At 66.4% G+C, this 115,343-nt stretch carries 89 protein-coding genes and 1 other annotated feature (2 of these 90 only partly in view); of the genes, 51 read left to right on the top strand and 38 right to left on the bottom strand.

Translation table 11 applies throughout. From position 1 onward, the window contains the following. The 13 genes from AC4D6D_RS17395 to AC4D6D_RS17335 all read left to right on the top strand — a co-directional run. A protein-coding gene (locus tag AC4D6D_RS17395; protein ID WP_491328318.1) for a LysR substrate-binding domain-containing protein crosses the window boundary here: on the top strand, positions 1–1,086 show its 3' portion. 69 nt of this gene lie to the left of the window's left edge; 1,086 of the gene's 1,155 nt are visible here — the last part of the coding sequence; its start codon lies beyond the left edge, outside the window; its stop codon occupies positions 1,084–1,086. A gap of 171 nt (positions 1,087–1,257) precedes the next feature. Continuing rightward, positions 1,258–2,121 (top strand): NAD(P)-dependent oxidoreductase, encoded by an 864-nt coding sequence (locus AC4D6D_RS17390; RefSeq protein WP_491328317.1) that lies wholly within the window; start codon positions 1,258–1,260, stop codon positions 2,119–2,121. A gap of 2 nt (positions 2,122–2,123) precedes the next feature. Next, positions 2,124–3,149 (top strand): amidohydrolase family protein, encoded by a 1,026-nt coding sequence (locus AC4D6D_RS17385; protein WP_491328316.1) that lies wholly within the window; start codon positions 2,124–2,126, stop codon positions 3,147–3,149. After that, positions 3,146–3,583, top strand: coding sequence for a protocatechuate 4,5-dioxygenase subunit alpha (gene ligA, locus AC4D6D_RS17380; RefSeq protein ID WP_491328315.1), 438 nt, complete (start codon positions 3,146–3,148; stop codon positions 3,581–3,583). The genes AC4D6D_RS17385 and ligA overlap by 4 nt, the downstream gene beginning before the upstream one ends. 1 nt (position 3,584) lies before the next feature. After that, the gene (locus AC4D6D_RS17375; protein WP_491328314.1) at positions 3,585–4,484 is read left to right on the top strand and encodes a class III extradiol dioxygenase subunit beta; all 900 of its coding nucleotides are present in this window, start codon (positions 3,585–3,587) and stop codon (positions 4,482–4,484) included. A gap of 69 nt (positions 4,485–4,553) precedes the next feature. Further along, positions 4,554–5,510: a Gfo/Idh/MocA family oxidoreductase gene (locus AC4D6D_RS17370; RefSeq protein WP_395327689.1), complete on the top strand. Its 957-nt coding sequence runs from the start codon at positions 4,554–4,556 to the stop codon at positions 5,508–5,510. Further along, positions 5,510–6,499 (top strand): aldo/keto reductase, encoded by a 990-nt coding sequence (locus tag AC4D6D_RS17365; RefSeq protein WP_491328313.1) that lies wholly within the window; start codon positions 5,510–5,512, stop codon positions 6,497–6,499. The genes AC4D6D_RS17370 and AC4D6D_RS17365 overlap by 1 nt, the downstream gene beginning before the upstream one ends. A gap of 50 nt (positions 6,500–6,549) precedes the next feature. Further along, a complete protein-coding gene (locus AC4D6D_RS17360; RefSeq protein WP_491328312.1) occupies positions 6,550–7,455 on the top strand; it encodes a formate/nitrite transporter family protein in 906 nt (301 codons plus the stop codon). A gap of 46 nt (positions 7,456–7,501) precedes the next feature. Beyond that, positions 7,502–8,338 carry a formate dehydrogenase accessory sulfurtransferase FdhD gene (gene fdhD / locus AC4D6D_RS17355; RefSeq protein ID WP_491328311.1) on the top strand — a complete coding sequence of 279 codons (837 nt, stop codon included), beginning with the start codon at positions 7,502–7,504 and terminating at the stop codon, positions 8,336–8,338. A gap of 93 nt (positions 8,339–8,431) precedes the next feature. Next, positions 8,432–9,649 (top strand): toxic anion resistance protein, encoded by a 1,218-nt coding sequence (locus AC4D6D_RS17350; protein WP_491328310.1) that lies wholly within the window; start codon positions 8,432–8,434, stop codon positions 9,647–9,649. An 18-nt stretch (positions 9,650–9,667) separates the two neighbouring features. After that, positions 9,668–10,411: a hypothetical protein gene (locus AC4D6D_RS17345; RefSeq protein ID WP_491328309.1), complete on the top strand. Its 744-nt coding sequence runs from the start codon at positions 9,668–9,670 to the stop codon at positions 10,409–10,411. After that, positions 10,404–11,030: a YqiJ family protein gene (locus AC4D6D_RS17340; protein WP_491328308.1), complete on the top strand. Its 627-nt coding sequence runs from the start codon at positions 10,404–10,406 to the stop codon at positions 11,028–11,030. Before AC4D6D_RS17345 ends, AC4D6D_RS17340 begins: the two co-directional genes overlap by 8 nt. A 166-nt stretch (positions 11,031–11,196) precedes the next feature. Beyond that, positions 11,197–12,879: a flotillin family protein gene (locus AC4D6D_RS17335; protein WP_491328307.1), complete on the top strand. Its 1,683-nt coding sequence runs from the start codon at positions 11,197–11,199 to the stop codon at positions 12,877–12,879. 97 nt (positions 12,880–12,976) lie between these two features. Here the strand turns inward: AC4D6D_RS17335 and AC4D6D_RS17330 are convergent, their stop codons facing one another. Both AC4D6D_RS17330 and AC4D6D_RS17325 read right to left on the bottom strand, forming a co-directional pair. Continuing rightward, positions 12,977–13,768 carry an SDR family NAD(P)-dependent oxidoreductase gene (locus AC4D6D_RS17330; protein WP_491328306.1) on the bottom strand — a complete coding sequence of 264 codons (792 nt, stop codon included), beginning with the start codon at positions 13,766–13,768 and terminating at the stop codon, positions 12,977–12,979. A 126-nt stretch (positions 13,769–13,894) separates the two neighbouring features. Beyond that, a complete protein-coding gene (locus AC4D6D_RS17325; RefSeq protein ID WP_147217918.1) occupies positions 13,895–14,365 on the bottom strand; it encodes an Lrp/AsnC family transcriptional regulator in 471 nt (156 codons plus the stop codon). Between the two features lie 98 nt (positions 14,366–14,463). Between AC4D6D_RS17325 and putA the strand changes: the two genes are divergently transcribed. Further along, positions 14,464–18,057, top strand: coding sequence for a trifunctional transcriptional regulator/proline dehydrogenase/L-glutamate gamma-semialdehyde dehydrogenase (gene putA, locus AC4D6D_RS17320; RefSeq protein ID WP_491328305.1), 3,594 nt, complete (start codon positions 14,464–14,466; stop codon positions 18,055–18,057). A gap of 157 nt (positions 18,058–18,214) precedes the next feature. Here the strand turns inward: putA and AC4D6D_RS17315 are convergent, their stop codons facing one another. The 7 genes from AC4D6D_RS17315 to AC4D6D_RS17285 form a co-directional block, all read right to left on the bottom strand. Next, complete coding sequence (locus tag AC4D6D_RS17315) at positions 18,215–19,426, bottom strand: MFS transporter (RefSeq protein ID WP_491328304.1); 1,212 nt, start codon at positions 19,424–19,426, stop codon at positions 18,215–18,217. A gap of 233 nt (positions 19,427–19,659) precedes the next feature. Beyond that, positions 19,660–20,460 carry a phosphoadenylyl-sulfate reductase gene (locus AC4D6D_RS17310; protein WP_491328303.1) on the bottom strand — a complete coding sequence of 267 codons (801 nt, stop codon included), beginning with the start codon at positions 20,458–20,460 and terminating at the stop codon, positions 19,660–19,662. A 23-nt stretch (positions 20,461–20,483) separates the two neighbouring features. Beyond that, positions 20,484–20,918, bottom strand: a complete 435-nt coding sequence (locus tag AC4D6D_RS17305) for a DUF934 domain-containing protein (RefSeq protein WP_491328302.1) — start codon at positions 20,916–20,918, stop codon at positions 20,484–20,486. After that, positions 20,911–22,545, bottom strand: a complete 1,635-nt coding sequence (locus AC4D6D_RS17300) for a nitrite/sulfite reductase (RefSeq protein ID WP_491328301.1) — start codon at positions 22,543–22,545, stop codon at positions 20,911–20,913. Before AC4D6D_RS17300 ends, AC4D6D_RS17305 begins: the two co-directional genes overlap by 8 nt. Continuing rightward, on the bottom strand, positions 22,545–22,841 hold the full coding sequence (locus AC4D6D_RS17295) for a DUF2849 domain-containing protein (RefSeq protein WP_147217905.1): 297 nt from the start codon (positions 22,839–22,841) through the stop codon (positions 22,545–22,547). The genes AC4D6D_RS17300 and AC4D6D_RS17295 overlap by 1 nt, the downstream gene beginning before the upstream one ends. Next, positions 22,838–23,608, bottom strand: a complete 771-nt coding sequence (cobA, locus tag AC4D6D_RS17290; RefSeq protein ID WP_491328300.1) for a uroporphyrinogen-III C-methyltransferase — start codon at positions 23,606–23,608, stop codon at positions 22,838–22,840. Before cobA ends, AC4D6D_RS17295 begins: the two co-directional genes overlap by 4 nt. 116 nt (positions 23,609–23,724) lie before the next feature. After that, positions 23,725–26,484 (bottom strand): bifunctional diguanylate cyclase/phosphodiesterase, encoded by a 2,760-nt coding sequence (locus tag AC4D6D_RS17285; RefSeq protein ID WP_491328299.1) that lies wholly within the window; start codon positions 26,482–26,484, stop codon positions 23,725–23,727. Positions 26,485–26,740: 256 nt separating this feature from the next. On the opposite strand from AC4D6D_RS17285, the gene AC4D6D_RS17280 reads away from it, so the two are divergent. Further along, entirely contained in the window at positions 26,741–27,442 is a 702-nt protein-coding gene (locus tag AC4D6D_RS17280; RefSeq protein WP_491328298.1) for a helix-turn-helix domain-containing protein, read from the top strand. Between the two features lie 291 nt (positions 27,443–27,733). Then, positions 27,734–28,624, top strand: a complete 891-nt coding sequence (locus AC4D6D_RS17275; protein WP_491328297.1) for a sensor domain-containing diguanylate cyclase — start codon at positions 27,734–27,736, stop codon at positions 28,622–28,624. 62 nt (positions 28,625–28,686) lie between these two features. Here AC4D6D_RS17275 and AC4D6D_RS17270 read toward each other — a convergent pair whose 3' ends face one another. From AC4D6D_RS17270 to AC4D6D_RS17250, 5 genes are read right to left on the bottom strand one after another with little or no spacing between them, the layout of a single operon-like run. Next, positions 28,687–28,836: a hypothetical protein gene (locus AC4D6D_RS17270; protein WP_491328296.1), complete on the bottom strand. Its 150-nt coding sequence runs from the start codon at positions 28,834–28,836 to the stop codon at positions 28,687–28,689. Continuing rightward, positions 28,833–29,051 carry a hypothetical protein gene (locus AC4D6D_RS17265; RefSeq protein ID WP_491328295.1) on the bottom strand — a complete coding sequence of 73 codons (219 nt, stop codon included), beginning with the start codon at positions 29,049–29,051 and terminating at the stop codon, positions 28,833–28,835. The genes AC4D6D_RS17270 and AC4D6D_RS17265 overlap by 4 nt, the downstream gene beginning before the upstream one ends. 5 nt (positions 29,052–29,056) lie before the next feature. Then, positions 29,057–29,581 carry a cytochrome P460 family protein gene (locus AC4D6D_RS17260; RefSeq protein WP_491328294.1) on the bottom strand — a complete coding sequence of 175 codons (525 nt, stop codon included), beginning with the start codon at positions 29,579–29,581 and terminating at the stop codon, positions 29,057–29,059. Further along, positions 29,578–30,624, bottom strand: a complete 1,047-nt coding sequence (locus AC4D6D_RS17255) for an alpha/beta fold hydrolase (RefSeq protein ID WP_491328293.1) — start codon at positions 30,622–30,624, stop codon at positions 29,578–29,580. Before AC4D6D_RS17255 ends, AC4D6D_RS17260 begins: the two co-directional genes overlap by 4 nt. Positions 30,625–30,679: 55 nt before the next feature. Further along, positions 30,680–31,615, bottom strand: a complete 936-nt coding sequence (locus AC4D6D_RS17250) for a LysR family transcriptional regulator (protein ID WP_491328292.1) — start codon at positions 31,613–31,615, stop codon at positions 30,680–30,682. Between the two features lie 92 nt (positions 31,616–31,707). On the opposite strand from AC4D6D_RS17250, the gene AC4D6D_RS17245 reads away from it, so the two are divergent. Further along, positions 31,708–33,132: an aldehyde dehydrogenase family protein gene (locus AC4D6D_RS17245; protein ID WP_491328291.1), complete on the top strand. Its 1,425-nt coding sequence runs from the start codon at positions 31,708–31,710 to the stop codon at positions 33,130–33,132. Between the two features lie 28 nt (positions 33,133–33,160). Beyond that, positions 33,161–34,030, top strand: coding sequence for an SDR family NAD(P)-dependent oxidoreductase (locus AC4D6D_RS17240; protein WP_491328290.1), 870 nt, complete (start codon positions 33,161–33,163; stop codon positions 34,028–34,030). A gap of 45 nt (positions 34,031–34,075) precedes the next feature. Here AC4D6D_RS17240 and AC4D6D_RS17235 read toward each other — a convergent pair whose 3' ends face one another. Further along, complete coding sequence (locus tag AC4D6D_RS17235; protein ID WP_491328756.1) at positions 34,076–36,322, bottom strand: TonB-dependent receptor; 2,247 nt, start codon at positions 36,320–36,322, stop codon at positions 34,076–34,078. Positions 36,323–36,457: 135 nt separating this feature from the next. Beyond that, positions 36,458–38,605, bottom strand: coding sequence for a prolyl oligopeptidase family serine peptidase (locus AC4D6D_RS17230; protein WP_491328289.1), 2,148 nt, complete (start codon positions 38,603–38,605; stop codon positions 36,458–36,460). A gap of 249 nt (positions 38,606–38,854) precedes the next feature. Here AC4D6D_RS17230 and AC4D6D_RS17225 point away from each other — a divergent pair, with 249 nt between their 5' ends. The 3 genes from AC4D6D_RS17225 (at position 38,855) to AC4D6D_RS17215 (ending at position 44,442) form a co-directional block, all read left to right on the top strand. Further along, positions 38,855–42,673 (top strand): LamG-like jellyroll fold domain-containing protein, encoded by a 3,819-nt coding sequence (locus tag AC4D6D_RS17225; RefSeq protein ID WP_491328288.1) that lies wholly within the window; start codon positions 38,855–38,857, stop codon positions 42,671–42,673. After that, complete coding sequence (locus tag AC4D6D_RS17220) at positions 42,673–43,314, top strand: LamG domain-containing protein (RefSeq protein ID WP_491328755.1); 642 nt, start codon at positions 42,673–42,675, stop codon at positions 43,312–43,314. The genes AC4D6D_RS17225 and AC4D6D_RS17220 overlap by 1 nt, the downstream gene beginning before the upstream one ends. Before the next feature lie 108 nt (positions 43,315–43,422). Then, positions 43,423–44,442: a hypothetical protein gene (locus AC4D6D_RS17215; protein ID WP_491328287.1), complete on the top strand. Its 1,020-nt coding sequence runs from the start codon at positions 43,423–43,425 to the stop codon at positions 44,440–44,442. 6 nt (positions 44,443–44,448) lie between these two features. Here the strand turns inward: AC4D6D_RS17215 and AC4D6D_RS17210 are convergent, their stop codons facing one another. Next, on the bottom strand, positions 44,449–45,858 hold the full coding sequence (locus AC4D6D_RS17210; RefSeq protein ID WP_491328286.1) for an aminotransferase-like domain-containing protein: 1,410 nt from the start codon (positions 45,856–45,858) through the stop codon (positions 44,449–44,451). Positions 45,859–45,989: 131 nt separating this feature from the next. Here AC4D6D_RS17210 and AC4D6D_RS17205 point away from each other — a divergent pair, with 131 nt between their 5' ends. Then, positions 45,990–46,880 (top strand): DMT family transporter, encoded by an 891-nt coding sequence (locus tag AC4D6D_RS17205; RefSeq protein WP_491328285.1) that lies wholly within the window; start codon positions 45,990–45,992, stop codon positions 46,878–46,880. 127 nt (positions 46,881–47,007) lie between these two features. Next, on the top strand, positions 47,008–48,213 hold the full coding sequence (locus AC4D6D_RS17200; protein ID WP_491328284.1) for a tetratricopeptide repeat protein: 1,206 nt from the start codon (positions 47,008–47,010) through the stop codon (positions 48,211–48,213). 8 nt (positions 48,214–48,221) lie between these two features. Here AC4D6D_RS17200 and AC4D6D_RS17195 read toward each other — a convergent pair whose 3' ends face one another. Then, a complete protein-coding gene (locus AC4D6D_RS17195) occupies positions 48,222–49,538 on the bottom strand; it encodes a hemolysin family protein (RefSeq protein ID WP_491328283.1) in 1,317 nt (438 codons plus the stop codon). Between the two features lie 55 nt (positions 49,539–49,593). Further along, positions 49,594–50,646 (bottom strand): LacI family DNA-binding transcriptional regulator, encoded by a 1,053-nt coding sequence (locus AC4D6D_RS17190; protein WP_491328282.1) that lies wholly within the window; start codon positions 50,644–50,646, stop codon positions 49,594–49,596. A gap of 202 nt (positions 50,647–50,848) precedes the next feature. On the opposite strand from AC4D6D_RS17190, the gene AC4D6D_RS17185 reads away from it, so the two are divergent. Beyond that, positions 50,849–52,198: an NAD(P)/FAD-dependent oxidoreductase gene (locus AC4D6D_RS17185; protein WP_491328281.1), complete on the top strand. Its 1,350-nt coding sequence runs from the start codon at positions 50,849–50,851 to the stop codon at positions 52,196–52,198. A 9-nt stretch (positions 52,199–52,207) separates the two neighbouring features. On the opposite strand, the gene AC4D6D_RS17180 is transcribed toward AC4D6D_RS17185, so the two are convergent. Next, positions 52,208–52,591 (bottom strand): ribonuclease HI, encoded by a 384-nt coding sequence (locus AC4D6D_RS17180; protein ID WP_491328280.1) that lies wholly within the window; start codon positions 52,589–52,591, stop codon positions 52,208–52,210. Positions 52,592–52,869: 278 nt separating this feature from the next. On the opposite strand from AC4D6D_RS17180, the gene bla reads away from it, so the two are divergent. Next, positions 52,870–53,811 (top strand): class A beta-lactamase, encoded by a 942-nt coding sequence (bla, locus tag AC4D6D_RS17175; RefSeq protein WP_491328279.1) that lies wholly within the window; start codon positions 52,870–52,872, stop codon positions 53,809–53,811. Positions 53,812–53,879: 68 nt separating this feature from the next. Continuing rightward, positions 53,880–53,935: a sequence feature (sul1 is cis-regulatory element that is thought to sense ions involved in sulfur or methionine metabolism; They are found in Alphaproteobacteria), on the top strand. 84 nt (positions 53,936–54,019) lie between these two features. Further along, entirely contained in the window at positions 54,020–55,504 is a 1,485-nt protein-coding gene (locus AC4D6D_RS17170; RefSeq protein ID WP_491328278.1) for a SulP family inorganic anion transporter, read from the top strand. Position 55,505: 1 nt separating this feature from the next. On the opposite strand, the gene AC4D6D_RS17165 is transcribed toward AC4D6D_RS17170, so the two are convergent. Beyond that, positions 55,506–56,867, bottom strand: coding sequence for an Nramp family divalent metal transporter (locus AC4D6D_RS17165; protein ID WP_491328277.1), 1,362 nt, complete (start codon positions 56,865–56,867; stop codon positions 55,506–55,508). Between the two features lie 188 nt (positions 56,868–57,055). Between AC4D6D_RS17165 and AC4D6D_RS17160 the strand changes: the two genes are divergently transcribed. The 6 genes from AC4D6D_RS17160 (at position 57,056) to poxB (ending at position 64,776) form a co-directional block, all read left to right on the top strand. Continuing rightward, positions 57,056–58,039 (top strand): cation diffusion facilitator family transporter, encoded by a 984-nt coding sequence (locus AC4D6D_RS17160; RefSeq protein ID WP_491328276.1) that lies wholly within the window; start codon positions 57,056–57,058, stop codon positions 58,037–58,039. Positions 58,040–58,166: 127 nt separating this feature from the next. Further along, the gene (locus tag AC4D6D_RS17155) at positions 58,167–59,804 is read left to right on the top strand and encodes an MFS transporter (RefSeq protein WP_491328275.1); all 1,638 of its coding nucleotides are present in this window, start codon (positions 58,167–58,169) and stop codon (positions 59,802–59,804) included. Further along, on the top strand, positions 59,801–60,901 hold the full coding sequence (locus AC4D6D_RS17150) for an HlyD family secretion protein (protein ID WP_491328274.1): 1,101 nt from the start codon (positions 59,801–59,803) through the stop codon (positions 60,899–60,901). Before AC4D6D_RS17155 ends, AC4D6D_RS17150 begins: the two co-directional genes overlap by 4 nt. Further along, positions 60,898–62,295: an efflux transporter outer membrane subunit gene (locus AC4D6D_RS17145; RefSeq protein ID WP_491328273.1), complete on the top strand. Its 1,398-nt coding sequence runs from the start codon at positions 60,898–60,900 to the stop codon at positions 62,293–62,295. Before AC4D6D_RS17150 ends, AC4D6D_RS17145 begins: the two co-directional genes overlap by 4 nt. 84 nt (positions 62,296–62,379) lie before the next feature. Further along, a complete protein-coding gene (locus AC4D6D_RS17140) occupies positions 62,380–62,931 on the top strand; it encodes a porin family protein (RefSeq protein WP_491328272.1) in 552 nt (183 codons plus the stop codon). A gap of 108 nt (positions 62,932–63,039) precedes the next feature. Beyond that, positions 63,040–64,776 (top strand): ubiquinone-dependent pyruvate dehydrogenase, encoded by a 1,737-nt coding sequence (poxB, locus tag AC4D6D_RS17135; protein WP_491328271.1) that lies wholly within the window; start codon positions 63,040–63,042, stop codon positions 64,774–64,776. A 123-nt stretch (positions 64,777–64,899) separates the two neighbouring features. On the opposite strand, the gene AC4D6D_RS17130 is transcribed toward poxB, so the two are convergent. Further along, positions 64,900–65,340 carry a hypothetical protein gene (locus AC4D6D_RS17130; protein ID WP_491328270.1) on the bottom strand — a complete coding sequence of 147 codons (441 nt, stop codon included), beginning with the start codon at positions 65,338–65,340 and terminating at the stop codon, positions 64,900–64,902. Positions 65,341–65,665: 325 nt separating this feature from the next. Between AC4D6D_RS17130 and rpoH the strand changes: the two genes are divergently transcribed. After that, positions 65,666–66,586 (top strand): RNA polymerase sigma factor RpoH, encoded by a 921-nt coding sequence (rpoH, locus tag AC4D6D_RS17125; protein ID WP_491328269.1) that lies wholly within the window; start codon positions 65,666–65,668, stop codon positions 66,584–66,586. A gap of 156 nt (positions 66,587–66,742) precedes the next feature. Here rpoH and AC4D6D_RS17120 read toward each other — a convergent pair whose 3' ends face one another. The 4 genes from AC4D6D_RS17120 to AC4D6D_RS17105 all read right to left on the bottom strand — a co-directional run bounded on the left by AC4D6D_RS17120 (position 66,743) and on the right by AC4D6D_RS17105 (position 74,949). After that, positions 66,743–71,809: a trifunctional serine/threonine-protein kinase/ATP-binding protein/sensor histidine kinase gene (locus AC4D6D_RS17120; protein ID WP_491328268.1), complete on the bottom strand. Its 5,067-nt coding sequence runs from the start codon at positions 71,807–71,809 to the stop codon at positions 66,743–66,745. 139 nt (positions 71,810–71,948) lie between these two features. After that, entirely contained in the window at positions 71,949–72,590 is a 642-nt protein-coding gene (locus AC4D6D_RS17115; protein WP_491328267.1) for a response regulator transcription factor, read from the bottom strand. Between the two features lie 70 nt (positions 72,591–72,660). Continuing rightward, positions 72,661–73,029: a response regulator transcription factor gene (locus tag AC4D6D_RS17110; protein ID WP_491328266.1), complete on the bottom strand. Its 369-nt coding sequence runs from the start codon at positions 73,027–73,029 to the stop codon at positions 72,661–72,663. A gap of 90 nt (positions 73,030–73,119) precedes the next feature. Continuing rightward, on the bottom strand, positions 73,120–74,949 hold the full coding sequence (locus AC4D6D_RS17105; RefSeq protein ID WP_491328265.1) for a PAS domain-containing sensor histidine kinase: 1,830 nt from the start codon (positions 74,947–74,949) through the stop codon (positions 73,120–73,122). A 623-nt stretch (positions 74,950–75,572) separates the two neighbouring features. On the opposite strand from AC4D6D_RS17105, the gene AC4D6D_RS17100 reads away from it, so the two are divergent. From AC4D6D_RS17100 to AC4D6D_RS17080, 5 genes are all read left to right on the top strand, one after another. Then, positions 75,573–76,184, top strand: a complete 612-nt coding sequence (locus tag AC4D6D_RS17100; protein WP_491328264.1) for a hypothetical protein — start codon at positions 75,573–75,575, stop codon at positions 76,182–76,184. 156 nt (positions 76,185–76,340) lie between these two features. After that, positions 76,341–76,955 (top strand): hypothetical protein, encoded by a 615-nt coding sequence (locus tag AC4D6D_RS17095; RefSeq protein WP_147217825.1) that lies wholly within the window; start codon positions 76,341–76,343, stop codon positions 76,953–76,955. Between the two features lie 57 nt (positions 76,956–77,012). After that, a complete protein-coding gene (locus AC4D6D_RS17090; protein WP_147217823.1) occupies positions 77,013–77,783 on the top strand; it encodes a molecular chaperone in 771 nt (256 codons plus the stop codon). Between the two features lie 4 nt (positions 77,784–77,787). Further along, a complete protein-coding gene (locus AC4D6D_RS17085) occupies positions 77,788–80,361 on the top strand; it encodes a fimbria/pilus outer membrane usher protein (protein WP_491328263.1) in 2,574 nt (857 codons plus the stop codon). Next, positions 80,358–81,317, top strand: a complete 960-nt coding sequence (locus AC4D6D_RS17080; RefSeq protein ID WP_491328262.1) for a hypothetical protein — start codon at positions 80,358–80,360, stop codon at positions 81,315–81,317. The genes AC4D6D_RS17085 and AC4D6D_RS17080 overlap by 4 nt, the downstream gene beginning before the upstream one ends. Before the next feature lie 45 nt (positions 81,318–81,362). Here AC4D6D_RS17080 and AC4D6D_RS17075 read toward each other — a convergent pair whose 3' ends face one another. Then, positions 81,363–81,809: a hypothetical protein gene (locus AC4D6D_RS17075; protein WP_491328261.1), complete on the bottom strand. Its 447-nt coding sequence runs from the start codon at positions 81,807–81,809 to the stop codon at positions 81,363–81,365. Between the two features lie 451 nt (positions 81,810–82,260). Here AC4D6D_RS17075 and AC4D6D_RS17070 point away from each other — a divergent pair, with 451 nt between their 5' ends. From AC4D6D_RS17070 to pyrC, 6 genes are all read left to right on the top strand, one after another. Then, positions 82,261–85,170, top strand: coding sequence for an ATP-binding protein (locus tag AC4D6D_RS17070; RefSeq protein WP_491328260.1), 2,910 nt, complete (start codon positions 82,261–82,263; stop codon positions 85,168–85,170). Positions 85,171–85,268: 98 nt separating this feature from the next. Then, complete coding sequence (locus AC4D6D_RS17065) at positions 85,269–87,011, top strand: ABC transporter transmembrane domain-containing protein (RefSeq protein ID WP_491328259.1); 1,743 nt, start codon at positions 85,269–85,271, stop codon at positions 87,009–87,011. Then, positions 86,995–88,080 carry an HlyD family secretion protein gene (locus AC4D6D_RS17060; protein WP_491328258.1) on the top strand — a complete coding sequence of 362 codons (1,086 nt, stop codon included), beginning with the start codon at positions 86,995–86,997 and terminating at the stop codon, positions 88,078–88,080. Before AC4D6D_RS17065 ends, AC4D6D_RS17060 begins: the two co-directional genes overlap by 17 nt. Further along, positions 88,070–89,506, top strand: a complete 1,437-nt coding sequence (locus AC4D6D_RS17055; RefSeq protein ID WP_491328257.1) for a TolC family protein — start codon at positions 88,070–88,072, stop codon at positions 89,504–89,506. The genes AC4D6D_RS17060 and AC4D6D_RS17055 overlap by 11 nt, the downstream gene beginning before the upstream one ends. Positions 89,507–89,550: 44 nt before the next feature. After that, on the top strand, positions 89,551–90,003 hold the full coding sequence (locus tag AC4D6D_RS17050) for a tRNA (cytidine(34)-2'-O)-methyltransferase (RefSeq protein WP_491328256.1): 453 nt from the start codon (positions 89,551–89,553) through the stop codon (positions 90,001–90,003). Positions 90,004–90,049: 46 nt separating this feature from the next. Then, positions 90,050–91,087, top strand: coding sequence for a dihydroorotase (gene pyrC / locus AC4D6D_RS17045; RefSeq protein WP_491328255.1), 1,038 nt, complete (start codon positions 90,050–90,052; stop codon positions 91,085–91,087). Between the two features lie 54 nt (positions 91,088–91,141). Here pyrC and AC4D6D_RS17040 read toward each other — a convergent pair whose 3' ends face one another. After that, positions 91,142–91,744: a M17 family peptidase N-terminal domain-containing protein gene (locus AC4D6D_RS17040; protein WP_491328254.1), complete on the bottom strand. Its 603-nt coding sequence runs from the start codon at positions 91,742–91,744 to the stop codon at positions 91,142–91,144. 217 nt (positions 91,745–91,961) lie between these two features. On the opposite strand from AC4D6D_RS17040, the gene AC4D6D_RS17035 reads away from it, so the two are divergent. Further along, entirely contained in the window at positions 91,962–94,121 is a 2,160-nt protein-coding gene (locus AC4D6D_RS17035; RefSeq protein ID WP_491328253.1) for a putative bifunctional diguanylate cyclase/phosphodiesterase, read from the top strand. A gap of 36 nt (positions 94,122–94,157) precedes the next feature. On the opposite strand, the gene AC4D6D_RS17030 is transcribed toward AC4D6D_RS17035, so the two are convergent. Genes AC4D6D_RS17030 through AC4D6D_RS17020 form a run of 3 tightly spaced genes read right to left on the bottom strand, consistent with a single transcriptional unit; the run spans position 94,158 to position 100,463 of the window. Continuing rightward, positions 94,158–96,425: a beta-glucosidase family protein gene (locus AC4D6D_RS17030; protein WP_491328252.1), complete on the bottom strand. Its 2,268-nt coding sequence runs from the start codon at positions 96,423–96,425 to the stop codon at positions 94,158–94,160. Then, positions 96,422–97,975 (bottom strand): tryptophan halogenase family protein, encoded by a 1,554-nt coding sequence (locus AC4D6D_RS17025; protein ID WP_491328251.1) that lies wholly within the window; start codon positions 97,973–97,975, stop codon positions 96,422–96,424. The genes AC4D6D_RS17030 and AC4D6D_RS17025 overlap by 4 nt, the downstream gene beginning before the upstream one ends. Positions 97,976–97,997: 22 nt before the next feature. Further along, entirely contained in the window at positions 97,998–100,463 is a 2,466-nt protein-coding gene (locus tag AC4D6D_RS17020) for a TonB-dependent receptor (protein WP_491328250.1), read from the bottom strand. Between the two features lie 225 nt (positions 100,464–100,688). Here AC4D6D_RS17020 and AC4D6D_RS17015 point away from each other — a divergent pair, with 225 nt between their 5' ends. From AC4D6D_RS17015 to AC4D6D_RS17000, 4 genes are all read left to right on the top strand, one after another. Beyond that, a complete protein-coding gene (locus tag AC4D6D_RS17015) occupies positions 100,689–101,948 on the top strand; it encodes an MFS transporter (RefSeq protein ID WP_491328249.1) in 1,260 nt (419 codons plus the stop codon). Beyond that, positions 101,945–102,961: a LacI family DNA-binding transcriptional regulator gene (locus AC4D6D_RS17010; RefSeq protein ID WP_491328248.1), complete on the top strand. Its 1,017-nt coding sequence runs from the start codon at positions 101,945–101,947 to the stop codon at positions 102,959–102,961. The genes AC4D6D_RS17015 and AC4D6D_RS17010 overlap by 4 nt, the downstream gene beginning before the upstream one ends. A 56-nt stretch (positions 102,962–103,017) precedes the next feature. Next, positions 103,018–104,355: a M1 family aminopeptidase gene (locus AC4D6D_RS17005; protein WP_491328247.1), complete on the top strand. Its 1,338-nt coding sequence runs from the start codon at positions 103,018–103,020 to the stop codon at positions 104,353–104,355. Positions 104,356–104,473: 118 nt separating this feature from the next. Beyond that, positions 104,474–105,082 carry a DsbA family protein gene (locus AC4D6D_RS17000; RefSeq protein ID WP_491328246.1) on the top strand — a complete coding sequence of 203 codons (609 nt, stop codon included), beginning with the start codon at positions 104,474–104,476 and terminating at the stop codon, positions 105,080–105,082. A gap of 56 nt (positions 105,083–105,138) precedes the next feature. Here the strand turns inward: AC4D6D_RS17000 and AC4D6D_RS16995 are convergent, their stop codons facing one another. The 3 genes from AC4D6D_RS16995 to AC4D6D_RS16985 all read right to left on the bottom strand — a co-directional run bounded on the left by AC4D6D_RS16995 (position 105,139) and on the right by AC4D6D_RS16985 (position 107,927). Beyond that, complete coding sequence (locus AC4D6D_RS16995) at positions 105,139–105,414, bottom strand: HU family DNA-binding protein (RefSeq protein WP_147217766.1); 276 nt, start codon at positions 105,412–105,414, stop codon at positions 105,139–105,141. Between the two features lie 234 nt (positions 105,415–105,648). Next, positions 105,649–107,355 (bottom strand): M61 family metallopeptidase, encoded by a 1,707-nt coding sequence (locus tag AC4D6D_RS16990; protein ID WP_491328245.1) that lies wholly within the window; start codon positions 107,353–107,355, stop codon positions 105,649–105,651. Positions 107,356–107,447: 92 nt separating this feature from the next. After that, a complete protein-coding gene (locus tag AC4D6D_RS16985) occupies positions 107,448–107,927 on the bottom strand; it encodes an Lrp/AsnC family transcriptional regulator (protein WP_491328244.1) in 480 nt (159 codons plus the stop codon). A 134-nt stretch (positions 107,928–108,061) separates the two neighbouring features. On the opposite strand from AC4D6D_RS16985, the gene AC4D6D_RS16980 reads away from it, so the two are divergent. Further along, a complete protein-coding gene (locus tag AC4D6D_RS16980) occupies positions 108,062–109,027 on the top strand; it encodes an ornithine cyclodeaminase family protein (RefSeq protein ID WP_491328243.1) in 966 nt (321 codons plus the stop codon). Positions 109,028–109,029: 2 nt separating this feature from the next. Beyond that, positions 109,030–111,114, top strand: coding sequence for an amidohydrolase family protein (locus AC4D6D_RS16975; protein ID WP_491328242.1), 2,085 nt, complete (start codon positions 109,030–109,032; stop codon positions 111,112–111,114). Positions 111,115–111,159: 45 nt separating this feature from the next. On the opposite strand, the gene AC4D6D_RS16970 is transcribed toward AC4D6D_RS16975, so the two are convergent. From AC4D6D_RS16970 to AC4D6D_RS16955, 4 genes are all read right to left on the bottom strand, one after another. Beyond that, entirely contained in the window at positions 111,160–112,455 is a 1,296-nt protein-coding gene (locus tag AC4D6D_RS16970; protein WP_491328241.1) for an APC family permease, read from the bottom strand. Then, positions 112,452–113,984: a S10 family serine carboxypeptidase-like protein gene (locus AC4D6D_RS16965; protein WP_491328240.1), complete on the bottom strand. Its 1,533-nt coding sequence runs from the start codon at positions 113,982–113,984 to the stop codon at positions 112,452–112,454. The genes AC4D6D_RS16970 and AC4D6D_RS16965 overlap by 4 nt, the downstream gene beginning before the upstream one ends. Next, entirely contained in the window at positions 113,981–115,150 is a 1,170-nt protein-coding gene (locus AC4D6D_RS16960; protein ID WP_491328239.1) for a pyridoxal phosphate-dependent aminotransferase, read from the bottom strand. The genes AC4D6D_RS16965 and AC4D6D_RS16960 overlap by 4 nt, the downstream gene beginning before the upstream one ends. A gap of 86 nt (positions 115,151–115,236) precedes the next feature. Then, on the bottom strand, positions 115,237–115,343 hold the 3' portion of the coding sequence (locus tag AC4D6D_RS16955; protein WP_491328238.1) for a TonB-dependent receptor domain-containing protein. Its footprint extends 2,896 nt past the window's final position; the window shows 107 of its 3,003 coding nt (coding positions 2,897–3,003); its start codon lies beyond the right edge, outside the window; the stop codon is at positions 115,237–115,239.

Raw genomic sequence — 115,343 nt, 5'->3', positions numbered from 1 at the left:
AACGCGGCGGCTCTGGCCGTAAACCTCAGTCAGCCTGCGATAACACAGGCGTTGGGTCGCCTTGAGGCGATGATCGGCCTTCCGCTGTTCGAGCGGCGCCATGATGGCATGATCCCCACGCGTGCCGGAGAGATCCTGGCACCCCGCATCCGCGCGGCGCTCGCTCATATCCAGAGCCCGCACGTCACCATGTCGCGCCTGCGCGCACTGCTCGCGCTGGCCGAGACGGGCAGCTATGCCGGAGCGGGGCAGGAGACCGGGTTGTCGCTCCCCTCGATCCACCGCGCGGTCAACGATCTGGCGCTGGCGCTGCGCCGTCCGCTGGTGGCGCGGCAGGGCAAGTTCGTCATCACCACCGAGGCGGGGGGACAGCTCGCCCGCGAGTTCCGCCTTGCGAAAGTCGAACTGGAGGCGGGGCTTTCCGAGGTCGAAGCGCTGCGCGGGCTGGAGACCCGGCGCATCGCCATCGGCGCCATGCCGCTCTCCCGCGCGCGCATCCTCCCTGCTGCCGTGGCACGGTTCCTGTCGCGGCGGCCCAAAGTGAAGCTTACGATCGTCGAGGGATCGCGTGCGGAGCTGGTCGAGCCGCTGCGCAACGGCACGCTCGACCTCATGGTCGGCGCCTTGCGCGAGCCGCTGGTGGAAGGCGACCTGATCCAGCACCCCCTCTTCGAGGATCGTCCGGCGGTCTATGGCCGCAAGGGGCATCCGCTGGAAGGTACGGGTCCCGGCGCTGCCGACGTGGCGCGCTACCCGTTCACTTTGCCGCCGCGCGGTACGCCGCTGCGCGACAGTTTCGAGCGCTATTTTCTTTCCCACGATGTGCCGCTTCCGGAAGTGCCGGTCGAATCGGGTTCGGTCATGATGATCCGGCAGGTGATGATGGGCGGCGATTTTCTCACTGTGCTGTCGCCCGATCAGGTTACGGTCGAAGTCGAGGCGGGATGGCTATCCGAACTGTCGCGGCTGCCAGCGGAATTTACCCGCCATATCGGCATGACGACCCGCGCTTCGCTGCGCCCGACCGAAGTGCAGAGCGAATTCTTCGCCGACCTCGAATGGGCTGCGGGGGAGGTTTCTCGATAATTGCGCCTTGACGGGCGTCTAAACGGCTTTCTCGTGTGTTTCTCCATCCTGAAACACGTTCGGGACGGCGGATGTCTGGCGGGAAGTGATCGATCCGCTCATTACGCGAAGCTTATAGCTTCCGGGCGGTTCCAATTGGCCGATTTCGGGCAATCGGGGCAGACTGGCAATATGAACAGGTCTATTGCCCTTATCGGGTTCGGAGAGGCCGGATCGACGTTTGCGGGAGCTGGGGACTGGGCCGGACAGGCTCGTGCCTTCGACATCCTTCCCGAACGCCGTGACGTCATGACCGAACTCGGCATCACCGTTTGCGACAGCGCGGAGCAGGCCCTTTCCGGTGCCTCGCTGGTGCTCTCGCTCGTTACCGCAGATGCCGCGCCGCTGGTGGCGGAGGCCGTCGCGCCGCTCTTGGGCGAGGGCGCGCTGTTCTGCGACATGAATTCGGTGGCGCCCGGCACCAAGCGGGCGGCGGCCAAGGCCATTGCCACCGGCAGGGGGCGTTACGTCGATGTCGCCGTGCTCGCCCCGGTGAACCCGGCGCGGATGAAGGTTCCGCTGCTGGTCTCCGGCCCCGATGCCACGGAGGCCGAAGCGGCGCTGACGGCGGTGGGCTTCACCAATGTCCGCACGGTGGGTGCCGATGTCGGCCGGGCCTCGGCGATCAAGCTGGTGCGTTCGGTCATGGTCAAGGGGCTTGAGGCGCTGACCGCCGAGATGATGATGGCGGCCCATGCCGAAGGCGTGGCGGACGAAGTGTTGTCCTCGCTCGACGCCAGCGAGAAGACCATTCCCTGGGCAAGCCGCGCGGACTACAATCTCGACCGTATGCTGGTCCACGGCCGCCGCCGCGCCGCCGAGATGGACGAGGCTGCGGAAATGCTGCGTTCGCTGGGCATTCCGCCGCTCATGACCGAAAATACCGTCGCCTGGCAGCAGGCGCTGGGTGCGCTGGGCATTGCGCCGCCGCCCGAAGGATTCGAAGCCAAGCTTGCGGCAGCCGTCGCGGCGGGCGTACTCAAGGGAGAGAATTGAGCATGTCGCTCATCATCGACTGTCACGGACATTATACCGTCCTGCCCAAGGCGCATGACGCCTGGCGCGAGGCGCAGATCGCCGCGTTCAAGGCCGGCGAAGCCGCGCCGCCCTATCCGGAAATCTCGGACGCCGAGATCCGCCAGACCATCGAGGACAACCAGCTTCGCCTCATCAAGGAGCGCGGCGCCGACCTTACCGTGTTCAGCCCGCGCGCCAGCGCCATGGCGCACCACGTCGGCGATCAGGCCATGTCCGAGGCATGGGCAGTCCACTGCAACAATCTTATCGCCCGCGTGGTGAACATGTTCCCCGAGACGTTCGTGGGCGTGTGCATGCTGCCGCAGAGCCCCAAGGCGGATCTTACCGCCTCGGTGAAGGAACTGCGCCGCTGCGTCGAGGAACTGGGCTTCATCGGCTGCAACCTCAACCCCGATCCGGGCGGCGGCCACTTCGAGCATCCGCCGCTGACCGACGAATACTGGTTCCCGATCTACGAGGCGATGAGCGAGCTGGACGTTCCGGCGATGATCCACGTTTCGGGTTCGTGCAACCCGGCGATGCATGCCACCGGCGGCTTCTACATCGCGGCGGACACCGTGGCCTTCATGCAGCTGATGCAGGGCGACCTCTTCGCGAAGTTCCCCAAGCTGCGCTTCATCATCCCGCACGGCGGCGGCGCGGTGCCGTACCACTGGGGCCGTTATCGCGGTCTGGCGGACATGCTGAAGAAGCCTTCGCTCGACGAATACATCATGAACAACGTGTTCTTCGACACTTGCGTCTACCACCAGCCGGGCGTGAACCTGCTGGCCGACGTGATCGACAACAAGAACATCCTGTTCGGCTCCGAAATGGTCGGCGCGGTGCGCGGGATCGACCCGCAGACCGGCTTCTACTTCGACGACACCAAGCGCTATGTCGATGCGCTCGACATCTCCGATGAGGAGCGCCACGCGATCTTCGAAGGCAACGTGCGCAAGGTCTTCCCGCGCCTTGACGCCAAGCTCAAGGAACGTGGCCTGTGACGAACAAGAATCCTTGCGAGAACGCGGGCGGTCCGATCGACATCCACGCCTATCTCGGTGAGTTCGACGATATTCCGGGTACGCGCGTCTACACCGCGCAGCGTGCGCGTCAGGGGTATCACCTGAACCAGTTCGCGATGAGCCTGATGAAGGCGGAAAACCGCGAGCGCTGGAAGGCGGACGAGCGCGCCTATCTCGACGAATGGCCGATGACCGAGGACCAGAAGCAGGGCGTGCTCGCCCGCGACTACAACCGCCTGCTCGATCTGGGCGGCAACATCTATTTCCTCGCCAAGGTCTTCTCGACCGACGGTCTGAGCTTCCTTCAGGCCGTCTCGACGATGACCGGCATGAAACTGGAAGACTATCAGGCGATGATGATCGCCGGGGGCCGCTCGCCCGAGGGCCAGCGCTCCATCAAGGAGCACCGCTAAGATGGCCCGCATTACGCACGGCATCGCCTGTAGCCATATCCCGGCGCTCGGCGTCGCGTCGGACTTCGACAAATGGGAAGATCCCTACTGGAAGCCGATCCAGGAAGGCTTCGCGCCCACCCAGAAGTGGGAAGCGGAGAACCTGCCGGACGTCGTGATCCTGGTCTACAACGACCACGCCTCGGCCTTCGACATGAAGATCATCCCGACTTTCGCGATCGGCTGCGGCGAAAGCTACAAGCCGGCGGACGAGGGCTGGGGTCCGCGTGAAGTGCCCGACGTGGAAGGCCATCCGGACCTTGCCTGGCACATCGCGCAGAGCCTGATCCTCGACGAGTTCGACATGACCATCATCAACGAGATGGATGTCGATCACGGCCTTACCGTTCCGCTGTCGATGGTGTTCGGCAAGCCGGCAAAGTGGCCGGTCAAGGTGATCCCGCTGGCGGTCAACGTCGTCACGTATCCGCCGCCGTCGGGCAACCGCTGCTGGGCGCTGGGCGAGGCGATCGCGCGCGCCGTGGAAAGCTTCCCGGAAGACCTCAACGTCCAGGTCTGGGGCACCGGCGGCATGAGCCACCAGCTTCAGGGCCCGCGCGCGGGCCTGATCAATGCCGAGTGGGACAACATGTTCCTCGACAAGCTTTCGGGCGATACGCAGGAACTGCGGTGCATTCCGCATATCGAATACCTGCGCGAAACCGGCAGCGAGGGCATCGAGATGGTCATGTGGCTGATCATGCGCGGTGCGCTGGGCAAGGAAACCCGCGAGCTGCTGCGCTTCTACCACGTGCCCGCCAGCAACACGGCGGTCGGCCATATCGTGCTGGAGCCGGTGAACGGCGACGTGCCGCCCTCGGCCACCGTCGAAGGCGCGGCCACTCAAGAACAGATCATCTGATCGATTCCGCGTGCCGGTGGTTGACGCCGGCACGCCCTTTGTCTTTGACAGACACCCAAGGAGATTCCCATGCGTATTGCCCTCGTAGGCGCCGGCGCTTTCGGTGAAAAGCACCTCGACGGCCTCAAGAACATCGACGGCGTAGAGATCGCCTCGGTCATCAGCCGCTCGGCCGAGCAGGCTGCCGAAGTCGCCGCCAAGTACGGCGCGCCGCACTCCGGCACCGATCTGGCAGAAGTTCTGGCCATGCCCGACGTCGATGCCGTGATCCTCTGCACCCCCACGCAGATGCATGCCGAACAGGCCATCGCCTGCATGAACGCGGGCAAGCACGTTCAGGTCGAGATTCCGCTGTCGGACACCTGGGCCGATGCCGAAGCCGTGGTGGCGAAGCAGCAGGAAACGGGCCTGGTCTGCATGGTCGGCCACACCCGCCGCTTCAATCCTTCGCACCAGTACGTGCACAACAAGATCACGGCGGGTGAGTTCAACGTCCAGCAGATGGACGTGCAGACCTACTTCTTCCGCCGCAAGAACATGAACGCCAAGGGCCAGCCGCGCTCGTGGACGGATCACCTGCTGTGGCACCACGCCGCGCACACGATCGACCTCTTCGCCTATCAGTCGGGCAAGATCGTCGCCGCCAACGTGCTGCAGGGTCCGAAGCACCCGGAACTGGGCATCGCCATGGACATGTCGATCCAGCTCAAGGCTGAGACCGGCGCGATCTGCACGCTCTCGCTCTCGTTCAACAACAACGGCCCGCTCGGCACCTTCTTCCGCTACATCGGCGATAGCGAGACCTACATCGCGCGGTACGACGATCTGGTGAACGGCCGTGAAGAGCCGATCGACCTCACCGGCGTCACCGTGTCGAACAACGGTATCGAGCTGCAGGACCGCGAATTCGTCGCCGCCATCCGCGAAGGGCGTGAGCCCAACTCGTCGGTCGGCAAGGTGCTCGATTGCTACCGCGTGATCGGCGAGCTGGCGCAGAGCCTCGAAGCGCAGGACGGCTGGTCCTGATGACGAAACGCCTCCTCGCGGGCCGTCCGGTCCACTCCGTCGGTCTCGGCTGCATGAATGTGGCCTGGGCCTACGGCAATCCGCCGTCTCGCGAGGAGGCGGTCGCGCTCTTCCGCCACGCCCTGGATGCGGGCTGCGATCACTTCGACACCGCCAACATCTATGGCATGGGTCTCAGCGAAGAGATCCTGAACGAAGCGATCATGGACCGGCGGGACGAATTCCTGCTGGCCTCCAAGACCGGCATCCTGATCGACGGCGCCCGCCGCGGGATCGACTGTGCGCCGGACAGCATCACCGCTTCGCTCGATGCCAGCCTGAAGCGGCTCGGCACCGATCACATCGATCTGTTCTACATGCACCGCTTCGATCCGAAAGTGCCGATTGCCGACTCGGTGGGCGCCATGGTGCGCGCGATCGAGGCAGGCAAGATCGGCGCCTATGGCGTGTCCGAATGGTCTGCCGCGCATATCCGCGAGGCCCATGCGGTCCATCCGGTGGCGGCGGTGCAGACCGAATATTCGCTCTGGACGCGCAATGTCGAACTCGGCGTGCTGGACGCCACGCGAGACCTCGGGATCGCGCTCGTCGCCTTCTCACCGGTCGCGCGCGGGGCGCTGGGCGGTGAGCTGACCGATGTGGGCACTCTCACCGAGAAGGACCTGCGCCGCAATTTCCCGCGCTTCGTGGGCGATAACTGGACGCACAACCTCGCGCTGATCGAGGCATTCAACGCGCTGGCCGCATCCGTGCAGGCGACCCCGGCGCAGCTGGCGCTGGCTTGGGTCCTTGCGCAGGACGAGCATGTCCATGCCATTCCGGGGACCCGCTCGATCCCGCACTTCGACCAGAATCATGCGGCCGCCGCGCTGGAAATCGATGCGGCCGTTCTGGAGAAGGCAGGCGAACTGATGAACCAGCAGACCATCGCCGGCCATCGCTACCCGGACACCATCAAGCCCACCATCGATACCGAGGACTACGCCTGACCGGCCACCTTCCTGACGGAACATAGCTGCTCCGGGACGGTTCTGACGGCATGGACGATGCCGCCACGACCGCCCCGGAAACCGACGACGACCGCGACCTCTCGCACGAGGATCCGGAGCGCCGGAAATCCGACCGCGAGATCGAGCGGGACGAATCCGGTCTGACCGGCCACGAACGGGGCCAGATCAAGGACAATCTGCGGCTTTCGGCAATCACCGTCTTTTCGGTGATCCGGCGCGAGGGCGAGGAGGAACTTCACCGCCCCGCCATGTCGCTCTGGTGGTCCGGCATCGCCGCCGGCATCGGCATTTCCACCTCGGTCTTCGCGCAGGGCCTGCTCCACCAGTCATTCGCGGACCATCCCCAGCGCGAACTCATTTCCGCGTTCGGCTATGCCATGGGTTTCGTGCTGGTGGTGCTATCACGGCTGCAACTCTTCACCGAGAACACGCTGACGGCGGTGTTGCCGCTGCTCGCCGGCCCCAATGCGGAGCGGCTCTGGCGTACGGCAAGGCTCTGGTCGATCGTGCTGGCGGCCAACCTCCTTGGCACATTCCTGACCGCGCTGCTGATCGACATCTTCGCCGAGCCCGCTCATCCCACGCTGGCCGGAATGCTCGATGTGTCGCGCAAGGCCGCGCAGACCAGCGGCGGCGTCGCGCTGCTGGACGGCATTCCGGCGGGGTTCTTCATCGCCGCATTCGTGTGGATGCTGCCCAGTTCCAAGGGTTTCGAGATATTCGTCGTCGGCCTGTTCGCGTGGCTGATCGCAGCGGGCGGCTTCGCCCATGTCGTCGCCGGATCGACCGAAATGTTCCTCCTCGTGCTTCACGGCGAGATGCCGGTCCTCGATGCCTTTGCGCTGCATCTGGCGCCGACGCTGGTGGGCAACGTGATCGGCGGCACCGGCCTTTTCGCGCTCCTCGCCTTCGCTCAGATCAAGGCCGAGATTTGACGGCCGGATGGGTGACCTTGCCCGAGATGAAGGCTAGAGCGGCAGGATGAACGGTTCAGAGACGATCACGGTCCGGCGCAATGCCTATGGCTCCGATACCGGCGGGGAGGAGGCTTTCGTCATTCCGGTGGAGGCGCCCATCGCCATCGAGACCAACGGCATCGCCTATGCCGTGATGATGGCGACTCCCATCGATATCGAGGACTTCGTGAGCGGCTTCCTCATGGCCGAGGGCCTCGCTGCGGCGCATGAAGTCGGTGAAGTGGCGGTGCACCGGGTCGAGAACGGCGATTGGGGCACCGGCTACGTCGCCCGCGTGAACCTGCCGCCCGAACGCCTCGGCGCGATCGTCGAGCGGGCGCGCCGCCGCGTTGGGGACAGTTCCTGCGGCATCTGCGGTATCGAGGGCGTGGAAGCGGCATTGCGGCCCTTGCCCGCGCTGGTCCGCGACAGCGCGGCCACCCCGCAGGCGATCCGTCGCGGCCTCGATGCCTTGCGGGCGGCGCAGAAGCTCGGCCGCGAGACCCGCGCCACCCATGCAGCGGCTTTTTGCAACGAAGCGGGGCAATTGCTGACGGTGCGCGAGGACGTGGGGCGACACAACGCGCTCGACAAGCTGGTCGGCGCGCTCGCCCGTGCGGAAATCGATCCGGGGCAGGGCTTCATCATCGTCACCTCCCGCTGTTCCTACGAATTGGTCGAGAAGACGGCGCGCGCCGGTTGCCCCTTGCTGGTGGCGATCTCGGCTCCGACCGACCTTGCCGTCTGCCGGGCGCGGGCGGTGGGTCTCAGGCTCTGCTTCGTGGCGCGGGACGATACGATGCTCATGGCGGCAGGCCGCCAGGAGAACGACGAAAGTGCCACTGCGCTCGTCGAACCGTAAAGCGATGCGATCCTGTTTCGCTTGCAGTATTCTCCGGCAAACCTAGATTTGCAGGCTAAGACACCACTTCTTGAAGGACGGGGATTTTCTTCGATGGCCACCATGACCGATCAGGCAACAGCAGGCGAGTTGAAGCTGACGCCCCCCGATCCCGTGCCGGTGGTCCAGCCCGAGAAGGCGGCCGGCCTCGTGCCGGTGGGTGACGAGCAGAAGTCCAAGCTGCAAGTGCGCGTCGACGAATTCGTCGAGGATCTCGTCTCTCAGGACGTGAACTCGCCCGAATTCGGCCGCCGCGTCGACCAGATCACCAGCATGGGCCGCAAGGAAATCTCGGAGGCTTCGGGCCAGTCCAACCGCTTCCTCGACCGCCCGGTGCGGGCGATGGACAAGGACGCCGGCGTCGGCGCCGACCTTGCCGAACTGCGCCGCACCGTGGAAGACCTTGACCCCTCCACCAAGGGCGATCTGCTGTCGCGCCGCAAGATCTTCGGGATCATCCCGATGGGCAACAAGCTGCGCAATTATTTCGACGGCTACCAGAGCGCGCAGGGCCATATCAGCGCGATCCTCGCCCGCCTGCAGGGCGGCAAGGACGAACTGCTGATGGACAATGCCTCGATCGACGTGGAGCGCCAGAACCTCTGGGCGGCCATGGGCAAGCTCGAACAGATGATCTTCATGTCGAAGGCGCTGGACGAGACGCTGGAGCAGAAGGCCAACGACCTCGATCATACCGACCCCGCCAAGGCCAAGGCCGTGCGCGAATCTGCGCTGTTCTACGTGCGCCAGCGCACGCAGGACCTGCTGACGCAGATGGCGGTTTCGGTGCAGGGCTACCTCGCGCTCGATCTGGTCAAGAAGAACAACGTCGAACTGATCAAGGGCGTCGATCGCGCCTCCACCACCACGGTCGGCGCGCTGCGCACGGCGGTCACGGTGGCGCAGGCGATGGCCAACCAGAAGCTGGTGCTGGACCAGATCACCGCGCTCAACACCACCACAGCGCGGATCATCGACGGCACCGGCCAGATGCTCAAGGACAATACCGCCCGCATTCACGAGCAGGCGGCGAACTCCACGATTCCGCTGGAAACCCTCAGCCGCGCCTTCCAGAACATCTACGACACGATGGATTCGATCGACACCTTCAAGATGCAGGCGCTCGATTCGATGAAGCAGACGCTGCAGTCGCTGGAGGGCGAGGTTACCAAGTCCAAGGCCTATATCGCCCGCGCGCAGGGGCAGGCCGAAGGCGCTGCCGCACTGGGCGATACCAAGGCCGGAAAGGCTCTGCTGGAGGCGCTGGACTGAGCCTGATAGATTAGCACGATGTCCGAACCAACTTCGAAAGGTCTTGGCTCGCGCGCCGTCTCGACGCGCAATGCCATGAACCAGGAAATCATCCGTGCTGCTCGCCGCCAGCGGGCCGCACGGCTCTACAACGCGCGCAAGGAACGCTGGGCGTTCCGCTGGCGTCGCATCCGGCGGGCGTTTCTGGCCGTGGCCGGCATTTTCATCGTCGCGCTGACGGCGGGGTTGATCCTCGGCGGGCTGTCCTTCGTGACTACGGTGCTGACGACGCTGCTGGCTTTCGTGGTGTTCTGCGTGCTCTCCATCTACCCCTCGAGCCCGCGCCTGGGCGTCGGGGACCTTGGCAGTTCGACCCTGCCGGAACTGGCGGGAACGACCGAAATCTGGCTTGAAAGCCGTCGCCGCGCACTGCCCAGCGCTGCTGTGGACGCGGTGGACATGATCGGCGTCCGTCTCGAACAGATCGCCCCGCAATTGGCCTCGCTTCAGGAAAACGGTCCCGCCGCTTATGAAGTGCGCAAGCTGCTGTCGGAGCATCTGCCCTCGCTGGTGGACAGCTACACCCGCATTCCGGCGGAACTGCGCAACAAGCCCCACGCGGGCGGCGCCACCCCGTCCGAGCAACTGGTCGAAGGGCTGGGGGTGATCGCAGGGCAAATCGAGGCGATGAGCCTCGACCTTTCGCGGGGAGACCTTGACGCGCTGGCCACGCGCGGGCGCTTCCTCGAAGCCAAGTACATCGATTCCCGCGACGATGCTTGAACTGCTGACCCGCGCGGGAAGCCTGCCGTTCTCGGTCGCGCTGGCGCTGATGCTGATGTTTGCGCTGCTGCAGATCGTCGGCGCGGGGGACTTCCTTGGCGGTGATGCGGATGTCGATGTCGACGGACATGGCGGTATCGACGCGGGCCTGCTGTCGGTGTTGGGCATCGGCCGGGTGCCGTTCCTGATGTGGCTGATGGTGCTGCTGACCGTGTTCGGGCTGGTGGGCATCTCCGCGCAGGAACTGCTGCTGGCGCTGACGGGGCATACCTGGAGCGCATGGCTGGTCGCGCCTACCGTCGGCCTTGCCGCGTTGCCGATCACCGGAGCCTTGTCGCGCGGGCTGGGGTGGATCATCCCGCAGGACGAGACGACGGCCATCGACGTGTCGATGCTGGTGGGGCGCGAGGCGGAAATCCTCGTCGGCACCGCCACGACGGGCAATCCGGCGCGGGGGCGGGTGTTCGACCATTACGGACAGGCGCACAATGTCATGGTCGAGCCGGATATGACCGATCAGCGCTTCGTGCAGGGTGAAAAGGTCCTGCTGGTCAGGCGCGAGGGCGATATGTTCAAGGCCATCGCGCGCGGCGATCACTATCTGCCGCGTCTCGATTGAGATGCGGGCCACGTGACTCGTGACAAAGGCGGTTAACGCTTTGAAATCGCCAGTGCCCGGTTCGGTTTTCATGGGAGTGCGCGGCCCCGTCTGCTAATTACTCCGACAGGTTTCAATGCGCTGTGCTTGGCGGGAACGTACACGGCGCCTGGGGGAGTATTGTCCAATGAACGACCTTGTCGGCATCGCCATTCTGGCCGGCATTGCCCTTGTCCTGTTCCTGGCGCTGGGGCTCATGCTGGCGCGGCTCTACAAGCGTGCCTCCAAGGAAATCGGTTTCGTGCGAACCGGCTTCGGCGGGGAACGGGTGGTGATGAACGGCGGCGCGCTGGTGCTGCCGGTGTTCCACGAGACGATGCCGGTCAACATGAACACCGTGCGCCTTGCGGTGGAGCGCAAGAACCAGGACGCACTGATCACGCTCGATCGTCTGCGCATCGACGTGAAGGCGGAATTCTACGTCCGCGTCCGTCCCGACGCCGGGGCCATCGCCATGGCCGCGCAGACGCTGGGCGCGCGGACCATGCACCCCGAAGCATTGAAGGAACTGGTCGAAGGCAAGTTCGTCGACGCGCTGCGCTCGGTCGCGGCGGGCATGACGATGAACCAGCTTCACGAGCAGCGCGCCGATTTCGTGCAGAAAGTGCAGCAGGTTTCCTCGTCAGACCTCGCGATGAACGGTCTGGAACTCGAATCGGTCTCGCTGACCGGGCTAGACCAGACCTCGATCGAGCACTTCAATGCCAACAATGCCTTCGATGCCGAGGGTCTGACCAAGCTGACCGAGCAGATCGAACTGCGCAAGAAGGCGCGCAACGACATCGAGCAGGACACCCGCGTCCAGATCGAGACGAAGAACCTCGAAGCCGAGCGCCAGTCGCTGTCGATCCAGCGCGACAATGAATTCGCCCGACTCGAACAGGAACGCGAGATCGAGATGCGCCGCGCCGAGCAGGCCGCCGAAGTCGCCCGCGAACAGGCGCTGCGCAGCCGCGAGGCGGAGGAAGCGCGGATCATCGCCAAACAGCAGGTCGACTCGCAGCAGATCGAGGCCGACCGCACCATCCAGCAGGCCAAGATCGCGCAGGCGCAGGCCGTCGAGCTGGCGCGTCAGGGCCAGCAGATCGCCATCCAGAACAAGAGCCGCGAGGAAAGCCAGGCCAAGGCCGAGGCAGACGAGGCCCGCGCCAAGGCCGTCGCCGCCGAGGAACAGGTTGCCACCAGCCGCGAGACCGAGATCGCCGAGCGTGCCAAGCGCATCGAACTGATCGAGGCGGCCAAGGAGGCCGAGCGTCAGGCCATCGCCATCAAGGTGCAGGCAGAGGCCGACAAGGAAGCCGCCGCCAACCGCGCCGAGGCCGTCCGGCTGGAAGCCGAGGGTGAGGCCGAGGCCGAGAAGCTGCGTGCCGAAGCCGCGCGCGTCCGCTTCGAGGTGGAAGCCGCCGGCCAGCGCGCCATCAACGAGGCGGCGAACCTGCTCTCCTCCGATCAGATTTCGCTGCAGATGAAGATGGCGCTGCTGAAAGTCCTGCCCGAAGTCGTGCGCGAGAGCGTGCGGCCGCTGGAGGCGATCGATTCGATCAAGATCGTGCAGGTGGACGGACTTACCCAGAAGGGCGGTTCGGCAAGTTCTGGCGGTGCGGTCGGCGGTTCGGGCAATCTTGCCAACGATGCTGTCAGCGCAGCGCTCGCCTACCGCGCGCAGGCGCCGGTGATCGACGGGCTGATGAAGGAACTCGGGCTGGATGGTGCCTCGCTCGCCAATCTGGTGCAGGGCGCGGTTCCGGTTCCGGCTGCTCCGGCGGCGACTGCCGCGGCCAATGACGAGGAGGCTCTGGCTGCCGAGTAACGTTGTCGATGGAGGGCGTAGACCGAAACGCCCTCCATCACGTGTTTTGACAAATTCGGGAGCGGGGTGGCCTTCTTTTCCATGTCGGGAGGGACGGTCAGAGGCCCAGTCTGCCCAAGATCCCGCCATCGACCTTGATATCGCATCCGCTGACATAGGAGGCGCCCGGTGAGCACAGGAATTCCGCGACCGAGGCGATTTCGTCGCCAAGGCCCAGGCGACCGAGCGGGGTCATGCCCATCATCTGGACCATCTGCTCGCTTGCCTTGGCTTCGGCCCGGCTCATTTCGGTGTCGATGAAGCCCGGTGCGATGGAGACGATGCGCAGACCGCGCGCGCCGAAGGCGGCGGCCTCGCGCCCGACCAGACCGATCACCCCGCGCTTCGACAGCGTATAGCCCATGCCCGGATTCGTGGCGAAGCGGTCCACGCCTTCGCGGCCCCTGCCGGAAACGAGGTCCTCGACGGCGGCGATCATGGCGGGGTCGGCAATGAGATAGGCCGACATCGACGAGACCAGCACGGCACAGCCGCCCGCCTCGAAACGGGGAAGCAGCGCCGCAACCAGCCTTTCGGTGGCGAAGTAGTTCACGTCGAGGATACGCGGCGCTTCGGCCATCGTCGGGGAGAGACCCGCAGTGTGGATCAGTGCGAAGAGCGCGGCATTGCCCAGGCAGTCCAGCAATTGCTGGGGAAACTCCGGTGCGGCGATGTCGCCAGCGAGCGTGGAGACCTGGGCGCCGCCTTCACGCAGTGCACCGGCCACCGCCTCGAGCCTTTCGGCATGCACGTCGCAGAGCAGCAGCGGGCGACCCTGCGCGGCGAAGCGGGCGGCGGCGGGGCGGCCCATGCCGCCGGCCGCTCCCGTGACAATGACGGTTGCGCTCATGACCTCTCCTAAAAGGCGCCGTGATCGGCTTTCCGGTGCAGTCGTAGCCGGGGCGCCGAGCCGCCGCTACCCGCGCGCGGATTCATCGCAGGGGGGGAACAGGACCGTACGCTTCAGGTCCCGACCCTAGCTGCTCGCGTCCTTCACCGTCTCCATTGCCACATATGTCGACGTGCTGGAGACATGCGGCAGGCTGGAGAGTTTCTCTCCCAGCACGGCCCGATAGCGGTGAATGTCGCGGGTGCGGACCTTGAGGAGATAGTCGAAATGGCTGGCGAGCATGTGGCACTCCTCCACTTCCGGAATGCGCTGGATCGCCGCGTTGAATTCGCGCAGCGCCTGTTCGCGGGTGTCCGAAAGTTTGACTTCGGTGAAGGCCACGTGGTCCAGCCCCAGCGCGACCGGATCGATGACGGCGCGAAAGCCCCGGATTACGCCGGATTGGGTCAGGCGGCGCAGGCGCACCTGACAGGGGGTTTTCGAAAGCCCGACGACTCGCGCAAGGTCCGTCACGCTCATCCGGCCGTCTTCGCGCAGCGCGGCGACGATCTTGCGGTCATAGTCGTCCAGAATGACCGGATCGGTGCGTTTTGCCATGCGATTGAACTGCCGATGAGACGAAGATAAGTCCGAATGGACCGTCTTGTGCCTTTGAAAAGTCGGATTGCCAAGCAGGCTTGCGATATTGGCGATCCATGACCCAGACCTCGCCCTTCACCGCCTTCGCCCCCGCCGTCAGCGAACCGACCCCGCTGCGCCGCGCGATCACCGATGCCTTCCGCCGCGACGAGGCCGCCTGCATGGCGCCGCTTCTGGAAGCGGCGACGCTGAGCGAGGCGCAGCGCCGCGACGTGCGCGAGACCGCGAGTGCGCTCGTCACCACCTTGCGCGCCAATCACAAGGGCACCGGCGTCGAGGGCCTCGTGCAGGAATATTCGCTCTCCACGCAGGAAGGCGTCGCGCTCATGTGCCTGGCCGAGGCGCTGCTGCGCATCCCCGACAATGCCACCCGCGATGCCCTGATCCGCGACAAGATTTCGGACGGCGACTGGAGCGCGCATCTCGGCGGCGGCAAGTCGCTGTTCGTCAATGCCGCGACCTGGGGGCTGGTGGTGACCGGCAAGCTGGTCAGTTCGGTTGACGACAAGGGGCTGGGTTCGGCGCTGACCCGCCTCGTCGCCCGCGCGGGCGAGCCGGTGATCCGGCGCGGCGTCGATCTCGCCATGCGCCTGATGGGCGAGCAGTTCGTCACCGGCGAGACCATCGACGAAGCGGTGAAGCGCGCCAGGGAACTGGAAGAGAAGGGCTTCCGCTACAGCTATGACATGCTGGGCGAAGCGGCGACTACTGCCGCCGATGCCGATCGCTACAACGACGACTACGTGAACGCCATCCACGCCATCGGCAAGGCCAGCGCGGGTCGCGGTATCTACGAAGGTCCGGGCATCTCGATCAAGCTCTCCGCTCTCCACCCGCGCTACAGCCGAGCGCAGGCGGGCCGGGTGATGGGCGAACTGCTGCCCCGCGTGAAGGCGCTGGCGGTGCTCGCCAAGGGCTACGACATCGGTCTCAACATCGATGCCGAGGAAGCGGACCGTCTCGAACTCTCGCTCGACCTGCTGGAAGCGCTCGCGCTCGATCCGGATCTCAAGGGCTGGGATGGTCTGGGCTTCGTGGTGCAGGCCTATGGCAAGCGCTGCCCCTACGTGCTCGACTGGATCATCGATCTCGGCCGCCGCGCCGGTCGGCGGATGATGGTGCGTCTGGTCAAGGGCGCCTATTGGGACGCCGAGATCAAGCGCGCCCAGGTGGATGGCCTTGCCGACTTCCCGGTCTATACCCGCAAGGTCCACACCGACGTGTCCTATGTCGCCTGCGCCAGGAAGCTGCTGGCGGCGCCGGACGCGGTGTTCCCGCAGTTCGCCACCCACAACGCGCAGACGCTGGCGACGATCTACCACCTCGCCGGGCCGGACTTCGTGGTTGGTCGCTACGAGTTCCAGTGCCTCCACGGCATGGGCGAGCCGCTCTATTCGCAGGTCGTGGGGAAAGACAACCTCGACCGCCCCTGCCGCATCTACGCGCCGGTCGGCACCCATGAGACGCTGCTGGCCTACCTCGTGCGCCGCCTGCTGGAAAACGGCGCGAACTCCTCGTTCGTGAACCGTATCGCCGATCCGGCGGTGCCGGTGGAAGACATGGTGGCCGATCCGGTCGAGGTCGTGCGCGCGATGCCCCATCCCGGCGCCCGTCACGACCTGATCCCGCTGGCCGCCGATCTCTATCCGAGCCGCCGCAATTCGGACGGCATCGACATGGCCGACGAGACCGCGCTCGCCGTGCTTTCGGAAGACCTGCGCCGCTCCGCCGCGCGCGAATGGTTTGCCATGCCCGCCAATGCGCAGGGCGAGGCGCGCGCCGTGCTCAATCCGGCGGACCATGAGGACGTGGTCGGCCGGGTGATCGAGGTCGCGCCCGAAGCGGCAGCGGTCGCCGTCGCCCGCGTCGCGATCAGCCGCTGGGGCCAGGTGCCGGTGGCCGAGCGCGCCGCCATGCTCGACGCCGCTGCCGATGCCATGCAGGCGCGGATCGGCGTGCTCATGGGCCTCGTCATCCGCGAGGCGGGCAAGTCCGCCGCCAATGCCATTGCCGAAGTGCGCGAGGCGATCGACTTCCTGCGTTACTACGCCAAGCAGGCGCGCGAGACTTTCGGTGCCGATCAGGCGCCGCTCGGGCCTGTGGTCTGCATCAGCCCGTGGAACTTCCCGCTGGCGATCTTCGCCGGACAGGTCGCCGCCGCGCTCGTCGCGGGCAATCCGGTGCTGGCCAAGCCCGCCGAGGAAACCCCGCTGATTGCCGCCGAGGCGGTGCGCCTGCTGCACGAGGCGGGCGTTCCCAAGGACGCGCTCCAGCTGCTGCCGGGCGAGGGCATGCTCGGCGCCGCGCTGGTCGCCGCGCCGCAAGTGGCCGCCGTCATGTTCACCGGCTCGACCGAAGTGGCGCGCCTGATCCAGAAGCAGCTTGCGGGCCGCGTCTCGGCTGAGGGCCGTGCGATCCCGTTCATCGCCGAGACCGGCGGCCAGAACGCGATGATCGTCGATTCCTCGGCACTGGCCGAGCAGGTGGTGGCGGACGTGATCGCCTCGGCCTTCGATTCGGCGGGACAGCGCTGCTCGGCGCTGCGCGTCCTCTGCCTGCAGGAAGACGTGGCCGATCGCACCCTGACGATGCTCAAGGGCGCGCTGGCGCAGCTGCGCGTGGGCAATACGCAGGAACTCGCGGTCGATATCGGCCCGGTCATCACTGCCGAGGCCAAGGGCATGATCGACGGCCATGTCGCCCGCATGAAGTCGCGCGGCTGCAAGGTCGAGCAAGTGGCAATCCCGGCGGAATGCGAGGCGGGGACTTTCGTTGCGCCCACCATCGTCGAGATCGCAAGCATCGCCCAGCTCGAACGCGAGGTGTTCGGTCCGGTGCTCCACGTCGTGCGCTTCAAGCGCGACGACCTGCCCGCGCTGATCGAGGCGATCAACGATACCGGCTACGGCCTGACCTTCGGCCTCCACACCCGCCTCGACGCGACGGTGGAGCAGGTGACTTCGGCGATCCGTGCAGGCAACCTCTATGTCAATCGCAACACCATCGGCGCGATCGTCGGTGTGCAGCCGTTCGGCGGGCGCGGGCTTTCGGGCACCGGTCCGAAGGCGGGCGGGCCGCTCTATCTGGGCCGCCTTGCGTCGCTGGCGCCGCAAGTGCTGGATGCCCCGGCGCAGACGGCCCCGCTGGTCGAGGCTTTCGCGACCTGGCTGAGCGGGCAGGGCGACGCGGCCTTGGCGGCTGCGGCGCGGGCGATGGCGGCCTCTTCGGCGCTAGGCCTCGAACTGGCGCTCCCGGGGCCGGTGGGCGAGACCAACCTCTATGCCCTCCACCCGCGCGGCCGCGTGCTGCTGCGTCCGGCGACCGTCAAGGGGCTTTACGGGCAGATGGCGGCAGTGCTCGCCAGCGGCAATACCGCGACGGTCGAGGGCATGGCGATTCCCGCCGGTCTGCCGGAAGCGGTGGCGGCGCGCTTTGCGCCGGATGCGGGCGAGCACTTCGCGGCCTGTCTGGTGGAAGGCGATGCCGAAGCGGTCCGCGCGGCCTGCAAGGCGGTGGCGGAACTGCCGGGGCCGATCGTTCCGGTTCACACTTCGGCGGGTCCGAACCTCGTCTGGCTGCTGGAGGAAGTCTCGACCTCGATCAACACCACCGCGGCGGGCGGCAATGCAAGCCTGATGATGATCGGCTGATTCTTCGTCATTGCGAGGCCCGTAGGGCCGCGGCAATCCAGAGCGGAGCGCCTCTTCGCTCTGGATTGCTTCGCTTTGCTCGCAATGACGAAAAAACAACGAAAAAGGCCCGCGAGTGAGGAACTCGCGGGCCTTTTTTCATGGGCTGGAGGACGTGTCAGCAGGCCGGAAGCGGTTGGCGGCTCACCTCGTCCTCGCGCTTGTGGAGCGAGAGGGTCACGAGGAAGATCGCGAGGCCGCCGAGCGAGAGGCCCATGCCGATCCAGCCGGTCGAAGTCAGGCCATAGCCTGCCGAGATCGCCAGTCCGCCGAGCCAGGGGCCGAGCGCATTCGCCATGTTGAAGGCGCTGTGATGCGCGGCGGCGGCGAGGGCCTGGGCGTCTCCGGCCACGTCCATCAGGCGGGTCTGGAGGATCGTGCCGAGGCCGCCCGCGAAGCCGATCAGCAGGACGACGACGCTGAGGGTCCAGACATTGCTCGCCGCCATCGGGAACAGGGCGAGCGCGAAGGCGCTGAACAGCAGGGCGCCGATCGCGGCCTTGTTCAGCGAGCGGTCGGCGGCCCAGGCCCAGAACAGGTTGCCCACCGTCATGCCGACGCCGAACACCGCGAGGACCACGGGCACGAGGTGCTCGGAGACCTTGGTGACTTCGATCATGGTCGAGGCGATGTAGGTGTAGACGGCGAAGAGGCCGCCGAAGCCGATGGCGCCGGTCAGCAGGGTCAGCAGCACTTGCGGGCGGCGCAGCGCGCCGAGTTCGCGCATCGGGCTGGCGCCCTCGGCGGCCTGCTGGTGCGGGGCATAGAGCGCGACGAGCGCCATGGTGATGATTGCCAGCACCGAGACGATCGCAAAGCCGGTGCGCCAGCCGAAGGCCTGCCCCAGCCAGTTCGCCAGCGGAACGCCGATGATCGTGGCGACGGTCAGCCCCGACATGACCAGCGCCACCGACTGCGCGCGCTTGTTGGCGGGCACCATCGAGGCGGCGACCAGCGCGGCGATGCCGAAGTAGGCGCCGTGCGGCAGGCCGCTGATGAAGCGGAACAGCAGGAGCAGCGGATACGTCGGCGCCATTGCCGAAAGCGCGTTGCCTACCGCGAAGAGCGCCATCAGCCCGATCAGCAGCGCGCGCCGGGGCAGCTTGGCGGCCAGCACGGCAATGATCGGCGCCCCGACCACCACGCCAAGCGCATACGTGCTGATGGCATGGCCCGCTTCAGGCTCGGTCAGGCCGAGGTCGCGCGCGAAATAGGGCACGAGGCTCATCGCGGCGAATTCGGTTGTGCCGATGGCGAAGGCGCCCATCGCCAGCGCCAGGATGACGAGCGCGGGATGGGTATGGGGCTGGGCGTTCTGCTGTCTGGTCATGTTGCACTGCAATATTGGGGGCATTTGCGATCTAGTGGACCACCCCGCCATGCCAACCCGCCTGGAGGTGCAATAATTGCACCCATGGTCTCGCTTGTTGCAATGTGTTGCGCGAGGCCGCTCTGGATTGCTTCGCTACGCTCGCAATGACGAAAGCAGGTTTCATCCCGCGCGCATCGTCATCCTGAAACAAGTTCAGGATGACGGGTGGAGTGAGGGAGTGCGAGTGCCGTTTAAAGCCCCGGATCGAACTCCGGCGCATTCTTGGTCGTGTAGTCCGAATGCGTCGCGACATGGATGCCGCACTCGGTCTTGTTCCAACCGCGCCAGCGGCCCGAGCGGGGGTCTTCGCCTTCCGCGACCTTGCTGGTGCAAGGCATGCAGCCGATCGAGGGATAACCCTGCGACACCAGCGGATGCGGCGGCAGATCGTGCTCGGCGATATAGGCGGCGATGCGCTCCGGCGACCAGTCGATCAGCGGATTGACCTTGAGGCGGCCTTGCGCATCCGTGGTGTCCACCTCGAAGCGGGGCAGGGTGGCGCGGGTCGAGGCCTGGAACGCCTTGCGGCCGGTCAGCGAGGCATCGTAGCCGAGCAGCGCCTGTTCCAGAGGCTTGACCTTGCGGATTTCGCAGCAGCCGTCGGGGTCGTAGGACCAGCGCAGCCCGTTCTCGTCCTTCTTCGCCAGTTCCTCGGCATCGGGCAGGAGATTGATGAGATTGGTCAGGCCCAAACGCGCGACCAGCAGATCGCGATAGGCGAGCGTTTCGGGGAAATGCTTGCCGGTTTCCAGGAACAGCACCGGCACGCCCGGATCGACGCGGCTGACGAGGTGCAGCAGCACCGCCGATTCCGCACCGAAGCTGGACACGATCGCGATGTCGCCCGCCATGCCTTCCTTGAGCACCGTTTCGAGCATCTCGCTCGTGTCGGTGCCGCGGAAGAGACGGTTGAGGCGGACGGCATCGGCCTCGTCGAAACGAGGGCCGGTGTCGATCCGGTCGCGGATACGTGCAGCTTCGGTATGGGGCATGTGTATTCCCTTCCGGTGGACGCTTACGCCGGGTGGCGCTTCGCCCAGATCGCCGGGCGACCGTCGACGACGGTCGCCTGGTAGACGTTGTCCCAGCGATCGAACGCGTTGCGCGCGTCCTCTTCGTTGAGGGCCTTTTCGGGCGCGAAGGCATCGAAACCGCAGCGCCGCAGGTGATGGAGCATGTCGATCACGAGATCGCCCACGGCGCGCATTTCGCCCTCATAGCCCGCTTCGCGCAGGATACGGGCGGAAGAATAGCCGCGTCCGTCGGTCCAGGCCGGGAAGCTCACTTCCACGAGCGAAAGCCGGTCGAGATAGGGCAGCAGGTCGCGCGCGTCGTCGCCCGGTTCGATGCGGACGGCGGTGGCGTTGGACTGTTCGGAGAACGAATCCACGGTGACGGCGGGGTCGTTGACGGTTTCGTCGTCACGGAAACGGAACTGGACGTCAACCATAGATGGCCTCCTTGAACGGGTCCATGCCGATACGGCGATAGGTGTCGAGGAAGCGCTCCTCGCCCTGCTTGTTGGCGAGATAGACTTCGGTGGCCTTTTCGATGGCATCGACCACGCCGTCCTCGGTGAAGCCGGGGCCGATGATCTTTGCGAGCGAGGTATCCGCGCCCTCGCTGCCGCCGAACAGGAGCTGGTAGTTTTCCAGGCCCTTCTTGTCGACGCCGAGGATGCCGATATGGCCCGCGTGGTGGTGGCCGCAGGCGTTGATGCAGCCCGAGATCTTCAGCTTCAGCTCGCCGATCTCGGCCTGGCGCTTGGCGCTGCCGAAACGCTCGGAGATCTTCTGCGCGACCGGGATCGAGCGGGCATTGGCCAGCGAGCAGTAGTCGAGGCCGGGGCAGGCAATGATGTCGCCCACGGTATCGAGGTTGGCGGTGGCGAGACCGGCATCGTCCAGCGCCTGCCAGACCGTGTAGAGGTCGGCCTTGCGGACGTGCGGGAAGACGATGTTCTGGGCGTGGGTGACGCGCAGTTCGTCGAAGCTGTAGTCCTTGGCCAGCTTCGCCATCAGGCGGATCTGGTCGGCGGTGGCGTCACCGGGGATGCCGCCCACGGGCTTGAGGCTGACCGTGGCGATCACATAGCCCGCCTGCTTGTGGGCGTGGGTGTTGCGCTCTACCCAGAGGCGGAAGTCGGGATCGGTCAGGTCCAGATCGTCGGAAGCGGCGCTATCGTAGGCCGGGCCGGTGAAGTGGGCCTTGATGCGCTCCAGTTCGGCGAGCGGGGGCTCGATCGGCTGGGTGAGCAGGTGCGCGAATTCTTCCTCGACCTGGCGGACATATTCGTCGCGGCCCAGTTCGTGGACGAGGATCTTGATGCGCGCCTTGTACTTGTTGTCGCGGCGGCCATAGCGGTTGTAGACGCGCAGGCAGGCTTCCGAATAGGTGATCAGCTGGTCCAGCGGCACGAATTCGCGGATCAGCGGCGCGATCATCGGCGTACGGCCCATGCCGCCACCGGCATAGAATTGGGCGCCGATCTCGCCGGCGTCGTTACGCACCATCTTGATGCCGATATCGTGCAGACGCATCGCCGCGCGGTCCTTTTCGGACGCGATGACGGCGATCTTGAACTTGCGCGGCAGCACCAGGAATTCCGGGTGGAAGCTGGACCACTGGCGCAGCAGTTCGGCGTAAGGGCGCGGATCGACGATCTCGTCGGCGGCGGCACCGGCGAACTGGTCGGACGAGATGTTGCGGATGCAATTGCCGCTGGTCTGGATGGCATGCATCTCCACCTTGGCCAGTTCGGCCAGGATGTCGGGCGTGTCTTCCAGCTTGATCCAGTTGTACTGGATGTTCTGGCGCGTGGTGAAGTGGCCGTAGCCGCGGTCGTACTTGTCCGCGATGTCGCCCAGCAGCGTCATCTGCGCGGAATTCAGCGTGCCATAGGGCACCGCGACGCGCAGCATGTAGGCATGGAGCTGGAGGTAGAGACCGTTCTGCAGGCGCAGCGGCTTGAACTGGTCCTCGGTCAGGTCACCGGCAAGGCGGCGGCGCACCTGGTCGCGGAATTCCGCGACGCGGGTATCGACCATCTGCTGGTCGTATTCGTCGTACTTGTACATCAGATCACCCAGTCTGCGGCTGCGGGGTTGGAGGCCTCCCGCGTCAGGTCGAGGCGCACGGTCGGCCCGAGGGCGCGGATGCGCTCCTTGATATGGGCCGGGCGAATGCCCTCAGCGGTCTTCTCGCCGTCGATCACATAGGCGGCGACGGCGTTCTGGGCGCCTTCCTCGCGCGCCACCAGAGCGGCGCCATGGTCGCCCACGTCGGCCGATTCGTTGACGTCGAGCGACCAGCCCACGCCGGTCCACCAGATGACCGCTCCGGTCTTCAGGTCGTTGCCCGTCAGGATCTTCACTTTGTTGCCTCCAGCGCCACGGCGCGAATGGTGTTGTCGGGTTCTGCGGTGACGTGCCCGATAACGATAAGCGCGGGACTTTGCACCTTCGCATCCGCGATCAGGTCGGCAAGTCCGGCGAGCGGCCCGCGCAGCACGCGCATGGCCGAGCGCGTGGCGTTCTCGATCACCGCTACCGGCACGTCGGGCGCGAGGCCGTCGGCCATGAGCTTCTCGGCGATCTGGGCGGCGGTGGCGATGCCCATGAAGATCACCAGGGTACGCCCCTTGCCCGCGAGACCCGACCAGTCCTGATCGGTCAGGCCCTTGCACTGGCCCGCCACGAACGTGACGATCGAGGCATGATCGCGGTGGGTCAGCGGGATTTGGGCAGCGGCCGAGGCGCCCAGCGCGGAGGAAATGCCGGGCACCACTTGCACCGGAACTCCGGCGGCATGGCAGGCTTCCGCTTCCTCGCCGCCGCGGCCGAACACGAAGGGGTCGCCGCCCTTGAGGCGCACGACATCGTGCCCTGCCAGCGCCTCGCGCACGAGCAGGGCGTTGATCTCTTCCTGCTTCATCGTGTGGCGGGCGCGGCTCTTGGCCACCGAGACCAGACGCGCCGAAGGCTTGGCCATGGCCAGGATCGCCGGATCGACGAGTCCGTCGTGCACGATGAGCGCGGCGTTCATCAGCAGCCGCGCGGCGCGCAAGGTCAGGAGATCGGGATCGCCGGGACCGGCGCCGACCAGAAAGACTCGACCAGAGGGGGCGGGATTCGCTTGCATGATGGCGCAGATGATCCTCCGCGCCCCGGATTGCCAGCGATAATGGCTTTGTCCGGGGCAAGGGAGGCTTTAGCGGCGCATCCAAGGCCTTCGGGAAGGCCTTTTCCGGGGAATTTTCAGGCGACCTGGTCTTCCAGCAGTTCGCGCAGGTTTTCCGGCGATTGCGGATTGCTGCTCGGCGCGCGGTCGGGGCGGCCGAGGAAGTAGCCCTGGGCCTCCTCGCAGCCTTCGCTGATGAGCAGGTTGAACTGGCTCTGCGTTTCCACGCCCTCGGCCAGGACCGGGATGCGCAGCGACTGGCCGAGCGCCAGAACGGCGCGGATGATGGCGCGGGCCTGCTCGTTCTCGTCCGATTCGAGCAGGAACGACTTGTCGATCTTGATCTTGTCGAACGGGAAGGAGTGCAGCGTGTCGAGCGAGGAATAGCCGGTGCCGAAATCGTCCATGGCAATGGCCACGCCGAGGCTCTTGAGCTGGCGCAAGTTGTTGAGCGCACGGGTCTTGTCGGTAATGATCGCGCTTTCGGTGATTTCCAGTTCGAGCCGGGAGGCGGGAAGTCCCGCTTCCTCCAGTACCCGCGCGACCATCGGCGCTAGGTCCTGCTGGACGAGCTGTACCGGCGAGACGTTGACGGCGATGCGGTGGTCCGAATGCCAGGTGGCAGCCTCGCGGCAGGCCTGCGCCAGCACCCATTCGCCGATCTGGAGGATCGCGCCGGATTCCTCGGCGATCGGAATGAACTCGGCAGGGGAGACGAGCCCGTGCACGGGATGATGCCAGCGCACGAGCGCCTCGTAGCCGGAAAGCTGCCCGCTGCGCAGCTGGCACTGCGGCTGGTAGAGCAGCACCAGTTCCTGCCGTTCGATCGCGAGGCGCAAGTCGTTCGCGAGTTGACGCCGGGCGCGGGCGGTCTCGTCCATGCTGGGTTCGTAATAGCAGATGCGCTCGCCGATCTGCACTTTGGCGCGGTACATGGCGAGGTCGGCATTGTTGAGCAGGGCTTCGCGGTCGGTGCCGTCATGCGGATAGGCCGCCACGCCCAGGCTGGCGCCGAAGCTGAGGTCCTGCTTCTCGTGCCGGACCGGCTCGTCGAAGCAGGGGCTTACGCGGGCGAGGAATTCGGCAAGCTGCTCGTCGGTGTCGAAGAGCTTGGCCAGGCCGAACTCGTCGCCGCCGAGGCGCGCGGCGATCTCGTCCTCGCCGATCACCGACTGGAGGCGGCGGGCCAGTTCGGCCAGAACCACGTCGCCCCAGGCATGGCCGTAGGTGTCGTTGATTTCCTTGAACCGGTCGAGGTCGATCGCGGTCACCCCCAGGCGCTTGCCGTGGCGCGAGGCCTGGTCGAGCATCTCGTCGATCCACAGGTTGAAGCGCGTGCGGTTCGGCAGGCCGGTCAGCCCGTCGTGCATCGCCATGTGGGCGATCTGCGCCTCGGATTCGTGCTGGCGGGTGATGTCGTCGAAAGTCGAGACCCAGCCGCCGCCCGGCATCGGCCGGCTGGCGATGGAGATGACCGTGCCGTCGGGATATTCCGACAGGATCGGGGGATGGGACTCGGTCGCCAGGTTCTCGCGGATCGCCCGCTGCGAGACCTCGACCCGTTCCGCGATCAGCTCGGGGGCGAAGCGAAAGGCGCTGCTGAGGCGGATCACTTCGGAAAGATGCATGCCCGGCAGCAGCGCTTCCGGTTCGAGGCCGTACATCTCCATGTAGCGCGGATTGGAGAGAACGAGCTTCTCGTCCGCATCGAACAGGCAGAGGCCCTGGTGCATATGGCCAAGCGCCGCGTCGCGCTGGCGGCTTGCCTCGGCGATGCGATCCTGCGCTTCCTTGAACCGGGACATGTCGCGGGTGATCTTGGCGAAGCCGATCGGCTGGCCCAGGTCGTCCAGCATGGTTTCCATCGTCACATGGGCCCAGAACCGGGTGCCGTCGCGGCGGACACGCCAGCCCTCGCCGTAGTAGCGGCCCTCGCTGCGTGCCTTGCCGAGGGCGATCCGGTCGCGTTCGGCCTCGCGGTCTTCCGGAGTGTAGAAGCTGGAGAGGTGGAGACCGAGCACTTCCGCTTCGGCATAGCCCTTGAGGCGCTGGGCACCGGCGTTCCAGTTGACGACCCGGCCTTCGAGATCGAGCATGTAGATCGCACAATCGGAAATGCCGCGCACGAGGAACGAGAAATTCCGCTCGCTCATGGCCAGGGCGGCGGCGGTGCGGCGGCTCACGAAGAGTGAAATTGCCGAAATCGCGATGAGCAGGAGGGTGACGGCGGTGACCGCACCGGCCATTTCGCGCGGGGAGATGAGCAGCTCGGGCGGGGCTGATCGCGTCGGGATCAGCGTCAGCCCGGTCATGCCGGTAAAGTGCAGGGCGACCACCGAGGCGGAAACCAGGCCGGTGGCCGCGAGCAGCCCGCGCAGGCGGCGGTCTTCGAGCGCAAGCGCGAGCGCTGGATAAAGCGGCAGCCAAGCGAGGATGATCGATGCCAGAATGAACCCCGGTTTCCACGTCATGACTGCCGGAAGTTCCAGTGCCTGGGTGCCGGTGTAGTGCATGGCGGCGATGCCCAATGCGGCCACCAGGGAAGCGGCGAGCAAGGCCGGACGGTTCAGGCCCTTCAGGGCAATACCGAAGGCAAGGGCCAGCGTCGTGATCGGAATCGCGAGCGAAGTCAGGGTCAGGACCGGTTCGAAGCCGGTGATCATCTCCGGAGCATAGCCCTGCATGGCGACGAAATGGGTTGCCCAAATGCCGAATCCGGCGCTTGCGCCCGCCATGCAGCACCAGCGCCGCCGTGCCTTGCCAGCACAGGACTGTGCCTGGCGCAGCAAGGCCAGGGCAGTCAGTGAAGAAAGCAGGCAGATCAACGCAGCGAGCACGACAAATTTAAGGTCATGCCCGTCGCGGATGCAAAGATAGATATCGAACACCGCAACCCCGATTCTGTGCTCGAAAAAATACGGATATCCGGGTTAGCAATCGATTAACGCCGATTTCATCCCAATTTGACTTTTGGCACGCGATAAAGTCAAACTGAGGGTTTCTGCGGATGGAACTCGGTAGAAAATTAGCCAAGATGCTAACCGATTCTTAATCCCTGTGCGGACAGGTTGCGATTCTCCTGGAGAATGCGCCATGCCGATAGCGGCACACTTTGAAGACAAGCTCACCGACAACGGTTTTGAGGCCGGCCACGAGAGCGGCAGGCCGCGCGCTGCGCGCAAACGGCTGATGATCGAGACGCAAGGTGCCCTGCCGTCCGGCGTCGAGGCTCCGGTGACGATCCACAACTTCTCGGAAACCGGTCTCTTGCTGGAAACGCAGGTGGACATGGAGATCGACGAGGCCCTCGATATCCAGCTTCCCGAGGCCGGGTTGACCCGTGCGCGTGTGGTCTGGGCCAGCGGGCGGCTCTATGGTTGCGCTTTCGACGTGCCGCTCCATCCTGCCGTGCTGAGCGCCGCACAACTGCGCAGCGCTGTGCAGGAGGTCGATCTTGCACCCGCTCCGGCAGTCCCCACACCGGCTGCCATCGGCGGCGAGAGCTTCGGAGAGCGTCTCCATCGCCTGCGCAAGCTGCGTGGGTTCACCCAGGGCGAACTGGCTTCACGCCTCGGCGTCAGCAAGCCGACCGTCTGGGCCTGGGAGCAGGGCCGCGCGCGCCCGATCGAGGAACGCCTCGATGCCATTGCCGAGGAACTTGGCGTCACCGCCGCGGAATTGCGGCCCGGCCGCACCGTGGTCGGACTGCCCGAACTGATCGCCCGCTGCCGCGACCAGATCGCCGCAGCCGTGGAAACGAGCCCGGACAAAGTCCGTATCATGATCGAACTTTAAAATATAAATTTGCCTCCATTTCCGTTCAGTAACAGGGTTAACGCGCTTTCCGACTCAATGCAGTGATGGTAAATGTATTGATAACAATAACTTGAAATCATGATCGGTTAGATAACGGGGCTAACCTTTTTTGGTGAAAGTTATTGTCAGGGTCGCCGGAAACCGGAAGCCGAATGTTCGTGTGTCGTCTTTTGGGCGCTCGAATGTCTGCTAACGATATTCCGAATCGTGGCCCGATTTGCGTTGGATCGTTCAGCGGTCCTCTGAATCCGGGGCATTACGAAGATGGGCATGAATTTTACCGTTCAGGAAAGCTCCGCGCTGTACGGACTGCTGGCGGAAACATCGTCCGATATCATTCTCAAGACCGATCGCGACGGCACGATCGTGCACGCCTCGCCCGGCATCCGCAAGCTGGGCGTGCAGCCGCACGCGGAAGTCGGTCCGCATCTCCTAGATCTGGTGGCGGAGCCGGGGCGTGCTGCGGTCGCGGGCGCGCTGGAGGCGGCGGTAGCCGGTGGTCAAAGCGTGCAGTGGGTGGAATTTCCTGCCCTCACTGCCGACGCCCGCGAAAGCTGGTTCGAGATTCGCATTCGTCCGCTGACGGATGACGCCGGGGCGGTTTACGGCATGCTTGCGGTGATGCGATCGATCGACGATCGCCGCGCCCTGCGCGATCAGCTTTTCGCGGCGACTTACACCGATCCCCTGACCCAGCTCACCAACCGCGCGGCGTTCATTTCCATGCTGGAACACATGATCGCCCAAGGCATGGACGGCTGTCTGGCGATGTTCAGCATCGACTTCTTCCGCACCATCAACATGAAGCACGGCCAGATCGTGGGTGACGAAGTGCTGCGCGTCTTTGCAGACCTGCTGCGCGAAATGCTCCGGTCGGACGATATCATCTCGCGCATCGGCTCCGAGCGGTTTGCAGTGCTGTTGCCGCGCACGACTCCGGAGCAGGCACAGGCCATCTGCGCGCGGGTGGTCGCGACTCTGGCCGACCTTCGCCAGAAAGTCGGTGACAGTCGTCTCGCGATCACCACCAGCGGCAGCGTCGCGCGCATTGCCGACAGTATGGACAGCACCATCGAACGTGCCGAGCTGGCACTGTTCTGCGCCAAGGCCAAGGGCCGCAATCGCCTGGAAATGGAAAAGCCCCGCCGCATTATCGCCTGAGATCTGCGGAAAACGGGTCCAGGCGCCGAGGCACTTCTCACCAGCCGCTTCATCTGCTGTTTTCAGCTTCGAGCAGCGCGTTCCGCCATTGCCTTGGTGCGCGAATAGACGCCTGAAAGCCGCCCGGGGAAGGGGCGATGTTCGTCCGGGTTTATCAGCGGGTGACCGTTCAGCAGGACGTATTCGGTGCTGACGTGAACGACGCGCTTCACGCCGGACTTGCGGACGGCGTCAAGGGCGGAGGGCGTCCCTCGACATTGACGGCGACATGATCCGGCGTTTCCCGGCTGGGGTCGATATGCGCCGCCGCGTGCACCAGGGTTTCGCAGCCTGCCATGGCTTGCGGAAGCAGCAGGTCAGCCAGCGTGTCCGCGACCGGCACGGCCCCCAGGCCGCGAACCGCCTTGGCTGCTGCCGACGACCGCACGGCCGTCAATGGGAATAGGCGGTGAAGACCTGATCTGAACCGGCATCGAGCTTCGCGTGGCAGGCGAAGCAGGAACGGGTCAGGGCTTCGCTCGGGTTTGCCTTGCCGTTGTCGAACTGGCCGTAGCCCCAGCCGCCACTGGCCGCGTAGAGCCGGGAATCCTTCACGCTGACCTGCACATTGGTCGGCGCCCCCGCCACGAAGGATTGCGGCGCGGGAAATACCGCGTCGTTGCGGGGGGAGGATTCGTATTGCCAGGCGAGCCGGACGATCACCGCGCCGTCGGGGAAAGGACGCTTGCCCTCGCGATAGGCCCTGACGGCGATGTCGTTGCCGAGAATGGCGCGGATGTCGTTGTTCTTGCCTGCCTCATGCGCGACGCTGATGAGTTTCCAGTCGCGGTATCCCTTGGGCAGCTTCACGCCGTAGACCGGCGAGACGTTTGCGTCCTTGCCGCGCGCGGCGACCACGGTGGAAAGGCCGAGCAGGGCTGCGGCAGCTGCGAGGCAGCAGGTGGAGATGCGGATCATCCGGCCATCTTTCCGGCATCGAGCACGGCCTTGGCAAAGGCCTCCGGCGCTTCCTGCGGCAGGTTATGGCCGATGCCGCCGGAGACCAGGCGGTACTCGTAAGGGCCGCTGAACTTCGCGCGATAGGCGGCGGCGGCGGGATGGGGGGCGCCGTTCGCGTCGCCTTCCATGGTGATCGTCGGCACGGTGACGACCGGCCCGGCGGCCAGTCGTGCCTCGGCGGCGTCATATTGCGCTTCGCCCTGTGCGAGGCCGAGCCGCCAGCGGTAATTGTGGATCACGATAGCGACATGGTCCGGATTGGCGAAGGAGCTGGCCGACCGGTCGTACGTGGCGTCGTCGAAGTTCCATCGGGGCGAGGCCTGCTGCCAGATCAGCCGGTTGAAGGCCTTGGTGTTCTCGGCATAGCCCTGCTGGCCGCGGTCGGTGGCGAAGTAGAACTGATACCACCATTGCAGCTCGGCCTGGGGCGGCAGCGGCTTGGCGTTCCCGGCCTGGCTGCCGATCAGGTAGCCGCTTACCGAGACCAGCGCCTTGCAGCGCTCGGGCCAGAGCGCCGCCATGATGTCGGCGGTGCGGGCGCCCCAATCGAAGCCCGCGACGATCGCCTGGCGGATGCCCAGCGCGTCCATCAGCGCGAGACCGTCCGCCGCCAGCGCGGCTTGCTGGCCGTTGCGCATGGTCGCGGCCGAGCGGAAGACGGTGGTGCCGTATCCGCGCAAGTAAGGCACGATCACGCGGTGGCCCTGCGCCGCCAGGATCGGCGCGACTTCGGCGAAGGCGTAGATGTCGTAGGGCCAGCCGTGGAACAGCAGGACCGGCTGTCCTGACGATGGCCCCATCTCGACATAGCCGATGTCGAGCACGCCCGCGGCGATCTGGCGGATCGGGCCGAAAGAGCCCGGCGTAGCGCTGCGTGCCGCTTTGGTGGCAGCGGAGGCCATGGTGGGCGCTAGACCGCTCAGGAAAGCGGCGGCCAGCGCGGCGGTGCCGGACACGAATTCGCGGCGGCGCGGGTGGGTAAGGGCGGGTTCTTCCTTCATGGCGGGCTCCTTGCTACGCGAAATCGACATAGGCGCCTGCCGCGTGGATCGCCCGTTAGTTGGCGTGAGGTCCTGTGAGGCCCTGGCGGCTTTCCCGCCCGCGTGCATGATCGCGGACCAGATCGATGAACAGCCGCAGCTTGGCCGGAACGTGGCGGCGCCCGGAATAGTAGAGGCACAGCGGCGGTTCTTCCGGCATCCAGTCCCTCAGCAGCGGCGTCAACCGGCCCCCGCGAACGTGCGGGGCGGCGGTTTCTTCGGCAATATAGGCCAGCCCCATCCCCGCCAGCGCGGCATCGAGCATCAGCCCGCTGTCGTCGAGGATCAGGCGGCCCGGAACGTCCAGCGCAAGCCGCTCGTCGCCGCGCGCGAATTCCCAGTGGTAGAGGCGCCCGCTGCCCATGCGATAGCCGATGCATTCGTGCGCGAGCAGGTCTCGCGGGACGATCGGCAGGGGACGGTCGCACAGATAGTCCGGCGAACCGACGATGACGAGGCGCACTTCGGGGATAATCGGAACGGCGATCATGTCGGGCGGCACGCTATCCCGCAGGCGGATTCCGGCATCGAAGCCCTTGCCGATCACGTCGACCAGCGCCGCTTCGCCGACGATCTCCACCTTCATGCGGGGGTAGCGGCTCAGATAGTCGCGGATCAGCGGCGCCATGACGAAGCGCGCCGCGCCCGGCGCCATGTTCAACCGCAGCAGGCCTGAAGGTTCGCCCAGATGTTCTCCCGCGTTTTCGATCGCGCTGTCGATCGCGGCGAGGGCGGGGAGGATCTCCTCCAGAAACTGCGTGCCTGCCGCGGTGAGCACGACGCTGCGCGTGGTGCGGTTGAACAGCCGCAGGTTCAAGCGCTCCTCCAGCGCGGCGACCGCGTGGCTCAGGCCGGATGAGGAAACTTCGAGTTCCCGCGCCGCCGCGCGAAACCCGCCGCGCCGGGCGACCGTGGCGAAAGCTTCGAGTTCAGCGAGACTGGCTTTGGTCATTGCGCAATTTTCCTCATCAACCTGTCACCGATTGCACTTCTAATCGGATCGGGGGCGGCGATCCATATCGTCGATGACGAATGGAGACGACTATGCGCAACATCGACAGGATCTACATCGACGGGGCTTTCGTGACGCCGCACGGCAGCGAGCGCTTCGATCTCTTCAACCCTGCCACCGAAGAACGGATCGGCTCCGTGCGTCTCGGTGACAGGGAGGATCTGCGCCTTGCCGTCGCGGCGGCCAAGCGGGCTTTCCCGGCCATGGCCCGCACCACGAAGGTGGAGCGGATCGCCATGCTTCACCGGCTGCGGGATGCGGTGACGGCCCGGCGCGACGACCTGATCGCCGCGATGACCGAGGAATATGGCGCACCGGCCTATTTCAGCGGGTTCTCGGTGCAGAACGCCGCCTCTATCTTCGAGGTCATGGCCGCCTCGGTCGAGGACTATGCTTTCGAGCGGACCGCCGGTTCCAGCGCAGTAACGATGCTGCCGCTCGGCGTGGTCGGGGCGATAACCCCCTGGAACAGCAACTTCGGCTTTACTGCGACGAAGCTGGCCCATGCGATCGGCTCGGGATCGACGATCGTCATCAAGCCTGCCGAACAGAGCGCGATCCAGACGCAGGTCCTGCTCGAATGCCTGCATGAGGCGGGGCTGCCGAAAGGCGTGCTCAATGTCGTGAACGGCACCGGCCCGGAAGTCGGCGCGGCCTTGTCGGCGCATCCCGACGTGGCGCTGATCACTTTCACCGGCTCGACCCCGGCAGCGAAGATCATCCAGCGTTCGGCGCTGGAGACGATGAAGCGGCTAGTGCTGGAACTGGGCGGCAAGAGCCCGACGATCATCCTCGACGATGCCGATCTCGATACCGCAATCCCCATGGCGCTGATGAGCGGCTTTGCCAACAGCGGCCAGGCCTGTGTTGCCGGATCGCGCATTCTGGTGCCCCGCTCGCGCCGGGAGGAAATCCTCGCGCGCCTGAAGCGGGAGGCGGAAAGGCTCAAGGTCGGCGTCCCCACCGATCCGGAAGTCCGCATCGGCCCGCTGGCCAATGCCGCGCACTGGGAGCGCGTGCAGTCGTATATCCGGCTCGGGCAGGAAGACGGTGCGACCCTGCTGACCGGCGGCGAAGGGCGGCCCGAAGGGCTGGACCGGGGCTGGTTTGCAAGGCCGACGATCTTCACCGATGTCACCAATGCCATGCGCGTCGCCCGCGAGGAGATCTTCGGCCCGGTGCTGAGCGTCATCGCTTACGACGACGAGGCCGATGCCGTGGCCATCGCCAACGATTCCGACTTCGGGCTTCAGGCCTATGTCCTTTCCTCCGACGAAGGCCGCGCCCTGCGCGTGGCGCGGCAACTGATCGCCGGGCGCGTGGTCGTCAACGGCGCGCCGCACGATCCCCGCGCGCCGTTTGGCGGCTTTCGCCAGTCCGGCATCGGGCGCGAGATCGGCGCCTATGGCCTCGACGCTTTCCTAGAACCGCGCGCGATCCTCAAGCCCGCCGCCTGATTTCTCTTCTCAATCGAAAGCAAACGACATGCAGAAAACCTGGATCATCACCGGAAGTGCGCGCGGACTTGGCCGCGCCGTCCTGACCGCCGTGCTGGAAAGCGGCGACAACGTGCTCGCCACCGCGCGCGATGTGGCGCAGCTGGCCGACCTCAAGGCGCTTTACGGCGACCGTCTCGAACCTTTCGAGCTCGACGTGACCGACGAGGCCCGCACCGCCGAGGCCGCGACCGCCGCGATCGCCGCCTTCGGGCGCATCGACGTGCTGGTGAACAACGCGGGCTACGGCCATTTCGAAGCCTTCGAGCAGAAATCGCCTACCGATTTTCGCGCCGAAGTGGAGACCAACCTGTTCGGCGTGGTCAACATGACCCGCGCGGTGCTGCCCTTCATGCGGGAGAACCGGGCGGGGCACATTCTCAATGTCTCGTCGGTCGGCGGCCGGGTCGGCACGCCGGGTCTTGCCGCCTATCAGGCCGCGAAATGGGCGGTGGGCGGCTTTACCGAAGTGCTGCGCGGCGAGGTTGCCCCTCTCGGCATCCGCATCGTGTCGCTGGAGCCGGGCGGCATGCGCACGGACTGGGCCGAAACCGCAGGCCATGCCGCTGCCGGTGCGGTGCTGCCGGACTACGCCGAAACGGTCGGCGCGACACTGGCGCGGATCAGGGCCTATGCGGGCAACGAAGTCGGCGACCCGGCGCGCATCGCGCAAGTGATCCTCGCCCTTTCACGCCGCGAAGAAGTCCCGGCCCATCTGGTGCTTGGCACCGATGCGCTGGCCTCGTTCGATGCGGCCGAGAGCTTGCGCCGCGAGGATCATGAACGGTGGTTGCCGGTCAGCCGCGCAACCGTATTCGATGGTCCCGAGGGCGAGGCACTCGCCGCCCTATTGCCCTGAACGGAGAAATTGTCCCCCGCCGCCGATGGCGCGGGGGACAGGCAATTAGAACCGGTAGTCCCAGCTCAGCGTGAAGGTCCGACCGCGACCGGCGAAGAAGGCCAGGTTGTCGGTCGGCAGGCGGGTGTCGCTGCTGTAGTCGATGTAGAACTTGTCGAAGAGGTTCTGCACGCTGAGGCTCAGGCCGCCGAGGTCGGTCTGGTAGCGCAGGCTGGCATCGGTCACGGCATAGCCGCCGAAGTTGTTGCGCTGGTCCGGCTGGGTCTTGTCGCTGTCGGCATGGAAGGTCCGCGACAGGTAGAACTGCGTCTGAACGAGCGCCGAAATCCGCCCCTTGGCATAAGTCGCGTTGAGGTTGACGCGGTCCGGCGAGATGTTCGAACCGTCGAGATCGGTATCGACCACGCCGTCCGGATTGGCGGAATCGCTGTCGTAGCGGCCCTGGATATGGGCATAGCCTATCCCGGCGCGCAGGCCGTCGATCGGCAACTGGGCCTTGAGGTTGATCTCCAGCCCCTGAATCTCGACCCGCTGGCGCTGGACGTCGAAGGTCCGGTCGGGCCGGGCGATCAGCAGCTGGCCCTTGTCGCTCGACGACCAGAAATAGGCCACCGAGGCGTCCAGCGGGCCGCGCTTTACCTCAAGCCCGATCTCGCGGTTGTTGGTAACGATCGGCGAGATGTCGAGATAGTCGTCGAGGTCGATGCCGCTGCGGTTCAGCGAGCGGGTGATGCGCCCGATATCCGGCGCGGTGAAGCCTTCGGCATAGCTCGCATAGGCGCGGATGCCCTGCCAGGGTTCGAGGATCACACCGCCGTTCAGCAGCAGGTCGCTGAACTTGGGCTTGCCGCCTTCCACCGCGACGCCGCCGTACGTGGAAAGCCCGCAGGGCGTCCCCGCCGGAAGCGAGGCCGAGCAGGCGACGAAGGTGGTCGAGGGCAGCGTGTGGAAATCGGCGATCTTGATCTGGACGTTCTCCCAGCGCGCACCGCCCGCAAGGCGCAGCTTGCCGCCCAGTAGCTTGAGATTGAGCTGGCCGAACGGCGCGAGGCTGCGGAAGTCGCTCGGCGGCACCCAGACGCGTCCCGTGGCGATCAGCGCCTGCTCGGTCTTGTCGAACAGGGCATCGAAGCCGACGATCGCGGTCAGGTCCTCGAAACCGGGCACCGTCCGTTCGTAGCTGAACTTGCCCCCGAGCTTGCGCGAGCGGTTCTGCGACTGGTCGAACAGGGTGCCGACCGGGGCGAGGACGGGGTCCTGGAAGGTCGCCTGCGGGTTGATTTCGCCGCCGAAGGTGTCGTGGGTGCGGTTGAAGAACAGCTGGGTGACGAGGTTGCCGCCGCCGAGGTCCTTGTCGGTCAGCGACAGCGCCAGGCTTTCGGTGCGGCTTGCCGCCGACTTGCCGGGAGGATCGCCGCGCACGGCGCTGGTCGGTACGAACGTGGGATCGGCGGCGATCGGGCGGCGGCCCTCAAGCGCTACGAAATCGCCGTCACCCTTCATCTCGAAACGGCTGGCGATCAGGTCGATGCGGGCGCTGGCAGAGAATTCGTATCCGAAGCGTGCGAAGAAGTTCGTGGTCTTGGAGTCCTGGGTCTCGCCCTGGGTGAGGTTGAGGCCGACCCGGCGGCCGTGGCCGTCGTAGTAGACGCCGCGGTTCTCGTAAGTCGCGCCGATCGTGGCGTCGAAGGAGCCGGTCTTGTACTGGAGAAGGCCGCCGCCCTTCCAGCCGAGCCCGTCGCCGTGGAAATCGTTGTCGGCAGTGCCTTGCAGCAGGACACGGCCCGACAGCCCTTCCTTCTGCGGCGCGCCTACCGTCACCTGATTGACGATGCCGCCGGTGCCGCCGATGCCCTGGAGGGCGTTCGAGCCGAAAATCAGCTCGACGCGGTCGATGAAGAAGCCGTCGATGGTGAAGCCGTCGCGGCTGCCGTCGCGCAGCGGCGTGGACTGTGGAATGCCGTTGATCGCATAGAGCGGCGATCGGCCGCGCAGCGTTTCGCCGGCGCCGGAGAGCTTCTGGCGGGTCGGCGAGAAGCTGGGCGTCAGCGTGGCGACGGCATCGGTGACGGAGCCGCCGATCGTCAGCTGCTGGTCGAGCGTGTCCTTGCCGATGATGTCGATGGTCAGCGGCAGTGCCGAAGGCGGCAGCGCCGAGCGCGCGGCGGTGACGACGATAGCCTCGCCGGGCTTTTCGCCGTCCTGCGGTTGCGCCGACTGGGCAAGCACCGGCACCTGTGCCGAGACGATGGAAACGAGAGCGATACCCGCAGCAAGCCGGGCAGCGACGATTGGACGCACCGAAAGATCCCCCTGATTGGTCTCTATTGGCACGCGCCCCTAATGATGTTGCGAATGAAAATCAATCGCACCTTATCGCGGTTGCGCAAAACAAATGGGGCCGCGCTTGCGGCCCCATCCGTGTCGTCATTCGCCGTCCGGTCCCATGAGCTTCCGGCTGAGATAGGTCACCCAGAGCGCGGCGGTCTTGGCCGACTGGCGGATATCCGCGCCCGAGCCGTGGCCGCCTTCGGTATTTTCGTAGAAGTAGAACGGCAGGCCCAGTTCCTCCATCCGCGCGGCGAACTTGCGGGCGTGCTGCGGGCCGACGCGGTCGTCGCGGGTCGTGGTGAAGATGTAGGGCTCGGGGTATTTCACGTCCTTGCGCAGGGCGTGGTAGGGCGAGGTCTTCAGCCAGAACTTGCGCGCCTCGGGATCAGCATAGACGTCGCCATACTCGCCCTGCCAGCTCGCTCCGGCGGCGATCTTGCTGATGCGGATCATGTCGAGCAGCGGCACCTGGATCACAACGGCGTTGTAGAGTTCGGGGAACTCGGTCATTTCCACGCCCATCAGCAGGCCGCCGTTGGAGCCGCCGATGATGCCGAGGCGGCGGGGCGAGGTGATCTTGCGCCCGATCATGTCGCGGGCGACGCTGGCGAAGTCGTCATAGGCGACCTGGCGCCTGGTCTTGAGCGCGGCCTCGTGCCATTCGGGGCCGAACTCGCCGCCACCACGAATGTTCGCGACCGCGAAGGCGCCGCCGCGTTCCAGCCAGAGCTTGCCCTGGATCGTTGCATAGTAGGGCGTCGAGTTGGACTGGAAACCGCCATAGGCATTAAGCAGGACCGGCGTGGAACCGTCGAGCAGGATGTCCTTGCGGTGGACCAGGAAGTAGGGGATCGCGGTACCGTCGGTGGATTTGGCCTCGCGCTGCTCGACGACGAGACCCTTGGCGTCGAAGCGGGCGGGCAGGCTCTTGACCGGCTGGGCCGTGCCGGAGGCCGCGTCCACCAGATAGAGCGTGTCGGGCGTGGTGAAGCCCTCGGCCGAGGCGAACGTGAGGTTGCTGCGGCTATCGGCGGAACCGAAGTTCAGCGCCAGCTTGTCGGGCAGGGGCAGGCTTGCCGTGGTCCAGCCGCCGTCCGCTTTCGGCGCCAGCGAGAGCAGGCGTCCGTTGACGTTGTCCAGCACCGAAAGTAGCAGGCGGTCCTTCGTCGCGGAAATCCCGTCGAGCGCTTCCTTCGGTCCCGGAGCCCAGGCGAGCGTGGCCTTGATCGCTTCGGGATGGGCGCGCACGGCATCCAGCGGCGCGCTCGCCACGGCGCCGCTCGGCAGGTCGCCCCAGGCTTCGTCGAGCCGGAACACGACGCGGCCGGACACCAGCCCGGCGACCGAGACCTTCTGCGGAATGGCCAGTTCATGGACCTTCCCGTCGCTGCCGACGATCAGGCTCTGCTGGTGGAAGAAGTCGATGCCGCGCGAGATCAGCGTGAGGCTATTGCCCTGCCCGTCGTGCATCACCGCCGGGAACGAACCAACGTCGCTCTTCTGCCCGCGATAGATCTCGACCGCCTCGGACAGCGGCCGTCCGCGGGTGACACGCTTGATGACATAGGGATAGAGCGATTCCGTCACCTCGCCCGGCGTCCATTCAGTGGCTACCAGCAGGTGGTCGGCGTCTTCCCAGGCCACGCCCTGCTTGGCGCGGGGGATGTGGAAACCGCCTTTGACGAACGTGCCGGTGGCGAGGTCGAACTCGCGGACTTCCACGGCATCCTCGCCGCCGTCCGACAGCGAGACGAGGCAGAGCCGCTGTTCCGGCTCCAGACAGTCGGCGCCCTTGTAGACCCAGCTCTTGCCCTCGGCCTTGCCGAGCGCGTCGATGTCGAGCACGGTTTCCCACTGGGGCTGGGCGCCGCGATAGTCGTCCAGAGAGGTGCGTCGCAGGATGCCGCGCAAGTGCTGCTCGTCCTGCCAGAAGTTGTAGATACGCCCGTTCAGGAACATCGGCGCGGGGATGCGGTCCTTGGCGCCGTAGATCGCGAGGGCTTCGTCGTAGAAGGTCTTGTAGCGGGGATCGGCTTCGAGCCGCTTCTCGGTCGTGGCATTGTGCGCGGCAACCCAGTCCATCGCGCGTTTGCCGTCGAGGTCTTCCAGCCAGATCCAGGAATCCTTGGGGTCGCGTGGATCGGCCGGGGCGACCGGCGCGGCGAAGGCGGGCGCGGCAAAGACGGGCAGGGCGCCGAGAAGGGCGAGCGAAGTGGCAAGCGCGAAGCGCGTGATCGATTTCAAGTGAAAGTCCCCGGAAAGTGTCTGCGCGAAATTCTAGCCGCTGCCGATTTTCATGCAACCGGCTGAAACGGCGGGATGAGGCGGGGTAACAGCCATTGACACAAATTGATCCCGCACCGCGCACAGGAAACAGGTTGATCGAAATGATACCGGTGTCATAAGGTTGTCTACGAACGGAGATCGGGGAGAGTGTGCTCCCCGGCCCGGCAAGGGAGAGATATCGGCGTGTCGCATTCCGGAAGGCCTATCGTGACCCGGCGGGTCTGTTCGCGGATCGCTCTGGCCGCGGCCTGTCTGGCGGCGAGCGTCGGTGGGCCTGCCCTGGCGCAGGACACGGATGGCCTGCTGTTCCGGGCGCCGCTCGACAGCGGTTTCGATGCGACGGTTTCGGGCGGCGCGTCGGCGCCCAATTTCCGAAGCGATGTTGTGATCGTGCCGGACGGGGCGATCGGCGGGGCGGGGCGGTGGTCGGACGGCGGCTATATCGCCTGGGAAGCCCCTGGAAATATCTATGCCCAGCGCGGTACCCTGTCGTTCTTCTGGCGCAGCCATACCCCGGTGGGCGAGGCGCCTTTCGTGATCTTCCGGGCCAGCGCGGGTGACCATTCGAGCTGGGACATGGCCTTCCTGCGCATCGACTGGAACGGCCACGGCTTCGACGCTTTCGTGACCGACGCCAATCTCTCGCGGGTGCGGGTAAGCTGGGCGCTGCCGGAGACGCTATCCGCCGATGCCTGGCACCACATCGCCTTCGCCTGGGACGAGAACGAGGGCGTCAGGCTGTTCTGGGACGGCAAGGAAGTCGCGGCGAAACGGCAGGCGGCGGACCTCGACATGGCGCTCGACCAGTTCGGCCTCGCGGGCCGGGTCATCGCGCCGCATCAGGTGCAGAGCCGCTACAACTTCATGCGCGGCTCCGATCTCGACGATATCCGCGTCTACGACCACATGCTGGAGGGCGCGCAAGTGGCGCGGCTGGCGGCGCGGCAGGAGGTCGCTCCGACCGCCTCGGTGCCGGACTTGCGCAAGGCCTGGCTCCACCGCTTCGGCTGGGACACGCAGAGTCCGCCGGCGCTGAAGGACAAGGTCACGGCCATCCGCAAGGTCGAGTTCGCCGATGCCAAGGACCTCAAGGAATGGATGTGGAAGGGCATCGACGGCATTGCCGAGACGACCTGGCCCGGCGTCTACAACCGCTCGCGCCTGCCGGGGCGCGACGACTATTTCCAGCTGCCGGACTGGAACGTCTATGTCGAGGGCGGCAAGACTTATGAACTAACGGTGCCCGCGAACGCCGCCTTCAACCGCGTCGAGATTCGCGGCGCGGCCTATGGCGCGCTGGAGTGGTCGCCGGAAGGCAGGGCCTCGTGGGGTAAGCTGGCAACTCGGCCCAAGGGCGTGGTGCGCTCGATCACCGATACGGCGACGAGGACCGGCGGGACCCTGCGTTTCACCAACGTGATGCAGGAACAGCCGATCCAGGAAATCTGGGCTTACGACATTCACGCCGGGGAGGTGCCCAAGGGGACTTTCCAGCTCAGCTACACGGTGCGCGCCGATGCGGCGTCGGACCTCGGCGCACTGGCGCGGCTCAATGCGCATATCGCCGGTCGCTATCCGGCGAACGAGCGCTCGACCGTGGTGGCGCTGCCGACGAGCGGGGTGAAGGCAGCGGTCGGCGCGGGCAGTGCCGGCGCTTCGGGCACGGCGCGGCGCAGCGGGCAGGACTTGCCGCTGGTCCATGTGCTGATCCCGTCGAACTTCGGCGACGCGCCAGCGGATCGCCCGCTGGCGCGGGCCTGGAACTACGGCTGGGAGAATGTCCACGACGGACTGGACGGCGTGGCCATCGACCTCCCCGCGATCGACGCCAAGCCCAATGCGCAGGGCGTGATCCCGCTCGACATCCGCGTGAAGGACCCGATCTGGCCCGACCGCGACATGATCGACGTGCAGGTTTCGGTCCGGCCCGGCGAACCAGGCACGCTCTGGCTGGACTTGCGCGACCGCATCCTGACGGCAGACAGCCTCTACCTGACGGTCGCCTCCGCCGCGCCGAACTTCGGCGCGAAGTCGCTCGACGGCATGACCGTGCGCATGGTGTTCAAGGATCGTGAGGCGGCGAAAGCGGAGCATGTCGCCGACCGCTTCAACCAGGTGAAGGACAACTGGGCTTTCCTGGTCGAGGAACACACCGCCTCCAAGCGGGCCGGACTTTATCGTCGGTTGTATGGCGACATCACCGATCTGCTGCGTGTCGATCCCGAAAATCTGGAGGCGCGGCGCTACTGGGCGGATATCGGCTATTCCGAGGATCAGCTGCCGCCTTTCGTCCAGCCCGAGGCGCCGTTGGGCGTGCCGCTCTGGGCCTTCCGCCAGCTTGAGGACCTGAAGCTCACGCGGCAGTTCGTGAACTGGTGGATCGATAACCGGCAGGTGCCCTACGGCGATTTCGGCGGCGGCATTTCCGACGATACCGACCTGACGCAGCAATGGCCCGGCCTCGCGCTGATGGGCGTCGATCCGGACAAGATCAATGCCTCGCTGCGGGCGCTTTCGGATGCGGTCTACAAGAACGGCATGATCGTGGATGGCCTCAGCGCCATCACCACCGACGAACTCCACGTCTACGAGGAAGGCATCAATTCCGACGCCGAGCGGCTCTACCTCAACTGGGGCGAACCCAAGGCGGTCGAGCGGATGATGGCCACCGTCAAGGCGTTGGGCAAGGTGATCCGCCGGAACCCTGCGGGGCACATGCACATTTCCTCAAGCTGGTACGGCGGGCGCGAGATCTACACAGACGAGCCATGGGCCTGGCAAAAGCCCTATGGCTTCGTCATCATGCACACCCCGGTCCTGCTGGGCACCTTCAACGCCGACCCCACCGCGAGGGGACTGGTGACGGGGCTGATCGACGGACTGCTGGCACACGGCAAGCAGGGTGCGGACGGGTTCTGGACCTTCCCCAACGACATCAGTTTCCCCCACGACAGCGAGCGTGCGGGCGACGGCGGCGGGGCTTCGCTGCCGATGCAGTCGGCCTGGGCGGCCTGGCGCTTCACCGGCGACGACAAGTACTTGCGCCCGGTGCTCGGCCGGGTCGGCAAGGGCAACTTCGGCGCGCTCGGCGAGATCAACGAGAACGCCCTGACCGTGCTCGGCAAGCGGGCGGACCTCAAGGATTCCGTGCTGCGCAAGGCAGAGGGCGGCGACGATTTCGCGCGGTTCGAGGCCTGGAACACCACCGGCGACAAGGCCTGGCTGGAAGCGCTCAACGCCCACGGCATCGCGGACAAGAGCCAGCACATGTACATGTATACCGAGGGCCACTGGTGGACCGACCGCGTCAATGCGCCGAACGAGCATCTCCAGCGCGAGCGGCTCGGCGGCATCGCCCTTAAGCGCAATCAGACCTATCCGGGCAACGCGGTGAGCTGGCGTTTCGCCGATCCCGAGGCGGCGGTGAAAGTGGCGATCCTGGTGCGCGACGCGACGCCGGATCAGTTCACGGTCATCGCCTACAACACGACCGCGACGGAGCAGCGCGCGGACATGGGGACATGGAACGTGGTGGCGGGGACCTGGGAGATGACTCAGGGACTGGCAGCGAGCGGCGGGGACAAGGTGCAGGGCGCTATCGCCACCCGCGACGTCGAACTGGAACGCAGCGGTTCGCTGCCGGTTTCCTTTGCGCCGGGGGCCACGACGGTCATGACCTTCCGGCTCAAGCAGAAAGCCGAAGTCCAGCCCGAGCATCGCCCCGACCTTGGCATCGGCGTGGATGACGTGGTCCGCAAGGGGAGCAAGCTGTCGGTCACGGTCCATAGCCTCGGCTCGGTCGCTGCGCCAAGCGGGACGCTGACGCTGGAGACGCCGGAGGGCAAGGTCCTCGCTTCCGCCCCGGTGCCCGCGCTGGCGCCGCCCAGCGACCTTGCGGCCAAGACGGCGACGGTCTCGCTCACCATCCCGGCGGGGGCGCCCAAAGTGCTGCACGTCAGGGTCTCGACCGGCGGACCGGAAGTGACCCGGCGCAACGATGTCGTGATCCTTGGAGAGGCGCGTTGATGCGCCAGTGGGGGCTAGCCCTGCTGGTGCTGGCGGCGCTGCCCGCTTCGGTGCAGGCGAGGCAGCAGGTCTGGACGTTCGACCGCCTCGACCGCATCGGCGGGCTGGCCACGCAAGTCATAGGCGAACCGAGAGTAGAGCAAGGTGCCACGGTCTTCGACGGGCAGGACGACGCGATCTACCTGCCGCGCCATCCGCTGGCCGGTGCGCGCGCCTTCACCGTGGAGGCGGTGTTCCGCCCCGATGGCGGCGCGTTCGAGCAGCGCTGGCTCCACCTCGCCTCCGACGATCCGGTGAACCAGACGCGCACGCTGTTCGAGATCCGCGTGGTCGGGGATTCGTGGTATCTCGATAGCTTCATCAAGGGGAAGGGCTATGCGCAAGTCCTGATCGATCCGGCGAAGCGCCACCCGATCGGCCGCTGGTATCATGTCGCCCAGACTTTCGACGGGACGACCTATCGCAGCTATGTCGACGGGGTTCTCGAAGGTGAGACGCGGGTGGCGGGCTTTATTCCGCAAGGGCCGGGCAATACGTCGATCGGCGTGCGCTACAATCGGGTGAACTTCTTCCACGGCGCCGTGCGGCTGGCGCGGTTCACCGATCGCGCCCTGCCGCCGGAGCGATTCTTGCGGAAGTAATTTATCGATGATCAATTTTTTAATTGAACATAGGATATTTTTCATTACCCTTTCGGCACAAGGTTTTCCCTGCACGCGCAGGCGGAATGCAGGAAGAAAGGGAACGCGATGCGAAGCAGGTGTGCGGCGATAGGGACGGTGCTGGCCGGGCTGTTCGGTCTGGGCGCGGCGAGCGGTGCGAGTGCGACGGCAAGCTGGGTCATCGCTGGCGGCGGGGATAAGCCCAACCGCGATCTCTGGGTCGTGGACGAAGCTTCGATCAGCGACAGTTCCGATCTCGTCGGCTTTCTCCAGACTTCGACGCAGGAGCAGCAGTCCGCCTACCTCAAGCAGATGCGGCGCAAGGGTAAGCTGAAAGAGGGCGAAGTCCGCGCGGGTCCCGATCCGCAGTTCGACATCCGCGTCGACGAAGTGTTCGAAAGCGCCGCGAAGCCGAACCGGATCATGTCCAAGTACCGCGTCAACTGCGCGCGGGGCACCGTGGGGACCGAGCACGGGCAGGTCCAGTGGCGCGATCGCAGGCCGGAGGACATGCCGGCCAAGGCCGCGCATGCCCCGGCCAGCTTCGGCGAGTCGCAATTGGTCAAGTTCGTCTGCAATCGCGGCAAGGACGCGCGTGACCGCAATCCGGCGAAGACCTCGCCGCAGCTCGGCTTCCTGTTCATCGGCGAAACCGGGATGTCGCCCACCGACTTCATCTGGCAGCACTTGTGGGACGACGGCAAGCGCCCGGCCTTTACCTACAAGCCCAGCGCGGCCGAGCTGGATGCCATCGAGAAGCGTCTGGAAAATAATCTCGCCCGCGGCACGGCCCTGGCGGGGCAAGTGATCGATTCCCACCAGCGCAGTGCCAATCGCGTCGGCCGCAACACCCTGATGGAAACCTGGATCGGCAAGGCGGAGCGGGACTTCACCGGCGCCTGGGGCGCGCCGGACCGTTTCGTGGACGCCTATGGCGGCGCGCGGACGCTCTATTACCGCAAGGGCTACGTCAATCGCGGCAGCAACGTCTATGGGCAGGTGCTCAGCGAGGACTACCACTGGTGCGACGTGACCGTGGAAGTGCAGAACGGCGTGATCCGCGACTATTCCACCAGCGGCAACGAATGCGCCAGGCTGATCCGGTGATCGGCCTTAGCCAGGTGCCGAGGCGGCCCGGTCCATGGCGATGCGCAGGGTTTCCTCCACGCGCGGACTGTCCGACTGGGCCACGTTGAAGCGCATGAAGGGCGCGGCCGACTGCGAAGGACTGAAGACGTTCCCCGGCGCCAGAACGAGGCCGAGGTCCATCGCGTGGCGCGCCACTTCAGCGGAGTCCAGCCCGTCCGGCAGGCGGCACCAGAGGTAGAAACCGCCGCGCGGAAGGGTCCAGGGCACGGTCCCGAGGCGCGCCAGCCGCTCCGCCGTCCGGTCCTGCGCGCGGGCGAGTTTCTGGCGCAGTTCCGCCATGTGCTTGCGATAGCTGCCGCCGGTCAGGACATCGGCGACGGCTTCCGCCGCGACCGGGCTGGGGCCGCCGAAACTCGTCGCCACCTGAAGGTCCACCAGTCCCTCGATCCAGTCGGCGCGCCCGGCGATATAGCCGCAGCGGAGCGAGGCGGAGAGGGTCTTGGAAAAGCTGCCGACCCGGATCACGCGGTCCAGCCCGTCGAGCACGGCGAGGCGCGGGGAGGGTGAGGGTTCGAAGTCGGCGAAGATGTCGTCCTCGACGATCATCATGTCGTGGGCGGCGGCGGCGCGCAGGATGCGGTGGGCGACCGGGGCGGAGATCGTGGTGCCCGTGGGATTGTGCAGCGCGGAATTGGTCAGGTAGAGCCGGGGCTTGTGGGTTTGGAGCGCTGCCTCGAACGCGGCCATGTCCGGACCGCTCCGCGTGTAGGGCACGCCGACCAGCTCGACGCGGTGGGCGCGCAGCAGGGCCTGGAAGTTGAAATAGCCCGGATCGTCGACCAGCACCGTGTCGCCGGGGCTGAGCAGGAAGCGGCAGATGAGGTCGATCGACTGGGTGCCCGAGCCGGTGAGCAGCAACTGGTCCGCGCCCGCCTCGATCCCCTCGTCGGCAAAGCGCGCCAGCAGCAGGCGGCGCAGCGCCTGGGATCCGCGCGTCGTGCCGTAGTTGGACAGCAGTACGTCGTCGGCCCGCGCCAGCGAGCGCAGGCTCTTGCGGATAGCGGCATGGGGCATCCACGCGGCCGGGAGCCAGCCGCAGCCGGGCATCTCGACCGAGAGATCGGCGTCCAGCGATTGCCGCGAGACCCAGAACGGATCGACCGCGCGGTCGCGGCGCGGCCCCATTTCGGCGAGCGGGATCGGCGGCAGGCGGCTATCGGCGACGTAGAAGCCCGAGCCGGGGCGTGCCCGGATCGCGCCCTCCGCCGCCAGCCGGTCGTAGGCTTCGATGATGGTGGAGGGGGAAACCTTCATCGCTGCGGCAAAGCCCCGCACGGAGGGCAGGCGGTCTCCGGTGCCGAGCGTACGGGCCGCGATCTTGGCGCGGATCGCATCGGCGACTTCTTCAGTGCGGGTCTTCGGGCGAGGCGGCATAAGTCTCCGAGAAATCGTACTGAGAAACGTACCCATACGGTTTGACAATATCGTATGGATTTGTGCCTGTCGTATCCAGCGCTTTTTCCGCAAGGGCCGCCTCGTCGTTACAGTGTCGAAAGCGGGATCATATGGAAAAGGCATCGTCGGGATGGGGTTCAGGGGGCTGGGGTTCAGGGGGCTGGGGCTCGGGGCTTCTGGGCGTCATCATCTTCAGCGGATCGCTCCCCGCAACGCGGCTGGCGGTGGCGGATTTCACGCCGCTCTTCGTCACGTCCGCGCGGGCGGTGATCGCCGCACTGCTGGGCGCGGTCTTTCTGGCGGCCCTGCGACAAAAGCGCCCGGACCGGGCCGATCTCGGCTCTTTGGCGATCGTCGCGGCGGGCGTCGTCGTCGGGTTCCCGCTGCTGACAGGATTTGCCCTGCAACATATCACGTCCGCCCATTCGGTGGTCTTCATCGGCCTGCTGCCGCTGGCGACCGCGATCTTCGGCGTGCTGCGTGCTGGGGAGCGGCCGAAACCGGCGTTCTGGCTGTTCTCGACGGTCGGTGCGGCCACCGTTGCCGGGTTCGCGTTAATTCAGGGCAGCGGCGCCTCGCTGACGGGAGACCTGCTCATGGTGGCGTCGATCCTGCTTTGCGGACTTGGCTATGCCGAAGGAGCCAGCCTGTCGCGCCGCCTTGGCGGCTGGCAGGTCATCACCTGGGCGCTGGTGCTGGCGCTGCCGGTCATGGCGGTAATCGCTGTCCTGACGGTGCCGCAGGTTACGGCGGGGATCGGCTGGCGGGCCTGCGCGGGGCTAGCCTATGTCTCGGTATTCTCGATGCTGATCGGCTTCGTGTTCTGGTATCGCGGGCTGGCAATGGGGAGCGTGGCCGGGGTCGGCCAGTTGCAGCTGCTCCAGCCGTTCATGGGCCTGCTGCTGGCGGGCGCGGTGCTGGGAGAGCCGGTGGCCTGGACGATGGTGCTCTCCACCGTGGTCGTCATCCTCTGCGTTGCGGGAGCACGGCGCTTTTCCTGAGGCGGGTCTTTCGGAATGACACTTGCTGTCATGGGTCGGTTGCAATTGCGGAATTTATTTGAGCATTGTCTAATTTGCCGTTAGCCTGCCTTTCCAGAAACCGGCATTCGCAAAAGCAGGAACCCCGATGAAGCCCTCCCTTCTTTCCGGCACGACGATTCTGGCACTGGCGCTCGTGGTCTCTGTGCCGACGGCTTCGGCCCGCGACGCATATCCGGCCAACGAATCCGAGATGAATGCCGCGGTGGCGGCGCTGGGCGAGACGATGGGCCGGGCGGACAAGCTCGAAACGCAGGGCAAGGTCGTGGAGGCAGAGCCGCTCTGGCGCAATGCCCTGGCGCAGCGGCAGCGCCTGCTGGGAGACCGCGATCCGCTGGTGGCCACCGGTATGGACCGGCTCGCCCGCAATATCGAGATACAGGGCGATTACCGGAGGGCCGAGCCGCTGCGCCGCTCCGCGCTGGCCTTGCGCGAGGCGAACCCCGATAAGGTCGACGATCTGGTCGATGCCTGTGCCGCGCTGGGCAACAACCTGTCGCGGCAGGGCCAGCTGTCCGAGGGGGCGGCGCTGAACTACCGGGCGCTGGATCTGCTGCGCAAGGCTGGCAAGGCGGAAGGTCCCGAGGCGGCCAAGGCGCTCTCCGGGGTCGGCCTGACGCTGAACCGGCAGGGGAAGTTCGCGGAAGCCGAGCCGTTCTATCGCCGCGCGCTGGACATCCGCCGCAAGGCTTTCGGGGAAGACGATCTCGACACCGCGACCAGCTACAACAACCTCGCCACCGCACTGAGCGGACAGGGCCGCTATGAAGATGCCGAGGACCTGCTGCTCAACGCCATGACGATCCGCGAAAGGAACGGCACCGTCCCGGCACTGGAGGCGGAGAGCATCTCGAACGTGGCGATCAATCTCGACCGACGCAAGCAGCACGCCAAGGCGGCGATCCTGCACCGCATGGCCATCAACAAGTGGACGCAGGTGTTCGGCGCCGATCACGTATTGACGGCGGCCGGTTACAACGGCCTTGGCATGAGCTATTTCCTGCAAGGGCAATATTCCCTTGCCGCCGTCGAGTTCGACCGGGCGCTTGGGCTGAGGGAGGCCGCGCTGGGCCGCGACAATCCCGAAGTGGCGGAAAGCTACGGCAATCTCGGCATGGCCGAGCGCGCCATGGGCCACGAGGCGAGCGGCATGCGCCTGCTGCGCACCGCGCTGGAGATCGACTTGCGCACGGTCGGCCCGGACCATCCCGATACCAGGGCGGTCCGGGCCGCGATCGACAGCCCGGCACCCGAGCCGTCCGAGCAGCCGGTGATCGTCACGCAGTCCTATTGAACGCCCGCCTACTGAATTCCTGACGGATCGGCGGGCCGACTGACCAGGAACTTGTCGATGCGGCGTCCGTCGAGGTCGACGACCTCGAAGCGCCAGCCGTCATGGACGAAGCTCTCGCCGACCTGGGGCCAGTGCCCGAACTGTTCGAGCGCGAAGCCCGCTACCGTGTGATAGTCGATATCGCCGGCAGGCGGGCGCCAGCCGAGGTTGCGGAAGGCCTCGTGGATCGGCATGAGTCCGTCGATCAGCAGCGAGCCGTCCTCTCGCACCGTGATCGACGGGTCTTCCCCTTCGGTCTCGGCGAGTTCGCCGGCAAGGGCTTCCAGCAGGTCGGTCTGGGTGACGATCCCTTCGATCCCGCCATATTCGTTGACGACGATCGAGAGGCGCACTGGCGACGTCTTGAAGTGGTCCAGCAGTTTCAGGATCGGCGTCGCCTCGTGGACGACATGCGGCTTGGTGACGGCCGCCTCGGGATCGAGCGGTTTGCCGTCGAGCACCTGATCGAGCAGGTCCTTCTTCAGTACCATGCCCACGAGCTGGTCGATATCGCCGCGCGCGACCAGAAGCTGTTCGTGGGAAGAGTCGCGCAGGACCGTCAGGGTTTCCTCGGCGCTGTCCTCCAGGTCGATCCAGTCGAGATCGACGCGCGGCGTCATGATGTCGCCCACCCGCCGCTCGCCGAGCGTGAAGAGGCGCTGCGCCACTTCCTGCTGGGCATCGTGGAGCAGTCCGGCCTCGTGGCTGGCGGCGACCAGCAGCTTGAGTTCCTCGGGCGAGTGCAGCGATTCTTCCGTCGCTCCCGGCTGGAGACCGGCGAGCCGCAGCACGAGGTTGCCTAGGCCGTTCAGCCCGGCGATCGCCGGGCGCAGCACGAACAGAAACAGTCCCAGCGGCCGGACCACCCAGAGCGCCGTCCGTTCGCTGCGCTGGAGCGCGAGGCTCTTGGGCGCGAGTTCGCCCAGCACGATGTGCAGCGCCGTGATCACCACGAAGGACACCGCGACGGCGATGCCGTGCGAACTGACGGTCGCCACGCTTTCCGGCCAGGAACCCAGCAGCGGCTCGATCAGATGGGCCAGTGCCGGTTCGCCGATCCAGCCCAGCGCCAGCGAGGAAATGGTGATGCCGAGCTGGGTCGCCGCCAGGTTCGCGTCGAGATTGTCGACGGCGCGCTGGAGCGTCTTCGCATTCATCCGCCCCGCATTGACGAGTTCCGCCACGCGGCTGCGGCGCACCGCCACCAGGGAGAACTCGGCCGCGACGAAGAAGCCGTTCGCGGCGACGAGGATGAGGACGGCAAGAATGCCAAGAAGCGGGGACATGGGGTTCCTTGTGACAGTATGGAGGACGTACAGGCGCTGACGGCTGTTACGGGCGTCAGTGCATCACGGCGATGGCGTCCGATTGCCTGCGGACGAGTTCGAAGGGCAGGCGCAGCCGTTCCGGGCTATGCGGCGTCTCGGGATCGTCGGGCCAGAGCCGCTGGCAGAGCAGGGCCATGGCATTGCGGCTCATGTCCCGGATCGGCTGGCGAATCGTTGTCAGGCTGGGCCAGATCGCGGCGGCCAGCGGGGTATCGTCGAAACCGCAGATCGAAAGCTCGCCCGGCACGTTGATCCGCCGCTGATGGGCAATGGTGATGGCGGCGGCGGCCATGTCGTCGTTGCAGGCGAAGATTGCGGTCGGCCGCTCGGGCAGCGACAGCAGGGCTTCGGCCGCGCTCAGCCCCGAGCGATAGGAAAAGTCGCCCGAGACGATGAGTTCCTCTTCCGGTGCCAGATCGTGCGCGGCAAGCGCCTCGAGATAACCCTGGCGACGGCGCGTGCTGCTGCGGTGGCGGCTGTTGCCGCCGATGAAGCCGATCCGGCGATGGCCCAGGGCGATCAGGTGGCCGGTCATCTCGTAGGCGGCGCGCCGGTCGTCGGTGGAGATCGAGGCGATGCCCTCGCGTTCCTCGTCGGGGACCACGGCGACGACGGCGATCCCGGCGGCTTCGAGGCCGCTCAGCAGTTCCGGCCAGTCGCAGAGCGGCGCTGCCAGGATCACCCCGGCGACATGGGCATCGGCGACCTGTGCCACCAGATCCTCCGCGGAAGGGGTGGGCGGGCACTGCTCGACGGTCAGGTGGACGTTGCGCTCCGGCGCTTCGTTCAGCGCGCCCAGCAGCAGTTCGCCGAGATAGGCGGAGGTCATGCTCTCGCTGTGGAGGAGGGCGATCCGCCGTGAAGTGCGGCCCGCCAGCATGCGGGCAGAGGGGTTCGGCACATAGCCCAGCTCGGCCACCGCCTTTTCCACGGCCTCCCGCGCCTTGGCGCTGACTCGTGGTTTGCCGTTCAGCGCGCGCGATACGGTCATTGCGGAAACGCCGGCCAGTTCCGCGACATCGTGAAGGGTAGGCAGCTTTTGCTTGCCGTCGTCGTTTCTGAGCATCGTAACTCAGCATTTAGCGCAAGTGCGGCGCAGGTAAACGGCTGATGTCGGATTTACGGGCTATCGACGCGGGCCGGGCTTTCGGAATATACCTTATAAGCGGCCAACGGCCTCTTGTGCAGTGCAGCATAGTGTTTCAAATGCGGCTGGGGCGCGGAAAGGTTTTGAGACCGGACCGCAATAAATTGCAAGGAGCATCAAGGTGGCCCAGGAACCGATCCCCGCACCCGGCGGCCTGCCGGGGACCAAGACCCAGATCGTGATCGTCGGCGGCGGTGCGGCGGGACTGGAACTGGCGGCGAAACTTGGTTCGCATTACGGTCGCAAGCATCACGACATCATCCTTGTCGATTGCACGCGCACCCATATCTGGAAGCCGCTGTTACACGAGGTGGCCACCGGTTCGCTGGACGCCAATCTCGACGAAGTAGGCTATCGCAGCCACTGCCACCGCTTCGGCTATCGCTATTTCTACGGCACGCTGGCCGGGATCGACCGCGAGAACCGCCGCGTCCGTCTCGCGCCGATCAACGACGAGAAGGGCCGGGAGGTCATCGCCGCGCACGAGATCCGCTACGACTACCTCGTGCTCGCCTTCGGTTCGGTCACCAACGATTTCGGCACGCCGGGCGTGGCGGAGAACTGCACCTTCCTCGACAGCCGCGACCAGGCCGACCGCTTCCGCGACAAGCTGCTGGATCAGTGCCTGCGCGTCTCGCGCACGATGGCGGACAATCCTGCCGGCGACGCGCGGGTGCGGATCGCCATCGTCGGAGCGGGCGCCACCGGTGTCGAACTGGCGGCGGAACTGTTCAATGCGGCCGACGCGCTCGGCTACTACGGGCTGGAAGTGTTCGACCGCAGCCGTCTGGAAGTGACGCTGATCGAGGCCGGCCCGCGCATCCTGCCCGCCCTGCCGGAGCGGCTGGCGGCGGCGGCCCGCGCTGAACTGGAGACGCTGGGCGTGCGCGTCCTCGTCGATACGCCGGTGGTGGAATCGACGGCGGAAGGCATGGTCATGCGCTCGGGCGAGCGGATCGACGCCGACTTGCAGGTCTGGGCGGCAGGCGTGAAGGCCAAGCCGATCGCGGAGGGTCTCGACGGGCTGGAACAGGCGCGTTCGGGGCAGGTCGTGGTGCGCCCGACGCTCCAGAGCGAGACCGACGAACGGGTCTTCGCCATCGGCGACTGCGCCTTCTGCAAGCTGCCCGACAGCGAGCGCCCGGTGCCGCCGCGCGCGCAGGCCGCGCACCAGATGGCGGATACCGCCTTCGCCAATCTCAAGCGCCTGATGGCGGGCAAGCCGCTGGTGGACTTCGTCTACAAGGACCACGGCTCGCTGGTCTCGCTGAGCCGGTTCTCGACGGTGGGGACGCTGATGGGCAACCTCGTCGGCGGGCGCATGGCGGTGGAAGGCCGCATGGCGCGCTTCATCTACCTCTCGCTCTACCGCATGCACCTGCTGGCGATCCACGGCTGGATCAAGGGTTCGGCGATGATCGTGATCAGCCACATGAACCGCATCGTCCGGCCTCGGCTCAAGCTGCACTGAGGAAAGGATTTACCGCGGGTGGCGGCGGGCGAGGGCGATGCCTGCAAGGTTCTGCTCGCGCTTGATCCAGCGGATGCGGGCGGGCGGGGCCTTTGCCGTCAGGGCCAGGAACGCGGCCTCGTGGGAATTGCGGGGAGCACCGCGCTTGAGGGCGGCATCGGCCTGCCGGACGATCTCGACCGCGTCCCCGATCAGTTCCACGTCCTCCAGTCCCAGCGATTGGACCAGTTCGAGGGCGCGGATCAGCGCGGCCCATTCGGCATCGCGGTTGTCGCCTCGGCCGAGGTCGGTGAAGATGTGGGCTTCCCCCCGGATCACCACGGCCGCCTCGATCGGGCCGGGATTGGGGCGGCAGCCGCCGTCGAAGAACACTTTCAGCCGGGATCGGGACATGCGGCGCTTCTGGTCCAAACCGGAGCGCGGCGCCAGCGGGGAATTCGTGCCGCGCCCCCAAGGCCGAGCGCCCGCCCTGCAAGGCTCGGGCGATATCGATAGTGCAGAGCGTGGCGGTGACGGCGCCTTGCTATCCCTGAGCGCTCTAAGTTTCTGGTTTGCCGGATTTTCCGACGCATCAGGTGATTCCACCTGATCGGAAAATGCTCTAGAAGACAGTCCGGGGAAGGCGCTTGGACAGTCGTCCGCCAATCCGCTGCGTATCGTGGAGAGTGTGCATGTTTGACAGACGAAGCTTCGCGGGCGGTGCCGGCTTTCTCGCAGCGAGCGTGATCCTTTCCGGTTGCAGCAAGGGCCAGGATCAAGCGGCTGCCCCCGACGGATCTGCGGAACGCGAAAGGACCGCCGCTGCGGCGTTGCGCCGGATCGAGGCGCGGGCGAAAGGCCGCCTCGGTGCTTATGTCTACGACCCTGCGCGCGATCGCGGTTTCGGCTGGCGCGACGAAGAGCGCTTCGCCCATTGCAGTTCGTTCAAGCTCTCGCTGGCGGCGATGATGCTGGCCAAGGGACAGCGCGGCGAGATCGATCTGGACGAAGTGTTGCACTGGTCGAAGGCCGATCTGTTGTCGCACAGTCCTGTCACCGCGGAGCACGTGGCGAGCGGCCTTTCGGTGCGCGACCTGGCCCATGCGACCCTGGTGACCAGCGATAATGCCGCCGCCAACGTGCTGCTGGACAAGTTCGGCGGGCCGGCGGAACTGACCCGCTTCTGGCGCGGGCTGGGCGACAGCGTGAGCCGTCTCGACCGTCTGGAGCCAGAACTCAACACGGTTCCGGAAGGTACGGAACTGGATACGACAACTCCGGCGGCGATGGTGCGCACCGTGGCGAAACTGGTACTGGGCGACACGTTGAACCGGCAGAACCGACAGACGCTGAAAGACTGGATGATCGAAGTCGAGACCGGCCGGGACCGTCTTCGCGCCGGGTTCCCGGCAGGATGGATCGCGGGAGACAAGACCGGAACCGGTATCGGCAAGGCGCGGCATACCTATGTCGATCTGGCCTTCGGCGGTCCTGCGGGGCGAACGCCGCTGTTCGTCGCCGCCTATTTCGAGCCTGCGAACCTCGTCGAGCCGATGGACCCGGCTGCGCTTTCGGCATTGGCCGATGTCGGGCGCGTGGCGGCGGCGATGGGCTTTGGAGAGAGTGCGCAATAGCGACAGGGCAATAGCGGACAGGGAGTGTTGCGATGCGGGACGAACCCCGCTAGCAGCGGCGTCATTCGCAAGGACCCGGTGAAATTCCGGGTGGCTATTCCGGCCGCCGATCCGCCGGACAACGCATTTCGCAGCGCCCTGAATCAGCGCCCTGACCCGAAGCTGAGCGACACGCCGCGGGCCTGCGATCTTCGCGGACTATCGATAGATGACTACAGACTCCTTCGCCCGCTACCGCGCCGAATGGTTCGAGAACGTCGGCGGCGCCCGCCGCGACATCCTGGCCGGGATGGTCGGCACTTTCGCGCTCATTCCCGAGGTGATCGCCTTTTCCTTCGTGGCCGGTGTCGATCCTGAAGTCGGCCTGTTCGCCTCCTTCGTGATCGGGATCGTCATCGCGTTCACGGGCGGGCGTCCGGCGATGATCTCGGGCGCGGCGGGTTCGGTCGCGCTGGTGGTGGGGGCGCTCGTCCATGCGCATGGCCTGCAATACCTGCTGGCGGCCACCGTGCTGGGCGGCGCGCTCCAGATCCTGTTCGGCCTGCTGCGGCTCGACGTGCTGCTGCGCTTCGTCTCGCGCTCGGTCCGCACCGGCTTCGTCAATGCGCTGGCGATCCTGATCTTCTCGGCACAGGTCCCGCAGATGCTGTGCGTGACCTGGCACACTTATGCGCTGATCGCGCTGGGGCTGGCGATCATCTACCTCATGCCGCGCGTGAGCCGGGCGATCCCCTCGCCGCTGATCTGCATCGTCGTGCTGACGGCGGTGAGCATGGCCTTCCCGATGCCCGTCCACACGGTGTCCGACCTCGGCCGCCTGCCCGCGTCGCTGCCGGTATTCGCCTGGCCGCAGGTCCCGCTGGACTGGCAGACCCTGCGCATCGTCGCGCCCTATTCGCTGGCGATCGCGGCGGTGGGCCTGCTGGAATCGATGATGACCGCCAGCGTCGTCGACGACCTGACCGAGACCACCAGCTCCAAGGCGCGCGAATGCACCGGCCTCGGCCTTGCCAACATGGCGGCGGGGCTGTTCGGCGGCATCGCCGGTTGCGGGATGATCGGCCAGACGGTCGGCAACGTGCGCTATGGCGGACGCGGACGGCTTTCGACGCTGGTGGCGGGGGTGTTCCTGCTGGTGGTCCTGGTGCCGCTGCGGCCATGGGTGGAGCAGGTGCCGGTCGCCGCGCTGGTGGCGATCATGATCATGGTCTCGGTCAGCACGTTCTCGTGGGGATCGCTCGGAGACCTCGTGCGCCATCCCAAGGTCTCGGGCGCGGTGATGCTGGCCACCGTCGCGGTGACGGTGACGACGCACGACCTCTCGGCAGGGGTCATGGTGGGCGTGCTGCTGAGCGGGGTATTCTTTGCCTTCAAGGTCACGCGGATGATGGACGTCGCCGTCAGCTACGACGCCGGGGCCGATACCCGCACCTACAAGGTCTCCGGCCAGATCTTCTTCGCCAGCGCGGATATCTTCGCCGATCGCTTCGACTTGCGCGACACGGCCCGGCAGGTGCGGATCGACCTGACCGCCGCGCATCTCTGGGACGTGACCGCCGTGGGCGCGCTGGAAACCGTGGTCGACAAGCTGCGGCGCCATGGCATTCAGGTCGAGATTATCGGGTTGAACGCGGCGAGCGCGATCCTCGTCGACCGCCATGCGCCGCTCGTCCGCGCACCCGTTCCCGGCTGAATCAGCGACCTTGCAGGATACGGGCGGCGTCGGAGAGGCTGCCCGGCAGGCCGATGATGTCGAAGGCGGTAATGGCCAGCGCCGTCACCCAGCCCAGCACGAACAGCACCCTCGGCGTGGACCACCCTTGCGTGAAGCGCCGCGCGGTCATGAAGTGGAGCAGCGGGAACATCGCGAAGGGCAACTGCATCGCCAGCACCACCTGGCTCAGCACGAGCAGGTCGTTCACGCTGCCGTCGCCGCGCAGGCCGATCACCAGCACCGCCGGGACGATCGCCATGGCGCGGGTGACGATCCGGCGTTTCCACGGCGCGACCTTCCAGTGCATGAAGCCTTCCATCACCACCTGACCGGCGAGGGTGCCGGTGATCGTGCTCGACTGGCCCGAGGCGAGCAGGGCCACCGCGAAGATCACGCTGGCGAGCGCCGAACCCATGGCCGGGGCGAAAGTCAGGTAGGCGACGTGGATCCAGTCGGTATCGTCGCCCAGAAGGTAATGGCGGCCGTCCAGCACCAGGTCGCTGCGCCCGTGAAAGACGACGGCGGCGAGGACAAGGATCGCCGCGTTCACGAAGAAGGCCAGGGTAAGCGACACGCCGGTATCGACCGCGTTGCAGTGCAGGGCGACTTTTCGGGATTCCGTGTCGTCCCGATCGGCGCGGTTCTGGACCAGCGCGGAATGGAGGTAGAGGTTGTGCGGCATCACCGTGGCGCCGATGATCCCGACGGCTAGGCTCGCCATGCCCGCCGTCGCCAGCGCGGGGTGGATCATCGCGGCGCCGATCTCCTGAAAATCCGGCCTCGTGCTCGGCAGGACGAAGAGTTCGACGAAGAACGAACCGGCGATCGTCAGCACCAGCACCAGCACGACGCGCTCGATCGTGCGCATGCCGTGATGCTGGAGCAGGAGCAGCAGGAACACGTCCCCCGCCGTCATGACGACCGCCCAGAACACCGGCACGCCGAACAGCAGGTTGATGGCGACGGCAGAACCGAGCACTTCGGCAAGGTCGCAGGCGCCGATGGCGATCTCGCAGACGATCCAGAGCGGCAGGCGGCACCAGCGCGGATACCAGTCGCGGCAGGCTTCGGCGAGGTTGCGGCCGGTGACGATGCCGAGCCGGGCGGCCAGCAGTTGCAGCACGATCGCCATGGCGCTGGCCAGCGCCACGACCCAGAGCAGCCCATAGCGATACATCGCCCCGGCCTGAAGGTCGGTGCCCCAGTTGCCGGGGTCCATGTAGCCCACGCTGACCAGCAGCGCCGGTCCCAGATAAGCGCGGTAGTGCCGAAGTCCGGGCCGCGCGCGCTGCGGCGGCCGGGTCGAGGGCGCGCCCCGGAATTCGAGAACGGAAAGCTTCACGGCATGATCCCCGGACGGTCTGGGTTGCGGCGGGAAGTGGCAATTGTTCCGGAGGACGCCCGCAGGCGATACTCATATGATGGTATGGACCCTGCTGGGCTTTCGATCCCTGCCCGGCAAACCCATGGATACTGCACAGGCGGACGCCGCATTCCCCACGTCATGGCGACGAGGAGGAAGTGCCAGACATGCCGTTCATCACCCATGACGCCCCGGCGCAGGATCGTCCGTCGCGCGGCTCGGCCAATATGTCGATCGTCCTGCTGGGGCTTGCCGCCGACACGATGATCGCGCTGCTCAAGTTCGCCGCCGCGCGCGAGAGCGGCGGGACGGCGCTGTTCACCGAAGGCGTGCACAGCCTGCTGGACGTGCTGACCGAAGTGATCCTGCTCTACGGTCTGGCATCGGCGCGCCGCCCCTCCGACCGCAACTTCCAGCTCGGCTACGGCCGCTCCGCCTTCTTCTGGAACCTGATCGCGGCGATGCTGATCCTGTCGCTCGGCGCGGGCTTCGCCTTTCGCGAGGGCTGGCGGCAATATGTATCGCCCGATCCGCTCGGTCCGACGACGGCGAGCTATATGGTCCTGCTCGTCTCCTTCCTGATCGACGGGACCTTCGCCTTGTTCACCTGCCGCAAGATCGTGCGGGAATCGAGCGAGCACAGCCTCTTGCACTATCTGCGCAAGTCGCGGGACGGGGCCACGCTGACGGTACTGTTCACCAGCTTCGCATCGCTTGCGGGGATCGTCATCGCGGCGCTGGGCATGGTCATCGCCACGCGCCTGTCCTTTCCCGCGGCGGACGGCGCCGCATCGCTGGTCATCGCCCTGATGATGGCCGCGACCGCGCTGCTTCTGGCCAACGAGAGCCGCAGCCTCATCATCGGTGCCTCCGCCTCGCCGGAGATCGAGAGCCAGATCCTGGGTCTGGCCGGCAGCGTTCCCGAAGTGGCGAATGCCAACGGCACGATTTCCGTCCGCACCGGCCCGGACCGTCTGCTGGTCTCGATCAGCATCGCCTTTCGCCCGGAATGCACGACGGCAGACATCGAACGCGCGGTCGTTCGGATCGAGGAGCAGGTCAAGCACGGGTGCCCGCAGGTCGCCCTGCTGCTCATCAAGCCGCAGAGCGTCGAGACGTACCGCAGCCTCCGGTCCAGACGCGGCTGGTAATGTAGACTTCCCCGGCCCAGGGCTAAACCTTGGCATAGCTAGGCTGCGGAGGCCCCATCGGCGAAAACGGGCCGAGGCGAGCGCAGAGGCGCGGGGCTTTCCGAACAGGACTGAGAGCGCGCAAGCGATGATCCACGGCGGCTACAGGTTTTCGGATGAAGAGAAGCCGCTGTTTCCCGGCGCGCCCTACTCGCCGCGCCTCGCGCCGAGGACCCGCGTCTTCTATGCGATAACGGCCTTCGTCATGGCGATCGCCAGCGGCCTCGCCAACGGTATCGTCACGTCGAACATCGCGAACATTGCCGGGAACATGGGTCTATACGTCGCCGAGGCCAATATCCTGCTCGGCGTCTATGTCGCCTTCAACGCGGCGGCGAACCTGCTGCTGGTCAAGGCGCGCATGCAGTTCGGCATTCCCGCGACCATGCGCGTGGTGCTCGGTTCCCTGCTGGTGGCCGAAGTGATCGCGATCGGCTTCCCCTCGTTCGGCACCGCGCTGCTGGCACGGGCGGTGAGCGGCATCGCCAATGGCGGGCTGACGACGCTGGGCCTCTACAGCCTTTTCCAGGTCTTTCCGCTGAGACACCGACCGATGGCGTCGGTCATCGGTTTCAGCCTGCCACAGCTTGCGATTCCGCTGGCACGGATGGTCTCCATCGATGCCGTGGGTTTCGACGACTGGCTGGGCTTCCATCTGATCGAACTCGCCTCGGTGCTGACCGCGCTGGCCCTGCTCAATCTCCTGCCCTTGCCGCCGACCGACTGCACCAAAGCCTTCGAGCCGCTCGATGCCGCGACCATCGTAATGACCATCGTCGGCATGCTGGCGGGCTGCACGGCCTTGGCGCTCGGGCGGTTCTACTGGTGGACCGAGGCGCCGTGGATCGGTTGGGCGCTCGCCGCCGCACTGCTGCTGGGCGGCGCGGTGTTCTGGCTGGAGCTTCGTCGGAAGCGGCCGCTGCTGCAAATCCGCTGGTACGGCACCGGCGACATCCTGCTTTTCACGCTGATCGCCGTGGTGATCCGCATCGCCCTGACCGAACAGACTTACGCCGCCGTCGGCCTTCTTGCCATGGGCGGGCTGACCAATGACCAGCTCCACGGCCTGTTTGCGGCGGTCTTCGTGGCCATGGTGGCAGGGATCGCCACGGCGGCGCTGGTCTCCCGGCCCGAACGTCTGCTGGTTATGATGATGTGCTCGGCGCTGATCATCGCTTTCGCGGCCTGGCTCGATACCCATTCGACCGGCGACACGCGGGCGACGCAACTCTATATAAGCCAGTCGCTGCTGGGCTTCGGCACGACGCTGTTCCTCGGCCCGGCGCTGCTCTACGGTGTGGCCCGGATCATCCAGCGTGGCCGGACCCACCTCGTCAGCTTCGTGGTCCTGTTCAGCACGACGCAGAACGTCGGCGGGCTGGGCGGCGCTGCGCTGCTGGCCTCGATCCAGACGGTGCGCCAGCGCGTCCATGCCGAAGCCATTGCCGACAGTCTCTCGCTCGGTGACCCGGCGGTGCTTCAGCGCCTTGGCGCTACCGCCGCGCGGCTCGGGCCTTACATCGGCGATTCCTCGGCCACGGCCGCGCAGGCGAGCGCGCAGCTCGGCCAGGCCTTGCAGGCACAGGCGGCGGTGCTGGCCTTCAACGACACGTTCTGGGTGGTTTCGCTGCTGGCACTGGCGCTCGCGGCCTTCCTCGCAATCGTCATTCTTTCAGGTGAGGTCGGCCGTCTGCGTGCGCGCGGGCCGACAGGGGCAACGACATGACCGACAACACGCCGCCCGCCGTTCCCGCCCCGGCCTCAGAGGCCGACGTCTGGCATCCGCCCAAGGCGCGGCCCTGGGTTACGGCCTTGTGCATTCTTGCCCTGCTGCTTGCCGTCGCGGCGATCCTCCAGGTCTGGGGCATCGGGCCTTTCGCGGGCCATATCGAGAAGACCGAGAACGCGCTCGTGCGCGGCCGGACGACGGTGATCGCGCCGCAAGTCAGCGGCTATGTCGCCAGAGTCATGGTGCGGGACTACGAGGAGGTCGCAGCGGGCCAGCTTCTCGCCCTGATCGACGACAGCATCTATCGCGCCAAAGTCGCGCAGGCGCAGGCCAATCTCGACGTGCAGATCGCCGGGCTGGCCAACAGCCGGCAGGCCCGTTCGGCGCGGGCGGCGGCCATCACCGGGCAGGACGCGGCGGCAAGCGATGCCGTCGCCCAGCTGTTCAAGGCGCGCGCGGACATGGCCCGCGCCGCCGATCTCGTGGCCGACGGATCGATCTCGAAGCGCGAGCGCGATGCGGCGGCGGCGGCCCTGGCGCAGGCGGAGGCGGGGGTGCGGCGCGCCACCGCCAATACCCATATCGCGCAGGAAGACCTCAGGACCGTCGATGTCGCGCGGGACGGTTTGCAGGCCCAGGTCGAAGTGGCCCGCGCGGCGCTGCGGCTGGCCCAGATCGATCTGCTGCACACGGTGATCCGCGCGCCGGAGGCCGGGCAACTGGGCGAAGTCCACGTCCGGCGCGGGCAGTTCGTCACCAACGGCAATGCGCTGATGGAGCTGGTGCCGCCCGACCGCTATGTGATCGCGCAGTACAAGGAAGCCCAGACCAGCCGGATGCGCGTGGGCCAGCCAGTCCGGTTCTCCGTCGATGCGCTCGACGGCGAGACCCTGCACGGGCACATTTCCCGGATCGCCCCGGCTTCGGGCTGGGAGTTCGCGGTGCTCAAGCCGGACAATGCGACGGGCAATTTCGTCAAGGTGCCGCAGCGGATCGGCATCCTGATCGCGATCGACAAGGGCCAGCCGAGCGCCGCGCGCCTGCGCCCCGGCATGTCGGTGGAAACCCGCGTCGATACGGCAGGTGGGCGATGAGGCGCGGCGCACTGCTGGCGCTGCTGGCGCTTCAGGCCTGCGCCGGTCCCTATCGCCCGGCGCCACGCGACGCGCAGATCGCGCCGCCGCTCCAATGGCGGCAGGAGCAGGGGGCGATCAAGCCGATTGCGGACGGCTGGTGGCGCGCCTTCGGCGATCCCGCACTGGACCGGCTGGTGGCGCAGGCGCTTGCCGGTAACGACGACCTCAAGATTGCCGCCGCCCGGATCGAGGAGGCGAGGGCGCAACTGCGCCTGACCGACGCCCGGCGCCTGCCGACGCTCGGTCTCGGCCTTTCCGGGGCCTCGTCGCGGACGGTCAATGCCTTCGGGGTCGGGGTCGATCAGGAGCAGGGGCAGGCCGCCGTCTCCAGCGCCTACGAGGTCGATCTGTTCGGACGCCTGCGCCAGTCGAGCGAGGCGGCGCGGGCCGACCTGCTGGCCACCGATCAGGCGCGCGACGTGCTGCGCCTCTCGCTGATCGCGACCGTGGTGGACGGCTATATCGGCCTGCGCGCGCTCGATTCCCGTCTTGCTATCGTCAACGAGACGATCGCGACGCGCGGCAAGGAGCGCGATCTCATCCACCGGCGCTATGTGGCGGGCTATGCCTCGCTGCTGGACGAGCGGCAGGCGGCTGCTGCTTACGAGGCCGCCGCAAGGCTCCAGCCCGCAACGCAGCGGGCGATCCGCGCGCGGGAGAATGCGCTGAGCGTTCTGGCAGGCGTGACGCCGGGGCCGATTGCCCGCGACGATAACATCGCCCTCGCTGCTAATATCGCGATACCTGCTTCACTTCCCTCGGATCTGCTGCGCCAGCGCCCCGACATCGCCGAGGCCGAGAGCCGGGTGGCGGCGGCGGACCACCGGCTCGGCGCGGCCCGCGCCGCCTTCATGCCTCAGTTGCAGCTTTCCGCGAGCGGCGGCGCGGCGGTATCGACCCTGCTGTCCAACCCGATCACGGTCTTCAATCTCGGAGGTTCGCTGCTGGCGCCGCTGTTCGAGGGCGGCCAGCTCCATGCCCGGCAGGACCTCGCGGTTTCCCGGCGCGATCAGGCCGCTTATGCCTACCGCGCGGCGGTGCTCCAGGCCTTTCGCGAGGTCGAGGATGCCATGGCGGGCGTGGCCTTCCTCTCCGCCGAGGCCGAGACCGCGCAGCGCGAGGTCGCGGCGGACCAGGCCGCCTACGACGCGGCGCGGCGGCGCTACGATGCCGGTTACGCGTCCTATCTCGAACAGCTCGACAGCGAACGCGCGCTGCTCGGCGCGCGCATCGACGAGGACGACCTGCGCTTCCAGCGCCTCTCGGCGATCGTGGCGCTCTATCGCAGCCTTGGCGGCGGCTGGTCGGCCGATCTCATGCCTCGGGATTATCCGGATCAGACAGAGGGATAGGGCAAACCTCGGGATAGTCCCGCAGACTCGTGACGGCACCCATCTGGCTTCTCGACCGATGGTCCCAACATGAGGAGCAATATTATGTCCAAGCGTTTCGTCATTCTTCCGGTTCTGGCTCTGGCTGTCGCGGCAACCCCCGCCTTCGCGCAGGACAGCGGCGAATTCACCGGCCCGCGCATCGGCGTGATCGGCGGCTGGGATAACGTGCAGCACAGCGGCGACAATGCCTCGGGCTTCACCTATGGCGCGACCGCCGGATACGACGCCGCCATCGGCCCGGTCCGCATCGGGCCGGAAGTCGAAATCAGTGACTCCACCCAGAAGAAGGCGTTCGGCTCCGGCAAGACCCGCTACACCGAGCGTGCCGATCGTGACCTCTATGCCGGTGCCCGCATCGGCTACGTCGTCTCGCCCAGCTTCCTGCTCTACGGCAAGGTCGGCTACACCAATGCCCAGTTCACGATCCGCGACGACGGCAATCACCGTGACGACCGCTCGGGCGTTCGCGCCGGTGTCGGCGGCGAATATGCCGTGACCTCCAATGTCTACCTGACCGGCGAGTACCGCTACTCGCACTACTCGGGCAGCTATTCGCGCAACCAGATCCTCGGCGGCGTTGGCATCCGCTTCTGAGGAAAAAACGAAAGGAAGGGGGCGAACCCCCGCCGCCCTTCCTTCGTTACCTGCCCAAATGCCGCTCATCCCCAGCGCCACGAGGCGCGACGAAAAGTGAGACGAACGATGGCCCAGAACGTCGCCGAGCAGTTTATCGATATCCTCGAAGCCGCCGGAGTGCGGCGCATCTTCGGCGTAGTGGGCGACAGCCTGAACGGTCTGACCGACGCCATCCGCAAGCGCGGAACGATCGAGTGGATCCACGTCAGGCATGAGGAAGTCGCGGCTTTCGCGGCCGGGGCCGAAGCCCATCTGACCGGCAGCATCGCGGTCTGTGCGGGAAGCTGCGGGCCGGGCAACCTGCACCTCATCAACGGGCTGTTCGACTGCCATCGCTCGCGCGTTCCGGTGCTGGCGATCGCGGCGCAGATTCCCTCTCCCGAGATCGGCTCCGGCTATTTCCAGGAAACGCATCCGCAGGAGATTTTCCGCGAGTGCAGCCATTACTGCGAGCTGGTTTCCGATCCCTCGCAGATGCCGCGCAGCATCGAGATCGCCATTCGCACCGCGATCGGCGAACGCGGCGTTTCCGTGATCGCCATTCCCGGCGACATCGCGCTCAAGCCTGCGGTCGGCGACCTCCGCTCGCTGCCTTCCGGCCTCCTGCCGCGCCAGCCCGTGGTCACGCCGTCCGAAGAGGACCTCGAAGCCCTGGCCGCGATGCTGAACGACGGCAGCCGCGTGACCTTGCTCTGCGGCTCCGGCTGCGGCGAGGCCCATGCGGACGTCGTCGCCCTCGCCGAGAAGCTGCGCGCGCCCGTGGTCCATGCGCTCAAGGGCAAGGAATACGTCGAGTACGACAATCCCTACGATGTCGGCATGACCGGGCTGATCGGCTTCTCCTCGGGCTACTACGCGATGACGGATACCGACATCCTGCTGATGCTCGGCACCGACTTTCCCTACCGCCAGTTCTACCCGAACGGTGCGGAAGTAAGGATTGCCCAGGTCGATATCCGCCCCGGCCAGCTTGGCCGCCGGGCGCCGCTCGATCTCGGCGTGGTCGGCGATGTCGGCGCGACCCTGCGCGCGCTGTTGCCGCGCCTCGACGCGCGTTCGGACAGCACCCATCTCGACATCGCGCTCGACCACTATCGCTCCGCCCGCAAGGACCTCGACGATCTGGCCGTCGGCCGTGCGGGGAAAGGCCCGATCCATCCGCAGCAGGTCGCCAAGGCGATCAGCGACCATGCCGACGAGGATGCGATCTTCACTTTCGACGTCGGCTTGCCGACGGTCTGGGCCGCGCGTTATCTGAAGATGAACGGCGAACGCCGTCTGATCGGCTCGCTGTGGCACGGCTCGATGGCCAATGCGATGCCCATGGCCATCGGCGCGCAGACCACGTTCCCGGAGCGGCAGGTGGTCTCGCTGTCGGGCGACGGCGGGCTGGCCATGCTCATGGGCGACTTGCTTACCTTGCGGCAGTACAAGTTGCCCGCCAAGATTGTCGTCTTCAACAACGGCACCCTGGGCTTCGTCGAAGTCGAGCAGAAGTCCACCGGCTTCCTGCCGTTCGGCACCGACCTTGACAATCCGAACTTCGCCGCCCTTGCCGAGGCGATCGGCATCAAGGGCATCCGCGTCGAAGATCCGGGCGATGTGGACCGGGCGATCCAGGAGGCCTTCGCGCATGACGGCCCGGTGCTGGTCGACGCGGTGGTCGCGCGGACCGAACTGCCGATCCCGCCGAAGATCAATCTGGAAATGGCGAAGGGCTTCACGCTCTATATGCTCAAGGCGGTGATGAACGGGCGGATGGACGAGATCGTCGAACTCGCCAAAACCAATTTTCCGCGCTGAATCGAACCCGGCATACTGCCGTCTCTAACTTGAAAGGCGGCCTCGCATTGAGCGAGGCCGCCTTTCTTGCGTTTCTTTCGGGGGAAGGGCCGACATGGTTGCCGGCCCTTCCTTTCCCGCAGATCACCAGCCGAGACGCGGGCCGAAACCGTAGCGGCCCCAATAGCCGCCCCAGGGACCCCAGGCGCTCCAGTTCCAGGCGGGATCGGCATAGTTCCGCGAGGCTTCCAGCTGGTCGGATGCGATGCGCGCGGCTTCCTGCGTAGCGCGATAGGCGCCGTAGGCCTTCTCGGTGCCGACCAGCAGGCAGTTGCAGTTCTTCGGATCGGCGTAGACGTAGGAGACGTTGTCGCCGTTCACGCGCTTGAAGAACTTGTTGGCGGGCAGGCGGGCAAGCATGGCCACGCGCTGCGGGGTGTTGGCGGGCTTCGAGACGAAGCCTGCGGCAACGAGCTTGTCTTCCGTGCGGTTGATCGAGGACTTCGACTTGGCCATTGCCGGCATCGAGACGATCATGGTGGCGGTCAGTATGGCGGCGAGCGCGCCGTTACGCATTGTGAACATGGATGAACCTCCTTGTTAGAGCCCCTCGTCCTGAGGTGAACACCATATGTGCGGGAGGTCCGGGTGGCGGCAGGTATCCTGAGGTATGGGATATCAACTATATGAAAACAAAAGATATATGTTGTGGCGGAGGGGCGTTCGGGCTTGCCGCCAACCGGCGGTACAGGGGCGCGCATGCCAATGTATGTCTGCCTTCGGCACCGCATTTGCGCGAAAGTGGCGGCAGGCAGAACGACGGGCGGGTCCGCTCGTCATGGCCTGGATGCGCGCCGCCCGGTGCAAGGACCGCCGCATCTTCGTTGAACTCTATTCGCGGGATTAGACGATGACCGAGGCAACTTCTTCCTTGACGGTTCCCAGCCTGACGAGCGACGACGGCTTGGGCCGCTACGTTTCCCAGATCCGCCGCTTTCCGATGCTCCGGCCGGATCAGGAGTATTCGCTCGCCAAGCGCTATGCCGAGGACCTCGATGCGACATCGGCGGCGCGGCTTGTCACCTCGCACTTGCGGCTCGTGGTCAAGATCGCGATGGGCTATCGCGGCTATGGCATGCCGGTCAGCGAGCTGATCTCCGAAGGCAATCTCGGCCTCGTCCGGGCGGTCAAGAAATTCGAGCCGGATCGCGGCTTCCGCCTGTCTACCTATGCCCGGTGGTGGATCAAGGCGCAGATGCAGGAATTCATCCTGCGGTCCTGGAGCCTGGTGAAGATTGGCACGACCGGCGCGCAGAAGAAGCTGTTCTTCAATCTGCGCCGGTTGAAGAATGTGCTCAATGCTTTCGAGGACGGCGATCTGCGCCCCGAGGACGTTCGCCATATCGCCGAGGAACTGGGCGTCGAGCAAGTCGAAGTGGTCAACATGAACCGCCGCATGTCACTTGGCGGCGATGCCTCGCTGAATGTTTCCCTCGCCGAAGAAGGCGGCAGCGAGTGGCAGGACTGGCTGACCGACGACGAGCCGCTTGCCGACGAGCAGATGGCCGCCGCGCAGGAATCGCAGGTCCGCCACGAGATGCTGGACATGGCGCTCAAGGAACTGAACGAGCGCGAGCGCCAGGTATTGACCGAGCGCCGCCTGGTCGATGAACCGCGCACGCTTGAGGACCTCTCGGTCGTGTTCGGGGTATCGCGCGAACGCGTCCGCCAGATCGAGGTCAGGGCCTTCGAAAAGCTTCAGAAGGCGATCGAGCGGATCGCGCTGCGCCGCGCCGCGCCGATGCGGATGGCGCTTGCGGCCTCGATGTGAGGGAGTCTTTTGGAAAATGCCCGACACGGGCATTTTCTTTGCAGCACCGGCCCACGCCCCCACCCTACCACCCTACGGTAGTATCATGCGGGTGGTAGGGTGGGGGCGTGGGCCGGTGCCGCCAAAATCCGCCTGCGGCGGATTTTTAAAAAAAAGCTAACCTTCAAGCGGCAGGCGGAACTGGAAGCGGGTTCCGCCTTCGGCCATGCGCTCGACTTCCAGCTTGCCGTCATGGGCCTCGATGATCGAGCGGCAGATCGCCAGGCCCATGCCCATCCCGGTTTCCTTCGTCGTGAAGAAAGGATCGAAGATGCGCGAGATCGCCTCGTCCGAGATGCCCGAGCCGGTATCCTCGACGCTGACGGCGACCGTCCCCTCCGCGACGTGGGAGCGGATCGTCAGCCGGTGGCCGCCCTCGGGCGCCGCAATCTGGCCCATGGCATCGAGCGCATTGCTGATAAGATTGACGACCACCTGCTGAAGCTGCACGCCGTTGCCGCTGATCGAACAGTCCTCCAGCGCGACCAGCGGGCTGACCTGCCTGAGTTCGATCTCGGCGCCGGTCAGCGCCAGCACGGTGCGGATCAGGTCGCCGAGGTCGATGATCTCGATCCGGGCCGGTGCCTGCTTGGCCAGGGCGCGGAGCTCGCGGACGATCTCCACGGCCCGCTCGGCGCCGCTGCGCGCGGCGTGCAGGCACTTGATCGCCTCTTCCACGTTCGGTTCGGCGCGGGACAGCCAGCGCACCCCGGCGCTGGCCTGTCCGGAAACGCTGGCGAGCGGATTGTTGATCTCGTGCGCGATCGAGGCGGCAAGGCTGCCCATCGTGATGAGGCGCGAATTGCGCGCGAGGTCGGCGCGGGCATTCTGCAACGCCGAATCGGATTCCATGCGCCGCTTGTGCTCCACCACCAGATCGGCATAAGCGCGCGCGGCATCGAGGGCATTGGCGGCCTGCGGCGCAAGCATGTCGAGCATGGCGATGCGCTGCGGGTTGAAGACGTGGGCGGTCAGCTCGTTTTCCAGATAGAGCACCGCCGTCAGCCGGTTCTGCTTGACCAGCGGCAGGGCCATCATCGCGCGCGTGCCGAAGTGCCGGGGGGCCTGGGCAAGGTCCTGCGTCGCATCCTGGACGATCTGCGGGACCTGTTCCTCCACCGCCTTGCGGATGAGGCCGATCGGCACGATGTCGTCCCGCGCGATGCGGGTCTGGACATCGACCACGACGTCGTCGCCGATCACCGAACCCGTCGCTTCTATCAGCAGCGCGTCGTTGCGCGTGGCGAGCAGGACGCCCCGGCGCGCACCGGCGTGAACGATCATCGCGCGCATCAGCTTCTCGATCACCTGATCGAGCTGGATTTCGCCGGACAGAGCTCTGGCTGCCTCCAGCGCGACGGCGGCGTCGAGCTGGTGTTGCTCGATCGTGCCGATCCGGGTTTCCTGCTCCCGATCGAGCGCCAGCATCGGATAGCCCTGTTCCAGCCGCGCGGCGAGACCGCCTGCGCCCCAGCGGATGAAGGCGTTCCTGGCCGACCGCGCGAAGTGCAGCGCGGCGGATTCCAGCCCGCATTGCCGGGCCAGTTCGGCCGCGCGCTCGTGGATCATCCCCAGTTCGTGGACGCGTTCGTTTTCCGAACAGGCAGCGGCGGCCTGTTCGTAAAGGCGCAGCGCTTCCAGGCCGGCACTTGCGTGGCGCGCGATTTCGGCTTCGAGCAGCAGATGCCGCCCAAGGAACGTCGCCGGGTTCAGCGCTGCCAGCTCGTCGAAGCGTTTGCGGCTGCTTTCGACGTGTTCGGCAAGGGCCGGGTCGAGCGCGCGACCGGCGCCCAGCGTCAGGATCGTCAGCGTGCGGTAGAGGTGCAGGTCGGCGAGGTTGATATGGGCGGGGACGGCCCAGGCCAGAATGTCCGCATGGTCGAGATAGGCCTGCGCGGTCCTGAGGTCGCCATAATGGAAGGCGGCCATTCCGGCATAGAGCCATTCGAAGAACAGCGTGGTCTGCGAGGTGTCCGCGGCGCCGAGTTCGTCGAAACCGGCGTCGGCGCCGCCGAACGGCGCGTGGTGCGAGACGTTGCCGTTTTCCAACCTGTCAGCGAACAGGATCTGCGCGGAGATCAGCCGCACGATATCGCGGAAGCCGAAGCGCCGGGCCAGCGCAAGCCCGTTCTGCGCCGCTTCGATCACGTGCGCGATCGGCCTGCCCATCGCCAGCAGGTCGGAGACGATGTGGTTGCTGGCATAGCAGGCATAGGCGGCGTCGCCGTGGGCCAGCGCCTGCCGCCGCGCTTCCGTGGCGAGCGAGAGCGCATAGGGCATCGGCTTCGTCCAGGCGCTGACCTGGTCGGCGGCGACCAGCGCGGCGGCGCGGCCTGCCTGCCAGCCGTTGCGCTCACTCAGCATGATCGCCAGCTGGGCATAATCGCACCCTTCGGCATAGGCGCCGTAATGGTGGGCGACGAGCACGCCGAACCAGGCGAAGCCGTGGGTGGAGGACGGCGCCATCCCCTCTGTCAGCGACAGTTCCGCCATCTTGGCGGCGTGCAGGAAGCTCAGTCCGTCGTCGACGAAGATGGAGGCGATCAGCGTCGCCAGCAGCGACATCTTCGCTTCCGTTGCCGCCGACGCGGCGACCGGCAGGCCGACGAGTTCACCGATGCCGCGCTGTGCACGGGCACGCAGAACCGCTTCGTAGGCGGCGCGAAGTTCGGCGTCGGAAGGATGCCGTTCGAGCACGATGCCAAGCAGTGCGAGACCCGCCAGACCCGCGCGGATGGCGCCTTCGTAGTCGGATTGCAGGGTCAGGATATTGGCGCGCAGGCGATAAGCCTCGGCCCGGTCGCAAGCGCTTTCGGCCCGGTCCAGCAGCGTGTCGGCAATGGCCGATGCCGCGTCCATCCGCCCTTGCAGGACCAGGCAGTCGCAGCGCAGCAGCAGCACTTCGCGGGCGAGCGCCGGCCCATCGCCCTGCTGTGTGGCCAGCCGGTCGGCGAGGTCGAGGTAGCGTTCGGCCTGCTCCACCGCGGCCGCGCCCTTTGCCCGGCGTGCGGCGACGATCAGCGCGTTCAGGAACGGTACGCGGTCCGCCTCCTCGAAACCGGCGGGTTCGGCAAGCTGGATATGATGGGCGATGTCGAAAGCGTCTTCGGCCTCGCTTTCGTCCTGGCCGGACAGCAGCAGGCGGGCGATGCGGGCATGATGCGCCGGGCGCTGTTCGGCCGGGGTCAACGCATAGGCGGCTTCGAAGACGCGGTCGTGCGCGAAGGCGACGCGGTCGTTGTCGCGGGTCAACAGACCGCCCGCGAAGGCCGGAGCGGCTGTTTCATCGACTTCGGCAGGTTCGCAGTCGAGCGCCTTTGCCAGCAGGCTCCGGCAAGACCGGGGACCGATCCAGGCGAAAGCGCGCAGCAGGTCGAGCGTGGCCGGGGGCAGGGCGGCAAGGCGGCGCTGCATGAGATCGGCGTCGTCGCTGCCGCGATACCGGGCCAGAGCCTCCTCGTCCCAGTCCCAGGTCTGGGCGAGCGGATCGAAGCGGAGCACGCCGTCTTCGGACAGGGCCTGGAGCAGCTGGGCGGCGAAGAAGGGATTGCCCAGCGTGCGATCGGCAATCGCGCTGACGAAGCGATCGCGCGCGGCGATTTCGCCCAGCTGGCTGTCGATCAGTCGCCCGAGTTCCACCGGTCCCAGCGGGGGCAGCGCGAGACTGGTCAGCCGGGTGCCGGATTCGCGCGCGCGCTCGCCCAGAAGGTCGAGCAGATGGCGGGCGGGCGGCTCGTTGTCGCGCAGTGCGAGGACGACGAGCAAGTGCGAGAAGGGGGCGGCGGCCAGGTGGTGCAGGAATGACCAGGTCGAATCGTCGGCCCACTGGATATCGTCGATGAACAGGATCGTCGGCGCGGGCGGCTCGACGGTGATCGACACCACTTTGGCGAGCGTGGCGTTCAGGCGTGCCAGGGCCTGGTCCGCCGGAAGGTCGGGAACGGACGGCAGGTCGCTGACGATCTTCGCGAAACCGGGCACGAGTTCGCTGATGAGCCTGCCCTTGCCGTCCAGCTGGTCCTGCAGGCGGGTGCGAATGGCGGCGGCCTGCTCCGTGCTGTGCCGGGCGAACTGCTCGACGACGGCGGCGATCGCCTGGGTCAGCGGCAGGTAGGGGGTCTGGCGCTGGTTCTGGTCGCACTTGCCCGCGAGGCCGGTCCAGCGGGGAAGCTCGGCACGGATATGTTCGACAAGGCTGGATTTTCCTGCCCCCGGCGCCCCCCGGATGACGACGATCTCGGCGTGCCCTGTCGTCTCCACGCGGTGCGACGCCTCGCGCAGGGCGCGGAGCTGCGTTTCCCGGCCGATGACGCGGGCACTGCCGTTCCGGCCGGGCGCTTTCTGTCCGGCGAGCGGGAACGGGACGATCTGCCCGGTCTCTTCCAGCATGCGGCGGCAGATCGCGAGATCGGCGCTCAGCGCAGCGGCATGGGAATAGCGTTCGGCGGGGTCCTTGGCGAGCAGGCGCAGGAGGATGTCGTCCAGCGCTTCCGGCAGGCCGGTGCGGATCGTGCTCGGTCGGCGCGGGCGCATGGCGACATGGGCGTGAAGCCACTCCGCCGGGGTGGAGACGTTGAACAGTCGCTGGCCGGTCAGCAATTCGTAGAGCGTGGCACCGAGCGAATAGAGGTCGCTGCGGACATCGCCCTTTGGGTTGGCGCGGTCCGCGAGTTCGGGCGAGGCATAGGGCAGGCTGACGTCGCTGGCCGCGCGCGGCAGGTCCAGCGGGTCTTCCGCATCGATCGCCCGCCCGAACCCGGCCAGGATGATTCCGCCGCAGGGTCGCCTGCGCAGGTTTTCCCGGTTGATCGCGCAATGCACGATATTGTGGCTGTGGACATGCGCCAGGGCATCGGCGGCACTCGTTGCGATATCGAGCCAGGCGGCGAGCGGAAGCGGCCGTTCGCTCCGTTCGAGGGGCAGGACGCCGTGATCCTCGAAGACGAGCACCGGCCCGTCCTGGGTCTTGACGAGAGCCACCGGAAATTCCGCGATCTCGCGGCTCATGCGTTCGCGCAGGCCGAACTCGCGCTCAAGCTGCCCGGCCGAGTCCGGCGCCGACCAGCGTGCCGCCAGCGACAGCCAAGCCTTGCCGGAACAAAGATCGACCAGCCGCTGTCGGCCTGTCCCATCGGAGAATGCGGTATCGGGCTGAAGGCGGGCCAGCCATGCTTCGTCGTACATAGGCTCTTGGGCTTTTGCGAGTGGACATCTTGCAGGCAAGAAGTGTTACCTGCCCGCAACAATCATACCGATGCGATGTGGCACGGCGAAGGCAAACTTAGGTATAGGTACAAGGACTTGCTGCGCGGCCGCGAGCCTTTCACGCCTTCTGGCGCACCAGGAAATCGTTGATCCGGATAAGCTCGGCGAAAGTCTTCGCACCCAGTTTCTTCATCAGGCTGGAGCGGTGCAGCTTCACCGTGATTTCGGTGATCCCCAGTTCCCCCGCCACCTGCTTGTTGAGCAGGCCCCGGCATACCCCGGCCATGACCTCCTTTTCCCGCGGTGTCAGCCGGTCATAGAGTTTCTGGCCCGCCTGGAGGTCGAGGCGCGCGGAGCGGCGCTCTCGGTCGCGGGACAGCGCGGTGGTGACGGCGTCCAGCAGGTCCTGATCGCGATAGGGCTTGGGCAGGAAATCGATCGCCCCGGCCTTCATCGCCTTCACGCTCATCGGGATATCGCCGTAGCCGGTCACGAAGATGATCGGAATGTCGTCTCCCCGCTCGGTGAGGCGGGTCTTGAACTCGAAGCCGCCGATCTGCGGCATGCGCACGTCCACGATCAGGCAACTGGTGACATCGGGCAGGTCCGCATCGAGCACGTCCTGCGCGGAGCCGAAGCACAGCGTCTTCAGGCCGACCGAGCGGAGCAGGCTGTCGATCGAATCGCGCACGAGGGCATCGTCATCGAGGATGATGACCAGACCGACCTCTTCCTCGGTCGAGGTGCCGCGCTCGCTCATGACGCTGTCTCCGAACGAGGGGCGGTTTGGAATGCATGTCTGTTCATGGATGTTTCCCCGAATTGCCTGGTCATCGCGCGATCGCCTCTGCGATCGCGTCAAGAAGTTCGTCCGGATCGACCGGCTTGGCGAGAAATCGCATGGCTCCGGCGGCCATGGCCTGGGCCTGCGCTTCGGGTGTCGGAAATGCGGTCATGAAAATGATCGGCACTTGCCAGCCCCTCTTCACGACTTCGCCCTGCAGTTCCAGGCCGGTCATGCCGGGCATGTTGAGGTCCGTCACGACACAGCCGACTTCGTCCGTCCGGCCGAATCCCAGAAGCTCGCGTCCACCGGCGAACATGGCGGTGGCCAGTCCCTCGGAGCGCACGAGGCTGTCTATGGAGTCGCGGACCAGCGGGTCATCGTCGACGATGGCGATCAGGCAGGTCCTGGACACGATGCGCTCCCGATTTTCTGAGGTGTTGTCAGGTCCAAGGGCATTGTCCTGAATAAGCAGTGAAATTGTCTGAACATGGCGGCCGGGGCGTCAGGTCGCGGCCGGGATCGAAAAGCGGAATCGCGCACCTCCTTCAGCCCGGTTCGCGGCCTCGATGGCGCCCCCGTGCTGCTCGACGATGGACCGGCTGATCGCCAGGCCGATACCCATGCCGTCGTCCCGGCTGCTGAAGAACGGTTCGAATATCTCGCGCGGATCGCTGAGCAGTCCGGTTCCGCTGTCGGCGACTTCCACCGTGACCATGTCGCCCTGGCGGAAGGCGTCGATCCACACGTCGCGGGGGCTCTCGGGCGCTTGGGAGATAGCCTTGCGCGCATTGAGGATCAGGTTGACCAACACTTGCTGCAACAGGATGCGGTCGCCGGTGATGCGGGGAAGATCGGGCGCGGCGCTGAGGTGGAGCGTGACCGCACTTTCGCGCAGTTCCAGGTCCAGCAGACCGGCGGTCTCCCGAATCAGGGTCTGCACGTCGAGTTCGGTCTGCTCGGATTCGCCCTTTCGGAACAGCCGGCGGACTCTGGCCACGACATCCGCCGCGCGGGTGCCGCTCAGCGCGATCTTGTTCAGGCAGTCCGCCACTTCGACGGCATCGGGTGCCTCGCGCGCAAGCCAGCGCTTGCCGGAACTGGCGAAGGCGGTGATCGCGGTCAGCGGCTGGTTGATCTCGTGGGCGATGAAAGCCGCGACCTGGCCGAGCGTGGTGGCGCGATTGACTTCGGTCAGTTCGCTCTGAGCTTGTGCCATGCGGCGGTGCAGGCGATTGCGTTCGGTGACGTTGACCGCCAGCATCAGCAGGCGGCTCCAGCTGTCGTCGTCCTCCAGCAGGGTGAGGCGGAGCACGACATCGACGAGCGCGCCGGTCTCGGTCAGGAACTGCGCTTCTTCCTCGATATCGCGCTGCCCCGCCGCCAGCGCGCGGAGCAGGCGGCCGAGAGACTGTTCGGCCGCCGGTGTGTGGAAGCGCAGGAGCGAGTGACCGATCAGGCCTTGGGCCCGGGCAACTCCGAACAACTGCACGGCCGCATCGTTGGCATCCCTGACGGTGGCCTTGGCCGCGACCCGGTTGATGACTTCGATATCGACGGTCCCGGCCTGCGCCATCGTCGCGCGGGCGGCGGAGAGGTCGATTTCCAGCATGGGCAGGCCGGCCGCGTGGAAGATCGTATGGTAGCGCTCTTCGGACTGGCGCCGGGCGGCGGCCTCGGCGCGCTGCTGGGTGACATCCGCGCTGGTCTCGAAAATGCCGGTCTCGCGGCCGAGATGGTCGAGGCGGGCGAGCCAGCGGCTTTCGAGGAGGATGCGGCGCCCGTCCTTGCGGACCCGGCTGATCTCGCCCGACCAGCTTCCCACCATGTCGATCACGGTCTTGGGATCGCCGGTGGCCTGGGTTTGCAGAAGCTGCCGCGCGGATTGCCCCAGAGCTTCCGCTCGGGTCCAGCCGTAGAGCTGCTCCGCCCCTTCGTTCCAGTACTGGATCGTATCGTCCGGTCCCCGCACCACGACGGTATCGTGGGTCAATTCGAGCATTCTGGCCTGCTCGGCCAGCGTATCGCGTGCCGAGCGATGGCGGACCGACAGCATCGTTATCATGCAGATGGCGAACAGCGAGACGCCCAGCCGCATGGCGGGCGATCCGAAGGGGGCGGCCCAATGGCTGTACAGGAAGCCGATGAAGGTCAGGACGCTGCACGCGATTCCGGCCATGACCGTGGCGGCGCGCCTGTTCGACCAGGAAGCGATCAGGACGGTCGAGGTGTAGAGGACCGCGACCGCGCCTTGCAATGGACTGAAGATGTCGAGAGCAAGGACGGTCAGGCCGGAAATCAGCGCGGCCAGACAGATCGATCGATCCGATCGCATGAGCGGCCTGCCTCTCAACTTCCCTGTGATCCTGACAAAACGCACCCGACCAAATCCACGGATGCCTCGGCAATATCGCCGCATCCTTTGAACTGTGCCGGACCGGCGATCGCACCGCATGCGAGCGGAAACGTTCATGGCCGACACTATCGACGGTTATGCCGGGTATCGTGCAGCGGCGGAACTATACGCTGGTTGGGGGCGCTCCCCGGCGAGGGCGCGCGTCATCCGGTCAGAGGCCATCCCGCTGGTGATGACGAATCTGCGAATCGAAACGGTCCGAATCCGGCCGGAAGGACCCGCAAAGAGAGGCGATCGGTTAAATCACTTCGTTAGCTAACAACAATCTGCACGGAATTGGACTGAATGTGCGTTGGGGCGCGAACCTCTATTAATGGGAAGAATCCCAGATTTTCGACGAATCAAAACGATTGCAATAAATGATGAAGAAGGCTTTTGGCCGTAAAAATGTCCCAAAACGGGCAATCTAACCGTTAGCGAATATTTTATGATTGCTTCACCTATTAAGCCTTCCTAAGTCCTCGACCGCGCCCGGTGCGGGGCGTCCAGTTGCGAGCGGCAGGAGGCTGATCGCGCCGGTCATGCATTAAGCGGGGGGCTTAATGATGTTCGATCGTTTGTGGCGGCTGTCGCATGCCGTCTTCAGGGTCCGCAGCGCCTTGCTGCTCGCGCTTTCATGGGCGCTGCTCCTTTCTGGAGCGGGGCCGGTTCGGGCCGCCACGGATTCGGTGGCGATCGATGTCGTCGCGCGGATCAAGGAGCGCTGCGGTTTCGCCTCCGGCGCTCCTGCCGGCATTACGGCGCCGCGCGATCTGGAAAGTGCCGCAAACTTCTCCCTCGCGATCGGTCTCGATTGCAACACGCCCTATGCACTCGGCGTCACCTCGCAGCGCGGCGCGTTGACGAACGTGGATGCCGCCGACGACGGCTCCGGCTTTTCGTTCAGCAAGCGCTACCGGGTCTCGTTGGCGCTCAATACCGATCGGGGCATCGTTCGCAGCGCACCCTGCATTTCCGACGAGATGGCCGACGGCGGCCGCTGTGCCTTCGCCACGCTGATGCCCGGTCGGGGCCTTCGGTCCGGTGCGGGCATCAGCGTGGGCCGCAATGCGGTGATTTCGATCGACTGGGCGGCGCAGGCCTCCGCCCAACCCCGCCTCGCGGCGGGGCATTACAAGGATACTCTCATTCTGGTGGTTGGACCACGCGCATAACTGCAGTCCTCCAGCATGAAGGGCGGGGCGTTGGGTCGGCGCGTCGCTCAATCATCGGCCACCTGTCCCGGTAGCCGGTGCACGTCGCAAGACCCGCGAAAGCGGTCTTCAATCCTCCGGCGCGTTCCTGCGCCAAATGTACCCTAGGAGCTGAATATGAAGCGTTCGATCCTCGCCGCCACTGCGGCAGCCGTTTTCGCCCTTGCCGCCGGTTCGGCCCAGGCCGCCACCACCAGCATCGACATCAATGCCCAGGTCGACAGCAAGTGCGGTATCTCCTCGCAGGCTTCGTCGATCTCGCTCGGTGACCTGACCGACGCCAATGCCAAGATCCGTTCGACCGTCACCGAGGAAATCGCCCAGAAGTTGACCGACGCCCGCGTCGTCGCCTTCTGCAACAACGGCGGCAGCAACGTGAAGGTCGAGCGTGCGGTTCTCGCCCTCCAGGGCGCGAGCGGCAACGGCCTGGCACAGGGCGATTTCGCCCAGTTCATCCGCTACAACCTCGACACCTCGATCAACGGTCTGGCGCTTGACTCGACCTCGACCGACGGCGGTTCGACCGTTGCCCAGCGCTTCGGCGGCCACGACAGCCTGAGCTCGGCCGCCACGCGCGTCCAGTTCGTGAAGGCCGCCAACCAGGGCGCCGCCGTCGCCACCTCGAACGGTTCCAACCGCACCGCCACCAACTGGTCGTCGCTGACCGATCGTCGGCTGGCTGCCGGCACCTACTCGGGTTACGTCTCGATCGAGCTGACCCCGGCTGCCTGATGTCGTCCGGGGGCGGGCCTTCGCGCCTGCCCCCGGCTTCTTTCCGAGAAGACTTCCATGATCCCGCATCCTGCCCGGCGCGTCCTGCGTCCGTTGCTGTCGTGGCTTGCCCTGCTGGCAACCACCGGTCCCAGTCTGGCGCTGAACGTCCAGCCCGTCGTGGTCGACCTGCAAACGGCGGGGCGCCGCACTTCGGCCGTCGTCACCCTGCAGAACACCTTCCCGGACACCGTGCCGGTGGAAGTGACGGTCCACCCCGTTCGCGTCGTGGACGGCGAACTGCGCGAGGCGGAGGATGTGGAGAGCGACGATGTCCTCGTATTCCCCAGCCAGGCCACGCTTGCGGGCAACCAGTCGCAGGCGTTTCGCGTGCAGTGGATCGGCCAGCCGCTGGAAGGCGAAAGCCGCCATTTCTACGTGACCATCGCCCAGCTACCGGTCGCCATGCCGGAAAGCCAGAATGCGATCCAGGTCTTGCACCGTTTCAAGGTCCTCGTCAGCGTCGGGACCAACGGCGAAGCGCCCGCGCTGAAAGTGGTCGAGGCCAAGGTCGGCACCGATGCCGCCGGAAAGCCGCAGCCGATCCTGACGGTCGCCAACGACGGCACCAGCTACGGCTACGTCGCCACCAACCGGATGACCGTGATCGAGCGCCGCGCCGACGGTTCCGAGGCCTATCGCAAGACTTTCGAACCGGAGGAAATCCGCGAAAGCATGGGCCTTGGTCTCGTGCCCTCGAAGGCCAGTCGGATTTTCCCGATCAATGTCGAACTCCCCGAAGCCTCCGGCACGCTGTCGGTCGAGCTGAATTCGGCCGGAAGCAAATGACGCCGTGCCGGATCGCCGCGCTCTCTATCTTCTCGGCCTGGCAGGCCTTGCACCGGGACTGACGCCGTTCGGCTCGCTGGCCGCGCACGCGCGGACGAGTGCGCCTGCACGTCTGGTAACGCATACCGCACCCTTTCGCGGCATGACCGCGGCGATTTTGCCGGTGCCGGTCTGGGACGTGATGCCGACACCCGCCTGGGAGACACCGCCCACGGCGTCCGGGCATCGGCAGGCTCGCCTCAACAGCACCGGGCGCGACATTCCGATGGGCGGTCCGCTGACCGACAATGGTTTCGTGCTTGGCGAAGTGTCCTACACTCTGGCGGCCGACGATCGTATCCTGGTCGATACCGCCGAATTCCTGGCCCTCTTGCGCGGCGTCCTGTCCGCCGAGGCCTGGTCGCGGATCGCCGAAGCGGTGGACGGCAGGCCCGATATAGCCACCACCGAGCTTGCAGCGCTGGGCGTGACGCTGGCTTACGATCAGGCCAGCCTCGGCCTGACGATGACGCTGGACCCTGCCTTGCGCCAGCGCCAGTCGATCCGGGTCATGGGGGGGTACGATCCCGTCGCAGGGCCGGTCCAGACGCCCGCCGACCTGTCCGCCTATTTCACGGCCTTCGTCAACAGCGACTACGTGCACAAGGGGGCCGGCACCGGCTTCGTCACGCCCAACGTAGTCTTCGACAGCGCGGTGCGGGTGCGGGGACTGGTGCTGGAAAACGAAGGCAGCATCCAGGACAGGTTCCGGCGCGAGGGCACGCGCATCGTCTATGACGACGAGCGGCGCACCGCCCGCTACACCGCCGGCGACCTCGAGCCGGTCTCGCGCGGGTTCTCCGGATCGAGCCCGATGGCGGGGCTTTCGCTTTCGCGCGTCTATGCGGACCTCGATCCGCAGCGCAACATCCAGCCGCGCGGACAGCGATCCTTCACCCTTACCCGCGCCTCGACGGTCGAAACCATCGTCAACGGACAGTCGGTGCAGGTGACGCGGCTCAACCCCGGCACTTACGACATCGGCGATTTCCCCTTCGCGCAGGGCGCCAATGACGTGCGGCTGGTCGTGCGCGACGACAGCGGGCGGGAAAACGTGATCGCCTTCTCGATCAATTTCGACCGCACGCTGCTGGCTGCCGGATTGAGCGAGTTCGGGTTCTACGGCGGCGTCAAGGCACCGTTCCGCACAGGCGGCCGCCATTACAGCGGGGCGCCGGTCGCATCGGGCTTCTATCGCCGCGGCCTGACCGAGGAACTGACGGTGGGCGCCAACTTCCAGGCCCAGCGCCGGGGCGGCGTGGGCGGGGCCGAAGTGGTCTGGGCCTCGCCGATCGGCACCCTGGCTTTCAATCTTGCCGGATCGCACAATGTCGATGTGGGGCAGGGTTATGCGGTGAACATCGGCTACGAGCTTTCGCGCGTGGGCAGTGGCAGCAATGCCCGCTCGCTGACCGCCTCGGTCCAGGCGACGAGCCGGAACTTCGCGCTGCCGGACAGTCTTTCCGCCAGCAATCCTTACGCTCTGGACATTGGCGCGACGTATTCCCAGTCGCTCGGCGCCGATCACTATTTCAGCCTCGACGGCTTCCATTCGATCGGGCGCGGCGGCAGGCGGGACCAGTCCACCGCCCGTGCCACTTATGGATGGCGGCCCAATCCGCGACTGCTGCTGACGGCGGAAGCGTCCTATCGCCGCAGCGAGCGCAATTCCGGGCCAGGCGCGCGAATCTCGCTGATCTACCGCTTCGACCGCAGCTCCAGCGTCACCACCGATCTCGATACCCAGCGCGAGCGCGCCCGTGTCAGCTACCAGCGCTCTAGCGGCACCGGAGTGGGGTCGTACAACGCCTCGGCCAATGTCGACCGGGTCGAGGATTCGGTGGGCGTCAACGCCGCCGTCAACGTGCTGACCAACCGCGCGGAACTGGGCGCGGCGCACAATACCGCGTTCTCGAACGGCGGCGCCATCATCGACCAGCGCACCTCGCTGCGGGCGGCCTTCTCGCTGGCCTATGCCGGGGGCAGCCTCGCGCTGTCGCGCCCGATCTACGACAGTTTCGCGATTCTGAAGTCCCATGCCTCGCTGGAAGGCAAGGCTGTCTACATCGATCCGCGCAAGAACGAGTACATGGCGAAATCCGGCCTGTTCGGCGGCGCGGTGATGCCGCAGCTGACTTCCTATTCGCCGCGCCTCCTGACTTACGACGTGCCCGAGGCGCCCTCGGGCTACGATATCGGCACCGGCATCGTCCAGGTCCGGCCGCCCTATCGTGCAGGCTATCTCGTCACGATCGGTTCCGATTACTTCGTCACGTATACCGGGCAGCTGCTGAAGCCCGACGGTGCCCCGCTCGAACTCGTGGGCGGCAGCGCCTTCGAAGTGGCGGTGCCGGACCATGCGCCGGTGCAGATGTTCACCAACCGCTCCGGTCACTTCGCGGTACAGGGCCTGCGCGCGGGCCAATGGCGCATCGAAATGCCGACCGACGCGGGCAAGCTCGTCTACCTGATCGACGTGACGACAACGCAGGCCGCCTTGCAGCGCGGCGGTGCACTGAAGCCGGAGGGAACCCCATGAAGATCGCCGCCACGCTCCTGACCTGCGGCGTCGTCGCCTTGGCCCTGCCGCAGGCCGCCAAAGCCAACTGCGCCGATTTCCGCGCTTCCGCCAGCGAACTTACGCTGGACTACGACCCGTTCGACCGGGCCGAGATCGAGCGTGCCTTCACCATTCACGTCCGGCGGCTGGACCCGCGGGTGACCGCCGTGCGCCTCGTCCTCGCCAATCCGGGGGCGATCAACCGCGGTGCCGCTCTGGGGCGCAACAGCTCGGTCCGCTACGACATTCGCTGGGTCCGCGATACGGGCCGCATGGTGCTGGTCTCCGGCGCGGAGCAGCCGAATGCGACGAACGGCGCGCTGGTCCAGTTCTCGCCCGGTGCCGGGGGCGACAATGTCAACGAGACGTTCCGCATCCAGGTTCCGGCAGGGCAGGGGATCGTCGCCGGGAACTACTACCAGCCGCTCGAGCTGCGCTTCGTGTGCCTGGCCGGGCGGGACGAACTGGATCGCGGCATGCAGCTCGGCAGCCAGGTCGCGGTCGACCTGACGGTGCCGGAGCGTATCGCCACGTTCGTGGGATCGATGGGCATCCAGCGCGGTCGCATCGATTTCGGCGATGTCGACGGTTCGGGCGGCAATCTCACGCGCGGGCTGACGGTGACCGCGCAGTCCACGGTGCCTTACGAGATTCGCGTGGCCGAGGAGCGCGGCGCCCTGAAACGCTTCGACGGCGACGAGGCCGCACTGCCCTATGCGCTCAAGGTTTCGGGCTTTCCGGTGTCCGACCGGTCGATGATCGCCTGCAGCCAGACTCCCGCGCCCGGCGGACGGAACCACGGCGTACAGGTGGAGCTGGCGGGCAAGGACCTGCAACGCCTTCCGGCAGGCCAGTATGCCGATGTCATCACGCTGACATTCTCGCCGCGCCTGGGTCTCTCGGGCGGCGAGGGCTGCTCCTCGGTCCGGCCTTAGAGCATTTTCTAACCGGGTGGATCACCCGATGACTCGGAAACTGCTCTAGAACACCTCGCCCTTGGGTTCGGCTTCGAGGCTGAGGTTCATGTCCTGCGAAGGCGCTTGGTTCAGGATCAGCCGCAGCTGCCGTTCGCGGAAGGCCGGCGCGCGGTTGTCGACGATGACGGTATGGGTCCGGTCCGAGGCGAGGGGTACGGGAACGCCGCCGACTTCGACCCAGGCATCGACCAGCCCGGCCGGATGGTTCAGCGTCACGGTATAGCCCGCCAGACTGTTGCAAAGCTCGTGGATCGTGCCGAGGTCGTTGGCGCCTGCTTGGATTGCATGTGCGGGCGCGGCGGCCATGGTGACGCGGCAGACCGTCGGTACGCGACCGGACACGGCGATGGAGGCCCCGTCATAGGCGGTGGCAGCGGTCGTCGGCAGCAGCAGCGCGGTCGGCATGAGGACCAAGGCCAGCGGCAGTGCGTAACGCTTCATTCCAGACATCGACATACGATCCTCCTGATGAAACCGACTATCGCTGTCCGGACTGAAACTACCGTATAATACCATAGTTAATGGGCGCTAAACCCGGTGTTATCACTTAATTCACGGTCGCCTGGGACATCTCCCTAACGGCCCGGTCATGGCATGGTTGCCTATTCAGACCCGTCTGTTCGGCCGCGACCGGCTGTAGAATTTGCCAGTCGCTGACCGGCCCTTGCCGCGATCGATGCCATGCCCAGCGGGACGCCGCTGCTGGAGTTTCCCGATATCGCCCCGCGCGGACTGCGGCATTTCTCATCCCGGCGGGCGTGATCGGTGCGGTGCCGCCGTCCGGCATGGCGATGCGCGCCTTGCCTCGGTGCGCAACACATACCGAAATATGATAGGACGTCGCGGCACGCTCGACGAAAAGACGCGGATGTCAGGGGAAAGGCGGCAATCTGTGGAGGACATGCCTTCACCTTCATCTCTTCGCGCGGCGTTCGGGCCTTTCGTCCTCCATGCGGGCGAACGCCTGCTTACCCGAGACGGCGTACCGGTCGAGATCGGCGGGCGCTCGCTCGATCTGCTGACGGCGCTCGTCGAACGGGCCGGGGCGGTCGTCGGCAAGCGCGATCTGCTGCGCCGGGTCTGGCCCGATGTCGTCGTCGAGGATGGCAGCTTGCGGTTTCACATGGCGGCGCTGCGCAAGACGCTTGGCGAAGGCGTGGACGGTGCGCGCTACATCAGCACCCAGGTCGGTGTCGGCTATGCTTTCGTCGCCCGGATTTCTCCTCGGGCCGGACGCGAGGTGACGGCGCAGCCGCGCGCCGGGACGATGGCGCGCCCGCAATCCGCCCCTCCGCTGCCGGGCAGAATGCGCCGCCTGCTGGGGCGTGACGCGGATGTGGATTTCCTGATCGCACTGCTCGGCGAACACAAGCTCTGCGCCATCGTCGGTGCGGCGGGAGTCGGCAAGACGACGCTGGCGGTGGAAGTGGGGCACCGGGTGCTGGGGGCGTTTTCGGGCCGGGTCCACTTCGTCGATCTCGGCGCGCTGGAACGGTCAGAACTCGTGCCTTCGGCGATCGCCGAAGCCTTGGGCATTCCCGTACAGGCGGAAGATCCGCTGGTCGTCGTGCTTGGCCACTTGCGCGACCAGCGGCTGCTGCTGGTCCTCGACAATTGTGAGCACCTGATCGACGCGGTCTCCAATACGGCGGAGCGGATCGGCGAGGCCGCGCCCGAGGTGCGCATTCTGGCAACCAGCCGGGAGCCGCTGCGGATCGTCGGCGAGCAGGTTCACTGGCTCGGCGCGCTGGCCTATCCGGGGGACCGGGCGGATGCCTTGGGGCCGGAGCAACTGGCGGCCTTTCCCGCCGTCGAACTGTTCGTCGAGCGGGCCGTGGCGGCGAACAGCGGGTTTCGTGTCGACCGGGAGGCGGTGCGGGGGATCGCCGATCTCTGCGCCCGGCTCGACGGCATGGCCCTGCCCATCGAACTGACCGCAGCACGCGCCGCCGTGCACGGGCTGGAGGCGACCGCGCGGATGCTGGGCGCGCGTTTCAGTCTTGGCTGGACGGGGCGGCGCACGGCCGTCGCGCGGCAGCAGACGCTCCAGGCGACGCTCGACTGGAGCTACGATCTCCTGTCCGAGACCGAGCGGCGGACGATCGAGCGCCTCTCGGTGTTCCTCGGACCGTTCTCGCTGGAGGCGGCGCTGGCGGTCGTGGCGGGGGACGATCTCGATGCGCCGGCCGTGGCCATGGCGCTCGATGCGCTGATCGCCAAGTCGCTGGTTGCGGCCGATCGCGGCGGCGGACCGAATGCCTATCGGCTGCTGGAAATGACTCGCGCCCATGCGCAGGACAAGCTGCGTGGGCGCGGTTCCGGCGAGGCTGGCGCCGCCGCACGCCGTCATGCCGCCTTCTATCTGGCGCTGCTGGAAGACATTCGCGCGGAAGACGGCAGCTATTCCCGCGGCCGCATCCGCATCGTCGGCCAGATCGGCAATATCCGCAGCGCGCTGGCCACCTGTTTCGACAACGGCGAGGATCCGGAGCAGGCCTTGCGGCTCAGTGCCGTCAGTGCGCCGATCTTCCTTGAAATGTCGCTGCTGGCGGAAAGCCGGGACTGGTGCGCCCGCGGGCTCGCGCTGCTGGACGGCGACACGACCGGAACCCCGGAAGAGTACGAGCTTCAGGCCACGCTGGGGCTCACGCTCATGTTCACGCGCGGCAACAGCGATGCCGTGGAAACGGCGCTGCGGCGGGCCCTGGCGATAGCGGTCTCGCTGGGCGACGCACGGCGGCAGCTGCGCCTGCTCGGGCGGTTGCATATCTTCCACGAGCGCATCGGCGACTATGCCGTCGCCCACGAATGGGCTGAGATGGCGCTGGCGGTGGCCGCGACGCTCGACGATCCGGAGGCGAGCGCGGTTGCTGCCTCGCTGTCGGGCATATCGCATCATCTCGGCGGCGACCAGAAGCTGGCGCGCGAACATCTGGAGCGGGCGGTGCGGCTTTCCCTGCCGTCCGAACGGTGGCGCACGATCCACTACGGTTTCGATCATCGCAACCGTTCGATCATCGCCCTGGCGCGCACGTTCTGGCTGCTCGGCCATGCCGACCGGGCGCGCCTGTTGGCGGAAGAGGCGGTGCGGGAAGCGGAGCGGCTGGATCATCCGACGACTCATTGCATCGCGCTGATCTGGGCGCTGCCGATCCATATCGCGACGGGCGACCTCGCCCGTGCGGCGGTCACGCTCGACACGTTCGAAACGGCGGCGCGGCGCAATGCCTTCGCGCCCTATATCGCTGCCGTGGGCGGCCTGCGCGGCAATCAGGCCTTGCGGAAAGGCGATTGGCGCGCGGCGCTGGACGGGGTGGGCGATAGCCTGATGCGATTGCAAGCCTTGCGCTACGATCTGTTGACGACCTCCTTCTCCTCCACCCTGACTTTGGCGCTGATCCGGGCCGGACGGCGCGAAGAGGCGCGCGAAAGGATCGATGCCGCCCTTGCGCGCTGTGCGGCCAATGGCGAGCATATCTACACCCCCAATCTGCTGCGGATCAAAGCGGCGATCCTTGCCGAAGGATCTGCGGAAGAGGCCGGACAAGCCCTCGCGCTGCTGGAGGAAGCTCTGGCATGGAGCCGCCGTCAGGGCGCGCTGGCCTGGGAGTTGTGGATCATGCTCGATATGGTGCCCTTGCTCGCCGCGCGGGGGCGGGGCGGCGAAGCGCTGGGGCGGCTGACAACCCTGCGCGCGGCCTTTACCGAAGGCTTCGACACCAGCGATCTCCGCCGCGCGGATGCCGTGCTGGAAGAGCTGCGCAAGGATATGACATCCGGCGCCGAGACCGCCTCGCGAAACCAAATGTAACTCTCAGTCCACCCAATTTCACAACCTCTTCGGTAGAGGCCGCGCCCGCCTGCGCCGGTTGCGATGACGCGGCGGGCAGTGAAGAGGGACGATCACCGATGGCCGGCCATTCCCCCCAGCGGATAGACTGGGGCACATTCCTGGGTTGGGCGCGCGGCGTGCTGGCGCCCGACCGCGCCTTCATGACGATGGCGATGATCTACGGCGCGGCGATCGGCCTGCTGTCGCTGGCGACGCCGATCTCCGTGCAGATGCTGATCAACTCGGTGGCGAACACCGCCCTGCCGGTGCCGCTGTTCACGCTGGCTGCCGTACTGTTCGGCCTGCTGGCGCTGTGGTCGCTGCTCGGCGCGCTGCGCAGCTATGTGATGGAGATCTTCCGTCGCCGCCTCTTCGCGCGCTCGGTGGCCGAGATCACGCTTCAGGCGGTTCATGCCCAGAACCCGTTCTTCCAGGACGAGCGCCGGGGCGACCTGTTCAACCGCTTCTTCGAGGTGGCCACCGTCCAGAAGGCGGTGCCCTCGCTGCTGATCGGCGGCTTCACGATCTTCTTCCAGGCGATGATCGGCTTCATCGTCACCTCGTTCTACCACCCGGTATTCCTGGCCTTCAATCTGCTCTTCGTGCTGGCGGTCTGGATCATCTGGAAGATCTGGGCCCGCGCCGCGATGGAAAGCGGCGTGGCGCTGAGCCACCGCAAGTACGAGACCGCGCACTGGCTGGAAAGCGTGGGCGCCTCCAACGGCTTCTACAAATCCAGCCGCCATCTCGACTATGCGATGGACATGTCGGAGATGCGCACGGCGGCCTATGTCGATGCGCACCGCGAGCATTTCCGCGCGACTTTCCCGCAGAGCGTGGCGCTGCTGCTGCTCTATGCGCTGGCCAGCGCGGCCTTGCTGGCGCTGGGCGGCTGGCTGGTCATTCGCGGCCAGCTCTCGATCGGCCAGCTGGTCGCGGCGGAGCTGATCCTGTCGAGTGTGTTCTACGGCGCGGCGCAGCTCGGGCCTTATCTCGACACGTTCTACGATCTGGTCGCGGCGGTCGAGGAACTCTCGCTGTTCCATGCCATCCCTGTCGAGGACATGGCCCCGCGCGGCGAGGGCGATGCCCGGCCGCGCGACGGCGGCCTGTCGCTGCGCCGGGTGGCGATCGCCGCCGCGGGGGACCGTGCGCGCTTCGATCTCGACATCCCCTCGGGCACCCACGCGGTGGCGGCAAGCGATCCGGGGATCGACCGGCTGCTCAGCCGCATGCTCAAGCGCCATTACCGCCCCGACGAGGGGCTCGTCACGCTCGGCGGCGCCGATATCGCCGCGCTCAACATCTACCGCCTGCGCAGCGACGTGATCGTGCTTGACCGCCCGGACATCGTCGAAAGCACCATCCGCGACTACTTGCGTCTCGCCAATCCGCAGGCCGACCCGGCGCAAGTGCTGGACGTGCTGGATCTCGTGGGGCTGGGCGACCGGATCGTCAGCCTCGACGGCGGCATGGACTGCCTGCTGTCCTCCAGCGGCTGGCCGCTGACGCGCGCGGAGACGATGCGCCTCAAGCTGGCGGGCGCCCTGCTGGCCCGCCCGCGCGTGCTCATCCTCTCGGGCCTGTTCGACATGGTGCCGGTGGAGGAGCTGCGCCCCGCTTTGAAGGGGCTGGACGACCGCGAGACGACGATCATCGTCTTCACCTGCCGCCCAGATGCTTTCGAGTTCGACCACATGCTCTGGCTTGGACGGGATTCCCAATTGCTGACACAGGACCGCGCGGCCTTCGCCGCCGCCCGCAACGCCGCGAAAGCCCGTAACTCCGCGGAAGGAGGCTTCCATGCCCTTCCGCGATGATCACATTGTTCATTTCAAGACGCTCCAGAGCCTGCGTCCGCCTCGCCCCGCGCGGGTGCTGGGCTGGATACTGCTGATCGCGATGGCCATCGTCGTCGCCTTCCTGCTGCTGGTGCCCTGGCAGCAGACGTCGAACGGCAACGGCTCGGTCATCGCGCTCGACCCGCGCGACCGGGTGCAGAACATTACCGCGCTCGTCCCCGGACGGGTCGAGGAATGGTACGTGACCGACGGCGAACTGGTGAAGAAGGGCGACCGTATCGCCCGCATCGCCGACAACGATCCCAACCTGATCGCCCGCCTCCAGGCCGAGCGCGCGCAAGTCGATGCCGAGATCGCCGCGACCCGTCAGGCGATGGGCGTGGCCCAGCGCGACGTCGGGCGCATGCAGCAGCTCTATGGCGAAGGGCTGGCGCCGCGCCGCGATCTCGAACTCGCGCAGATCAAGGTGGCCGACTACGGCGCCAAAGTCGCCAAGAGCCTGGCCGACCGCAACCGGCTGGACATCAACATCAACCGTCAGTCGGTGCAGATGGTCCATGCCCCGCGCGACGGGCGCATCCTGCGCATTCTCGGCGGCGACAGTGCCACGATGGTCAAGGAAGGCGACGTGATCGCCACTTTCGCACCCGAACAGGCGGTGCGCGTGGTGGAACTCTACGTCGACGGGCGCGATGTGCCGCTGATCCATCCGGGCCGCCCGGTGCGCATGGAGTTCGAGGGCTGGCCGGCGATCCAGTTCAGCGGCTGGCCCTCGGTGGCGGTCGGCATGTTCGACGGACAGGTGCGGGCGATCGACGTTTCCGCTTCCGCCAACGGACTGTTCCGCGTGCTGGTGGAGCAGAAGCCGGGCGCGCGGCCCTGGCCGAAGGAGCCGTTCGTGCGTCTCGGTGCCAAAGTGCGCGGCTGGGTGATGATGGACACCGTGTCGAGCGGCTACGAACTCTGGCGCCTGCTCAACGACTTCCCGCTGCAATATCCGGTGAGCGCCCTCGAAGCGGGCACTTATGCGGGCAGCGTGAGCGGGAAAGACAGCTCCGCCGGGAAGGAAGGCGGCAATGCCAAGTAAGCGCCTTGCTATTTGGCTGTTGGCGGCCGGTTTCGGCGCGCTCGCCGTGCCCTTGGCGGCCCAGCAGATCGCGCCCTTGCCCCGGCCCGCGCCGGTCGATGCGCCGGTGCTGCAACTGGACGACCTGCTCGCCAACTCCGCCCGGCAATCGCCGCAGATCATCGAGGCGCTGGCCCGCACCCGCGCCGCCGATGCCAGGCGGCTGACGGCGGAGGGTGCCTTCGACACGGTCTTCTCCGCCGAGGGCGGATCGCGGCTGATCGGGTACTACGGCGGCACATATGCGGATGCGAAAGTGGCGCGCCCGCTGGAGAACTGGGGCGGCCAGGTTTACGGCGGCTACCGCGCGTCGAGTGGCCGTTTTCCGCTCTACGAAGACAAGAACTACACCAACGAGTTCGGCGAGATCCGCGCGGGCGCAGTGTTCTCCCTGCTGCGCGACCGGATGATCGACGACCGCCGCTTTGGTCGGGTGACGGCGGATGCCGATCGCGCCATGGCCGATGCCGAGCGGCAGATGGTGGCCATCGGCGTTCAGCGCAAGGCGCTCGACGCCTATCTGAACTGGGTGGCGAGCGGCGAGCGGCTCAAGGTCTATCGCCATCTCCTCGACCTTGCGCAGGAGCGTCAGCGAGGCCTCGATCGCGCCTACAAGGCCGGGCTGCGCCCGCGCATCGTCCTGACCGAGAACGACCAGATGGTGCTCCGCCGCCAGGCCATGGTCGTCCAGTCCGAGCAGGCGATGGCCGCCGCCGCCAATGCCCTCTCGCTTTACTGGCGCGACGGCGAGGGCAACCCGACGATCCCGCGCCGCGAACAGTTGCCCGCCGCGCTGCCGGAGCCGGTCGTGACGGCCATGCCGCAGGACCTCCAGCGCCCGGACCTGCTGGTGGCCGAACTGAAGACGCGGCTGGTGCAGGATCGTCTTGCGCTCGACCGCAATGCCCTGCTGCCGCGCCTCGACCTCAACATGGAAGTGGCACGCGACATCGGCGATATCGGCCCCGGCGGCGCCTCGCGCAGCGGCAACGACGTGCGCTTCGGGCTCAAGTTCTCGGTCCCGCTCGAACAGCGCACGGCGCGCGGCAAGCTGATGCAGACCCAGGCGGAACTCGACGCCAACCAGACCCGCGCGCGCTGGCTGGACGAGCAGATCCGCGCCGAAGTGGACGGGATCGCCATCGCCTTCGATGCCGCGACGCAGCTTATCGCCCTGTCCGAGCAGGAAAAGCAGCGCGCGGATACGATGGCGGTGGCCGAGCGGCGCCGGTTCGAGATGGGCGCCAGCGACCTGTTCCTCGTCAACACGCGCGAGGAAACCGCGGCCAGCGTTGCGCTGGGGCTGCTCGACGGCCGGTTGAAACGGCTGGCATCGAGCGCCGACCTGGCCGCTGCCTCGGGCAATGCCGCCGCACTGGGTCTCTGAACAGACACCTTGCATGGTTCGCCCGGCGACGCCAAGGAGCCGGGATGCGTATTGCTCTTTTCGAACCGGAAATCGCCGGAAACGTCGGTGCCGTCCTGCGTCTCGGTGCCTGCATGGGGGCGGCCGTGGATCTCATCGAACCCCTTGGGTTCGAATGGGACGATCGCCGGGTGCGCCGCACGGCGATGGACTATATCGATCATGTGGTCATCCGGCGCCATGCCGATTTCGACGCGTTCAGGGCCACCATCGGGTCGCAGCGGCTGGTGCTGTTCACCACCAAGACCCGGCAGTCGTCCTACGATCTCCGCTACAGGCCCGACGATATCCTGCTGTTCGGAAAGGAAAGCGCAGGCGTTCCCGAAGCGGTTTCCGAGGCCTGCCATGAACGCGTGCGCATTCCCATGCGTCCCGAAGTGCGTTCGATGAACCTGGCGAGTTCGGCGGCGCTTGCTCTGGGCGAAGCCTTGCGCCAGACGGCAAGCCTGCCGGGCTGACGCCTTAGTCTCGACGGCCCGCGCCGAGATGGCTAGAGCGGGGCGCATGACCTCACAGATCACCATCCGCCGCCCCGACGACTGGCATGTGCATCTTCGCGATGGCGAGATGCTGAAAGCGGTCGTCGGCTACACCGCTCGCCAGTTCGCGCGCGCCATCGTCATGCCGAACCTGACTCCGCCGGTCGTCACCGTGGCGGCGGGTGAAGCCTATCGCCAGCGGATCCTCGATTCGCTGCCCGCCGGGTCGGACTTCACGCCGCTGATGGTGGCCTATCTGACCGACGATGCCGATCCGGAAGAGATCGCGCGCGGCTACGAGCAGGGCGTCTTCGCCGCCTGCAAGCTCTACCCCGCCCATGCAACGACCAATTCGGCGCACGGCGTCACCGATATCCGCAAGCTCACCGGCCTGCTGGAGACCATGCAGCGGATCGGGATGCCACTGCTGATCCACGGCGAAGTCACCGACCGCGAGATCGACATCTTCGACCGCGAGGCGGTGTTCGTCGAGCAGGTGCTGGCCCCGCTGGTCCGCGACTATCCGGGGCTGAAGATCGTCCTCGAACACATCACCACGGCGGAAGCGGCCGAGTTCGTCGAAGCGAGCGGCCCGCTGATCGGTGCCACGATCACCCCGCAGCACCTCATCATCAACCGCAACGCGATCTTCGACGGCGGCATTCGCCCTCACGCCTATTGCCTGCCTGTCGCCAAGCGCGAGCGCCATCGTCTGGCCGTGCGCAAGGCGGCGGTTTCGGGATCGCCGAAGTTCTTCCTCGGCACCGACAGCGCCCCCCACGCGATCGGCCGCAAGGAAGCCGCCTGCGGTTGCGCGGGCATCTTCAACGCGCCCTATGCGCTGGAAAGCTATGCCAAGGTGTTCGACGAAGAAGGCGTTCTCGACCGCCTGGAAGGCTTTGCTTCCGAGCATGGTCCCCGCTTCTACGGGCTGCCCCTGAACGAAGGCACGGTAACGCTGAAGCGCGAAGAGGTGACGGTGCCGGAAGTGATCGCCGAGGGCGACCTGCGCATCGTTCCCTTCCACGCGGGCGAGACGCTCCAGTGGCGGCTTATGGACTGAACGACTGCTTATAGGTGATGGGATCGAGGGCTTCTCGCCGTCGATCCCATGCCTTCAGGTGCCCTGACCCGTTACGGCATCGCGGAAGTTCTCGATGGCGGATGTCAGCCGGGCTTCGCCGACATCGAAAATCCAGCGCTCTAGCCGGGGCGCTTTCGCGAGGCCCATTTCGACGAGAGTGCGGCGGGCTTTCAGGGCCTCTGCAAGTCCGCCGGTCATGTGCGCGGGCGCGCCGAGGGTCTGGTCCGGAGCGAGGCCGCTGTCCAGCATTCCCGGCGCGAAGGCGGCGCTCCGCACGCCCAGGGACAGCGCAAATGCACCCGCCGTGCGCAGGGCTTCCCGCAGGTGGGCGGTGGACCAGCCGTCCGGCTCGCCGAGACCGACCAGCAGAAGCGCAGGGGCAAGAACTGCGGCGGGCGGACTGTCCAGTAGCAGGCATTCGCCCGGTTTGCCGGTGAAACTGCCGTTGCGGCGCAATTCCTGCAAACGTCCTTCCAGCGCGGCATCGAGATGGGCAAGTCCGCCGGAGAGCTGCGAACCGGCTTCGCGGGCGAACATGCCCGCACAGGACAGGTCCACCTCCGCGCCGACAGCATCCCACGCCGCGACTTCGATGGAAACGCCGTGTGCGACGCCGACGGGATGAGCAGTGGTCATTCGGATTCCGATCTTTTTGACGGGGTAAGCCCGCGTTTCTTCCTAAAATAGAATGGATCGGGCATTCGGGCGCAATCTTTTCGAATGCGCTGCCCTTTGGTTGCAATTTGTAGAGGAAAGCAGGGTAGTGAAGGTCATTCCGAGGGATCCCCGATCCTGCGGTAGCAACTAGGGATCGCACATGCTTGTTGGCCAGAAACTATCGGGACACCGCGGGGTGGTTGCGATCGTCGGTCTCCTTGGGTTGACCATCGGTGGTTCCGCCGCGCTGTTCGTGACATCCCAGTCGATGGACCGCAATGCGGCCGACCGTCAGCAGGAACAGGTGCGGAATGGCGTGGAGCGGACGCTTACGGCATCGGGCGTGCAGGCCTCGGCCATTGCCGCAAGGCTGGAGCCTGCACAGCGGATCGCCCAGCTCGGCCCCGATCAGGCGGCGAACTGGCTGGACAACGAGCTGGGGCGGCCGACCGTTTCGGGCGATTATACCAAGGCCGTCGCGATCATGACCCGGTCGGAGGCGATCTACGGCTACACCAAGGGCGGTCGTGCCGATCCGGAGGACCTCGACGAGATCCAGAACGCCGCAGCCCGCCTCGTCGCCTCGCTGGGCGAGAAATCGCCTGCAGGATCGGAGGTGAAGTCCGCGCCTACCGGAAAGGCACTGCTCACGAAGTCCGACATCGGTTCGGTGCATGGTACCCCGGTCCTGGTTGCCGCATCGCGGTTGCCAGGTTCCGGCGAGCCGCTGGCGCTCGTCACCGTGACCTACATGGACGAAGCCATGGTGAACCGCTGGGGCAGCACGCTGATGCTGGACGGCTTCGCGATCGTCGGCCCGCGGGAGACGCCGGCGGCGGGGACCCGCAGCGTGAACCTGACCGCTGCCGACGGCACGGTGCTGGGGCGCATGGTCTGGCGTCCGGCCCGTCCCGGTGAGGCGATCCGCAGCTATGTGATCCCGGCCACGCTGGCGATCGGCGCCCTGGTCCTGGGCCTGTTCCTGATGCTGGCGCACCGCGCGAACGCGCTGCGGGAAGAGGCCGACAGCAGTTCCATGCGGGCAAGGTTCCTCGAACGCTTCGATCCGGATACCGGGCTGGTGAACCGCGCCACGTTCATCAAGCAACTGGAGCACGTCGCGGGATCGCATCCCTGCCAGCTCATCCTGCTGGATATCGACGATTTCAGCACGATCAACGAAACGCTCGGCCATGAGGTCGGCGACCAGGTGGTGCGCGAATTCGGGCAGCGCCTGCTCAAGGAATTTCCCGGACCGCGCTGTCTCGTGGCCCGGCTGGATGGCGACGAGTTCGCGGTGCTGATTGCCGGGAACGCCGACCTCCACGATCTGGGGCCGCGCTCGACGGGCATCGTCGTCGGACGTGCGGGCGACGAGCAGGCGGTGGTGTCGGTGACGATTTCCGCCGGGATCGCGGCGGCGCCCGAGCACGGCCATTTCGCGGGTGCGCTGATGCGCCATGCCGATATCGCGCTGGGCGCCGCCAAGACGGCCGGGCCGGCGAGCCATGTCGTCTACAACCCGGCGCTGGGTGAAAGCTTCATGAGTCGCAAGGGCCTGGAGGCCCGCATGAAGAAGGCGATCGAGGACGAGGGCTTCGAGCTGTTCTACCAGCCGATCATCAGCCTGCGCACGATGAAGCCTTCGGGCGTCGAGGCGCTGCTGAGGCTCAAGCAGGGGGCCACCGATACCCCGGCGGTTTTCGTGCCGGTGATCGAGAAGCTGGGCCTGATGCCGCAGCTCGGCGCCTGGATCATCCAGCAGGCTTTCCGCGACAGCCGTCGCTGGCCGGACTTGCGGACCTCCATCAATCTTTCGCCGCTCCAGCTCGAAAACCCGGCCCTGCTCGACCAGATCGACTTCAATCGCGCCCGTTTCAATGTCTCTCCGGGCGCCATCGGCTTCGAGATCACTGAGGGCGTGCTGCTGAACAAGTCGGCGACGGTCCACACCAATCTCCAGGGCCTGCGCGAGCGCGGCTATATCATCGCGCTCGACGACTTCGGGACCGGCTATTCCTCGCTCAGCTACCTCTCGGAGTTCGAGATTCACCGCCTGAAGCTGGACCAGAGCTTCATCCGCGGCGGGCGCCTGAGCGAAGGGCGCAGCGCGGTGCTGGTGCAGGGGGTGATCGACATCTGCCACAAGCTGGGCATCGACGTGGTGGCCGAGGGCGTCGAGGATCTCGCCGAAGCGGCGACCCTGCGCGAATGGGACTGCGATTTCGCGCAGGGCTATCAGTTCGGCAAGCCCGCTCCGGCGCGGGTGGCGGCGCAGAACCTCATCAATCTGCAGAACCAGGCGATCTCGATCATCGACTATCGCACTGGAGAGCCGCGCCTCGGCCTTCAGTGAGTTCGGCGGCGGGGGTGCCCGCCGCCGGTATGGCCGTCAGGGTTTCGCGGTGATCCGGTCGAGATTGGCCGAACCGGCCAGAGCCGCGTCACCGGCGAAATGGCCGATGCGCAGCCGGTAGGCACCCGCATCGACGACCCAGCCCGGTGCCGCATTATCGAAGCGGGCGATCACGCGCGGATCGACGGTCAGCGCGACGTGGCGGGTCTCGCCGGGCTGGAGCCGGACTTTCTCGAAACCGGCAAGGCGGTAGGCCTTGGTGCCCGCCGCGCTCTTTGCCTCGACATAGAGCTGCGGCACGTCGGCACCCGCGCGCTTGCCGCTGTTGGTGACGTCGAACTCGACGGTCAGCTTCGCGCCGTCCGAGACCTTGAGGTTGGCATAGCGGAAGCTGGTATACGTGAGGCCGTAGCCGAAGGGGAAGAGCGGCTTCTCGTTCTTCGCGGCGTACCAGCGATAGCCGACATCGGCGCCTTCCGGGTAGTCCACGGTGAAGGGCGCGACGCCGCCGCTCATGCCGTAGACGGTCTTGTCGCCCGCATTGCGGCGGGCGTCGGCAGCGTGAAGTTCGGCCAGACCCAGCGGTTCGGGGCGCGGCGCCTGCTGGATGGCGGCCGGGAAGGTGATCGGCAGGCGGCCCGAGGGATCGACATCGCCGAACAGGATATTGGCGATCGCCTCGCCGCCGCGCTGGCCGGGATACCAGGCTTGCAGGATCGCGGGCACGCGGTTCACCCAGGGCATCAGCACCGGCCCGCCAGCCTCGACCACCACGAGCGTCTTCTTGTTGGCGCCTGCGACGGCATCGATCAGCGCGTCCTGATTGTCGGGCAGGGCCATGCTCTCGGGGTCTTGCGCCTCGGTGCGCCAGGCCCAGGCGAAGACCACCGCCATGTCCGCGCCCTTGGCGGCGGCAGCGGCGGCCTTGGGATCGCTGCCGTCCACATAGGTCACGCTGGCCCCCGGCGCGAGCGCCTGGATCGCCTTTAGCGGCGAGGAGGCATGCCAGGTGATCCGCGCGAAGGAGGCGGCCGCACCCTTGGTCAACGGGATCTCGACTGGCGCGCCGCCCACCGAGCGGACCTGTGAGGAACCGCCGCCCGAAAGTACGCCCACATCCGCATGGGCGCCGATCAGCACGATCTTCTTCGCGGTCTTGGCCAGCGGCAGCAGGTCGCCCTGATTCTTGAGCAGGACGATGCCTTCCTCCGCCGCCCGCTGGGCGACGAGGGCGTGCTTGGCATAGTCGATCGGCTGGGCGCTTTCGGGGACGGGGTTGTCCATCAGCCCGCTGTCGATCACGCCGAAGAGGATGCGGCGGACCATGTCGTCGAGGCGGCTCATGGGGATGCGCCCGGCCTTCACCGCTTCCGCGAACCTGGTGTCGAAGAACATCTGGTCGTCCAGTTCCTGCCCGGAATCCTGGTCGAGACCGTTGATGGCGGCCTTCTCTGTCGAGTGGACTGCGCCCCAGTCGGACATGACCCAGCCCTTGTAGGCCCAGTCCTGCTTGAGGACCTTGTTCAGCAGCCAGTCGTTCTCGCAGGCATAGTCGCCGTTGACCTTGTTATAGGCGCACATGACGGAAGCCGGACGGCCCGCCTCGATGCCGATCTGGAAGGCCAGCAGATCGCTTTCGCGCAGTTCTGCCGTGCCGATGCGGGCGTCGAGCACGGTGCGGCCGGTCTCCTGCGAATTGAGCGCGAAGTGCTTGATGGTGGAGACGATGTGGTTGCTCTGCACGCCCTTGATGTGCTCGCCCACCATGACGCCCGCGAGCAGCGGGTCTTCGCCGAGGTACTCGAAATTGCGCCCGTTCCACGGATCGCGGGTGAGGTTGACGCCGCCTGCGAGCAGGACGTTGAAGGTCTTGGCGCGCGCTTCCGCGCCGATCATCGCGCCGCCCTCATAGGCAAGCTGCGGATTGAAGGTGGCGGCGGTGGCGATGCTGGCGGGGAGCGCGGTGGCGACGTCGCCCTTGCGCTGCTCGATCTGGTTGGCGACGCCGAGGCTGGCATCGCTCTCGCGCAGGGTAGGGATGCCGAGGCGCGGAATGCCGGGAATGTGGCCTGCCGAAGGGATCATCGTGATCGGCGGCACCGGCTTGGCCAGTGGCGGGAAGTAGCCGTGGACGAGTTGCAGCTTCTCTTCCAGCGTCATCGCCTTGACCAGCGCATCTGCGCGCGCTTCCGCCGATTGCGCGGTGCTGGCGGCGGGGGTTGCGGACTGCTGTGCCAGTGCCGGGACGGTCATGCTGGTACCGAGGGTCAGGGCGGCAAGCAGGGCGGCAGTCTTCATCGTCATCGGGAAACCTTGGCTGGAGCGGCGCCCATGCGGGCGTGATAGTGATCGAGCAGGGCGCGGTGGTCGGGCAGGGCGCCGCGCGCACCGGCATGGGCTGTGCGGACGCGGGCGAAGACCTCGCGGGCTTCCTGCGCGCCGGGATAGCGTTGGATTCCGGCTGCAAGCTGGGTCTCGAAGCCCATGCCGTAGAGGATGTAATGGTAGCTGGGCGGCAGGAACGTCTCCAGATCGACCACGAAGTCGAACCGCGAGGGTGGGCGGTGGCGCCACTGGGCCAGCATGTCCTGCAAGGCCTCCGGGATCGAGGCCGGATCGGCATTGTCGCGCCAATAGGCGGTGTCGGTGCGCCGGGTGATGCAGTAGTGGAGCTTCAGGAAATGGATGATGCGTTCGAAGCGCGCGGCCATCAGCCGGTTGAAGCTGCGCGCGGCGGCCTCGCGGGCGCTCCGCTCGCCGGGGACGAGGAACTCGCCGATCATCTTCAGCGCGGCTTCGATCAGCATGATGCCGGTCGATTCCAGCGGCTCGAAGAACCCGGCGGAGAGGCCCACGGCGACGCAGTTGCCGATCCACTGGGTCTCGCGGTAGCCGGTCTCGAAACGAAGCTGGCGCGGGGTCAGGCTCTCACCCTCGCTGCCCAGATAGCGGCGCAGGGTCGCTTCCGCCTCGTCGTCCGAGCAATGGCGGCTGGAATAGACATAGCCGACGCCCCGGCGCTCGCTGAGGCCGATATCCCAGGTCCAGCCCGCTTCATGCGCGGTCGCCAGCGTATAGGGACGTACCGGCGCGCCGGGCTGGGCGTAGGGCACCTGCATGGCCAGCGCGCGGTCGTTGAACAGGCTGTCCGAGCAGGAGGTGAAGTCTGCGCCCAGTGTCTGGCCGATCAGGAGCGCGCGGAAGCCCGAGCAGTCGAGGAAGAAGTCGCCCTCCACCCGGCGGCCATCGGCCAGCGCGAGCGCGGCGATATCGCCGTCGGCTGTACGCTCCACCGTGGCGACGGTGCCTTCGATGCGCGTTACCCCGGCGGCGACGGAGATGTCGCGCAGGTAATCGGCAAAGCGGGCCGCGTCGAAGTGGTAGGCATAGTTCATCGGCCCGGAGAAGTCGGGGTCTTCCGCCCGCTTGGGCGCGCGACCGGCGCGAATGACCTGTTCCTGCACGGTGACGGCATCGGCCCAGGGCAGGCGCGTCTCGCTGCCATCGGCGATCCAGTGCGGCAGGAGCGCTTCGTCCTCGCCGCCGACGGGCAGGTTGAAGGGATGGAAATAGCTGTCGCTGCCGGTGGCCCAGCCCTCGAACAGTACGCCCTGCTTGAACGTGGCATCGGCGCGGACCAGGAATTCCGCCTCGCTGATCCCGAGACCCGCCAGCGTCGTGCGGATCGTCGGGAAAGTGCCTTCCCCCACGCCGATGATGCCAATCTCGCTGGATTCGACCAGCGTGACATCGCGCATTTTCAGTGTGCGGGAAAGGTAGGCGGCGGCCAGCCATCCGGCCGTGCCGCCGCCCAGTATGACGACGCGACCGGAGGAGGGGTAGTCGGTCGTCATTTTTCGTCCCTTCAGCTCGTTATCAGAAGCTCGCGCGGGCGCGGACGCCCCAGGTGCGCGGCGGCTGGAGGTTCGAGAGGAACACCGGATCGTAACGCGGCGCGCCGAAGGCACCGGCTCCGGTCCGGATATGTCCGTTCTCGATGTTCTGGACGAAGGCTTCGACCGAATACTTGCCGTCGGCCGGCTCGAAGCGGATCGAGGCGTCGGAGCGGAAGTAGGCCTTCTGCTTGTCCCACGAGGTGCCGTTGGTGCCGCGGTCGGGCATGTTGTCGGCCGGGAGGTTGGCGTTCACGAAGGGGTTGGCATCGCCGTTGAAGTAGCTCAGCCAGCTCTTGGTTTCGTAGTGGGTGGTGAAGCGTGGGGTGATCCGCGCGCCGCTCGCCAGTTCGAAGTCGTGCTCGTAGCTCAGCGTCGCCGAGAAGCGCGGCGCATGGGCCAGTTCGTTGCCCTTGAGCTGCACGATCGAGGAGGCCTTGCCGCCGTCGTAGAGGCGCCCGTCGACGCTTTCGAGATCGTCCAGCTTGGTCTTCTGCAGCGTGGCCGAGAAGTTCAGGCGGTCTGCGGGGGTGAAGGCGGCATTCATTTCCGCTTCAAGACCATAGGCCTTCGCGCCCTTGGCGTTCTGGGTCACGATCTGGCTGCGCACGACATTGCCCTGCGCGTCGCGGAAGGTGACGGCCTGGTTCACCTGATATCCCTTGAAGTCGGAATAGTAGGCGGCGAGGTTCAGCGTCAATGCGCGGTCGAGCAGGCGGGTCTTGAGGCCGACTTCGTAGTTGGTCAGGGTTTCCGGATCGGTCAGCCCGGCATTGTCCTGGATGTTGCCCGACTTGAAGCCGGTGGAGATGCTGGCATAGCCCAGCGTGTCTTCGGCAAGGTCGGCATCGACGCGGGCGAGGTAGGTCAGCTTGTCCCACTTGCCCTTCACGTCGTTGTTCGAGATCGAGAAGCCGGGCAGCAGGGCGACCAGTTCCGCCGCGGAGGCACCCGGATAGGCGCCGAAGATGCCGCCGGTGCAGGCGCCGCCGGGAGCCTTGTCGGCAGCGGTGCAACCGTCGCCCGAGAAGGTCACGTTGCGGCCGCCGATGTCCTGCTTCTTGTCCGAAGTGTAGCGCAGGCCGCCGGTGAAGCGCAGCCAGTCCGATGCATGCCAGACGGCCTGTCCGAACACCGCGCGGCTATCGATCTGGCGGTTGGCCTGGATGAAGCTGCCCGCCCAGCTGAAAGTGCCGTCGCGGTAGCCGTTGCGTTGGTCGATATCGAAGCGAATCTTGTTCTTCTCGTGGCTGTAGTAGGCGCCGAGAATCCAGTCGATGTCGTTCTCGCCGGTGGACTTGAGCTGGAGTTCGTGGCTCTGGAAGTCATAGCGCGAGGAGAGCGTGGCGTTCTCGTTGAAGGCGCCGAGCGGCAGGTCGTTGCCGTCCGCATCCTTCTGGCCGGTCGGGGGCAGGGCGCCCGCGTCGGCATCGGTGCGGGTGCTGCCGCCGATGCGCGACCAGCCCGCGATGTAGCTGAGCTGCACGCCGTCGGTGATGTCGTAGTTCATCGTGCTGCGCACGGCGACCGAGTAGCGGTCGGTCTCGGGCGCGGTATCGCTCAGCGTGGACCAGCGCTTGGTGCCCGCGCGCGGGGTCTGGAGCAGGCCGATCACCGGCGCGCCGTTGTCGAGGAAGCCTTCGCCCGAGAGGTTCCAGCTGAACTTGTCGCTCGGCTGCCAGAGCATCGAGACGCGGCCCGACTGCTGGTCGGCGGCGTAGTACTTCTTGCCCGAGGTGACGAAGGCCGACTTGTTGATGCCGGGGATGTCGGGCGCGGCCTGATAGTCGGCATAGCCGTCATGACGATCGCTGACGAAGGCGACGCGGAAGGCCAGGGTGTCGGTGACGGGGATGTTGATCGCGCCGCGCACGCCGAAGCGCTTGTAGGCGCCGCCGACCACTTCGACATTGCCGCTGAACTCGCCGAGCTTGGGCTTGGCCGAGATCAGGCTTAGCGCGCCGACGGTGGCGTTGCGGCCGAACAGCGTGCCCTGCGGGCCGCGCAGCACTTCCACGCGCTCCATGTCATACATCAGCACCGAGGCGCCCTGCGAGCGCGGCGAGTAGACGCCGTCGATGTAGATCGCGACTTCGGGGTCGGCCACTTCGGTATAGGCGCTGTCGTTGCCGATGCCGCGCAGGGTCAGCAGCACGGCGGACTGGTCGCCCTGCTGGTTGAACTGCAGCGAGGGAACGAAGCGGGCGAGGTCGGTGACGTCCTTGACGCCGTTCTTGGTCAGGGTTTCCTGGCTGAAGGCCGAGATCGCGATCGGCGTCGACTGCAGGGTGGTTTCACGACGCGTGGCGGTGACGATGATGTCGCCGTCCGAGACTGCGGGTGCAGCCTGCTGGGCAGGCGCTGCCGCGTCCTGTGCATGGGCGACGGTGGAAATGGAAAAAAGGCAAGCCGCGAGCGCTGTGCCCGCGACGAGATCGTGCCTCGTCATGTCATCCTCCCAGATGGTTTTGTACCTTGTGAGGGGGCTGATGGCCGGGATTTGACATCGATGTCAAGCGTGTTTGGAACCATTTTGGCAACGATTTGACATCGATGTCATATTATGATGTCAAAGTGTGGATTTCGTGACACAGCGCTCTCCTGATCGCGTTCCTTCCGGGGCTGTCAGCGCGCCATTTGTCACCCATTTGCCATCCTTTGCCGAGTGCCATAGATGTCCGCCATGACGCTTTCCCCACCGATCGACGCGCCTTCCGCTTCGCCGGAAACCGTGGCCAGGCGTCTGTTCTGGCTGTCCATCGGCGTCTTCTTTATCGGTGGTTTTCTAAGCGCTTCGGTCAGCCTGCTGGTGCCGCAGCTGCGGTCCGTGCTCTCGCTGGACTACCAGGCGGTGCTGCTGGTGCAGCTGGCCTTCCATTCCAGCTATCTGCTCTTCGCGCTTCCCGCTGCGTTGGCCGTGGTGCGAATCGGTTACATGCGCGCGATCGCCTTCGGGCTGACCGTGATGACCGCCGGTTGCCTCGCCCTGGTGCTGGCGCAGGGGATGCGGCAGTTCTTCCTGGTCCTGGCCGCCCTTCTGTTGCTCTCGGCCGGGCAGACGGTGTTGCAGATCGCCGCTAATACTGTCGTCACCGTCATTGGTCCTTCGCGCCGTTCGGCTTTCCGGCTCAACCTGCTCCAGGGCTTCAATTCGCTGGGGACCGTGCTGGGACCGCTGCTGAGCGCGCCGTTCCTGCTGGCGAACATCGCACCGGGATCCCGCGCCGAGATGACCGCATCGATTCCCTTCATCGCCATCAGCGCGGTGCTGGCGATGCTGTCCACGCTCTATGTCGGCCATCGCGCTTTGCTGGCGGGTGCGTCGGAAGGGGCGGGAAACACGCTGCCGCAGGGCTGGTCGCGGCAGATTTTCGCGGTGCTGGGCGACCGGCGATTGCTCTGGGGCACGGTGGCGATCTTCGTCTATGTCGGCGCGGAAGTGACGATCGGCACTTTGATGACCAATGTACTGATGCTGCCCGAGCGGCTGGCGCTGGAGCCGGTGAGCGCGGGGCGGCTGGTCAGCCTTTACTGGGGCGGTGCCATGGTCGGGCGCTTCGGCGGCGCCTGGCTGATGACGCGGATGCCGGAGGCGCGGCTGCTGCTTTATGCCGCCTTGGGTGCGGTGGCGCTGACCGTAGGGGCGGTGGTCCTGCCCGGCGTGGGAGGCGCCGTGGCGTTGATCGCGGTGGGTCTGTGCAATGCGATCATGTACCCGACGATCTATGCGTTGGCGATGCCGGAGGACAGCAGCCGCGCGCCGCTGGCTTCGATGTGGCTCTGCATGGCGGTGGTCGGCGGCGCGGTGGTGCCGATCCTGACCGGCACGGCGGCCGATGCCTTCGGCCTGCTGTCCGCGCTGCTGCTGCCTGCACTCTGCTACGCCGTTATCGCGGCATTCGCGGCGATGTGCGTAAAGGAACGGAAAGCATGAGCGTCGTTACCATCAAGGATGTCGCGGCGCGCGCGGGGGTTTCGCCCAAGACGGTGTCGCGCGTCATCAACGGCGAGGCGCATGTCCGGCCCGAGTTGCGTGATCTCGTGCAGAAGGTCGTCGCCGAACTCGACTACCGGCCCAATGCCTTCGCCCGCAGCCTGTCCAGTTCGCGCTCCTACCTGTTGGGGCTGTTCATCGATGATCCCGTCTCGGGCTATGCCGCCGACGTCCAGCACGGCGCGCTCATGGGATGCCGGGCGCGCAGCTATCACCTCGTGGTCGAGCCGGTGGACCTGACTGCACCGGACTGGGCCGGGGAAGTGCGCGCCAGCATCGCCGCGCTGCGGCTTGACGGCGCCGTCGTTGCGCCGCCGATCTGCGACGACGCCACGCTCATGGCCATCTTCGCCGAGGCAGGCCTGCCCACGGTGCTGGTTGCGCCGAGCATCGCGCCGCCCACCTCGGGCACCGTGCGGATGGACGACCGACGCGCGGCGCAGGAGATGACCGACTATCTCATCGCCCTCGGCCATCGCCGGATCGGTTTCGTGCAGGGACCGCTCAGCCACAGCGCCTCGGCGCGGCGCGAGGAAGGCTTCCGCGCGGCCATGGCGGCGGCGGGTCTTGCCGTCGACGAGGCCTGCGTGATGCGCGGAGACTTTACCTCGCGCTCGGGCATGGAACTGGGCGAGCATCTGCTGGCCCTGCCGGAGCGGCCGACGGCGGTCTTCGCCGCGAACGACGACATGGCGCTGGGCGTGCTGATCACCGCGATGAAGCTGGGCATCGCCGTGCCCGAGCAATTGTCGATCTGCGGCTTCGACGATGCGCCTTCTTCCCGCGCGGCCTGGCCGCAACTGACCACCGTTCGCCAGCCCAAGGCGGAAATGGCCATGGCGGCGGTCGATATCCTGGTCGATCCCGAATTCCGCCGGAAGGCCGGAGGCGAGGGTTCGCACCTGATGCTGCCGCATGAAATGGTCGTGCGGGGCAGTACCGGTCCGGTCTGAGACTGGACGGGCCACGCGCGGCTTTCTATCCCCTGACGGCCAGAACGGGGGAAACGATGCGCAATATCAAACGGATGGCGCTGGGCAGCTTGGCGACGGCCGTGATGGCATCAGCCGTTCCCGCGCTTGCCGAGGACGTGCCGGGTGAGGGCTTCGATGTGACCCGTTACGCTCTTGCGCTCAGCCCGGACACGACGAATGCTGCGCTCTCCGGCCGCGAGACGATTGCCTTCCGCGTGACTGGGGCAGTCCTCGACCGGCTGGTCTTCACCGGCAATACACTTACCATCGATAGCGCAAGGCTGGGCGGCAAGGCGCTGGTTCCGGTGCAGCGCGGGAAAGTGCTCGTCTTTGAACTGGACAAGCCCTTGCCGCGCGGTCGCCGGGGCAGGTTGGAACTGACCTACCATGGCCGCCCCGAGCGCGGTTTCGCGACATCGGCCGAGGCACTCCACACCAGCTACTTCGCCTGCGACTGGATGGTCTGCGCGCAGGATCGCTTCGGGGACAAGGCGGCGTTCTCGCTGGACCTTAGGGTGTCGAAGGGCATGGAGACCCTGTCGGTCGGTCACCGGATCGCGAAACGCGCGGGACCCGATGGCAGCGAAATCCATCGCTGGCAGGCGGCGCGGCCCTATCCGGCCTATCTTTATGGTTTCGCGGTCGGCCGCTTCGCTGAGGAGCGCTCCGGCAAGCTGCTGTTTCTGAGCGACGTAGCCGATCCCGCCGACCTGAAACGGCGCTTCGGCGAGACCGGCGATATGGTCCGGTTCTTTTCCGAGAAAGCGGGGCTGCCGCTTCCCGCAGGCACGTACACTCAGCTTCTGGTGCGCGGGGACGAAGCGCAGGAGGCCGCGACTTATGCCGTCCTTGGCGTCGATGCCGTGCCTGAGGAGCCGGGCGATCCGGCGGAAGACTGGGCGATCGCCCACGAACTGGCGCATCAGTGGTGGGGCAATCTTGTCACCTGTATCGCGCTTCGGGAGTTCTGGCTCAACGAGGGCGTGACCACGTTCATGACCGCGGCCTGGAAAGAGCATCGCCATGGTCGCGCGGCTTATGAGGCCGAACTCGATCTGGCGCGCCAGCGGCTGGAGCGGGCGCGTGAGAAGGGGTTCGACAAGCCGCTTGCCTGGGGCGGGACTTATCCGTCGCTGGGGGCGCGGCGCGCGGTCCAGTACAGCAAGGGCGCGCTGTTCATGGACCGGCTGCGCGATGAACTGGGCGAGGCGGCGTTCTGGGCGGGCCTGCGCCGATATACGCGTCGCCATGCCGGGGGCACCGTGACCAGCCTCGATCTCCAGCGCGCCATGGAGGCGGCGAGCGGCCGCGACTTGCACGTGCTTTTCGCGGAATGGGTGTTCGGCAGCGACGATGCGGCGGAAAAGGGGTGACGGCGCTGCGGCTCGGGCGATAAGGCGCTCCCTTGGACAGCCGGCGATCTCCGGCAGACAGGCGGAAGGTGTTTGGATGAAGAAGTGGCGAGCCCGGTCCCTTGCGGTGTATTTGGCGATGGCCACGGCATTGGCCACTGGGGCTTTGTGGTCGGGCAGCGCGACGGCAGCACCCGGCAACGGCGGCGTGACCGTGGAGGCCTTGCGCAACGATCCGGCCATGCCTTCGGTCGCCCCGGCGGGCTATGACGTGACCATCGTCGTCTTCTCAGATTACCAGTGCCCCTACTGCCGCAAGTTGCACAGCGTGCTCAAGCAGGTCCTGCGCGAGGATCGCAAGATTCGGGTCGTCTACCGCGACTGGCCGATCTTCGGCCCGGCGTCGGTGGAAGCGGCGCGGACGGCGCTGGCGGTCAAGTATCAGGGGAAGCACGCGGCGTTCAACGATGCGCTGATGGAAACGCCGGGCCGTATCGATTCCCAGGCTATCCAGCAGGCCGTACAGCGCGCGGGCGTGGATGCGAAGCGTCTGAAAGCCGATCTGGCCGCACACCGGGCGGAGATCGATGCGGCGCTGGGCCGGACGGCGAAGTTCGCCGATGTAATGGATCTGTCGGGAACCCCGGCGCTGGTGGTTGGGTCCTACCTCCTGGCAGGTGCTCCGGAAGTCGATGCTCTGCGCAAGGCCGTGGCGATGGCGCGGAAGCCGCCGACAGGGGCCGTTTAAGACCCCGAAAAACGTCTGTGCCGCTCCCCTCCGAAGAGGGAAGCGGCACCGAGCGATCAGCCGTTGAGGCGATCCTTCACGGCCTTGGCAGGCGTGAAGGCCAGCTTCTTCGAAGCGGCGATCTGGATGGTCTGGCCGTTGGCGGGGTTGCGGCCTTCGCGGGCCGGCGAGTCCTTCACCTTGAACTTGCCGAAGCCGTTGAGCGAAACTTCTTCACCCTTGGCAGCCGCTTCGGTGATGGCGGCGAAAACGCCGTCAACATACTTGCGGGCGTCGGCCTTGGTCAGGCCATGTTCGGTGGCAAGTGCTTCGGCCAGATCGGCATTATTCATACGAGGTCTCCAATTGACGGACCCCCTCATATCGAGATCGAGGGGCGTGACGAAGCGATTTTTTCCTAATTGGCCGCCAAAAAGCGCCATTTCTGTGGAATACGCGGCCTCGAACCCTCCTGTCGGGCCTATCGAACGCTCCGGCGGGTTATTTCCCGGGGGGACGAGCGTCGGCCGCCATCTGCATGAAAGTGCATCGGCGGCAGGCCGCAAGGCGTATCGATACCGCCGTTTCTACCGGCGCGGGCAGGCTTGATCCGCAACCGACATCTGCCACTGATAGGCATCGACCGTCTCTCCGCGGGGCTTGTAGGTCAGGCTCCGTTTCTCGCCGCCGCGATCGATGTCGAGCGTCAGCGCGGCGCCCTGTTCGCCTTGCAGGGCGTCTTGCGGGAAGCGGTTGAGAATGCGGTCGCCGTCGCGCAGTCCGGCCGCTTCGGCGGCGGAGCCGGGCTTCAGCCCCTTCACCACGCGATCCGGGCTGACGAGGATCAGCGGATCGAATCCGAGATCGAAGCGCTTCAGGGGCTTCGTCACGCGCTTGAAGCAGGGACCGAAGGCGTCGGAAGGCGGCAGGACAGTGCCTCCGGCGAGCATCGCGTCGAAATCGGCAAGCCCCTTGGCGCCGAGTTCCGCACCGAGCAGCTTCTTCCAGAGCGCCAGATCCATCGGATGGCCGGCGCGGCGCTCTGCCAGCATATGGCGGACGAGATCGTCGAGCGAGCGTTTGCCCTGCGACGCCGTGCGGATCTCTGCGTCCACCGAGGCGAAATAGAGCGATCCCCGGTCATAAGGCAGCACGCGGACGCGGGTGTCCTTCCAGAATCCCTCGGCAATCCTGTCGTTCGGCGTGGCGATCAGGGCATTGGTATAATAGCGTCCGGCCGTCGAATTGAGGTCGTCGAGAAAGGCCTGCTGCGAGATCAGCCCGGCGCGCCAGGGCAGCAGGCGCTGGTAGTGGACGGCCAGTCCTTCACCGAACCAGGAAAGGCCAAGGCCGCCCGGTGCGTCCATCGAATCGCTCAGCGAGTTGATCCAGGCGTGGACCATCTCGTGGGCGAGAAGGCTTTCGAGGTCGGCGATCGGGGTTTTGTCGGTGAAAGTGAACGCGAAGCTGTCGGTCAGGCCGATGCCGCTGCCGGGATTGACATGGTTGGTCCGCGCGAAGACGCCGAAGCTGGCCGGGCGCTGGGCGAAGAAAGTGCCGTAGAAGTTCTGGAGGCGGGCCGCCCAGTCCATCAGTTCCGGCCCATCGAAGCCGAAGCGGCCCTGCCAGGTGCCGAAGAAGGTGCCCTTGGCATAAGTGCCGACCTGACCGGCCATATAGTAGCTGCCGCTGATCTGGTCGGCTCGCAGGGGACGGCTGCTGCGGCTGTTCCCGGCGCCGATGCTGGAAACGCCGCGCGCATCCTTCCCGGCGCGGGAGAGATCCCAATGGACGGATAGGTCGCGCGGCAATTGGTCGGCGGGAAGGACGAGGAAGGCATTGCCCGCGCCGGACAGTCCGCCATCGCTGGCGCGCAGTTCGTACTGCGGCTTGGCCAGTCCCGGCTGCGCGGGGTCGATCGACACGCGGTAGGCCACGGTCACCGGGCCTTCGACCGGGCGGAGCGGCTTCCATGTCCGCTCCAGATTGTCGCCATCCCTTGCCGCCTCGTGGGATTCCACGGGCAGAATTCCCTTCGCGTCGGAGAAAGTCAGCGCGTTCATGCTCCTGGCCGACGTCTCGACGGTGTTCGCGGTTATCGCGATCGCGGCCAGGGCCTCGCCTTTCGGAGGTGCCTCGAAGCGGACGGCGACGTCCAGCCGGGTAAGGGCGCCTTTGGCATCGGCTACCGGCGCAAGCGATATCGCGATATCGGGCGCGTCGGCGGCGCGCGCGGCGGTGAACGAAGCGGAAACCAGGAGCGCGGCGAGCAGGGCGGTGCGATGCGGTGTCATGGCGAGAGGCTAACAGACGGCGCCGAACGGAAATGTGCAAAGACCGTGGCGCCGCCCAGCCGGCTTGCATGAAATATGCGCACCGATGTGGATCAGGACGGCAGCGAAGGCAGCGGCAGTCGATGGGTGCACTTCAGCTCGGACAGGGTCGCGGTGGAGCGCACGTCCTCCACGCCCGGCAGGCGCAGCAGCGTGCGGAAGGTGAAATTCTGATACCAGGCGATGTTGGGGGCGAGAACCTTGAGCATCACATCCATTTCGCCGAACAGCGTATAGGCCTCCAGGATTTCCGGCGTCGCTTCCACCGCGCGGACGAAGCGGTCCCGGTCGTCGTCGGAGAGGCGGGACATCTTGAGCTGCGCGAAGATGAACATGCTCTCGCCGAACTTCTCCCGGTCGAGGACGGCCACGGTGTGGCGCACATATCCTTCTTCCTTCAGCCGTTGCATGCGCCGCCAGCAGGGCGACTGCGACAGGCCGACCCGGTCGGCGATCTCGCTGGAGGATTCCGAGGCATCGATCTGGAGGCGATCGAGGATTTTCATGTCGAGCCGGTCCAGTTCGGCGGGCAAGATTATGCTCCCTGTTATGGTTTGTTGGTTTGAACATGCCATCAAAAGCCGATCCAGCGCAATAAAGGCGGAAGATATTTCCCGGCGCGGCGCTATCACCGATGCTCGATGTCATAACCGGGGCGGGTCAGCATATGAAACGGAGCGAACTGGCGGTTTTCGATGCGGAGGACGTGCGGGCGCTGCTCGACTATCCTTCCTGCATCGCGGTCGTGCGCGAGGCGATGAAGGCGCTGTCGCGGGGCGAGACGCGGCAGTTGCTACGCACGATGATCCACATGGGCGAAGGGCGGACTTTCGCCCAGATGCCCGGCGCCCTGTCCGACGAGGGCATGTTCGGCGCCAAGCTCATCAGCGTTTTTGCCGAGCGCGACAATCCCGGCGTCCGCCGCCATCGCGGTATCGTGACCCTGTTCGAGCCTGCCGAGGGGCGCCCGGTCTGCGTGGCCGATGCCGAGGAGATCACGCATATCCGGACCGCTGCGGCCACCGCTGTCGCGACCGATGCGCTGGCCCGCGAGGATGCGAAAGTCCTGCTGCTCATGGGGACCGGCGGGCAGGTCCATTCCCACCTCGAGGCGCTGCCGCTGGTGCGCGGCTTCGAGCGTATCCTGATCTGGGGACGTGATACCGCCAAGGCGCGCGAGGTGGTCGAGATCTGGCAGGACCGTCTGCCGGTCGAAGTCGCGCCCGATCCCCGGGCGGCGGCGGGGGAGGCCGATGTGATCTGCACGCTCACCGGCGCGCGCCAGCCGATCCTGCTTGGGGCATGGTTGCGGCCCGGCACGCACGTCAATATCGTCGGCTCCAGCGGTCCGGGGCCGGTCGAGGTGGACAACGCGCTGGTCCTGGCCTCCCGCTTCATTGCCGACAGCAAGGCTTCCGCTCTCGACGCGGCGGCGGAGTTCCTTGTCGCCAGGGCGGCGGGCGTCGTGAGCGATGAGCACATCGTCGCCGAGATCGGCGAAGTCCTGCTGGGCCGCATTCCCGGCCGCAGCAGCGCCGGGGAGATCACCGCCTACAAGTCGCTCGGCCATGCCGTGCAAGACCTCGCCTCGGCCGCCCATATCTACCAGACGTACAAGAGCCGGAACGCATGACGATGAAAAGAACCGCAGCCCTGCGCTGGCTCGCCTGCTCGGCGCTTGCCCTTTCCGCCGCCACGCTCCACGCCGAAAGCCAGCGTTTCGCAGTGATCGACAACGGCGAGAACGTCGGCCACGTCCATGCCGAGATCGAGGGCAATGCCGTCTCGATCGACCATGACGTCAAGAGCAATGGCCGGGGCCCGACCATGCACGAGACGATCGTGCTCGATGCGCAGGGCCTGCCGACGAACTGGACGCTTCAGGGCACTTCGACGTTTGGCAACAAGGTGGACGAGCGCTTCACGGCCAAAGGCAGGCGTCTCGCCTGGATCGAAACTACCGGCAAGGGCGCGATGCAGGCCAAGGCGCCGACGCTCTATGTCGCGCAGGAAGGAAGCCCGTTCTCGCTCGGCATCTATGCCCGCGCGCTGCTGGCCGACAGCGACCACGTCTTGCCCGCCGCGCCCGGCGGCGCGCTCTCGCTGGAAGAGGAAGCGCCGGTTTCGCTGGGTGGCACCGCTTTCCGCGCCTTCCTGATCAAGGGGATCGGCCTGACGCCGAGCGCGATCCTGCTCGACGACAAGGGCGCGCTGGTCGCGGCCTATTCGCCGACCAGCGCCACCGTGCGCGAGGATCTGGCATCCCACGCCGGCGAACTGGCGAAGATCGCCGCGAGCCGTTCGGCAGAGCGTTTCGCCGCGATCCAGAAGAAGGTCGCGCACACGTACGATGCGCCGATCCGTATCCGCAACGTGCGGGTGTTCGATCCGGCGAGCGGCAAGCTGGGCGATCCGGTGTCGGTGGTGGTGTTCGGCGACAGGATCGCCTCGATCGAACCGCTCGACAGCCCTGCCTCGCCCGGCGAAGCCACGGTCGAAGGCGCGGGGCGGGTGGTCATTCCCGGATTGCACGACATGCATGCCCATGTCTCGCTCCAGTCCGCGCTGCTCTACATCGCCTCGGGGGTGACCAGCGTGCGCGACATGGGCAACGAGAACGCCTTCCTGATCGACCTGACCCGCCGCATCGATGCGGGCGAAGTGGCGGGGCCGCGCATCGTGCGCAACGGCTTCCTCGAAGGGCGCAGCCCCTACAGTTCGCGCAACGGTTTCATTGCCGGCAGCGAGGCGGAAGCGCTCGACGCGGTGCGCTGGTACGGCGCGCGCGGCTACTGGCAGGTGAAGATCTACAACAGCTTCAACCCCGAATGGGTGCCGAGCGTCGTCAGGGAGGCCAAGCGGCTCGGCATGGGGGTGACGGGGCACATCCCGGCCTTCACCAATGCCGATGCGATGATCGCGGCGGGCTATGACGAAGTGACGCACATCAACCAGCTGATGCTGGGCTGGGTGCTCGATCCCAAGGAAGACACCCGCACGCCGCTGCGTCTCACCGCCATGCGGCGGACGGCGGGGCTGGACTTGGCCTCGCCGCGCGTGGCCGCGACGCTCGACACGATGCAGGCGAAGCACATCGCGCTCGATCCCACGGCTGTGACGCTGGAACTGCTGATGATGAGCCGGGACGGCAAGGTCAGCCCCGCCGTTGCCGGCTATTTCGACCATCTGCCGGTCGGCGTGCAGCGCAATCGCCGCCAGGGCATCGCCCCGATCAAGACGCCCGAGGATGCCGTCGGTTACGACGGCGCCTTCGTGACGATCAAGGCGCTGCTGCGCGACATGCACCGGCGCGGCATCACGCTGCTGCCGGGGACCGACGATGCCACGGGCCTTTCGGTCCACCGCGAGTTGCAGATCTATGCCGAGGCAGGGCTACCCGTCGCCGACGTGCTCAAGATCGGCACGCTCGGGCCGGAGCAGTACATGCACCGCGATCAGTCCTACGGCTCGGTCGAGAAGGGCAAGTATGCGGACTTCGTACTGCTGGATGGAAACCCGCTGGAAGACCTTTCGGCGATCCACCGCATGGCCATGGTGGTGAAGGGCGGGACGGTCTACTTCCCGTCGGAAATCTGGAGCGAGGTGGGCGTGAAGCCTTTCGCCGAAGCGCCCAGGGTCGTCCTGCCGAAAGTCGCGGCGAAGCCTGTCGCGCTGACGGGCGGATCCGGCGCGGAGGCGCACGAGGACTTCGCGTTCTGAACGGGACGGGAGGCAGGGGCACATCGCCACCTGCCTCCCGTTCCCTTATCCGCGCCGGCGGACGAAGTACCACACCGCGCCCAGGCAGCCCCAGCCCAGCAGCAGGACATAGGGTCGCCAATCCGCTTCGAGGCCGATGACGATGAGCGCCAGCGCGCAGACCGCTCCGGCGAGGCCGAGCGTCATCATCGTGCCGCGTGCCGGACGGAAGCCCGCGCCCTCGTGGAGCGCGGGGTGGCCATGCGCCACACGGGCGGCGGAAAGGCAGATGCTGCCGTACTTCGCCAGATTGGGGATGTTCACCGCGAGGAACAGGAAAGTCAGTTCCATCGGCATCAGCAGGCCGACGCAGCCGATGCCGAAGACGGTGAACAGCGCCATGTGCGGGACGTGGGAGCGCGGGTGGACGCGGGCGATCGCCTTGGGCAGCACGCCCGCTTCGGCCATGGCGAAGAGGCTGCGGCTGAACATCGTGAAGATGGAATTCAGGCTGGTGCCGATCGCGGCCACGGCGGCCATCACGATTACCGGCACGGCGAGCGGCCCCATGAAGCGCCTGGCGGTTTCGAGGATCGGGGCTTCGCTGCCCGCCAGCGTGTCGGGCCCGAGCACGGTCAGCGCCACGAAGGCCACGGCGACATAGAGTACCGTGGCCGAGCCGATGGCGACCGCGATGCCGATCGGGATGTTGCGGCGGCTGTTCGCCACTTCGCCGCCCGCTTCCGTCGCCGCCTCGATGCCGAAGAACAGGCCCATCAGCAGCGGTGCGGCGGCAAGGGCGCCGTGGAATCCCTTGGGCAGGAACGGTTCGAGCCGGGCCGGTTCGGACACGGTGACACCGCCCCAGACCACGAAAAGGCCGAACAGCAGGATCAGCGCGCCGACCATCACCGTCTGCGCGCGCGTGGCGACATGGACGCCGACGAGGTTCGCGAGCAATGCCAGCACCAGCACCGCGAACATCGTCGGCTTGACCGGCAGCGGCACCAGCATCGAGACGTAGCGGACCAGCACCAGCGCCAGCACGACCATGGCGCCCATGTTGGCGATGATGCGCATCCAGGCGATGAAGAAGCCCAGCGTGGGGTGGAGATAGCGCGAGGGCCAGACGAAGCTGGCGCCGGAAACGGGATCGGCCGAACCCAGATAAGCGTAGCTCACGGCGATGAGATACATCGGCAGCGCCGCGATCACGACCGAGAGCAGCATGCCCGGTCCGGCGAGCGCGGTGGCGGGGGACACGGCCGAGAAGATCGAGACGCCGACCGCCGTGCCGAGGCCCAGCGAGACGACGCCCCAGAGACCGATACCCTTGCGCAGGCCTTGTTCCGCTTCGCTCACTTGCTTGCCCTCCGGCAGGCGTCTGCCTTGATGAAATCGATGAGGTCCGACTGGAACCGCGCGCGGCTGCCGTCGTCGGAGTAGAACACATGGCCGCCGATGTAACGCGCGTTGCGATAGCGCGCCTTCGGCAGGCTGGACTGCGCGAAGAGATAGTCGGCCGCGCCGATGGTCGTGGTGGTATCGTAGATGCCGGTGCCGACGAAAAGCCGCAGGCAGGCGTTGCCGGCCGCGTGGCGCTCGACCACGGACATGAAGGGCCAGTCGGCAAAGGGCGAGTCCTCGCTGCCGTAGCTCCAGCCGCCGTCGAAACGGGCGATCACTTTGTAGGCATCGGCGTCCGGGGCCTTGAGCGTGCCGCCCAGATAGTCGGTCATCGCCTTGCCGAAGGCATCGGAGATCGAGGAAGAGGGATCGCCCGGCATCATCGTCGTGACGTTCGCGGGGCGGTCGGCGAGGTAGCGGGCGTCGTAGCGGCCCATGACCTTGCCTTTCGCGCGCAGCAGTTCGACGCGGAAGCGTTCCTTGGAGATGCGCAGGTCGTTCGCGAGATAGAAGGTGGCCGGGATGCCGGTCAGTTCAGCAAGGCGCGCGGCAAGGCGTTCGCGGTCGGCCTGCGGCAGGTCGCGGCCGCGATAGAGGGCCGGGAGGTAGTCCTCGCGGGCGAAGCGTGCGGCCGCTTCGGTCACGCTTTCGGCGGTGCAGGGGGCCGGGGCCATGCCGTGGTAGCAGGCGATCGCGGCCAGGGTCGGCAGCGACACCGCGTAAGTCACCACATTGTCGGGTCGCTGCGAAGTCTCGATCATGTTGAGCGCCTGCCCGAGCAGGACGACACCGCGCACCTTCGCGGCAAGGCCCTGACGGTCCAGGGCATCGAGCATCGCGACCGCGCGGATCGTGCCGTAGCTCTCGCCGAGAATGTAGATCGGCGCGGCCTGCCGGTCATGGCTGGCGAGCCACTGCCGAACGAGGTCCGCCGCGGCATTCGCATCGCCCTCGACCGTGCTGTAGGGCGCGGCAGCCGGGCCTTCGGGGCGCTTCGAGAAACCGGTGCCGGGTGGGTCGATGAAGACCACGTCGGCCAGGTCGTAGAGCTTCGATGGGCCGGGGAGGGTGCCGCTGGACATGGCGTGCGTATCGGCAGGGTCCTGCGGAACATGTGCCATCACGGGGCCGAGCAGGCCCATGTGGAGGTAGGCGGCCGAGGCGCCGGGGCCGCCGTTGAAGGCGAAGATCACCGGCCGGTCGGGCTGCGCATTCTTACGGGTATAGGAAAGGTAGCCCGCCGTGGCGGGGGAACTGTCCGCGCCGGCCGAGACAGGGACAAGCCCCAGCTCGGCGCGGACAGGATGCGCGGGATCGGGTTTCGAAACCCGCGCATCGATGAGGACCCCTTCGGCCGGCGGCTCGGCCGCTTGCGTCGGAATGGGTCCGGTCGACGCCGCGACAAGCGCGATCCCCGTCAGCACCCGAAGGTACAGCGGAGACTTCTGTTTGCGACCGAAGGGCTGCGGCGTCGTGAAAGTCATGGCGTTTCCGGCATCCTGTGGTTTTCCCGATAGGTAAGGAGACCGTCGGTCAGGGCCTGGAGGCCGTAATCGAGGCGCGACGGCTCCATGGCGAAGCCGAGGCGGATATGTCCGGGCGCGCCGAAATACTCCCCCGGCGCCACCAGTACGCCGCAGCGGTCGGAAAGCCAGCCGGAGAACCGCTCGCTATCCCCGATCCCGACGAGGCGGGGGAAGGCGATGCAGCCGCTTTCGGGCAGCGCGCCTTCGGCCAGCCCTTCGGCGAGCCAGTAGGCATGATAGGATTCGATGATCGGCCGGGTTTTCGCCAGAACCGAGAATGTGTTGTCCCGGAAGCGGGTGGGATTCTCGACGATCAGCGCGGATACGGCGTGGGCAAGGTTGGAGATCGCGAAATCCACTTCCTGCGCCAGTTCGCGTACCGGCGTGACCACGCTTTCGTCACCGACGATCCAGCCGCAGCGCAAGCTGCTGAGACCGAAGATCTTGGTCAGGCTGTTGACCGAGACGAGGCGCGGCGAGGTGCCGAGCGAGGCGGCCGGGCGAAGCCCCGTTCCGGCATAGGGCGCGTAGACTTCATCCACGACGACGATCAGATCGTGCCGGTCGGCGATTTCGCCGAGGGCGACGATCGCCGCGTCGTCCACCGCCATGCCGGAAGGATTGTGGAGGTTAGAGACCACGATCATCCGCGTTTCGGGACGGAGCCGGGCCTCGACTTCCAGGGGATCGATCGCGAAGCGCGGGGCGGGGCGTTCGAAGGTGTCCACTGCGATGCCGCTGGCCTCGGCCAGGCCGCCGAAGAGTTCGAAGCTGGGGTTCTCCACCAGCACCCGGTCGCCCGGCGACAGCAGCGCGCGGTAGATCAGCGAAAGCGCGCCGGTGGCGCCGGTGGTGGTAAGGACCTGTTCCTCACGCACGCCGTAGTCGCAGGCCAGGGCGGCTACGAGATAGGGATTGCCTTTCACGAAAGTGCTGGCGTAGCGGGCGGTAATCCCGTTCGCAAAACCTTCGAGAAGCACTTCGCGCAGCAGGTCCGTCGGCTCGGGAACCGAACTTTCGAACAGGCTGACGAGAAGGCTGCGGGAATTGCTGTTCCGGAGGATAGAGCGCCTTACCCATTGGGCATAGGACTTCGCAATGTGGTGGTCTGGGCGGGAAGCCATTGTCTCGTATCTGCCGGATTGTGCCGAGTGCGCCGGGGTGGTGGCGGCGCCGGGAAGGGAATGTTCCCCGACGCCGCCGGAACCCGTCACATCTTCAGCTTGGCGCCGATCCAGAACCGGCGGCCGAGGATGTCGCCATAGGCGATCTGCGGGTAGGAAGGTGCTTTGTCGGTGAAGTTGTCGATACCGGCAC

This window comes from Novosphingobium sp. BF6 (genome assembly GCF_058273105.1).
This window is presented reverse-complemented; position numbering and strand designations above follow the sequence as displayed.

What these genes read in the sequence shown, in the direction of transcription:
- AC4D6D_RS17190 (WP_491328282.1), bottom strand. Translation starts at nt 50,646, where the DNA reads ATGCTCAGAAACGACGACGGCAAGCAAAAGCTGCCTACCCTTCACGAT.
- AC4D6D_RS17390 (WP_491328317.1), top strand. Translation starts at nt 1,258, where the DNA reads ATGAACAGGTCTATTGCCCTTATCGGGTTCGGAGAGGCCGGATCGACG.
- rpoH (WP_491328269.1), top strand. Translation starts at nt 65,666, where the DNA reads ATGACCGAGGCAACTTCTTCCTTGACGGTTCCCAGCCTGACGAGCGAC.
- AC4D6D_RS17245 (WP_491328291.1), top strand. Translation starts at nt 31,708, where the DNA reads ATGCGCAACATCGACAGGATCTACATCGACGGGGCTTTCGTGACGCCG.
- AC4D6D_RS17215 (WP_491328287.1), top strand. Translation starts at nt 43,423, where the DNA reads ATGCGAAGCAGGTGTGCGGCGATAGGGACGGTGCTGGCCGGGCTGTTC.
- AC4D6D_RS17120 (WP_491328268.1), bottom strand. Translation starts at nt 71,809, where the DNA reads ATGTACGACGAAGCATGGCTGGCCCGCCTTCAGCCCGATACCGCATTC.
- AC4D6D_RS17340 (WP_491328308.1), top strand. Translation starts at nt 10,404, where the DNA reads ATGCTTGAACTGCTGACCCGCGCGGGAAGCCTGCCGTTCTCGGTCGCG.
- AC4D6D_RS17300 (WP_491328301.1), bottom strand. Translation starts at nt 22,545, where the DNA reads ATGTACAAGTACGACGAATACGACCAGCAGATGGTCGATACCCGCGTC.
- AC4D6D_RS17375 (WP_491328314.1), top strand. Translation starts at nt 3,585, where the DNA reads ATGGCCCGCATTACGCACGGCATCGCCTGTAGCCATATCCCGGCGCTC.
- AC4D6D_RS17105 (WP_491328265.1), bottom strand. Translation starts at nt 74,949, where the DNA reads ATGCGATCGGATCGATCGATCTGTCTGGCCGCGCTGATTTCCGGCCTG.
- AC4D6D_RS17160 (WP_491328276.1), top strand. Translation starts at nt 57,056, where the DNA reads ATGCCGTTCATCACCCATGACGCCCCGGCGCAGGATCGTCCGTCGCGC.
- AC4D6D_RS17005 (WP_491328247.1), top strand. Translation starts at nt 103,018, where the DNA reads ATGCGCAATATCAAACGGATGGCGCTGGGCAGCTTGGCGACGGCCGTG.
- AC4D6D_RS17060 (WP_491328258.1), top strand. Translation starts at nt 86,995, where the DNA reads ATGCCCTTCCGCGATGATCACATTGTTCATTTCAAGACGCTCCAGAGC.
- AC4D6D_RS17360 (WP_491328312.1), top strand. Translation starts at nt 6,550, where the DNA reads ATGGACGATGCCGCCACGACCGCCCCGGAAACCGACGACGACCGCGAC.
- AC4D6D_RS17180 (WP_491328280.1), bottom strand. Translation starts at nt 52,591, where the DNA reads ATGTCCCGATCCCGGCTGAAAGTGTTCTTCGACGGCGGCTGCCGCCCC.
- AC4D6D_RS17145 (WP_491328273.1), top strand. Translation starts at nt 60,898, where the DNA reads ATGAGGCGCGGCGCACTGCTGGCGCTGCTGGCGCTTCAGGCCTGCGCC.
- AC4D6D_RS17055 (WP_491328257.1), top strand. Translation starts at nt 88,070, where the DNA reads ATGCCAAGTAAGCGCCTTGCTATTTGGCTGTTGGCGGCCGGTTTCGGC.
- putA (WP_491328305.1), top strand. Translation starts at nt 14,464, where the DNA reads ATGACCCAGACCTCGCCCTTCACCGCCTTCGCCCCCGCCGTCAGCGAA.
- AC4D6D_RS17210 (WP_491328286.1), bottom strand. Translation starts at nt 45,858, where the DNA reads ATGCCGCCTCGCCCGAAGACCCGCACTGAAGAAGTCGCCGATGCGATC.
- cobA (WP_491328300.1), bottom strand. Translation starts at nt 23,608, where the DNA reads ATGCAAGCGAATCCCGCCCCCTCTGGTCGAGTCTTTCTGGTCGGCGCC.
- AC4D6D_RS17280 (WP_491328298.1), top strand. Translation starts at nt 26,741, where the DNA reads ATGCCGATAGCGGCACACTTTGAAGACAAGCTCACCGACAACGGTTTT.
- AC4D6D_RS16960 (WP_491328239.1), bottom strand. Translation starts at nt 115,150, where the DNA reads ATGGCTTCCCGCCCAGACCACCACATTGCGAAGTCCTATGCCCAATGG.
- poxB (WP_491328271.1), top strand. Translation starts at nt 63,040, where the DNA reads ATGGCCCAGAACGTCGCCGAGCAGTTTATCGATATCCTCGAAGCCGCC.
- AC4D6D_RS17365 (WP_491328313.1), top strand. Translation starts at nt 5,510, where the DNA reads ATGACGAAACGCCTCCTCGCGGGCCGTCCGGTCCACTCCGTCGGTCTC.
- AC4D6D_RS17200 (WP_491328284.1), top strand. Translation starts at nt 47,008, where the DNA reads ATGAAGCCCTCCCTTCTTTCCGGCACGACGATTCTGGCACTGGCGCTC.
- AC4D6D_RS17195 (WP_491328283.1), bottom strand. Translation starts at nt 49,538, where the DNA reads ATGTCCCCGCTTCTTGGCATTCTTGCCGTCCTCATCCTCGTCGCCGCG.
- AC4D6D_RS17040 (WP_491328254.1), bottom strand. Translation starts at nt 91,744, where the DNA reads ATGACCACTGCTCATCCCGTCGGCGTCGCACACGGCGTTTCCATCGAA.
- AC4D6D_RS17370 (WP_395327689.1), top strand. Translation starts at nt 4,554, where the DNA reads ATGCGTATTGCCCTCGTAGGCGCCGGCGCTTTCGGTGAAAAGCACCTC.
- AC4D6D_RS17240 (WP_491328290.1), top strand. Translation starts at nt 33,161, where the DNA reads ATGCAGAAAACCTGGATCATCACCGGAAGTGCGCGCGGACTTGGCCGC.
- AC4D6D_RS17025 (WP_491328251.1), bottom strand. Translation starts at nt 97,975, where the DNA reads ATGACGACCGACTACCCCTCCTCCGGTCGCGTCGTCATACTGGGCGGC.
- AC4D6D_RS16975 (WP_491328242.1), top strand. Translation starts at nt 109,030, where the DNA reads ATGAAAAGAACCGCAGCCCTGCGCTGGCTCGCCTGCTCGGCGCTTGCC.
- pyrC (WP_491328255.1), top strand. Translation starts at nt 90,050, where the DNA reads ATGACCTCACAGATCACCATCCGCCGCCCCGACGACTGGCATGTGCAT.
- AC4D6D_RS17020 (WP_491328250.1), bottom strand. Translation starts at nt 100,463, where the DNA reads ATGACGAGGCACGATCTCGTCGCGGGCACAGCGCTCGCGGCTTGCCTT.
- AC4D6D_RS17050 (WP_491328256.1), top strand. Translation starts at nt 89,551, where the DNA reads ATGCGTATTGCTCTTTTCGAACCGGAAATCGCCGGAAACGTCGGTGCC.
- fdhD (WP_491328311.1), top strand. Translation starts at nt 7,502, where the DNA reads ATGAACGGTTCAGAGACGATCACGGTCCGGCGCAATGCCTATGGCTCC.
- AC4D6D_RS17250 (WP_491328292.1), bottom strand. Translation starts at nt 31,615, where the DNA reads ATGACCAAAGCCAGTCTCGCTGAACTCGAAGCTTTCGCCACGGTCGCC.
- AC4D6D_RS17385 (WP_491328316.1), top strand. Translation starts at nt 2,124, where the DNA reads ATGTCGCTCATCATCGACTGTCACGGACATTATACCGTCCTGCCCAAG.
- AC4D6D_RS17015 (WP_491328249.1), top strand. Translation starts at nt 100,689, where the DNA reads ATGTCCGCCATGACGCTTTCCCCACCGATCGACGCGCCTTCCGCTTCG.
- AC4D6D_RS17095 (WP_147217825.1), top strand. Translation starts at nt 76,341, where the DNA reads ATGAAGCGTTCGATCCTCGCCGCCACTGCGGCAGCCGTTTTCGCCCTT.
- AC4D6D_RS17030 (WP_491328252.1), bottom strand. Translation starts at nt 96,425, where the DNA reads ATGACGATGAAGACTGCCGCCCTGCTTGCCGCCCTGACCCTCGGTACC.
- AC4D6D_RS17010 (WP_491328248.1), top strand. Translation starts at nt 101,945, where the DNA reads ATGAGCGTCGTTACCATCAAGGATGTCGCGGCGCGCGCGGGGGTTTCG.
- AC4D6D_RS17255 (WP_491328293.1), bottom strand. Translation starts at nt 30,624, where the DNA reads ATGAAGGAAGAACCCGCCCTTACCCACCCGCGCCGCCGCGAATTCGTG.
- AC4D6D_RS17155 (WP_491328275.1), top strand. Translation starts at nt 58,167, where the DNA reads ATGATCCACGGCGGCTACAGGTTTTCGGATGAAGAGAAGCCGCTGTTT.
- AC4D6D_RS16965 (WP_491328240.1), bottom strand. Translation starts at nt 113,984, where the DNA reads ATGACTTTCACGACGCCGCAGCCCTTCGGTCGCAAACAGAAGTCTCCG.
- AC4D6D_RS17170 (WP_491328278.1), top strand. Translation starts at nt 54,020, where the DNA reads ATGACTACAGACTCCTTCGCCCGCTACCGCGCCGAATGGTTCGAGAAC.
- AC4D6D_RS17350 (WP_491328310.1), top strand. Translation starts at nt 8,432, where the DNA reads ATGGCCACCATGACCGATCAGGCAACAGCAGGCGAGTTGAAGCTGACG.
- AC4D6D_RS17325 (WP_147217918.1), bottom strand. Translation starts at nt 14,365, where the DNA reads ATGGCAAAACGCACCGATCCGGTCATTCTGGACGACTATGACCGCAAG.
- AC4D6D_RS16990 (WP_491328245.1), bottom strand. Translation starts at nt 107,355, where the DNA reads ATGACACCGCATCGCACCGCCCTGCTCGCCGCGCTCCTGGTTTCCGCT.
- AC4D6D_RS17070 (WP_491328260.1), top strand. Translation starts at nt 82,261, where the DNA reads ATGCCTTCACCTTCATCTCTTCGCGCGGCGTTCGGGCCTTTCGTCCTC.
- AC4D6D_RS17275 (WP_491328297.1), top strand. Translation starts at nt 27,734, where the DNA reads ATGAATTTTACCGTTCAGGAAAGCTCCGCGCTGTACGGACTGCTGGCG.
- AC4D6D_RS17000 (WP_491328246.1), top strand. Translation starts at nt 104,474, where the DNA reads ATGGCCACGGCATTGGCCACTGGGGCTTTGTGGTCGGGCAGCGCGACG.
- AC4D6D_RS17140 (WP_491328272.1), top strand. Translation starts at nt 62,380, where the DNA reads ATGTCCAAGCGTTTCGTCATTCTTCCGGTTCTGGCTCTGGCTGTCGCG.
- AC4D6D_RS17335 (WP_491328307.1), top strand. Translation starts at nt 11,197, where the DNA reads ATGAACGACCTTGTCGGCATCGCCATTCTGGCCGGCATTGCCCTTGTC.
- AC4D6D_RS17220 (WP_491328755.1), top strand. Translation starts at nt 42,673, where the DNA reads ATGCGCCAGTGGGGGCTAGCCCTGCTGGTGCTGGCGGCGCTGCCCGCT.
- AC4D6D_RS17115 (WP_491328267.1), bottom strand. Translation starts at nt 72,590, where the DNA reads ATGAGCGAGCGCGGCACCTCGACCGAGGAAGAGGTCGGTCTGGTCATC.
- AC4D6D_RS17260 (WP_491328294.1), bottom strand. Translation starts at nt 29,581, where the DNA reads ATGATCCGCATCTCCACCTGCTGCCTCGCAGCTGCCGCAGCCCTGCTC.
- bla (WP_491328279.1), top strand. Translation starts at nt 52,870, where the DNA reads ATGTTTGACAGACGAAGCTTCGCGGGCGGTGCCGGCTTTCTCGCAGCG.
- AC4D6D_RS17310 (WP_491328303.1), bottom strand. Translation starts at nt 20,460, where the DNA reads ATGCCCCATACCGAAGCTGCACGTATCCGCGACCGGATCGACACCGGC.
- AC4D6D_RS17150 (WP_491328274.1), top strand. Translation starts at nt 59,801, where the DNA reads ATGACCGACAACACGCCGCCCGCCGTTCCCGCCCCGGCCTCAGAGGCC.
- AC4D6D_RS17205 (WP_491328285.1), top strand. Translation starts at nt 45,990, where the DNA reads ATGGAAAAGGCATCGTCGGGATGGGGTTCAGGGGGCTGGGGTTCAGGG.
- AC4D6D_RS17080 (WP_491328262.1), top strand. Translation starts at nt 80,358, where the DNA reads ATGAAGATCGCCGCCACGCTCCTGACCTGCGGCGTCGTCGCCTTGGCC.
- AC4D6D_RS17075 (WP_491328261.1), bottom strand. Translation starts at nt 81,809, where the DNA reads ATGTCTGGAATGAAGCGTTACGCACTGCCGCTGGCCTTGGTCCTCATG.
- AC4D6D_RS16995 (WP_147217766.1), bottom strand. Translation starts at nt 105,414, where the DNA reads ATGAATAATGCCGATCTGGCCGAAGCACTTGCCACCGAACATGGCCTG.
- AC4D6D_RS17345 (WP_491328309.1), top strand. Translation starts at nt 9,668, where the DNA reads ATGTCCGAACCAACTTCGAAAGGTCTTGGCTCGCGCGCCGTCTCGACG.
- AC4D6D_RS16980 (WP_491328243.1), top strand. Translation starts at nt 108,062, where the DNA reads ATGAAACGGAGCGAACTGGCGGTTTTCGATGCGGAGGACGTGCGGGCG.
- AC4D6D_RS17305 (WP_491328302.1), bottom strand. Translation starts at nt 20,918, where the DNA reads ATGGTTGACGTCCAGTTCCGTTTCCGTGACGACGAAACCGTCAACGAC.
- AC4D6D_RS17130 (WP_491328270.1), bottom strand. Translation starts at nt 65,340, where the DNA reads ATGTTCACAATGCGTAACGGCGCGCTCGCCGCCATACTGACCGCCACC.
- AC4D6D_RS17100 (WP_491328264.1), top strand. Translation starts at nt 75,573, where the DNA reads ATGATGTTCGATCGTTTGTGGCGGCTGTCGCATGCCGTCTTCAGGGTC.
- AC4D6D_RS17090 (WP_147217823.1), top strand. Translation starts at nt 77,013, where the DNA reads ATGATCCCGCATCCTGCCCGGCGCGTCCTGCGTCCGTTGCTGTCGTGG.
- AC4D6D_RS17065 (WP_491328259.1), top strand. Translation starts at nt 85,269, where the DNA reads ATGGCCGGCCATTCCCCCCAGCGGATAGACTGGGGCACATTCCTGGGT.
- AC4D6D_RS17315 (WP_491328304.1), bottom strand. Translation starts at nt 19,426, where the DNA reads ATGACCAGACAGCAGAACGCCCAGCCCCATACCCATCCCGCGCTCGTC.
- AC4D6D_RS17330 (WP_491328306.1), bottom strand. Translation starts at nt 13,768, where the DNA reads ATGAGCGCAACCGTCATTGTCACGGGAGCGGCCGGCGGCATGGGCCGC.